Genomic DNA, 115,343 nt, shown 5'->3' on the forward strand with positions numbered 1-115,343 from the left:
ACTATTGGTGATGGAAGAAACTTGCCATATCCCAGTGAATTATTTGATGCTGTGGCAATCAGAATGGGCCTGCACGAAGTGCCTTATAAAGATCAGCCCCTGGTTCTCCAGGAGTGTTATCGGGTTTTGAAGCCGGGAGGTCCGCTGTTGGTTTGGGACTTGATGCCGGCGTCTGCCGGGGTCCAAGATTTATTGTGTGCCCAAAAGCGAAAATTGTCAGCGCTGACACACCGTGAATCGTTGCTCTTGGATCGGTTCTTTTTGCGGGAAGACCAGTTGTTACAATTGCTCAGTGATGCAGGCTTTTCGCAAGCAGAGCGGGTATCCAGAACCTATTACCGGGACAGTACTCAAGACAAATTAAAAACAGAGTTGGGCGGGGATCAATACAAATTGGAAATTCTGAATAGTTACCTCCGCGAGAGAGTTACCCAGGCGATTATTGATGAGGTTTGCTGGGAGGATTCAGGGCAGGATATCTCGATGATGATTCCAAATTGCATCTATCGCACGTACAAACCGATAAATTTAGAAGAGAATACTGGCTAGGAATCGCTCCAGGTTTTCCGATACTGCCGCCAAACAACAAAAAACTACTTGGTGTCAGGGATCGTAAGGCGCAATCTGAAAGCGTAGGTTGTAAAATAGCCTGATTGATTTGCTTTCTTCTGTAAGCAATACAGAATTTTGTCAGGCGGCATGGGGATTCAGGTCCCAGGTAGACACCGCCAAGTTCATGTGGACATAAAAAGTACAGCATTATTGAGGTAAGCCATTGAAGGCCGAAAGCGCAACTGAAAAAAGCCCTGCAGAGAGCAATGCATTGCCAGACTCATTGATCGCCCGACTCGTTCGCGAGGGGGCCCTGATCAGTTTGCTGGCTGGTGCCCTGTTGCTCGCCATTAGCCTGTTAAGCTTTAGCGCAGAAGATCCGGGCTGGTCGCAAACTGGCAGTACCCAACAAGTGCACAATGCCATTGGGCCAGCCGGTGCTTGGCTGGCAGATGTGTGTTTGTCTTTGCTCGGATGGATGGCTTACCTGTTCCCCTTGCTGATTGGTCTGCGGGCCTATCACATTCTTCGCGATCGCAATGCCCGCTTCCATTTGCCGCTATTTGCTTTGAGAGTATTTGGCTTGCTGCTTGTTCTTGTCAGCGGGGCTGCAATGGCGACTCTTTGTTTTGATCCCGCAGAAAATCCTTTGCCGTTTACCAACGGGGGCATCATCGGCAGCGCGATGGCGTCTGCCCTGGGTTCTAGCCTCGGCTATGTAGGGGCAACCATTTTACTGCTTGCGATATTTGCTATCGGTGTCACTGTTTTTACAGGTTTGTCGTGGCTCAAATTGGCAGAGGCAATCGGCAAGAATGTGCTCGGCTTTTTTGCCTTGCTGGGCAGCTTCTATCAACGCTGGCGTCAAAAGCGCAATGAGCGGAGGGTGGCCAGAGAGGCGATAGTCGTGCGCAAGGCGGCTGTGGAGGAAGAGAAACAGCGAGTTGCCAAACGAATTCCCCCGAAGATCGAGCCGACTGCCCCCAAGCCGAAGCAGAGTCCGCGGGCAGCAAAGGAAAAACAGCGAGAGCTTTTCAAGAGTGGCCCGGTTACTGGAACCCTGCCGCCGCTGGGTCTTCTCGATCCAGCAGATCAAAACAAGAAGGCCGGTTTCTCCCGGGAATCCCTGGAAGCGCTGTCGCGCCTGCTGGAACTTAAGCTGAAAGACTTCGGCGTTGTTGCCGAAGTGGTCTCTGTTCTGCCGGGACCGGTAGTAACCCGCTTTGAAATTCAGCCTGCTCCCGGTGTAAAGGTGAGCAAGATTTCCAATCTGGCTAAAGACCTGGCGCGCTCACTGGCGGTGATCAGTGTGCGTGTGGTCGAGGTAATCCCAGGCAAATCGGTAGTGGGTATTGAAATCCCTAACGAAAATCGACAGATGGTGCGCCTCAGTGAAGTGTTGTCGGCAGATGTTTACGATAATGCCAAATCGCCGCTGACTCTGGCGCTCGGTCACGATATTTCCGGTCAGCCGGTGGTGGCCGATCTGGCCAAGATGCCTCACTTGCTGGTAGCGGGTACCACCGGTTCGGGTAAATCCGTGGGTATCAACGTTATGTTGTTGAGCCTGCTGTACAAATCCACGCCCGATGAGGTCCGCCTGATTCTGGTGGACCCAAAAATGCTGGAGCTCTCGGTGTACGAGGGCATTCCGCATTTGTTGACCCCGGTCATCACCGATATGAACGATGCCGCCAATGGTTTGCGTTGGTGTGTTGGAGAAATGGAGCGCCGCTACAAGTTGATGGCGGCAATGGGGGTGAGAAACCTCGCAGGCTTTAACCGCAAAGTGAAAGAAGCGGAAGAGGCGGGGGAGCCGCTGATCGATCCTATCTGGCAGCCAGATCCCGCCTCCAGCGTGCCGGAAGATGAACAAACCGCACCGGCCCTGAAAGCGTTGCCTGCCATCGTTGTCGTGATTGATGAATTTGCCGACATGATGATGATTGTCGGTAAAAAGGTCGAACAGCTGATCGCGCGAATCGCACAAAAAGCCCGTGCAGCTGGCATCCACTTACTGCTTGCAACCCAGCGTCCGTCGGTGGATGTTATTACCGGCTTGATTAAAGCCAACGTACCTACTCGAATCGGCTTCCAGGTTTCGTCCAAGGTGGACTCCCGCACAATCCTCGACCAGGGCGGTGCGGAGCAGCTGCTCGGTCATGGTGACATGTTGTACTTACCGCCTGGAAGTGGTGTTCCTGTTCGTGTCCACGGCGCTTTTGTCGACGATCACGAAGTGCATAAAGTTGTCGCGGATTGGGGCCGTCGCGGTGAGCCTGATTATATCGATGGTATTGTCGACGATAGTAATAACAGTATTCCCGTGCCTGGATTACAGTCTGAAGGCGGTGAGGATGAAGACCCTGAAGCCGATGCGCTCTACGACGAAGCTGTAGCTTTCGTCACTAAATCCCGCAAGGCGTCAATTTCCTCTGTGCAGCGTCAGCTGCGGATTGGTTACAATCGCGCGGCTCGAATTATTGACGCCATGGAGGCTGCCGGGGTGATATCTGCGGCGGGCCACAACGGCAATCGAGAGGTGCTGGCACCGCCGCCAGCCTGATAAGAGTTTGGCCCTTGGAGCAGTGGCGGGTTAAGCCACTGTTCACTTAGTCGGGGTTAATCTTTAAGGAAATCAATACGTTGGGACTCCACTATGAAAAGAATTCTGCAGGGTCTGCTGCTTTCAATCAGTGTTACCGCCAGCGCGGCCTGGGCTGATGCCACCGATGACCTGAGCGATTTACTCAAGCCGTTGGAAGCGATTTCGGGTAATTTCAAACAGACATTGATCGACGAGCGTGGCGAGGTCACACAAAAGAGCAATGGTAGCTTCTCTGTGCAGCGCCCGGGCAAATTGCGCTGGAAAACCGGTGAGCCTTATCCCCAGTTACTGGTGACAAACAACAAGACACTCTGGCTGTACGATCCGGATCTGGAGCAGGTGACAGTTCGCCCAGTGGATGCCCGTATTAAGGATACCCCAGCCCTATTGCTGGGGGGCAAAGTAGAGGAAATACGGGGCTCGTTTAATGTGAGCCAGAAAGAAGGGGTTTATCACCTGACCCCCAAGAACCCCTCGGCCCCTTTTAAAGCCATGGAAATTCGATTTGCCAAAAATGGCTTGCCGTCGGCAATGACCGTGCGCGATGGTATGGGACAAACCACTGAAATTCAGTTCAGTGGTATGGAGGCGAACCCAAAATTATCCGCTTCTATATTTGATTTTAAGCCCCCGGCCGGTACTGACATTATTAAAGATGAGTGATCTGTTCGATACTCCCAAAACCCACCAACCCCTCGCGGCCCGTATGCGGCCGAATTCCCTGGCCCACTATGTGGGCCAGTCGCATTTATTGGGGGAGGGCAAACCTCTGCGGGAGGCTGTAGAGCGCGGCCAACTGCACTCAATGATTTTGTGGGGCCCACCCGGTGTGGGCAAAACCACTTTTGCGCGGTTGCTAGCTGAAGAGTGCGATGCTCGATTTGCCACACTGTCTGCGGTACTCGCCGGAGTGAAAGATATTCGCCAGGCGGTGGCCGAAGCTGAACAGCACCGGATACAGTCGGGCCGCCACACTATTTTATTTGTCGATGAAGTGCATCGATTTAATAAGGCTCAGCAAGATGCCTTCCTTCCCTACGTGGAGGAGGGCACTGTGACTTTTGTCGGAGCGACCACGGAGAACCCGGCTTTTGAGTTGAACAATGCGCTCCTTTCCCGGTGTCGGGTCTATCTTTTGCGCAGTATTCCCGAAGAGGAGTTGTTGGGGTTGCTGCGCTACGCCCTGCAAACCGACCAGCAATTGCGCGAGCGGAGCGTCAACATTCCCGAAGAAGTGTTGGGTAAGATTGCCCGGGCTGCCGATGGGGATGCCCGCAGTGCTTTGAACTTGCTGGAAGTGGCCTGCGATCTGGCCAAAGAGGAGGCCGGGCGACTGATTGTCGATGAAGACGTGCTCGCCGAGGTGCTCAGTGCCGATGTTCGCCGTTTTGATAAAGGCGGCGATTATTTTTACGATCAAATTTCCGCCATGCATAAATCAGTGCGGGGGTCTGACCCGGATGCGGCGCTCTACTGGTTTGTGCGGATGCTGGATGGAGGCTGCGACCCGTTATATATCGCTCGCCGTGTCGTGCGCATGGCCAGTGAAGATATCGGCAATGCGGACCCGAGGGCTTTGCAGTTGTCGCTGAATGCCTGGGATGTGCAGGAGCGTCTGGGGAGTCCCGAGGGCGAGCTGGCAATTGCCCAAGCCATTACTTACCTGGCGGTTGCGGCAAAAAGCAATGCGGTTTACTCCGCTTACAATCGTGCCGTGGCGGATGTTCGTCGCGAGCCCAGTTATGAAGTGCCAGTGCATTTGCGCAATGCCCCTACCAAACTGGCAAAAAGCTTGTCCCACGGTGCGGAGTATCGCTACGCCCACGACGAACCCGATGCTTTTGCTGCGGGAGAGAATTACTTCCCCGAAGAGATTGCTGAGCGCGAGTACTACCAGCCGGTTCCCCGAGGGCTGGAGTTAAAAATTTCAGAGAAATTGCAGACTCTGCGCCGACTAAATCGCGAGAGTGGCAGGCAGCGTTACAGAAACTCTAAATAGATAGAAAGGAAACAGCTAAATGCAGTGGCTGGCAGTCGCCCTGGGCGGCGCACTTGGGGCGGTTCTTCGCCACCTGGTGAGTATCTGGAGCTTTCCGGTATTTGAGGGTCGGTTTCCGCTAGGAACCATCATTGTCAATTTAACAGGCTCTTTTTTGATCGGTATTGTTTATGTACTGATCGCTCACCGCGCCATGTTGGGGGAGGAATGGCGTCTACTGTTGATGACCGGTATGTTTGGCGCACTGACAACCTTTTCCACTTTCTCCCTCGAAAGCCTGATACTGTGGCACAATGGCCAGCCGCTGGTGGCCCTTGGCTATATTGTCGGCAGCCTTGTTGGTTGTTTGTTGGCTACCGCTGCTGCTGTCGCTTTGGCGACACGGTATTTTTAATTTAACTTCTTTGTTGTAGGAGCCTGATAACAGGCGAACTGGAAACGATGCTCGATCCCAAACTGATTCGCACGGATATGGACCAGGTGGCCGCTGCCCTGAAAAAGCGCGGTGTAGAACTGGATACTGCCAAACTTGAAGCCCTTGAAGAACGCCGCAAAGAATTGCAGGTGCGCACCGAGAGTTTGCAAAACGAGCGCAATAGCAAGTCGAAAAATATCGGCCGTGCCAAGGCGAATGGTGAAGATATTGCCCCGCTTTTGAAAGAAGTGGAGTCCCTCGGTGGTGAGTTGCAAGATGCCAAACATGCACTGACAGAATTGCAGGGAGAGCTGGATGCAATCTTGTCTGCGATTCCCAACTTGCCGGATGCCTCAGTGCCCGAAGGCGAGAGTGAAGACGATAATGTAGAAGTTCGCCGCTGGGGCCAGCCGCGTACTTTTGACTTTGAAGTTAAAGACCACGTAGACCTGGGCACACACCTTGGTGGCCTCGACTTCGAGATGGCAGTGAAGCTCACCGGCTCCCGCTTTGCGGTAATGAGCGGTGATGTTGCGCGTCTGCATCGCGCGTTGGCACAGTTTATGCTGGATACTCACACCGAAGAGCATGGTTACCAGGAAACCAATGTGCCGGTTGTTGTGAATGCTGATTCCCTGTACGGCACTTCCCAGCTGCCTAAATTTGAGGAAGACCTGTTTAAGCTCGAGGATGATCGTGGTTTCTACCTGATCCCGACTGCGGAAGTGCCCCTCACCAATATGTATCGCGATCATATTGTTAAAGACAGTGCTAGCCTGCCGCATAAATTGGTTGCTCATACTACCTGCTTCCGCTCTGAAGCTGGCTCTCACGGCCGCGACACTCGTGGCATGATTCGCCAGCACCAGTTTGAAAAGGTAGAACTGGTTTGGGTGGCGCGTCCGGATCAGTCTGAAGAGGCACTGGAAACCCTGACGCAAAATGCTGAGACCATTTTGCAGAAGCTGAACCTGCCATACCGCACAGTGATTCTCTGCGGTGGCGATATCGGTTTCTCTGCTCGAAAGACATACGATATTGAAGTTTGGATTCCGTCCCAGGATAAGTACCGCGAGATATCCTCTTGCTCCCTGGTAGGTGACTTCCAGGCGCGCCGAATGAAGGCACGCTGGCGCAACCCGGAAACCAATAAGCCCGAATTGGTGCATACACTGAATGGCTCCGGCCTTGCCGTGGGTCGTACCCTCATCGCTGTTCTGGAAAATTACCAGCGCGAGGATGGCAGTATTGAGGTGCCGGAAGTATTGCGGCCCTATATGCGAGGCCAGGAAGTGATCTCAGCTTCCTGAGCGTAGCACTCCAAAAGGGCGAGCGTAGAGTTCGCCCTTTTTTGTTTGTAGTAATGAGTTTCACTTTGCCCGCTATTTGATGGAATAAGAAGTTGCGTTATTTACCCCTCGCATTTGATGTCAAAGATCATCCCTGTTTGATTGTTGGAGGCGGCTCCATTGCCACCCGTAAAGCTCGCTTATTGCACAAAGCGGGTGCACGGATATTGGTGGTATCTCCGGAAATTACCGATGAGCTTCAGCAAATGGTGACTGATTCTGGTGGGGAATGGTTTCAATCAGTTTATTCGAGCGAGTATTTACAGAAAGCGGGGCTGGTCGTTGCTGCATCTGATAGTGAGTCCGTGAATGCACAGGTTTCAGCCGATGCCCAGGCTCAGCGCCTACCTGTCAATGCAGTGGACGCGCCAGAGTTGTGCACGTTTACTTTCCCGGCCATTGTGGAGCGGGGAGATCTATCGATCGGTATCAGTAGTGGCGGCGCGGCTCCAGTACTGGCGCGCAGAATCAGGGCTCAGCTCGAAGCTCTGCTATCGCCGGGTCTGGGACCGCTGGTGACTTTGGCGGCGCGAATGCGCGATAGGGTTAAGGCAGCGCTGCCAGAGTCTCGCCGCAAGAATTTTTGGGAGTGGGTTTTTGCCGGCCCCGTTGCCAATCGCATGGAGGCGGGGCAACCAGCAGATGCAGAGCAGGCGCTGGTGGATGCGCTACAAGACTGGCAGGGGAGCCCCAATCCGGTGGGTGAGGTTTACCTGGTGGGTGGAGGTCCGGGAGATCCAGACCTGCTGACTTTTCGCGCACTGCGCTTGATGCAGCAGGCAGATGTGGTGCTCTACGATCGGCTGGTTTCACCGGAAGTGATGGAGTTGGTGCGCCGGGATGCAGAGCGGATCTATGTAGGTAAGCGCAAGGCTTTCCACGCGGTGCCACAGGACGATATCAATCAGCTGTTGGTAGATCTGGCCAGCCAAGGTAAAAAGGTTTTGCGACTTAAGGGAGGCGATCCCTTTATTTTTGGTCGAGGCGGTGAGGAAATAGACAAGTTGTCAGAGGCGGGGATTCCCTTTCAGGTAGTGCCGGGAATCACTGCGGCCTCTGGTTGCGCCAGTTACGCCGGTATCCCACTGACTCACCGGGATCACGCTCAATCTGTGCGCTTTATTACCGGGCACCTGAAAGAGGGTGAGTTGGACCTCCCTTGGCAAGAACTTGCGGGCCCAGCACAAACCCTGGTTTTCTATATGGGGCTTACGGGGTTACAAACCATTTGTGCTGAATTGATTAAACACGGGCTCGATGCGAATACGCCGGCGGCCTTGGTTGAAAAGGGCACTACGCGAGACCAGCGAGTAGTTGTCGGTGACTTGAGCAGCTTGCCGGCCCTTGCTGAAAACAGTGAAGTTCGAGCGCCAACACTCACCATCATTGGTGGGGTAGTGAGCTTGCATGAAAAGCTTCAGTGGTATCAGCCAAATCGAGAAGATTAAGGCAGGGACCCAATGACGCCGAGAGTACCTATACTGAAAAGGTACTCTCAGAGTGGTGTTCAATATGCTGATTGCATTTATTCGCTTTTATTGCACCAATGCTGTGCGCTTTTTTCTCCCACCGGTCCGTGAAATAGCAATTCCTGCACAGCTAGACAGTCACACCCGGCGCTACACCTACCACTACCAGCAAAAGAAGAGTTGGGTGAGAAACCTCTGGATTACATCGGCGGCACTGATGTTGTGCTTTCCAGTGCTGCCTTTCGTTGTGAGTCTTGCCTTCTTCACCACGTTTCTGTCTTTTGCAATTCTCGATGAGACTGCCTGACTTTAGCGTCCCTGCGGTACCTCTAATTTAACGTGAGTCGGTAGCGAGTCTCGCGTTCAATAAATGATGAAGTGTTTCCCTTTACCCAATCCTGATGGCCGTTGCCGAAAAATGGTGAGAGTGGATGAGCACTCTGACCTGTGGCCATATGGAAAATACCGTCTGCATCCCGGCCCGGTGAAACCACTAAGCGCTGGGATGCGCCATGAGTGGGAGACTGGAAGCGGGGCATATGGGTATCTCCAGCGAGAGGCTCCGCAGGCATTGCCAGGAACCAGTTCAGCGGTGGTATTGCTTTGCCCAGTGGATGCTGGATCTTTGCCGTATTTTCAGCACCCCAGGATTGACGCTTAAGGGGTTGATTGCTGCGATTCATTTTTTCCAGTACTTGATCCAGAGCGGCGAGCTTTATCGCGTTCCAGGATTCAAAATCCGGGTTGAGAAGCTGTTTTGGCTCTTGCTGAGCCATTTCCCAAAGTGGGTATTCAAATTGGCGCTTGAGTTGGCCGAAAGAAAACTTGGGCTGATAGCGGCGCATGTAAGTCAAAATGGGCGCTGTCGTAAGCTCCATCAACTTCAGGCGATAGTTGCGAACGATGCGATAGCCTACGGAGTCGATGGCGGCTCGGCCTCCCCAATTTTGAATCTGTATATATACCTCGCGGTAGTCTTGCTGATCTTCAAGTAAGGTGAGGAGGTGTTGCTGCCACCGCTCGAGAAAAACTGCCTGATCGTCGAGCTGGATATTTAAAAGGTCCTGCTCATTGAATTTTTCTTGAGCGAAAAGCCGTTCGCGAATTTGTTGCTGACGTGCGCCGAGCGCATAGCCGTGGTTGCCCATGAGTTTGAGATAGTCCCCATCAACGATACGAGCGTTGGCACTCCAGATTCGGCCGGACTCCGGGTTATACAGGCGGGGGTGCTCCTGGGGGCTTAAATAGCCGTCCCAATAGGCACTACCATCTGCCCAGCTGATTGATCGACTGCCATCAAACCCGACTCGCTTGGGAATAGCGCCAGCCACAGTCCAACCAATATTGCCGTTACTATCGCCAACCACTAGGTTCTGATGAGGGATGCCTATGGTGGGGCCAAGCTCCAGAGCTTCTTCGGCGGTGCGAACAACTTCCATATCAATCAAGTTCATATTGCCGCCCAGAGTGTCGTGAGCAACCCAGCGGAATGCGAGAGGAACGCCATCGTGGTTTGTACCGATAACGGGACCCCAGATAGTTGTGCGAACTTCTATGGTTTTTGGGTCGCTGCCTTTGACGGCGATAGATTCTGTTTCATAGGCAAAATTCCTCCAGCCTTCAGGCGTTTTATATTGATTGCCGTCTTCGCTGAGTTCCAGTGGAATCAGGTCACTCCAGTCGCCACCGGTGTTGGTAAATCCCCAGGCAACTAATTCGTTGCTTCCGGCAACCATAATTGGGCCGCCTGGAAGGGTTACGCCACGAACAAATCGGTTGGTGCCTGGTATGCTCCAGCCTGCTCGGAACCAGATATTGGGAACACTCAGCCCGAGGTGCATATCGTTGGCAAGAATGGCTCCACCGTGCGCTGTTAAATTACCGCCGACCACCCAGTTATTACTGCCGTAAATCTTGTCATCACTCTCCATCGCCTGATAAACGATAGTGTCCTGTTCATCTAAAAGTGCAGAAATCGGTGTTTCTGGGAGGCTGACCTTTTCTCGTGCTTCTCCAAATAGTGGTGCGTCCCACCGCCCGCCTTGGGGAAAATAGAAAGCGTAGAGATCTGCTGGAAGCAATTCGGCTAAAGCGGTGTCGCGAAGTTCATAACTACCGCGTTCACTTTGTAGCGTCAGGTACATGCTGTAGATAGTTAACAGGCTGTCGGCAGAATTCCAGGGGCGCGGTTCCTGACCCAATAACAAATACTCCCAGGGTTTTTCGGGAAGCTGGTTGAGGCCAAAATTAATACCGTTGATATATTGATCCAGAAGGGCCTTTTGTTCCGCCGGCATCGCAGCAATGTTTCGCTCTGCTCGCTGGCGAAATTGATGCAAACGTACCTTTTGATCGTGTTTTATAGTGGACTCGCCCAGTAATTCTGATAATTCCCCAGCAGAACTTCTCCGCAACAGATCCATTTGAAAAAAACGTTCCTGCGCGTGTAAAAAGCCCAATGCGAAGGCCGAACTGCTTCGGTTTTCAGAATGAATTAATGGCACTCCCTGTGAATCGCGCTCGATAACAACCGGGTCTTTTAATTCACTCGTGGTAATGGTTCCATCGAGAATAGGCAAGCTCTGTCGGAGCCAGATCCAGGAGCCAATTAAAAATATAATTATCAAACCCAATATGCTGATAATTAGTGCTGTCATATACCGCTTGAGAAATGGAAATGTTGTCATTGTGGTGGCCGCAAAATCTCTGAGTTAATGTCGGTAGCACTTTATTGTGCAATTTTAATTTCACTCGCAAAGTTACTAAGCGATACAAGGAGTAACTTTTAGTGACAAAACCCAAGCTTTAAATTTTAGGATTTTCCTGTCATTCACTGCTATTTCTCGAAGAACTGACTGGTCACAAGAAAAAAGTCATCGCAGGGTTTTCAATATGAAAACGCAACCGTAAGATGGCGTGCAATAACAAAAACAACAAGAAATCGAAAACATCAGGCTGTATAACAATAAACGCGAGGACGCGATGATGCACGATGTTGGTAGAGATGTAACAAACCGTAGATTCAATCTTTCCATTCTTTCTGGAACCATTGCTTTCCTCACCGCTGTCGGCTCTCACGTCCACGCTGCGGAAATTGAGGAGGTTGTCGTTACTGCGCAGAAGCGAGCGGAAAACCTACAGGACGTACCTATCGCGATTTCCGCCTTCACCGGGGAAAATATAAAAGAAGCCGGTGTCAAAAATTTGACTGACTTGGGGAAATATACGCCGGGCGTGGAAATGCACAATGATACCGCCCTGCAACCAACGTACAGTATTCGCGGCGTGCAAACTAATGACTGGACCATAGGCTCTGATCCAGCAGTGGCGGTCTATGTGGATGGGGTTTATACCGGCCGCAGTGCAGGTGCCGAGATACCGCTGACCGATATTGAGAGGGTTGAAGTCCTCAAAGGGCCTCAGGGTACACTATTCGGTCGCAATGCCACCGGTGGTGCGATCCACATTATTACCACCAAACCGCAGGCGGATGATTCTACGGAATTAAATCTAACTGCCGGTAATTATGGGCGCCAGTCGTCGGATCTTTTGGTTAATCGCCAGATTAGTGACAACCTGTATGGCCGTTTTTCGGCGTCGACAAATCGTCGCGATCCATTTGCTGATAATTTAGCAAATGGATTCTCTGTAGGGGATCAGGATACTCAGACCTACCGCGCCTCTGTGTTGTGGGAGCCGGCGACGGATACCGAGGTGCTGTGGCGCGCCAATTACGGGATTATGGATCAAGGCAGCGCTTTGCGAACAACCATAGTGCCCAGCCTTAAAGATGAAACGGATGTTTTTGGCGACTACGCCCTGGATACCCCGACCATTGAGGATCGTGATTCCTTTGGCACATCACTGACAATTACCAAAGATTTTGACAATTTCACTTTTACTTCGATTACTGCCTACAGCGAATTCGATGCCCACCTGCAGCAGGATGAGGATGGTACCGCCAACCCGGACTATATGTTTGGGTCAGCTAATACTGATGATCAAAGCCAGTTCTCTCAAGAGTTCCGACTCAATGGTGCTACAGATACTATCAAATGGACTCTGGGAGCTTCTTACTCCGAAGAAGAGGTGGATCACACCACTTATGCCAATTTCACTACCGGATCGGTGGAATCCTTCGCCGTTTATGAAGGGGTAAAGGCTGCCTATCCGGACCTGACCCAAACCGAGCAAGAGGACTTAGCGGTTATCACCCGTGCGCAGCTGCAGCAGGCGGGGTTGGAGGGAATTGCCAGCGCTTCCTTTGTCTATGACCTAATGCTGCAAACAGGCCAGGTGGATGCGTTACTCGCTCAGTTAGGGACCACTGGTATAACCGGCGATATGCTCTATGCGGAAGATGTAGTCGGACAGATGATGGCGGGCTTCAATCCCTGGATAGCCTCGGATGCACATTGGGGGGAGAGCGTTCGCAACACAGGTGATTACCGTTCCAGTGCTATTTACGGCGACATGACCTGGAGCCTTACCGATAAGATGGACCTGACTGTCGGTGCTCGTTATACCTACGATCAAAAAGATTTCACCATCCAGACGGCTTATGGCAACAGTATTCCTCTGTCACTATCCGGCGGAGATGTCCGCTTGGTTGACGGAGATGGCAACGTAATCGGCACTGTAACCCTGCCTGAGGTCGATTTGGGGTCCCAGTTGTTTGGTATTGTGTTTTTCAACAATGGCCAGCCGGTTTTGGACTCCAAATTGAGTGATAGCTGGAGCGACCTTTCCGGTCGTATAGTGCTGGATTACCGCTGGAATGACGATGTGATGACCTATGTCTCCCTGGCGGATGGTTTTAAAGCCGGTGGATTCAATAGTCTTAATTTTGGTCCAGGGGTTGAGTCGTCTTTTGATCAGGAAGATGTCGTTAACCTGGAGGTTGGTCTTAAGAGCAGCCTGTTCGACAACCGAGTACGCTTGAATACCTCTATTTACACCTACGAATACAACAATTTGCAGGAGCTGGATCTGGTGGGTACTCCTATTCCCAGTTATAACCTGCGGAATTCGGATGCGGAGGGCACTGGGGCGGAGATCGAAGTACAGTGGGCAGTAACAGAGAGCTTGTTTATTGCCGGTAATTACTCCTACCTGGATACAGAGTTTACTGACTATCAGATCATCGAAGCCATTGGTGAGACTGAAGAGGACTCGAAAGTAGGCCAGTCTCGGGTATCAACGCCAGAGAATAAATTCAACCTAATGGCTGAATACACAGTGGACCTTGCATCTGGCGGGGAGTTTATTTTCCGTGGCGATTACAACTGGACAGATGAGCGAATTGGTTCGATTACTGACCGGACACGTATCGTGGAAGACTATCAGTTATTCAACCTGCGGGCGGCCTGGAACAGTGCTTCAGATAGTTATTCATTAGCGCTCTGGATACAAAATTTGACGGATGAAGAAATCGCTGGCGGATATGGTGGTACCGGTGCAGCCATTGGTGCCAGTCCCGCTTGGCGCTTTATGCCGAGAATGTACGGTGCGGATTTAACTGTCCGATTTTAATTAACCCATGGGTTAATACGGCACAGGGATGTGCTGTTGTCGACCTTGGGAGGGCATTTAAAGGCTACAAGGGTATTGTGGGATTATTTAGAGCCCCTTATTCCGGCAGTAGTCTATAAAAAACGTTTAGACTGTGAAAATTGCGTCTAAATTTTGAAAGAAATAGTACATAAAACAATTTTTGCTCTATTTTATTAAGTTATTCCTGTCAGCATGATGAGAGAGTGGGCCGGTTTATCCGGCCCTTTTTTTTATTGACCCTTCAAGAGAAAAATAAACTGGCGCATATACCCTTCTGTTGAATAGCTAGCCTCTAGGTTTACACCTAAAACTGCGTATGATGATTTCAATAGAGAAGAAATGTGTCGCAGTTGATTACTAATATGGCAATACACGTCGGTGAAGTAACTTTAGAGGAAGTACAGGATCAACTTCTCAGTGATTACCAGAAAGTTCGTGCAGAGACAGAGAATCTTGCGTTGCCGTTATCCCCGGAGGATATGCAGCTACAGTCTATGCCGGATGCCAGTCCTACCAAATGGCATTTAGCACATACGAGCTGGTTCTTTGAGACTTTTATCCTTGCCAACCGGTTGCGGGGATATCAAACATTTAACCCACACTTCAACCACCTGTTCAACTCTTACTACAACAGTTTGGGTACCCCCTTTGCACGCCCTAACAGGGGGCTAATTTCGCGTCCGGATAGTGCCCAGGTTTATGAATATCGAAAGTTTATCGATGACTCCATGCACCGGATGCTCAGTGAGTACCCGATTCCTGAAAATTTGGCCGCGTTGGTCCAGCTGGGGTTGAATCATGAGCAGCAGCACCAGGAATTGATATTGACCGATATCAAGCATGCGCTGTCAACTAACCCCATGGCACCGGCATACAGGGATATGTTTGCTGAAGATGAAGACGGGGCGCTGGAACCTTTGCGATGGTTGAGCATACCCAAGGACTTCTATGGGATAGGGAGTGATGGGGATGCTTTCTGCTTTGATAATGAAGGCCCTGAGCATCAGCAGTTTATCGATGACTTTGTGATTGCCTCCCGATTGGTTACCAATGGCGAGTATCTTGAATTTATAGAGGATGGTGGCTATGAACAGCATCGGCTATGGCTTTCGGATGGTTGGCTGCATTTGCAGAAAAATCAGCAAAAGCACCCATCCTATTGGCGGCTGAACAGTGATGGTTGGCATCAGTACTCCCTCTATGGGTTGCTACCCTTAAATCCAGCTGAGCCTGTCTGTCATCTTTCTTTCTATGAGGCAGATGCTTTCGCAACCTGGGCTGGAAAACGATTGCCTACCGAATTTGAGTGGGAGGCAGCTGCTTGCCATTTACGCCAGCCGAACCAGATGGCATCAGCTAATTTCCTGGAAAAACGTCACTTCAGGCCATTGCAGGCGCAACGGGGACAAACGCAGTTCTTAGGGGATTTGTGGGAGTGGACTTCCAGCGCTTACTTACCTTATCGAGGCTTCAGAGCCCGGGAGGATGCAGTAGGGGAGTACAACGGAAAGTTTATGTGTAACCAAAAGGTTCTTCGCGGTGGATCTTTTGCAACTCCGGCTGACCATATCCGGATCAGTTACCGCAACTTCTTTTATCCACACCAGTCGTGGCAATTTACCGGTATCCGTTTGGCAGGAGACTAAATGTGAAAGCAGCCGTATCATCGATGCAGGAAAGTTCACAACAAGACCATGAATTTCTCAATGATGTGTTGCGGGGGTTGGCCGGAGATCAGAAAACACTACCGTGTAAATACCTATACGACGAACTTGGCTCTCAGTTATTCGAGAAAATATGTGATGTAGACGATTATTATTTAACCCGTACTGAGGCGAAGATATTCAGTCAGTATCTACCGGATATTGCTGAGGAAATTGGCCCAGGGGCGCTACTGGTGGAGCCCGGTGCAGGCAACTGCGAAAAAGTAGAGGGCCTACTGCATCTATTAAAAAGCCCTAGCGGATACTATCCCATCGATATTTCCCCGGAGATTCTCTATCTGGCGGGGCAACGAATTAAAAAAGGCTTACCTCATATTTCTATCTGGCCGGAAGTGGGTGACTTTACTCAAGCCGAAGTATGGGACAATCTGTCAAATATTGAGTCAAAAAAACGTGTGGTGTTTTTTCCTGGTTCGACAATTGGAAACTTTGAGCCGGATAGGGCGGAGCAATTGCTGGAGACGTTTGCGGCAAATTTGAGAGCGGGAGACGGCCTGCTTATCGGAACTGATTTAGTTAAAGATTCAGTTGTGCTGGAGAGGGCGTATCACGATAGTGAGCATATTACGGAGCAGTTTAACAAGAACCTCCTGCAACGAATTAACAGTGAGTTGGGAGGCAACTTTGATTTGTCATCTTTCTCTCATCGCGCCTTCTATCAGCCATTGCGACAACGCGTAGAAATGCATTTAGTTAGCCTCCGGGATCAAAGCGTCGCAATCGCTGGGGAACAAATCGTCTTTTCGGAAGGGGAGACTATTCATACCGAGAATAGCCATAAATATAAAGTGAGTAGTTTTAATACCCTGTTGATGAAAGGCGGCTTTAAACCTGTTCGCCACTGGACTGATTCCTCTGAATCTTATGCTATTCACTATGCCCAGGCTATCTAGGGAGGTTTTAGGTCTCCTTTTCTCACTGGTGATATTGGCCGCACCAGCAAGTTTTGCTGGTGCGGAGGAAAAAAAACAGTGGGATGCTGATAGTTTTATTGTGTATAAACATCCGCTTTGCTTCTGTTGTAACAAATGGGTGGATTATCTACGGGGTAACGACATTGCCGTATCTACCAGTTCTGAGCTGAATATGGCCAAAATTCGGCAGCAATGGGGTGTTCCTCGGGGGATGGAGGGTTGCCATACGGCGGTGTGGCACAACAAATATGTTTTTGAAGGCCATGTTCCCGTCAAACATATCCTGCAATTTATTTCCTCTCCTCCAGAGGATGGAATCGGTCTATTAGTACCCGGGATGCCCGTTGGTAGCCCAGGAATGGAAGTGGATGGAAAGTTTGAACCTTACAATATTTATCTGCTGCTGGAAGGGGGAGACTATCGCCCCTTTGTCCGAGTCGAGAAGCCCCAGAGTTAGCTCTTGTTTTTAGGTCTGTAGCGAGCTGTACCAAATAATATAGAGATAACTCGCTGCCACACTGATAACACTTACCGGCAACATCAATAAAAAGAACTGCCAGAAGTTAAATGGTTGCACACCAAATTTTTCCGCCTGCTGCAGCACTATTACATTGCTGGCTGCGCTGATTATAAATAGGTTACCAGCAACTGTAGATATGGCTGATAGCATCATAAGTGTTTGAGTGTCGTGTTCATGTAGCAGATTCAGGTATATTTCCACTACGGGAACATTGGAAAACAGTTGGCTGGCAAAAAAACTGACAAAAGTTACGGTTTCAGGTTCAGCCAGATTAATCCCGCTCTTGTGCAGAAAAAACTGTAGTGATCCGGACTTGAGTAGTGAGCCGGTCACAATAAACATAGAAATAAAGAAAAAGAGGGTGGGCCAGTCTACTTCTCTCAGTATTCTTCTTCTTTCATGACTCGCCAGATAAATGGGTGAGCAGGCGACCAAGCCTATTTGACCCAAGGTTGGGTGGTAAATACCTTCTACGTTATGAAGTACACTGCCTAATGCTATTAGAATTACCAGAAGGGCTGCCGACAATAGAGGTGGCCATTTTTGTGCTATCTCATTGTCCTCTCGATGCTGAATGCCTACATTGTGACTGGGTTCGTCAACTTTAAGAAACCTTTTTAACCAAAGAATCGACAGCAGCATGGTGATTGCTGCCGGGATAAAGATCCACTCGGCAAATACCAGGAACATATTGTCAAACTGCCCTGCGTTGGCAATCAAGATATTTTGTGGGTTGCCGACTGGGGAGATCATGCTGCCGATCGTTACGGTGGCACAAAGTAAAATAAGTAGGGGTACAACACCCCAGTTCATATCCCGAGCCATCAATAGAGCGATAGGTACACCAATCACTGCTGCAGCATCATTGGTGAGAAGGGCGGCGCAGACGGCCATGATCAGGACATAGCTTGCCAGTATGGTATTGGGTTTTTTTCGCGAGAGTATTCGCCTGCTGATTTGCGCTGAAATCCCTGTGTCGTATAGAGCGGATGCAATCGAAAATACAGAGAATAAGTAGAGGATTAAATCCCAATCCACAGCAAAGAATGCGTCTTTAAGTGTGATTTGCCTCAAGGCCAAAAGTGCTACTGCGCCAAGGGTCATGATGTGCCAGATACGAACTGCAGACGGTAGCCATTGGCGCACGGCTATTAGGATAAAGATGATTGCCGAGACGGTTAAGCTGATAGACATCTATCGTTATCCGAGTGTCGCTAGTCCCAACTGCTACTCTGGTTTTCAGCATTGCTATTTTTCTGAGGCTCTATCCAGTGCAGCAGAGTGCCAACAAGGCCATTCATAAGAGTTTAAACAAACCTCTTCTCTTTACGAATTTCTTTGCTGGAGATGTGGTTGCGGGTTTGGGACCATACCTGGCTATTTACCTGCTCTCAGCCATGCACTGGAAGCCGGGAGATATTGGGGTTGTCCTGGCAATTGGCGGGGTAACCACTGTACTGCTGCAGACACCTGCTGGCGCATTTATCGATAGTACTCGCTTTAAGAGAGGGCTTATTGCCACTTGCGGGATCATTATCGGTATTGTTTCTATCACTATTGTGGAATTTACCAGCCACAAGCCATTGATTTATCTCTCTCAGGTTTTGATGGGAGGCGCAATTGCCTTCGTGGCTCCTTCTATTGCGGCAATCACACTCGGGGTTACCAGCGATAAGAACTTTACCTATCAAACCAGTGCCAACCAGGCCTCCAATCATGCGGGCAATGTCTTTGCTGCTGGGCTTGCAGCGATTCTTGCCCTGACTATTTCCGGGCAGGGGGTGTTCTGGTTGATGGCAGTTATGGGTGCCCTTATGGCGATCTCGGTAGCCTTTATTCCGGGAAAATCTATCGATCATATCCGTGCTCGGGGCGGAGAGCACAAGGATCTAGAGGGCAAAGCACAGCCGTCGGGCTTCAAGTCACTGCTGTCTGACAGGCGCCTGGTCGCTTTGGCTGTCAGCGTGTTTCTATTCCACTTTGGCAATGCCGCGATGTTGCCCTTGGTGAGTCAGAAACTGTCGATTAACTCGAATGCCGATATAGCTATTGCCTTTACATCAGCTTGTATCATCGCCGCCCAGTTTATGATGATGCTGATGTCCTTTCTGTGTGCGGCCAAAGCGGATACCTGGGGGCGCAAGCTAATCTTCCTTATCGGTTTTTTTATCAATCCGGTACGGGCGCTGTTGTTTATGTCTACGGACAATCCGTACTTCCTGGTAGCAATTCAATCCCTGGATGGCGTGGCTAATGGTATATTTGGCGTCATTATTATTTTAATGTGTGCCGACCTGACACGTGGTACGGGCCGTTTCAATGTTACTCAGGGCGCTATGGCTGCCTTGGTGGGAATTGGTTCGGCATGTAGTAATTTTTCTGCGGAATATATTGTTCAGTATTTTGGCTATGGCGTTGCTTTTCTTACTTTGGGAGCTATTGCTCTGATCGCCGGTACATTTTTTCTGATTTTTGTCCCAGAAACGAAAGGGGCAACAATCCCTAAACCATCAGCAGGAAACTGATAGCCCCGGTTGTTTCGACTATTGATAGAAATCTATGGTTAATTCTTTTTCTCCAGCCCCAGGCCTTGGCAATCGACATATTCAGACCGTATTCAGTCGTTTTCACCGCGCCACCCCCTGGATTGAGACAGATTGCCGCTGGTACGAAACGCCTGATGGCGATCGCCTTTCTTTGCATTTTCCCAGACCGCTACGCAATGATCCCGATTATCCTCTGGTATTGATACTTCATGGTTTGGGAGGTTCGGTAGAGTCGCCCTATGTGCAGGGGCTGATGGAAACTCTTCTGGCATACCATTATCAGGTCGCTGTAATGCATTTTCGAGGTTGTGGTGGTGTGCCTAACAAGTTGCCGAGGGCCTATCACAGTGGTGACACTGAAGATCCTCGCTGGCTGGTTAGTGAACTTAAGAAGCAGTTTCCATTAATGACGATTGCCGTGGTTGGCTTCTCATTGGGCGGAAATGTTGTTCTGAAAATGTTAGGTGAAGATGGTGGCCGCGGGCAGGTAGCCGCTGGGATTGCTGTTTCGGCGCCAATGGACCTCCATGCCTGTAGTCGCTACATCAACACTGGTATATCCCACCTTTATGAGCGCCACCTGATTAGCGGGCTTCGTTTGAGCCTGCTTCATAAGGCGAAAGACCCACAGTTGGCTGCGGCCTTACCCGATCTCAATTGCAGTGAGGACTTTGTCGATTTCAGGCATTTCGACAATGCTTTCACTGCGCCGTTACATGGTTTTCGTGATGTGGATGAGTATTACACCCAGGCATCCAGTAAGCCTTTACTCAAAGATATTCGCACGCCGACTTTGATTATCAACGCCGTTGATGATCCTTTTATTTGTCCATCAGCGATACCTGTAACCAGCGAAGTCAGTTCTGCTGTCGATTTGGCGGTGAGTGATCGAGGGGGGCATGTAGGGTTTATAGATGGGACGGTATGGAGCCCCAGTTATTGGCTGGAGAAAAAAATACCCTACTTTTTGGGGGCAGTCGTTGGGTTTCCAAAGGGAGCCCGTTAGGGGGCTCCCATTTCCAGGCTCAGGGTTAACAGCACTGGGTACTCGATTGATCCGCTTCGGGAGTGTCTCTGGCAAATGGCATTTCCTTGCCGCAGCCGGGAAATAGGCCAAAGTGCCGTGAAAAATCGCCAATAAACTCGAAGTGGGGTGCGAGACGGGTCTCTGCGAGCATTCTCCAAGTATTACCGCACACAGGGAATACTCGTCCGGTCTCAATAATGTGGTGTCCATCGAGAACGAATTGATCGGCAGAGCCCGGTAGTGTGCCTTTGTAAATCACTGCTTGGCCGTAATCCTCACAGTCTTTTTCCAGTTGCGCTAATTTGAACAAGCGATAAGTGGCGGAAAAAAATCGAATTGAACCACAGCGCTGGGCCAGGGTTGGGTTGGTGATAAGTAATGGCCGGCTCTCCACCAGGCGTGGATCGCGGAAGCCGCTGTCCTGAGCAATTTCCAGGAAGTCATTCCAGTAGAGTGCGCCCCCAAGACACTCGCCGAACAGTTCGGGGTCAGAGCTAATTGCGGGGGGAATACGACGGTCGGCATAGACATCGGAGAAGTAAAATTCTCCCCCTTGTTTCAGCAGCCGGAACAAGCCTTTGAGTACAGCATCTTTGTCTGTGGAGAGGTTAACCACACAATTGGAAATGATCACATCAAAGCTTTCAGGCTCTAATTCCAGTTCCTCCAGCTTTTCGATGTAGCCGTGCAGGAAGCGGACATTGTCATAGCCAAACTTGTCGGCGTGATGGGCTTGGTGCTGCCTGGCCACAGCCAACTGCTCTTCCGTCATATCGACACCTACTACTTCACCTTTTGGGCCTACCAGCTGGGAGAGCAAGTAAATATCCCGGCCTGAGCCACAGCCAAGATCCAGTACCCGGCAACCTTCCAAAAGCGGAGGGCAGACAAGTCCGCAGCCGTAATAGCGGGATAGGACATCAGGGTGAATATTGGACAGTAATGGTTTTAGCCACTCTGGCATATCGCTGGGATCACAACAGGCATTGGTCTTCAGGTCCGAAGAATTCTTTAGTTGGCGTCCGTAGTAGTCCTGTACTAAATCGTGCATTGGCTCTTTACCTATTGCGGGGGTTAACCAAAAAGGCGCAGTTGCGCCGGTATTGGCGCTCTTTGTAATTTTGTTGAGGAAGTGTAACAAGTCTGCGGTTCCCGCGACTAAAAACCAGAGGAATCACGGAAGAGTTGAGGAGTTAGAGGTTCTTCTGGCCAAAGGTTTCCGCTTTCGAAACTGATGCAGAGCTCTATACTGGCATGATATTTCACTCATTCTGGCTCAAGATGCAGGGTAAAGCAGAAAAGTCTCAATTGGCACAAAAATACCAGCATGATGCACTAGATATTTCAGAATCAGCAAAATTGCCTTTTGGCGCCAGTGGGAATTGGTTTGTAGAGAATCGCATTATTTTCGTTAATATCGACTCTCTCCGCTTCGATATTATGAGGGAACGTAATTGAGCGATCACCTAGCTCCCAGTGCTTCGACAGAGTCCGCCGAGGATTCCTTACAGAATTCGCAGTTCCTGGTGGATTTGCGCCAGCAGATGCTGCGTTTTGCCAGTTTGCAGTTGCAGGATACACAGCTGGCTGAGGATGCTGTTCAGGAAGCATTGATGGGTGCCCTAAAGAACTCGCGCAGCTTTTCCGGTCGCTCGGCTTTGAAGACCTGGGTCTTCGCCATTCTCAAGAACAAGATTGCCGACATATTGCGACAGAGACAGCGCTTCGTAGATGCGGATCAATTGGTTCGTGGGGATAGGGAAGAATATGATCACGATGAGCTGTTTGATCAGACGGGGCACTGGCAGAAGGATGAAAAGCCCAAGCGCTGGGCTGATCCTGAGTCGGCAATTCACGACAAGCATTTCTGGCGGATCTTCGAGGCCTGTCTCAGCCATCTTCCCTCGCGCCAAGCGCAGATCTTTATGATGAGGGAATTTATTGAGCTGGAAAGCCATGAAATCTGTGCTGCCATGGAGATTACCGTTAGCAACTTAAATGTCACATTGCACAGGGCGCGCCTTCGCTTGCGCGAGTGTCTGGAAGATAACTGGTTTGGTGTGGAGAAGTGACAATGATGAAGACCTGCCGGGAAGCCACGAGGCTGATGTCTGAGTCCCAGGAGAGGGACCTGCTCATTTCCGAGAAGGCGAGCCTGAAGTTACATCTGGCGGTTTGCACACCTTGCCGCAATTTCGGCAAGCAGATGAAGACCCTCAGGCATATCACCAAATCCTATGCTCAGGGTGGCCCCGAGAAAGCTGACAACGAAAAATAGCATTTCGCACTTGGGGCCACTTATCCAAAATTGGCGTTCCTAGCGGGGAGGGCGAACCGGGCGGTAGGCGATATGGCCACCGACAAAGTGCGGTTCATACCAGTAGGACCCGCAGTGCTCATAGGTAACGTTACCAACAGTTACTGCAACACAGCTGCGAGGCAACGTATATAACCACCCGCCGACACCGACGGCTGCTGCCGTACCCCAAAATGCTGGTCCCGGGTAGGGCCAGTAGTGGGGGCGCCAAGGGGGCGGTGGGTAGGGTGGATGATGGGGGTGAAATGGGGGGTGATTGGGAAAGCGCCTTGCAAACTCTCCCGGGGCATAGCCACCGTGGAAGCCTCCACCCATCGGACGCATCCCATTAAAATGTCCCCCAATATTGAAATGAGCCCCACCACCACCAAACCGACCAAAGGCTTCGGCTGAGGGACTGGCCAATGCAGTCAGTAGTGCCCCCGTGACCAGGGCAGGCACAACCAGTTGTGCAAGGAAACCCGTCTTTTGACCGTTGCGATGCATCATGGTGTGGCCTCCTTATTGGGTTCCGCCTTCTTAAACTGGATCTGCTTGAGCTTGTCGGTGGAAGGGGTAAATTGCCCGGCGGCACCAGGTTTGGCTTCCATCCATTTCAAGGTGGCAATAAAGCGCGGCTTGGCGGGGTCGCGGGTATTCACTGTTGAAATACGCAGGGGCAGGGGCTTGTCACCAGCTTTGATCCAGATTTCCCAGTCCAGGTTTTCAGAGCGAAATGCCCAGTGCTCGGTTTTTTGGCCGTCAACCATAGGCCGGTTTACCAGAAAGCCTTCTTTGATTCCGGACCAAACATTTTCCTTCCTTCCCCATTCGAGGAGGTCGGCAAAAGGAATCTCAATGCCGTAATCCTTAGCGGCTTTGGTCAAAACTTCCGCTGTAGGCTGGGGTGCTTCCATTTCTGCGAAGTAACCATCGCGGGGAGCAATCACGGTGAACTTGTCGCCATTATGAATAAACTGTCGGGTAATAGAATCTGTTTTCAGGTCTACACGCAGTTGCTTCGGTGGCATTGCCATATATTTGACGGTACCGCCAATCAGGAGCTTTTCCTGATTTTCCAGAACGACTTCTGTGAATATATCGGCGTTAAACATCATCATTTTGAGGCTGGCGAGGTAGTCACCCATTCGTTTCAAGGTTGCCATCGCCTTAGGGTCTAGGGGCTCGTTTGATTCCATGGCCCCCATTTGGCCTTGAGGAGGTTTGCCTTGCTGCATTTGCCCTGGTGGCTGGGGGGGATTGCTGTCATCGGTCGATTGAGTGGGGTGCCCTGGTGGCGGGGTTTGGCCTTGGGAGCCAGTGCTATCGGGTTGCGGGGGTGGTGTCGGGTTTTGAGCGACAATCGCAGGGGCTAATGCCACCGTCGCTGCAAGAATCAGCGCCCTAGCCAAGCCACCAAAGGGTTGAAAAGCAAGCATTTACCGGTACCTCCCAATACATAGCCATAGTTGTGGCATCTGAATCAGTGTAGAGGAGAACTTTCGCGCCTGCTGTTGCGTAAAAACGAGTATTGAAACGAGACTGGCTATCCAGAATTGCTGGTCAATAAGCTGTTGTTTTACAAAACTTTTGCCGTATTCAATTGAGGCTCTGGGTTATGTTTGCTAGAGTCGGTCCATTATTGATACTAGCCTGCTCCTATGAATGTGGTTCGTCTGTCATTTTTACTGATTGCGCTGCTGATTTTCCAGACAGCTGGCGCCTTCTATGACAGTCATGATGAGCTAGAAGATATCACCATCCACTTCTCTTCAAATCATATTGATCAACTCCCGGGAGTAGCTCCTACTGACGAGCCTGATGGGGGTTCCGTCACTTTCTCGCTGCCTTCCTCCGGTGAAGAGCAATCTACACCGACGTTGGATTTCTGTAATCACTGTTGCCATTGTCACGGAATTAATGCAACCGGGCTTTTGGGGCAGTCTTATCAACCTCTTCTTCGGGGCACTATCAGTTACAGTGACACAATCAGTGCAGCTGTGCCCTCAGGTTATTTTTCTCCACTTTTACGCCCACCTATAACCCAAGTCTGATTAGTTAAATACAGCGTGTGCCGCTATAGAAGTATGTAGCTTTTGCTCGCACACGATGATCGAGTTGTGACTTGGGAGAATTCCATGGATTTTTTTTCCACGCTCTCGCTGAGCGTGATTGGTCGTGCATCCTTTAGATTTTTGTTGACGACCGCTCTACTTATATCTGCGCAAGCTACCTCTGCGCAGAAGGGAGAAGTATTGACGTTGCCAGAGGCAATACAGAAAACTCTGGCACAAAATCCCCAGATTGCAGTTTTTCCACTCCAGCAATGGGCATTGGATGGTGCTGAGTTCACAGCCGGCCTACGTCCTGCATGGGATTTTGGTTTCGAAGCTGAGTATGCGGTATACGGAGATGATGGTTCATCAAGCTCAAGCTCCCCCGGCCGGCCCGGTCCGCCAAGTGACGACGATGATGATGATGACAAGGAACTTGAGCTGACTGCTTCTTTGTCATCAGTTATTGAGTTGGGGGGCAAACGCCAGGCTCGAATTGATGTTGTCAATGCTCAGCGGGATCTCTTAATTGCCGATGAGCAAGCGACAGCACTGGATGTCTTGGCCGAGGTGGTTCGTGGTTATGCGCAAGTTCTCGCCGCTGCAGAATTATTGATTCTGGAAAAAGAGAAGGTCTCGCTGGCGCAAGAAGCGTTGGACGCTGTAATTACAAGGGTCAATGCTGCTGCGTCCCCCATAGCTGAACGTATGCGGGCTGAGTCTGCACTGGCGAATGCCATTTTGGCCGCCGAGGCACAGGAGCGAATGCTGAGCTACTACAAGTACGCACTATCCGCGCTGTGGGGGCAACCTACCCAGGACTTTGCAGTTGACTCCAGCGTGCTCTTCCGATTTGAGCCAAATGCCAGCTTTGATGTTCTGTACGAGCGGGCTCAGGAAAACCCTTCTATTGCCCGTTTTGCCTCTGAAGAGCGCTTGCGCGCATCTCACCTGCATCTGACACAAGCGAAATCGACCCCCGATATTGGTTGGTATGCAGGCTATCGGAACGACAAAGAAGATGATGAGAATGCTGTCGTTGTTGGCTTTAACGTACCGCTTTTTACCGGGCGGCGTAATCGGGGTAAAGAGATTTCTGCAATGGCTGAGCTGGAACAGGTTCAGTTGGATAGAGAAGCGGCATTGCTAAAGCTCTATCCCCAGCTTTTCTTGGCGGTAACGAGCCGTGAACAAGCGCTGGCCATTGTTGAAGAAATGCAAAATACCGTTATTCCCACATTGCGCAAGGCGCTTTCTGAGGTTGACCGGGCCTATCGCCGGGGGCGCTATTCCTATGTTGAGTTGATCTCTGCCCGCGAGGAATTGCTCGATGCTGAGCGCTCGAGAATTGTGGCGGCACGTTCTGTTCATGTGTATGGAGCGGAAATTGAGAGATTAACTGCCCGGCCATTAGGTGTCGTGGCTGTTGAAAGCAGTAGATGAAATTGAGTTTAAAAATGAGCAGATTAAATAGAACTTTAAAGCTAGCGATGCTGTTCCTATTCCTTTTGGTACCTTTAGGGTGGGTGGCAAATTTTAGTTATGCCAGTGGCTCCCACGGTGGAGATCATCATCAAGAAGAAAGTAAAGGGCCACATGGGGGCCGCCTCTTAGAGCAGGGGGATCTCGTGGTTGAGCTGGCTCTGGTAGAGCGGAGTGGTGGCGCTGAGTTTCGCGCATGGGTTCAGGAAGACGGAAAAGCGCTAGACAATGCAGAATTGACCCTAACTCTGGTTCGACTAGGGGGAGAGTCACAACATATTGCCTTACACCGCGATACAAATATTGATTACTGGCGCAGCCAAGAAAATCTGGCTGAACCTCATTCATTCGACATTGAACTCTCTTTGACTCACAAGCGAGGCCGTGCCAAATGGCAGTTTGAATCATATGAAGGAAGAGTAAAAATAGATGAAAATACAGCGGAAAAGGCCGGTATTAAAACTGCTATAGCTGCCCCTGGTGTCATTCAAGAGCGCATTACCCTTTACGGTAAAACTACTATTGATCATCGCAGTCTCAGTCATGTTCGTGCTCGTTATCCTGGCACGGTTGTCACGATTGAGAAAGCGCTGGGGGATTCAATACAGAAAGGAGAAAAGCTGGCAACAATTGAGTCCAATGACAGCTTGCAAACTTATTCCTTGATAGCGCCTATCAGCGGTCAGATTATTGATAAGCAGGCCAGTCGAGGGGAGTTTAGCGGTGACCGGGTACTGTTTACGATTGCGAACTACAAGCAAATATGGGCAGAGCTTCAAGTATTCCCCACTCGCCGGGGACTAATTACTCGCGGGCAAAAAGTTTCTATTACCGCCGATGGGCTCTCATTTGATTCGACAATTGTCAGCTTGGCACCGGGGGGCAATGGCACGCCTTTCGCAATAGCCCGCGCGATGATTGAGAATCCAGAGGACATTTGGACAACAGACCTGATGGTTCAAGGAGATGTGGTTACCCATGAGAGTCCTGCGCCTTTAGTGGTGGAAAATCAAGCGCTACAACCCTTCCGCAATTGGACCGTTGTGTTTGTAAAAGTAGGGGATGCTTATGAGATTCGCCCACTGGAACTTGGGCGGACCGATGGCAGGGTTACAGAGGTATTAAGTGGACTCAACCCTGGAGACCGCTACGTCACTGAAAACAGTTACTTAATCAAGGCGGATATAGAGAAATCCGGCGCTGCTCACCACCATTAATTGAGGCCAGAAGATGATTGAAAGCATCCTGCGCTTCTCCATTGAGCGGCGTTATTTCGTATTGTCCCTAATTTTTATTCTGGTGGGGCTCGGGGTTTGGAGTTACCAGAAACTCCCTATTGATGCGGTCCCCGATATCACCAATGTTCAGGTGCAGATTAATACTGAAGCACCTGGTTACTCGCCTTTAGAAGCTGAACAGAGAATCACCTATCCGGTAGAGGCTGCACTTGCCGGACTTCCCAACTTGGAGTACACCCGTTCGATTTCGCGCTACGGGTTATCCCAAGTGACCGTGGTTTTCAAAGAGGGGACAGATCTCTATTTTGCGCGAAACTTAATAAACAGTCGTTTGGGTACCATCGAGAGCAATCTGCCCCCGGGGTTGGAGCCGGAGATGGGGCCTATTGCCACCGGGCTCGGTGAGATCTTTATGTATACCGTGGAGGCTCTGCCCGGAGCAACCCAGCCCAATGGCCAGCCCTACGACGCCACTGCACTGCGGGAGATTCAGGATTGGATTATTAAACCGCAATTGTCTCTCGTTCCGGGGGTTACGGAACTAAATACTATCGGTGGCTATAACAAGCAGTATCACGTAACACCGGCCCCCCGCCAGATGCTTAACTTCGGCGTATCTATGGAGGACATTGCCGAGGCTTTGCGTCGCAACAACGAAAGTCGAGGTGCTGGCTATCTGGAAAATAATGGACGCCAACTGTTAGTGCGTTCACCGGGACAACTACAGAATATCGGAGAAATTGAAGACGTAGTAATTACCAGCCGATCCGGGGTGCCGGTTAAAATTTCTGATGTTGCTGAAGTGGCTATTGGTAAAGAGCTGCGTACCGGTGCTGCTACGCGAGATGGTGAAGAAACCGTATTGGGCACCGCTATGATGCTGGTGGGGGAAAACTCCCGCGAGGTGGCGCGCAATGTGGCGGAAGCTTTGGAGCAAGTAAAATCCACTGTACCTGAAGGTGTAAAGGTGGAAGCGGTTTATGATCGCACGACGCTCGTGGATAAAGCCATCGCTACCGTGCAGAAAAACCTTATTGAAGGTGCGTTGCTGGTAGTCGTCGTGCTGTTCTTGCTGCTTGGAAATATTCGGGCTGCCTTTATTACAGCTGCTGTAATCCCGCTGTCCATGCTCGCCACTATATTTGGTATGGTGCAAACCGGTGTTTCTGCCAACCTGATGAGTCTCGGTGCGCTCGATTTCGGTCTGATTGTCGATGGGGCTGTAATTATCGTAGAAAATGCGATTCGCAGGCTCGCCGAAGCCCAACAGCGCAAGGGCGGTAAGTTACTTCTACAAGAGCGATTGGAGCTGGTATTCCAGGCCACCAATGAAGTGATTCGCCCGAGCCTTTTTGGAGTGTTGATTATCACGGTGGTGTATATTCCTTTGTTCACACTGACTGGTGTCGAAGGAAAGATGTTCCACCCTATGGCCGCTACTGTGGTTATGGCGTTATTGGCTGCATTGGTTCTTTCTCTCACCGTAGTACCTGCAGCGGTTGCTGTTTTTCTCACCGGGAAAGTCAGTGAAAAAGAAAATAAGGTGATTGTTGCTACTAAGTCACTGTATAAGCCGCTTTTAATTGCCGCAATGAAAGTGCGTTGGCTGGTACTATCAGGGGCTCTTGCTTTAGTACTGTTTTGCAGTTGGCTAGCTACTACTCTCGGTTCTGAGTTTATCCCCCAGCTTAATGAGGGCGATATTGCACTACACGCTTTACGTATTCCGGGGACTGGCCTCGAGCAGTCGGTGGAAATGCAGCGTCTACTAGAGCAGCGCATTAAGGAGTTCCCCCAGGTAGACAAGGTATTTGCAAAAATTGGTACTCCAGAGGTGGCTACAGATCCAATGCCTCCGAATGTGGCTGATAACTTTGTGATCCTGAAACCCAGAAACCAATGGCCCGATCCAAAACTGCCTCAGGAGCAATTAGTGGCAGAAATCGAAGCAGCCGTTCGAGAGCTACCAGGTAATAACTACGAATTTACCCAGCCAATCCAGATGCGTTTCAACGAGTTAATTTCTGGTGTGCGTGCAGATCTGGGTATCAAAGTATTTGGTGATGACCTGGACCAGCTGGTCGCTTCGTCTAATCAAATCCTGGGTGTGTTAAATGGGATTGAGGGTGTAGCCGATGCTCGAGTAGAGCAGGTTGAAGGTCTGCCAGTTCTCTCTGTAGTCCCCAAGCGTATAGCGCTTGCCCGCTATGGTATCGACCTGAAAACCCTACAGGACTTGGTATCAACCGCAATTGGTGGGGAATCTGCAGGGCTGATTTATGAGGGTGACCGCCGCTTCCAATTGGTAGTAAGGCTGCCGGAAGGGCTGCGCCGGGACTATGAAAACCTTGGTGACTTACCTGTACCTTTACCCGCTGGTAGCCCGCTAGGTAATTATGTGCCCTTGTCTGAAGTAGCCAATCTTGAAATGACACCGGCTCCCAATCAGGTCAGTCGTGAAAATGGCAAGCGCCGTGTAGTGGTAACCGCGAATGTACGCGATCGCGATTTAGGATCTTTTGTGGAGGAGGCAAAAGCCCGAATCCAACAACAGGTGTCTTTGCCTGCCGGTTATTGGTTGGTATATGGAGGTACATTTGAACAACTGGAATCTGCAAGTACGCGTCTTTCTATCGTTGTCCCGCTGACGCTTTTGGTAATCCTCGGTCTTCTAGTAATGGCTTTCGGCTCATTCAAAGATGCCTTGATCATTTTTACAGGAGTTCCCTTAGCGCTAACTGGCGGGGTGCTAGCTCTATGGCTGCGCGGTATGCCTCTATCGATTTCTGCAGGGGTTGGGTTTATCGCCCTCTCTGGTGTTGCGGTTTTAAACGGCCTGGTAATGCTGTCATTTATTCGTCAGCTGCGGCAACAGGGCGGTGAGCTTTTGGTTTCGATTATTGACGGAGCAATGATTCGTCTTCGTCCTGTACTGATGACCGCTCTGGTCGCCAGCTTGGGGTTCGTGCCTATGGCATTGAATGTGGGTACCGGCGCAGAGGTACAAAGGCCCCTGGCCACGGTTGTGATTGGGGGGATTATTTCTTCCACACTTCTAACTCTGTTTGTACTTCCGTTACTTTATCGGATTGTGCATGGCAGGGGAGGAAACGAGATGGCTAAAAACTCTATTAAGTAGATGTTTCTGCCTACTTCACCTCACAAAAGAGATGAAGTAGGTGTAGAACCAATGAGGCAAGATCCAGTTAATTTATTGACTCCTAGTGACGCTCTAAACAAAAGGTATGAGTGCAGGTCGTTCGGCTTCCTAATAAACTCCCCTATAAGCCTGTAAGATAATCTTAGTGTTTAATATACAGACTGCGTATGGTTTAAATGCATTGCTTTTATGGCGCTGTGTTTTTGGGAGTGGTACATGCCGAAAGTGACTCGATAGCTTAAGACGCCTGGTTTATGTGCAGCTGATTCATATCAAATTCTTTAGAGTGTTGATATATTTTTCAGAAAAATTTAAAGCGTTATTTCTTTTTGTTAGTGGGTCACAGTATGAAAAGACAAAAACGGAACTTTTTTCTGTTGAATAAGTGCTCAATGATATTGGATGGGCGCCGTGAGTTTGGAGTGAGGTACCTATGATAGGTTCAAAAAAATTCATGTGCACACCCAGGGATTCCAGGTTACCCAAGTTGGATATGCATAATCCTTCAAGAAAGTAGGGATTGTTGGTTTCGTATTTTTCAACCCACTCAATAATATTCCCTAAATCATAGTTCTTGTGAAAGTTAAACTTACAATATTCGCCGGATGCTGCCTGCCGATCAAGTTCAATCTGTAAGTGCTTTGCCAGCTCCCAAGTGTTCTCGATATCGATATCTGGTGTAACCTCAAGAGTAGTTACTGCAGAAAAGGTACCAATAACGCTTAACTCGATTCCGGTACCGCATAGGTCGCGGACATCCATGGGTAATAAGATTTTGATCCATTCTCTGTGATTTGGCAGTATGTTTGATGCCTGGATGGCAATAGCACAAAAAAGCGCACTAGGTCTTACTTTGTGTTTTCTGCCAATAGTTGCAACGTGAGAGAGCTCCTCCATAGGAAATTTGCGATATAAAATATGGCCCTCCCGTTCAGTAACAAAAGCGGCTTCTTCTACTGGCCATTTAAATAAATTTTCTTTAATTCCAGATGTTTGCTGGTTGGAGAAATGCTTGCTTGAATCAAAGTAGGTCTCAACAGGGTCGTATAACGGCTGTCTATCTAACCTGAATCTTCCTTGATCCAAAAAATACAAATCTAAAATATAGAATATGATCCCGGCAGACCGGCCGTCCAATGCAGCATGATTGCTGACCATAGATATGTAGTCGACTTTACCTAGTGAATTTAGATAGAAGGAAAGAGTATATGTACATGCTTCAACGTTGAGTCCTGTTTTACCTCTGCGAGTATATTCGTATTCAATATTAATGGGTTTTGAAAGCTCCCTTATCTCTAAAGGGATATCCTCAAAGGGTACGTCGCAATACCAGCGCAGTTGCTCACCTGACTCAACACGAGCCTGTAGAAGGGGGTAAATTTTATGGATTAAAGAAAAGGCAGTTTTAAGTTGCTCAACACTTAGTGGAATTAGAACTTTATAAAAGGAAACCAGCAAGGTTCCCCCGCAAGTTCTCCTGGCTAGCTCGGTAAATAATGCTTCTTCAGGCCCCAGCACCCTGGAGAGCTCTCGGCTGGACATAGGTGCTCTTTCCAAGAACAGATTGACTTAATGTCAAACTTAATAAAATAGAAGTTAAGATGCAAAAATATTGATACCTAAATATTGCTTGCTTATCTATATATACATGTTCGGAATACATAAGTGTTGGCTAAGATTTGTCGTGGCTTGATCTAATGTTGACTGGTTTGAGGTGCATTACTTGAGTGGGGGTATGGGGCAATAGCTCCTTTGGAATACATGTATGCCTTTCAATAAAGCTGGTAACGTCGCTTCCTTTGGGTAGGTTACATTAAAAAAACAAGTACTGAATTTTATATGGTTTATTGGCTTAAGGTTGATGTTTGGTGAAATCTGTGAGATGTATATGATATGACAGACTGTACTTGGTCGGCGTTGCCAATATTTCCTTGCATTGATTTTTGGTGGTCACTTGCAGTGACCAATTGATTCTTTGTTGGAGAATCGTACATAAGGTGAAATTATTTGGGGGTAGCCTCGGCTGATTAGGGAGTAGTGGGCGCCTTTGCTTTACTTTTGCTTTTGTTCGTTTTTTCAAGTCAAGGGTTAGTTCTCAGGTTCTAAAAGCCTCTTGATGGTGTTGATGAATTTTTCTGCAAAATTCAAAACGCTATCTCGTTTTGTGAGTGGATCACAGTACGAAAATATAAATACAGAATTACGTACCGTTGAATAGGTTAGTAGTGAGATAGGGTGAGCTCCATGTGTTTGAAATGGAATTGCCGTGATGATTTCAAAGTACTTCATTGCCGTGCCAAGCGCTTTCATGCTGCCTACATTAGATATACACATTCCTTCAGAAAAGACAGATTTCTTTTCCTCATAATCCTGAGCCCATTCAATAATATCCTCGAGTTTATATTTCTTGGGGAACATGAACTTGAATGGTTCTCCTTCTTCCGCCTGTTTATCAAGCTCAATCTGTAAGTGGCGCGCTAGTTGCCAAGTATCTTCTATATCTATATTGGGCATGATTTCAAGAGTGGTTGCTGATGAAAAAGCACCTACTGCACTTAATCCAATTTCAGTGCCGCAGAGTTCACGAACATCCATGGGTAGTAAAATTTTTATCCAATCTTTATGGTTGGGTAATATTTTGGATGCTTGAATCGCAATGGCGCAAAACAAGGCGCTTGGCCTTACCTTGTGACTTTTCCCTATTTTTACCAGTTGTGAAATTTCTGCAATCGGAAATTGCCGATATATAGCATGACCTTCACGTTCTGATACAAAAGCAGGTTCCTCTACGGGCCAGTTAAAAAGTTCATCTTTTTGAGAAGATGGTTTTTCATGGGCAAAGTATTTAGAGGAGCTAAAGTAGCTTTCGACAGCTTCATAAAGTGGTTGTCCGCCCAACCTGAATGTTCCTTCATCTTTAAAGAATATGTCCAAAATACAGAATAAAGTCATCACTGATCGGCCATCCAAAGCTGCGTGGCTGCTGACTAGTGAGATCCATTCAACTTCGTCATGGGAATTAATATAGAAAGAAAGTGTATATGTGCATTTTTCAACATCAAGGCCCGTCTTCCCCCGACGATTGAATTCAGCCTCGAAATCAAGAGGCCCCTTCAATTTTCGAACCTCAATTGGAATTGACTCGAATGGTACGTCGCAGCGCCATCGAAGCTTGTTGCCGGACTCAACTCTTGCCTGTAAAAGTGGGTAGATTTTATGTGCCGATGCGAAACCACTTATCAATTTTTCAACGCTAAGAGGAGTGAGTACTTTGATAAAGGAGATTACTAATGTCCCCCCACAAGTTCGCCTTGCCAACTCGGTGAACATAGCCTCCTCTGCACCTAATACTCTGGAGAGCTCTGTAGCTGGCACAAAGTACCTCCTTTTTAAAGCCCATCCATATCATGTAAAGTAACTTGAATAGGCTTGAATCGCAAAAAACAATTTCTTAAAGGTAAATGGCTGTAGATTTGATTTGGATACTTTGTTGCAGAAGAATAGTTAAGTGATGGTAAGTTGTACTAACAATAGTTTTATTGGTGCGGATTTTAATTTAAGGGTTTTTCCAGGGAAATTTTTGTTTATTGGTCTGTAACGGGTTTAGTGAAGTTCTTTACATTTACTTTTACCCTACTAGGGGAAAGTAGACTTACAGTTGGGTTTTGGACAGTAGTTTTGTGGCCAGCATGTTGTAGTTGATGTAAGCTGTGGGTGAGTGCTCTTAGTAGGGGGGATATTTGCTCATACACTGGTTGCCCCTTGCTGAGTAAGATAATTTACACATCTTATATAATTTATTCTGACTGGGCTTTTAAAATATGCCGGAACAACTCTTTACACTTTTACCTTTTTGGCCTGCGATACTTGGAGCTGTAGTACTTTTTTTACTGGCTAAATCCATCGTGATAGTGGAACCAAAGCAGTACCACTTCGTGCTATTTCTTGGTAAGTACTGGAAAACTGCCACCCCTGGTTTCAACTTGATTATTCCCTACCTTTCCTGGGTAGACAAAAAAGCCTCAACGGCTCTACACGAAACCCCTGTTGAGTTGAGCCTAAAGACCAGTAATCATGTCACATTTGGTTTGATTCTTAAGGTTCAGCATCAGGTGTCGTCGGATGTGCAGCTTGCATACAAAGCTCTCTATGATCTAGAGAATTACCAGGCACAGCTGAAGTCGTTTGCAACAGATGCAGCTATTCCTGTTGCCAACGGCATTGAGCTGGAAGACGTTTATAACAAAAAAGAACATATAGCTGACAAGGCTAAGGAGCGCCTTCGCCAATTTTTCCACGACTTTGGTGTAGAGATTGTCGATGTATTATCAGATGAGCCGCGGCTACCCAAGTCGGTAGAGGTTCAGGCTAACAAAGTTATGGAAATGCAGCGGGAGAAGCAGGCCGCTACCTACGAGGCTGAGGCGATCCGGGAGCGCGAAGTGGGTAAGGCTAAAGCTGATGGCGAGTCCGTAAAGATTCGTATGGAGAAAATGGGGGAGGCACGACGGGTATATGCACAAAGTGCAGCCGAGGCTATTAAGGTTCTTACCAGCGCTGGTACCAGCGCAGACGAAGCGTTGCGCTTTATGACTGCCATTGCAGATAATGATGCGCTGGTAACTGCTGCACGTCACGGTAGTACTGTGGTAATGGCTACCAGCCAGGCGCAGCAAGTACCTGTCGCTTTGCCGTTACCTGATAAGTCGGCTGCGGTAGCAAAACAACGGCCGCTGAGAGAGCCCGAGCCTGTCTAGTAAGGTCCTCCGAGGGGTAAGCCTATGGGCTTATCCTTTGGTAGCTTCGGGGTATCTTGATAGTACTTTACTCCGATAGTCGATGTCGTACTGCTCAGCGCTACAGTACTTGATATTCTAAGTGGTACAACTACAACATTTTTTTCGCGGTCTTGGCGCTGCTTATATTGCTTTTTTGGTTGTCTTTGGTTGTGATTTGATTCAATGGGCCGATATGATCTTTGCTAGGCATTTTACCAGCGAGTCCAAGCCGGCTAATCCCGACTATGGTTGGTCCAAGTTAAGGTATGAACTGATTGTATTTATAAAAGCACTGTTAGCCTGAGTAATCACCCTAGCTCTCATTCGAGCAATGACATGAATGATCGGTAATCCAGATAAATCCTTTGCACTTTATATGTGGGATGATATTTCCAAAGCACTCTTATTCTTTTGGGCTTATTTTTGGCCCTGGATGGAGGATTATGTTTCGCCTGTTTAGAAGGCCGTTGAAGCAAAGTTCTTAGTGTCTTTTGTGCTATTGCTGTTTCGAAGTTCTATTATGACTCCTAATGTGCATTTGGTCTGCATAGCTAGTGGCGGAAAATTATACGTAATATCGAAGCTGTCAAGTTTTTACCTGGAAGATGATGCTCGTATTATGTCTCGGAAGGGCAAGGTATCGCTATTTTGTAGTTTGTTGGTATTGGGCAGGAGTATTGATGTCCACTATCGCGCCAGTATTGGTCTCACATGAATTGTTGCATCTCAAGAAGTTATTGGTAGGGTAATGCTTGGAGGGGGTCCCAGCTGCTAATAAATAAGAATAATATGGTTTTTTTGATTTTGACCTAAGAGCTAGGGTAAGAGGTGCAGCTATAGTAGCTCATATATATTATCTTGCCGCGGCTGCTTAAAGAACCTTATTTGTCGGGGGCAGAAATGCACCATCACAAATTATTCAGTGACAAGAGTGAGCTTTATAAGACTGCTAGGCCAACCTATCCTCCAGAGCTTTATAAGTGTCTCTCAAGCTTGGCTCCATCAAATAAAGTTGCCTGGGATTGTGCTTGCGGTAGTGGTCAGGCAGCGATAGGATTGGCTAAACTATTTGGTAGTGTGTACGCAACTGATATTAGCGCCGAGCCAATAAAAGCGGCTAAAGTTCACCCTAATATTCACTATCAAGTAGGACCTGCTGAGCAGTGTGACCTGGCAAATGAGAGTTGTGATTTGGTTTGTGTAGCCCAGGCGTTGCATTGGCTTAACCTTGATGATTTTTGGCCCGAAGTTCTAAGGCTTTTGAAGCCAAAAGGTATTTTTTCAGCTTGGGGCTATAACTGGCCAGTCTTAGTTGGAGATCTGGCTCAAATATTCAATGAACTTGTTTTGGGGCCAATAGAGACGTACTGGGCTCCACAAAACAAGTTGCTCTGGAATCATTTTAAGGATATAGACTTTCCTTTTAGTGCTATACAGGTTTCGAAGCCAACTATGGAGGCAGTCTGGGACCTGAATGAGTTTTTAATTTTATACATACTTTTTCGGCTGTGCGGAGATGTATAGATGACACGGGTGGTGAATTTATGGAGCGGACCTACCGTAAGGCCAGGGAGGTTTGGAAAATACCACAAGAGAAAAGAGTGATAGCATTTGATTTTGTGCTCTATGTAGGGCGTAAGAAAGATTGGTGATAGAGATATATCTCTATTACTAGATCTGGGCAGTAGAAGTGCTTTGCAAATCTGTATTTAATTTCAATAGTAACTTATCAAATTAGAAAATGTCGGGGAGTTAAAAATGTCTTATGCAGATGGATTTGTAGCAGCTGTACCCTCAAATAACAAAGAAGAATATATTAAGCATGCAAAAATTGCTGCAGAGGTATTTAAAGAGCAGGGGGCTCTAAAGGTTGTTGAAACTTGGGGTGATGATGTTCCAGAAGGCGAATTAACCTCTTTTCCTTTGGCCGTAAAGTGTGCTGGCAATGAAACTGTAGTGTTCTCCTGGGTCCTCTGGCCTTCTAAAGAGGTTCGAGACTCTGGATGGCAGGCGGTTATGGATGATCCGAGGATGAACCCAGATCAAAACCCGATGCCATTTGATGGTAAGAGATTAATCTATGGTGGCTTTAATATTATTCTTGATAAATAAAGTTTATCTATAGTTTGAATGTGTGTCGATAAGGACTGTTTGTTGAATTTTGACCCTATATAAGTACGGAGTCAGATTATATTGAGGATGCTTTTAAGGCTAGGTGGTCATGTCGGGGAAAAGTAGTATTGGTTAGTAATGTGTACTTTCTTTCTTCTACAACTATAAAAAAGGGCATAGTTCAAGTATGCCCTTTTTTGTTAATTTTAAATTATCACTTAGCTTCCATCTTCAAATGAGGCGATAGCAGATGCTGTGTCCCATGAACCATCTTGATAAAGTATTGTTGCCTTAGCGGTATATGCCCTAAATGCACGAATCGTAAAAGAACAATATCTGTCAGAAGTGGTTCCACAACTATGAGCATCATCTGACCAAATTACGGAACTAATTACTTTGCTTGTATCTTCTTCTATTCTAAATGCCGCAGTTGCTGTATTCGCACCCCATATTAATGCGAAACAAACATTTGGTCTGTATGTATCAAACTTAATGGTGTCGACATAGCACTCCATTGTTGCAGCTGTTGTGTGAGAGCTGATAAAAAAGAGGGCTGCTATGATTCCTGTGCCCAGTAATCTTTTCATAAATGTTCCCTATAAATGATTTCTTAATTTTTGTGAGGGTATTCCAAATTACTTACCACGATTGAATGGTATACGCATAATTTTTCAATATACAAGTATTTTTTTTTGATGGTTTTTCTTGTTGTGTGATGGCGTTTATATATTTAAGGGCTTGTAGAGTACTGCTGGTAAATATTTTGTTAATCAGGTTGTACGTAGGTTCCAATTTGTGGCTGGTTGTTAGGTTTGTAGATATTTTCTGCCAATTTCTTATGGTTGCATTGGTAAATACCGGCCGTATAAAGAATAGTGCGCCGCCAGACGAAAAATGGCTGATAAAATCTGAAGGGTATATAAAGAGAGCTTTTAGTGGCCGGGTAAGGATAATTGTGTGATCTATATTGTTTCCTATAAAGTTAGTGCTCTTTATCTTTTCAGTTTTGGAGATGGGGTAATTTAGACTGGTTTATAATAGCTAGCTCATTCGGTCTTTCTTGGTTGCTTATTATAGCATATGGTAGGTAAGGTTAGTCCTGTCAGTGATTTCCATTTCCTTGAGATAGTAATAGTTGCTAGGGTGAGTTAAATGGCGTTTGAAAATTGGTTGGCCTTTTGCGCAATCGCACTCTTGGCAACTGCTACCCCTGGCCCAGCGGCACTACTGGTCTCTATCAATACTCTATCGAATGGCGTTAGAGGAGGTGTGTTCACGGCATTGGGCAATATATCTGGCTTGTTTGTTATGTCCGGGCTTTCAGTTATTGGATTGAGTGTACTTGTCCTTAACTCTTCTTTGGCGTTTACTGTGGTAAAGGTGGTTGGGGCTGGATATCTGATTTATATGGGAGTTAAGCTTTGGAAAAATGGAATAGGAAGAGTGGATTCTTCTGAGGTAACTTGTAATGCTAGGCGAGGTGCATTGAGTTTGTATATTCAAGGGGGCTTAATTGCCTTAACGAACCCTAAAGCGATAATATTTACAACCGCGCTTTTCCCACAATTTATTTCATTGTCCGACCCACTATTACCTCAGTTTTCCTTACTGGTCTTCACTTTTATGGCATTATCTTTTAGCTGTTTATTTTGTTATACCTTATTAGCTTTCGGTACCAAGAAATGGTCAAGGAGTATGGCTTCAAGTCGATTTCTCGGTCGGATATTTGGTTCCACTTTTGTTGGTGCTGGTTGTATTTTAGTTGGCACATCAAAATAGGAAGATGTATGTAAGAATATACAAAAATCTATTTTGGGTGCTTCTGTAAAATATACAGTATTCCTCATGCTGTCAGAAGCAAGGTGGTAAGTAGGTAGCAGCTAGATGAGTAGGGTAAGCCGCACCCTTTGCTTAATATGTACCCCCCCCAAAAAAAAATACAGCAAGTAGTTTCGCGAGTTACGTAGTATGGATATTAAAGATTATATTGAGTTGATCCATAGTTTTTCAAAGACAGATTTTGAACTTCAGGGAGGTGGAAACTCTATCTGTTTTCGGTTGCAAAAGGAAAGGGATTTTGTTTTTCCGAAAGAGTTTCAAGAGTATATGGTTCACTATGCGCCTGCCCACAGCCAATATCTTGATGGCGTGGGCAATCCAATTGATCTTTATAGTGCCAGGCGCTTGTCATGGGTGATGAATGGATATAACTACAACCCGGTTGATAATTAGCCAATACCCGGTTGGGATAAATCTTGGTTTTTATTCGCCGATGAGGGTGCAGATCCAATCATTGTAGACTTGGCCGAAAGCAACCGAAATTCAAAGGTATATCGTGCCATGCATGGGGCTGGGGGGGGGGATTTTAGGCCTATCGCCGATTCAATAGGGCAATTTCTACTATGCGCTTCAGCTCTACATCATGCGCTCTCCGGAATAGTTGACAAAGATGTACTTGTTGATGATGGATGTGGGTTTAATCTTCATGAAAGAAGTGCATCTTGGTTGTTTCCATTCTTTCGTCAATATGCGGATAAATATTACACAGATTGGCTTGCAGTATTTGATAATAGTTAGCGGAATGATTTATTGATAAATTCTTTATTATGGCTGCAACTCAAGGTTGATCTCAGTTTATGTGAAGGTACCTTGCTAAGCGCTTTTGAAATCTTGCTCATGAATAACTAGTACTTATGTAGTGAGGGAATACCCGACTCACGAACAAGCTTCCCTCACATTTTTTGGCTTCTGTTGACTTTCCGGTACCTTTCCACTAGTTTCGCGACCACGATTAGAGGTGCCTTCTGCCCTGAATTGGCTGAGAAGGTTAAACGGGAAGTCCGGAAATCCGGCGCTGCCCCCGCAACGGTGATCCACCTGTATTCTGAGTGGTAAGCCCGATACCGGCCTCTTTTCTAAACACGATGGAGCGGAGGGCTACCATCTTGCAATACGATCTTTCGCGCTTCGGCGTGCCGCATTGCTATTCCTCCCTCGATCCCATGTGCTTTTGTCTTAGGGGTTGAAACTTGAAAAAATCTATATTGAGCCTGGCTGTTTTATCAGCCGTGAGCGCGCCGTCTTTTGCTGAATCTACTGTTACCGAATCTTCAATTCCTGACCTGGAAACCGTGGTTGTTGTGAGCTCCCGTCAGGGTGAGCCGCTGCGCCAGGTAGCTACTTCAGTAACTGTATTGGATGAAGAACAGCTAAAAGAGCGGGGATTGGTGTCCCTTGCCGATGTCTTGCGCAGTGTGCCCTCCGTGTCTGTTACTAATACAGGGGGTATGGGCAAGACAACCTCCTTAAGGGTACGTGGAGAGTCCGGTTTCAGAACCTTGGTTCAGATAGACGGCATCGACATTTCTGACCCAACCGGTACCCAGGCGGGGGCTCATATTGAACATATTATGAGCAGCAACTTGCAGCGTGTGGAATTATTACGCGGTCCACAAGGTATGCTCTACGGGGCCGATGCCGGTGGAGTGCTGGATATCTCAACTCGTCGTGAAGATCAAGGACAGCGCTTTGAGCTGTCTGCCGAGGGCGGTAGCTTCGATACTGAACGCTACAATGCCAGCGCTAGCGGAGCCAATGAAGCACTGGATTATTTTATTTCTGCAGCGGCGGCAGAAACCGATGGTTTTAATACCAGTAGTTATGACACGGAATTGAGAGATGACGACGGTTACGATAATGAAACCTTGCATGGCCGTGTAGGTTGGAATATTTCTGAGCAGTGGCGACTTGAGGCTGTGGCGCGGGATACCGATGCTTCAGGTGAGTATGATCGCTGCGGCTGGCCCTCTCAGGATGATTGTAACTTTGATTTCAGCCAGGAAAGTGTTCGTGTCAGCTTAGCTCATAAAGGCGAAGATGGTCAGCAGGAGTTGGCTTATACACGTTCTGATTTGCAGCGTACCTATATCAGTGAAGGCGTGCCCTTTTATGAAGCGGAAGGTGATATCGAAAAGTTGAACTTCACCGGTTCCTACGGGTTTAGTCGCGAACATGGAATGGTCTACGGGGTAGAGCATCGTGAAGATACTTCAGGAGACCTGGATCGGGATCAGTGGGCAGTTTATTCCGAATATCAGGGAAGCTATGCCGATCAGGCTTATATCACCCTTGGCCTTCGCCATGACAATAACTCTGATTTTGGCAGCTACAACAGCTTCCGCGCCAGCTCAGCCTATTTATTTGAGGATGTTGCCAACGGTACGGTAAAAATAAAAAGTAGTTACGGCACTGGCTTCCGTGCCCCGAGCTTATATGAAGTTGACTACAACGCTACCGCATTCGACTGGTTAACTTTTACTCCATTAGAGTTGCCCTCTCTTAAGCCGGAAGAGAGCCGAGGCCTGGATCTTGGTGTTGAATACTTTGGTGAAAACTCTCTCTACCTTGAGTTCGTACTGTTTAAACAGGTCATTGAGAATGAAATCGGATTCGATATGGTCGACTACACAGGTTACCTGCAAAGCAGTGGAGAAAGCGTGTCCCAAGGCGCGGAGTTTGTTGTCGAAGCGCAATTGACTGACAGTCTATTGCTCTCTGCCAACTACACCTACACCGACGCTGAAGAAGCTGATGATTCTCCCCGAGCCCGCAGCCCCAAGCACTTGGCGAATCTCGGCTTCACTTATAAGCCTACTAGTGACTTGAGCCTTGTTATGAACTTGCGTTCCAGTGCGGATGTAGTAGATAGCGATGGCACCTCGCTGGATGATTATGAAGTGCTGGATGCAAGTGTCCGTTATCAGCTGAACAACTCCACGACTGTATTTGTTCGCGGTGAAAACCTTGCCGACGAAGATTATGTGGAAGTCACAGGCTATAACACTGCGGGCCTCGCCGGTTATGCTGGTGTGGAATTCAGCTTCTAAAGCACTTTCTTTTATAGGTTCTTGAACGAGGTGGCCATGTCGGAAGACGAGCAAAAACGAAATGCCAAGCACAAGCAAGCAATGCAAAAACACAAGGAGAAGGTTGATGCGAACATTGCAGCAGCCGATATCCAGCGTGGAGTTGCTGTCCTGCTCACTGGAAATGGCAAAGGGAAGTCGAGTTCAGCTTTCGGTATGGTCATACGCGCACTGGGTTACGGGCAGAAAGTGGGCGTAGTGCAATTTATTAAAGGCGCACAACAATCTGGGGAAGAGCTTTTCCTTAAAAACCATTGCCCGGAAGTTACTCTCTATCAAATGGGCACCGGCTTTACCTGGAATACTCAGGATCGCACCAGCGATATTGCTGCTGCAGAGAGAACCTGGGCAGAGGCAGAAAAAATGCTCACCGATACCACCTATGATTTAGTGGTGTTGGATGAGCTCACTTATATGCTCGCATACAAATACCTGGATGAGTCTAAAGTATTGGAGACTCTAGCCCAGCGGCCACAGGAACAGAGTTTGGTGGTAACTGGTCGAGGTGGTGGTAGTGCGCTACAGGAGCTAGTGGATACGGTATCTGAAGTGAAAGATGTTAAGCACGCTTTTAAAGCGGGCATCAAAGCCCGCAAAGGCGTAGATTACTAGGTTGTTTTCACTATGTCCGTGTTGATGGTTCAGGGCACGACTTCCGATGCCGGCAAGAGTACTTTGGTGGCCGGACTCGCTCGTTACTTTTCCCAGCGCGGAGTCAGTGTCGCACCTTTTAAACCGCAAAATATGGCACTCAATAGTGCTGTTACGGTGGATGGTGGTGAGATAGGGCGGGCACAAGCGTTGCAGGCCCAGGCCTGTGGGATCGACCCCCACAGCGATATGAACCCGGTGTTACTTAAGCCCGCTTCAGATACCGGGGCTCAGGTTATTATCCAGGGTAAAGTGTTGGGGAATATGCAGGCGCTGGATTACCACCACTACAAAGCCACCGCGCAAAATGCAGTGCTGGACTCCTTCGCACGGCTCGATGATCAATATGAGCTGGTGTTAGTTGAAGGGGCTGGCAGCCCGGCAGAAATTAACCTGCGGGAAAACGATATTGCCAATATGGGCTTTGCCGAGGCTGTTGATTGCCCGGTTGTACTGATTGCTGATATCGATCGCGGAGGCGTGTTCGCCCACTTGGTAGGCACCCTCGAATTGCTGTCTTCCTCAGAGCGAGAGCGTGTCGTTGGTTTTGTGATCAACCGCTTTCGTGGCGATCTGCAATTACTTCAGCCGGGGCTCGACTGGTTAGAGGAGTATACCGGCAAGCCAGTTCTCGGAGTCTTACCTTATCTCCATGACCTCTACCTTGACGCGGAGGATGCCATTAGCACCCAACAGAGCGGTGCTGATGCTCGATTGAAAGTGATAGTGCCGGTATTGCGGCGCATAAGCAATCATACAGATTTTGATGCGCTGAGGTTGCATCCGGATATCGATCTGCAATTTGTCAGTGTCCGTGAACCAGTCCCACAGTGCGACTGGATTATTCTTCCCGGCAGTAAAAATGTGCGGGCAGACTTGGCTTACTTAAAAGAAAACGATTGGCCTGCACAGTTGGATCGGCATCTGCGCTATGGCGGCAAACTAGTGGGTATTTGCGGTGGTTTGCAAATGCTGGGGAGCGAGGTACAGGACCCGGATGGGGTAGAGGATACCCCGGGCAACGAACCGGGCTTGGGTTATCTGGATTTCACAACTCGATTGCAACCAGTCAAAGCACTGAAAAATATTACCGGCTTTTTAGCTTTGGAAAATGAAGTAAAAGAAGCTACTCCTGTTCAGGGCTATGAAATCCACTGTGGTATAACAGAAGGTGTAGCTCTGCAAACTCCGGCGGTATATATCTGTGATAAAGACGGAAATTCCAGGCCTGATGGTGCAATAAGTGCTGATGGACAGATATTCGCGACCTACGTGCATGGGCTGTTCGATTCACCCGAAGCGCTGAGCGCACTTTTTGCCTGGGGTGGGTTGAAAGACTCTACGCCGTTGGATGTGGGTGAACATCGGCAGCAACAATTGGACAGGCTGGCTGAGACTATTGCCGAGAATATCCAGGGAAACTGGCTCGAGCAATTTGAGGGAACCAGGGAGACGGCAGCGCTGCAAGAGGATACCCAGTGACTGTTACCCGTATCAGAGCGTTAAATATTGCCTGGTGGTTACTGCCCACAGCACTTGCCCTTAGTTTTTCTGCTGCCGTTGCTATAGGTGCAGTGTATCTCTCACCCTCACAACTATTTGCCGCGATCAGTGGCCAGGGCGATGGTGGACTCGCTGGGGATATTGTTCAGGCAATACGATTGCCAAGGGCGCTGTTGGCGGCTGGAGTGGGTGCTGTGCTCGCCATCTGCGGGGCAATGTTGCAAGGCTTATTTCGAAACCCTCTAGCTGACCCATCCCTGATTGGTGTTACCGCAGGGGCTTCTCTCGGTGCTTGTTTGGCCATCCTGCTAGGAGCGGAGGTTGCCGCTGCGTTTGGGAGTTTGCCCGTTGTATCCATAGCTGCTTTTTTCAGCGGCCTTTTAGCGGTGACACTGGTCTACAAAGTGGCGAAAAGTATTAATGGCACTTCGGTGGCCACCATGTTGCTAATGGGGATTGCCGTTACCGCTTTTTCCGCAAGTCTGATCGGGCTAATGGAGTACTTTGCTGATAATGACACCCTGCGCCGTATGAGCCTTTGGCTTATGGGAGGGCTGGATGCAGCGAGCTATCCTCGCGCTTTTTTAGTTTTGGCCGTGCTGGGGGCTTTGCTTGCCAGTATGTCCCGCTTCGGGACCTCACTAAATGTTCTTTTGTTAGGGGAATCCCAGGCGCGGCACCTCGGTATTGATGTGGAGCGGGTAAAAACCCGTTTGATAGTGCTCGTTGCGGCTGGAGTGGGCACTTCGGTTGCTGTAGCCGGCAGTATTGCTTTTGTGGGGCTGGTAGTGCCCCATATAGTGCGTTTGTGGGTAGGACCTGATCACCGGCAACTGTTGCCGCTTTCTGCCCTGGCTGGAGCCAGTTTATTACTAGTTTCCGATACCCTGGCACGAACCATTATTGCCCCGGTGGAGATCCCGGTAGGGCTGATTACCGCACTGATTGGGGTGCCTTTTTTTGTTTCCTTGTTGCGTAAAAGCAGGGGGGCAATTTAATGGCTCTGCTACAGGTGGAGGGAGTTGCGGTTAGTGTCGATAATCGGCCGCTGTTGCAAGATATCAGCCTGGAGGTAGATGTCGGCGAGCTGGTTTGTGTAATTGGCCCCAATGGCGCGGGTAAGTCGACTCTGCTGCGTGCCCTGTGCGGCGAAGTCAGGATGGATTCCGGGCAGGCCCACTTTAAAGGCAGTCCTTTTGCAAAGTTGTCCGCCCGCAATCGAGCCAGGCAAGTTGCCGTCCTGCCGCAAAATAACCCACTGACATTTGCCTTTACCGGGCTGGAATTGGTCGCCCTCAGTCGAACTCCGCATTCCACTGGCACTGACCGGGACCGAGAAATCTGCCTGGAAGCCATGGCAGCGCTGGATGTTAGTCATTTGTCTGAGCGCCTGTACCCAACATTATCCGGCGGCGAGCAGCAGCGCTTGCAATTGGCTCGAGTGATGGCCCAGATCTGGCGGGCAGAGGATGGGGGAGAGCGGCTCCTCTTATTAGATGAGCCCGCTGCCAGCCTGGATATTGCACACCAATATGGAATGATGAGAGCGGTAAGAGACTTCGCGCGAAGTGGCGTAGCTGTGGTAATGACAGTCCATGATCTGGCCCATGCCAGCGGCTATAGCGACAGAATCCTCGCCTTAAAGCAGGGGCGCAGTATGGCCTACGGAAATCCAGAGGATGTATTGACTGCGGAGAATATGCAGCAGCTTTACGGCTACAGTGTTACGGTGATGCCACACCCCGTAACCGGTCAATCCCTGGTGATTGCCGATGTCTAGCACCAGTGGTGTACATCTGGTACTAGGAGGCGCACGCAGCGGAAAAAGCCGGCTCGCGCAACAGCGCGCGGAGCAGTGGCTAAGCAGCAGTAGCGATGGTGGACTTACCTACCTGGCAACGGCTACTGCGGGCGATCAAGAAATGTCTACCCGTATTGCTCGACATCGGGAAGATCGGGATCATCGCTGGCAGACCCTGGAAGAACCTACTGCACTGGCCGAGGCTCTGGTTACAGCTCCTGAGTCCCATTGTGTACTGGTGGACTGCCTCACTTTGTGGTTGAGCAACTGTCTTCATCAGGGCGTTTGGGAGTGTGAGCAAGAGGCGCTTCTGCAATGTATCGATCAGAGGCGTACTCTCGCTAACGGTAATACCCCACCTTGGATTTTTGTCAGTAATGAAGTCGGTTCGGGTATTGTGCCCCTTGGGCAGTTATCGCGGGAATTTGTGGATGCGGCAGGTTGGCTTCATCAGGCATTAGCCGAGCGAGCTGATAGCGTCACCTTGGCAATTGCTGGTTTGCCGCTCACTGTAAAGTAAAGAATCAACTGAGACTGAGACTGAGACTGAGACTGAGACTGATAATGATGACAGATGAACTCAGTTGGCTCGATAAGCCGGCACCAACCCCGGACCAGAGTGCTCGCAATGCCGCGATTGCCCGCCAGAAGCAATTGATTAAGCCGCAAGGCGCGCTCGGCCGGCTCGAGAGCATTGCCGTGGATTTCGCCGGATTCCAGGGGAGGGAGCAACCCCAACTGAATAAATTGTCGGTGCGCGTATTCGGTGCTGATCACGGTATTGCAGCCCAGGGAACTTCCCGATTTCCTCAGGCAGTCACTTCTGTAATGCTGAAACTATTTTGCGAGGGTGGGGCGGCTATTAATGTATTGAGCCGCGAGCAGAATGCTGACTTTGCCGCAATTAATCTGGGTTGTGTGGTCCCCGCTGAACACCCCGACCTGATTGATGAAGTTATAGCTCCCTCTACTGCGGATTTCTCCCAAGGTAACCCAGCTATGACCCAAACGCAGCTGGCTCTTGCTCTTGATGCCGGTCGCCGCCAGTGTACCGATGCAGATTGTTTTATTGGCGGAGATATGGGTATTGGCAATACCACTTCCGCCGCTGCCATGTTTGCTGCCCTTTTTGAGCTAGAGGTTGGCAGCATTACGGGGCGAGGAACAGGTGTCGACGATGCAGTGCTCGCCCGCAAGGTGGAACTGATCGAATCTGCCTTGGAGCAGCATCGGGCAGCGCTGGGCTCACCACTTGCTATTCTGCAAACTTTTGGTGGCTTTGAGATTGCAGCCTTAATAGGAGCGTTTATCGCCAGTGCCCAGCGAGGTGTCCCTGTATTGGTTGATGGTTTTATGGCGACTGCCGCGGCAGCTATTGCCGGTGCTATTAATCCGTCAGTGAAACCCTGGTTGCTCTACGCCCATCTCTCTGACGAGTCTGGCCATAAACTAGCCCTCGAGTGCCTGGGGGTGAAGCCATTGCTGAGCTTCAATATGCGCCTTGGCGAAGGCACAGGTGCAGTGTTGGCCATAAGTATTATCAAGCAAGCGCTAAACCTGCATAACAAAATGTTCACTTTCAGTGAGGCAGGAGTGCCAGTTGCGGATTGATCTTTTACGACACGGTGCCTGCGAAGGTGGGAATATTTTTCGCGGGCAGATCGATGTGCCCCTAACCAGTGAGGGTAGGGAACAGATGTTGCGAGGGCTTGCCGAACTCGATGACTTCTGGGACCGGATTATTACTTCACCCTTGAAACGCTGCCAACGCTTCGCTGCTCAGCTTGCCCGAGAGAAAGAGCTGCCGATAACTGAAGTTCCTGATATTCGGGAAATTGGTTTCGGGGACTGGGAGGGGCAGTCAGTCGATAAGATCTGGACTGAGCAACGAGCACTGTGTGAAGCCTGGGGGCGTGACCCGGAAAAGCACGCACCGCCGGGAGGTGAGCCCTTTCCCGTATTTCGATCCAGAGTTCTTCAAGCTATTGATAATCTAGCCCAGCAATATTCGGGAGAGTCCCTGCTACTGGTTACTCACGGTGGCGTTATCAAGTTGTTGCTCGCGTATGCGAATAACTGGCTCCCAGTGAAAATGATTTCGCTGCAAGTTAACTATGGGTTTGCCGCATCGCTGAGATACGACTCGGACAATAAGACCTTTACCGTTTCCTACCCAGAGCAGTCAGCTTATGTTTATTGCCCGTAAGTTGTACAACCTATCCCAAGCATTTCTGTATGCGCTGGTATTTCTTACCCGGCTGCCGGTGGCGGGCTTGCTGCGGGAGGTGGACAAGGAAACGGCGAAGCGGTCGATATATTTTTACCCCCTGGTTGGAGTGGTGATTGGTGTACTGTTATCCGGGGCCGCCTACCTTCTGGCTCCTTTAGGTGCCCAGTTGCAAGCCGCAATACTATTGGGTTTCTGGGTGGTCCTGACAGGTGCACTACACCTCGACGGCCTTGCTGACTGTACTGATGCCTACTTTGCTGGACATAAGTGTGCCGATCCTGAAGAACAACGTCAGCATATTCTGAGGGTAATGCACGATCCCCACTGCGGCTCTATTGCGGTAGCGGCTGTTGTTGTTTTCCTACTGATAAAGTTCGCTGCAATAGCAACCCTGCTAGAGCTAATAAACCCGGTAACAAAAGATGCTTGGGCCTATCTGCCGTTAGTGCTCTCACCTATGTTAGCCAGGGCTGCGGCCCTGGCTTTAATGGGAGTTTCACAATACGCACGTGTTGAAGGCCATGTACCGCCCGCTGGCTCCGAGCGCCGATGGGACCTATTGCCGGTAGTTGCAATCGTAGTTGCTATTGGATGTTTAGCGGCGCCAATACCCATTGCCATAGGCATCGTCTGTAGTTTGATTGCCCTGGTCTTATTCTGGCGTCGCCTGTGGGATAAGACTATTGGTGGTTATACTGGCGATTGTTTGGGCGGATTGGTCGAGATAAGTGAATTGTCGATATTGATATTATGGGTGGCAGTGGTTGCCAATGTGAATTACGGGGCTGTTTAGAAGCTCCATAGTTATAGTCGAGTTAAAGAGATGTCTCGAAGCAGTATTGTCAGTGTTGTTTTAGCCTTGAACCTGTTATTGGTGAGTAATGCTTGGGCGCGTGATCCCGTGCGGGTAAAAGATGCCCGTGGCCAATGGGTTGAGCTGCCGACACCTGCAGAGCGTATTGTTGCGCTAGCGCCAAATATTGTGGAGAACTTTTACAGTGCCGGGGCAGGGGATAAGCTAATTGCTGCGGTAAGCTACAGTGACTACCCCGAGCAAGCCAAGCAATTACCGGAGATAGGTAACTATAAAGCGGTAAATTATGAAAGTTTACTATTGCTAAATCCCGACTTGATTGTTGCCTGGGGGTCGGGAAATGGCGATCAGATGATTAATAAACTGGAGGATCTCGGTTTTACAGTTTTCGTATCTGAATCTAATGCTCTTGAAGATATCGCTGCGAATGTAAAGAGCTTCGGTAAACTTGCAGGCACAAGTGACTATGCAGATAAATCTGCCGGAGAGTGGCTTGAGCGACTGTATCAAATACAGCTTAGCCACAAGGATCTGGATTCAGTCAGTGTTTTTTATCAGGTTTGGAATGAGCCTCTGCAAACACTTAATGGCGACCACCTGATTAGCGATGTTATTCAAACCTGTGGCGGCCGTAATATATTTGCCGATGCATTGGTAATAGCACCGAAGATTAGTATTGAGTCTGTACTCGATAGAGACCCGAGAGTAATTATCGCCAGCGGCATGGGAGAAGAGCGGCCAGATTGGTTGGACGCCTGGGAAGCATACCCAAGAATTAATGCAGTTAAAGAGGGAAACCTGTTTCATGTACCACCGGATATCATCCAGCGACATACTTTTCGGGTGCTGGATGGTATGGAGATGGTTTGTGATGATTTGAATCGGGTGAGAAGAAGCGGTTAGTTTTTCTGCTTATCAGCAGGAAGACTCAGTCGCAGCGTATTATTTTGTAGATCAACTATCGAAATTGAATTTGCTGGCTAGATATTTTTATGGGGATATTTTTTGTTATTCTCTTTGTCGGAGGGCTGCTTGCAGTCCCATATTTGGTGATTAAACTAACCATACTTGAACAAGATGAAAGTAGTTAGTGGTCAACCTTCTGGAGGCTGGCTTCCGCAGACTATTATACAATGCAAAGTGTTGCAGCTATCCCAGTCACTGGCTTGTCATGTTATATATCGTTTTATCGAGGGGTGTCGACAGGAAGCTTTGAATTTATAGTAATTGCTTTTGGTTTGGCGGTTCTCATATTGTTTTTAATTGAAGATCTTCTGAGGCAAGATTATCTTCAATTTCATATCAAAAATTTAAAGCTGTTATCGATAAGTGTCATTTCTTTAACGTTGATTGCTCTAGAGTTGTCAATGGCAGCCACTACATTTATTGGAGCCATCGCTATACTTTGGGTGTCAGTTAGATGTGTAAAGCAACAAGTACTCAGCAATAGAGATAAAACAGAATCTGGAACTTTAGACGGTGACAGGTAGTCGGCAATGTAATTGATACAGTCTGATAAATCTCAATTTTCTTAGTGTTCAAATTTTGGTGGGTCCGGGTGTGTTTAATGTCGTAAAGTCCAACGATTCTTCTTTATAATTGAAAGCTATCATCGTTCTTGTGTTTATCGGTAGTATCCGAAACTGGAAGATATATCCATGATAAGGAATTGCTGAAGAGTCAGCCACAGAGATGGCCGCCGGACCTCTCTCCTATAACTTACATGATCATTGAGTAGTGAAAAAAATCACTTTTTGGTAAATCATGGCTAATCAATGGTAAAGCCGCCCCTAGCTGTATTAATGTTGAGTTCAAGTCAAATAGCCCCTTAATTTTATTGCCAAATGCTGGCGGTATTTCCAAGGTGTCTAAATTATTCGTATCGTTATCTAGTTTGCGGTATTGAAGTTAAGAAAGCGGCTATTTTCTTGGGTGGGTATCCTTGGAGCCTGGAGCAAAATTCATCCCACAGTCGAAGTAGGCTGAAATGCAAAAACCTATTGACGATCGGTTTTTGCCGCTCTACCATCATTCAAAGAATAGTTTTAACCTCTGGGATAATGGTCTATGCGACTTGGCGATCTTGAGAAACAGGTGCTCCAATATCTTTGGGATAGAAAATCTGCTGATGCCAAACAGGTCCACTCGGACTTGAGCAGGGCCCGTGGAGGTTCTCTCAATACGATCCAGAGCACGCTGGATCGCCTTTACAAGAAAGGTTTGCTGTTTCGGGAGAAGCAGGGGCATGCATTCCAATACAGCCCGGCAGTGGAGCGCTACGAGTTTGTCGGACAGCTGATTCAAGACGTTACTCGTGAGTTTGTTGATGATGAGAACGGGCTGGTAGCCGCGTTTACCTCCATCTCATCGGAGCTGAACGAAAGCCAATTAGAGCAACTGGAGCAGTTGATCGAAAGCCAGAAGATAAAGCGCCAGCAGGGTGATCGCTAATGATTTTGGGGCAGGTTGCACTCTGGCTAAACCTGCTGACTATTGCAGCGCTTGGCCTGTTTGTCGGTATTTTACTGGTATCAGCTGCCTGCCTTTCCGTTTCCCGGTATTCACTTAGCTTGTCTGTCAGTAGCCGGCGTTTACTGCTGTGGAGTGCGGTATTGCTGCCGTGGTTCGCGGCTTCCACTGCCGCTGTTATCCTGGCTTTCCCCAGCCTTTTGGGAGGCGTTGCATCACTGGCGCACTGGCACCATATCAATGCTTTTAACCTCTACAGTTGGCACGGTGTTTTTACTATTGCGTTTCTTTTCTTTAGCGGTTTTTTGACGTTGCAAAGTTTTAAGCGAGCTCATCGCCATTTGGCGCAGCTCCGTTTGTTAATGCAACTTTGCGAAAGGGATAAGTCTGATCAGAGTATTATCCAGGCAAAGGGTCCCCAGGCTTTCACCAGTGGTCTGCTCCGTCCGCAAGGGTTTTATACCAGCGGTCTGCGAGACCAGTTAACAGCGGAAGAGTTTGAGGTGGTGCGCCTGCATGAGGAAGCCCATGCGCAAAAATTTGATCCTCTGAAGAAATTAATATTCGCTTTATTTGCTAGCTTTTTCCCTACGCGTTTGGGGAATTACCTGAATCGGCAGATGGCGCTGTGTATGGAGCAGCGTGCAGATGCTTATGTCCATAGGCAGGGGTGGAGTGAGACTTTTATCGCCCAAACCCTACTTAAAGTAACCCGTATCTCCAATGGGTTGCATCCCAAAGAGAGAAGTTCAGTAATGGTCTGTTATTTCGCTCTTGACCAATTGGATGCTCGTATTCGTTACTTGCTGTCTGATGATAAGGGGCGCAGCTTACCCCCCTTGTTATTAGCTGGAATGTTTGTGGCTCTTACAGGCACTTGCCTTGTTTCGGTGGATGCGCTCCACCACACCGTCGAAACCCTTTTCTCCCACTAAGGAAGCCGAAGTGTTTAATTGTTTGCGTTTAGTCATAACTAAAAAACCGATTGTTAATCGGTTTTTTGTGGCCGGGGCTGTGTTCTTTTTAGTCGCATTAAGTGGACCCCTTAGGGCAGAGCAGGGCGAGGAGTTATCGGGACTTACTTATGAACAGGCAATTCTTAAAAGCTTGCAAAATCACCCTGAACTGGCGGGTTACCGATATCAGTTTGAGGCTGTGGATGCTTTATCCAAGCACGCCAAGCTTGGACCACGCCCAGAGCTTAGTGTTGCCGCAGAGGAGGTGGGGGAGGAAAAGGATAGCGATGGCAACGGCAGTTCCCAGATAACAGTAGGCATCAGTTGGCTATTACAGGGTGATCTCGCAGAAAAACGTGTATTGGCTACACGCAGTAAGACTTCCGTGATTGAGGCCGAAAAGCAGGTTCTTGAGTTAGAAGTTGCCGCTAATACTGCGCGTTACTTTTTCCAGGTCCTGGCTCAGCAGGAACGCCTGGAAATTGCCAAAAGAGCAGTCGACCTGGCTCGCAGGATATCCGCCGAAATTAATCGCCAAGTTAGTGTTGGCAGAACGAATGAAGCCGATGCTTTTCGGGCGGAAGTCGACTTACAGCGTCGACTCTTAGCTGTGGAGGATGTCGAACACGAGCTGGATATTGCCAAATATCAATTAGCTGCCCAGTGGGGCTCCAGAGAGCCCAGTTTTCGTGCGGTGGCTGGTTCTCTTTCCAGTGTCCTTCCAGAAGTTGATTTATCTAGATTGCGAAGCTTGGTGGCGAGCAACCCAAATTTGGAAATATTCATGAGCCGCGAGCGCGTGGCGCAGGCGGAAATTGATTTGGCACGTGCAGAAGCTGGTATTCAGTGGAGGATTGATACAGGAATTCGTCGCAACGAAGCGAGCGGAGATTATGGGTTGGTGGCAGGGTTCGCAATCCCACTAGGTAAGGGTGACCGTAATCGCGGCAAGGTATCTGCTTTGAGGGCAGAAAAAAATCGTTTCCGAGCAGAAAGAAATGCGAAAGAGATTGAGTTGGATACACAGCTCTTTGTGATGACCCAAAGGCTACAGCATCACCGGCACGTAGCTACCGCCTTGAATGAAAAGATGATTCCCAGTTTGGATAAAGCGCTCATCGCTACGCAAAAAGCCTATCGACGTGGCCGCTATAACTACTCGGAGTTGGCTCTAGCCCAACAGGGGCTTAGCGATGCGCAGCTTTCACTGCTCCAGGCACAGTACAACGCACACCTTAGCCTGATTGAAATTGAAAAACTTACCGGCCTGTCATTGGCACAGATAAGCGAGAGCGAGATATGAGATCCGCAGTTTTTTCCAGCCTGATATTCGGTGCTTTACTTTCCTTGTTCCTAAGTGGCAGCGGCAGTGTGTATGCGGCCGGAGCTGTCGCAGAGGCAGAACCGGAAAAAGGGCCCAATCGTGGGCGCATGTTGAGAGAAGGTGATTTTGCCGTTGAGCTAAGTATTTATGAAACTGGTGTTCCCCCGGAGTTTCGGGTTTGGGTGAGTAACGATGGAGAGCTGGTTAATCCTCGCCAGGTTGATCTTAAAGTGGTTCTTACAAGGCTTGGAGATGGAGAGGATCACATCGAGTTCAGGCCTGAGGGGAATTATCTGCGTGGCGATATGGTGATCTATGAGCCCCACTCATTTGTTGTGACTCTAACAGCCAAGTACCAGGGGCACGAATACCGTTGGCAATACGATAATTTTGAGGGGCGAACCCGTATCGAATCCGGTATTGCTGAATCCATGGAAATTGATACGGAAACCGTCGGCCCCGCCAGGATGAGTGAGACCAGCCGCGCTTATGGCAGGCTTATTGTAGATCCAGAGCAGGTACGTGAAATTAGTGCACGTTTCGATGGCTTTGTAGAAAATGTGCAGGTGGGGTTGGGGGAGCGCGTTAAAAAAGGGCAACCCCTGATTACCATTAACAGCAATCAAAACCTGAAAACTTACAGTATTAAATCCCCCATTACCGGTGTGGTAATTCAGCGCAATGTAAACCCTGGTGAACAGACCGCAGGTAGAGCTTTATTAACGGTTGCCGATGATACTGCCTTGTTGGCAGAGCTGGATGTTTTTCCCTCGACACGCCCCCAGATTCACCAGGGCGCGCCCGTTTCCGTAAATATCAAGTCCCTGGAAACTCCTCTGCTCGGGGTAGTGAAACAAATTGATACTTTGATGAAGCCCAACCAGGCCACTGCCGTTCGAGTGTCACTGCAAGATATTCCCTCAGGCCTCGCACCAGGTTCTTTTGTAAGCGGCGATATCCAAGTTGCTGAATATGAGGTGCCTCTCGCTGTCAAGCGTTCCGGTTTACAAGCGTTCCGCGATTTTACTGTCGTTTATGCCAAGGTGGGCGATCAATATGAAGTACGCATGTTGGAGCTGGGGCGAGAAGCAGGCGATTGGGTTGAAGTGCTGGGGGGGATTCGACCGGGAATCGAATATGTCACCGGTAACAGCTACATCATTAAAGCGGACATTGAAAAGTCCGGTGCATCCCACGATCACTGAGGGTTCGACATGCTTGAGTACTTGATAAGAACCTCAATTCAAAATCGCGGGCTGGTTATTGCCCTTGTGCTACTACTGTGCGGTTTGGGCATTTGGAATTTCACCCGGCTGCCCATTGATGCGGTACCGGATATCACCAATATCCAGGTGGTTATTAATACGGAGGCACCGGGGAGTACCCCTAAAGAAGTTGAGCAACGGGTTACATACCCAGTGGAAAATGCAATGGCTGGTTTGCCAAGCCTTGCTTATACACGCTCCGTTTCGCGGTATGGATTGTCGCAGGTTACGGTGATTTTTGAAGATGGCACCGATATTTATTTTGCCCGCCAGTTAGTGAATGAACGGCTCACTAGTGTACGTGGTGCACTGCCTGCTGGTTTGGAGCCAGAGCTTGGACCCATCGCCACAGGTCTTGGCGAAATCTTTATGTTCACAGTGGACTCCGAACCCGGAGCCACCAATGCTGATGGCAGTGCAGTAACACCTAAGGACTTGCGTTCGGTGCATGACTGGATTGTGCGCCCGCAGTTATTGCGTGTACCAGGTGTGGTGGAAGTCAATCCAATTGGCGGATTCAAGAGAGAAATTCTGATTGCTATAGAGCCAGAGAAACTGCTGGCATTTGGCCTGACCCAAGAAGACCTGATTCGCTCGATCGAGGAGAACAATCGTAACCGCGGTGTAGGCTTTATTGAACACAGTGGCGCCCAGTGGTTGTTGCGGGTTCCGGGACAGGCAAGTTCGTTAGATACACTGAAGGATTTCCTGGTAGCGGAAGTGAGAGGCGTTGCTGTTCGCCTTGGTGACTTGGCCAAGATTGAAGAGGGGCGCGAAATGCGCACCGGTGCGGCTACTCAGAACGGCAGGGAAGTGGTGATGAGCACCGTTTTCATGCTGGTTGGCGAAAATAGTCGCACCGTTGCAGGTGCAGTTGGTGAAAAGTTAGAGGATATCAAACAGAGTCTACCACCTGGTATCACATTGACTGCAGTTTATGATCGTACCGGTCTGGTTGACCAGACATTGCGCACGGTCCAAACCAATCTTATGGAAGGTGCGCTGCTGGTTATCGCGGTTCTTTTCCTGCTGCTGGGGAATGTTCGCGCAGCAATCCTAACCGCGCTGGTCATTCCGGTGGCCATGTTAATGACCATCACCGGCATGGTGCAGGCCCGCGTAAGTGCAAACTTGATGAGTCTGGGGGCGCTGGACTTTGGCTTGTTGGTGGATGGGGGCATCATTATTGTCGAGAACTGTCTGCGACGCCTCAGCGAATCCGCCCGCGAGCGTGGCCAGTTAGATCTAAAAGAACGGCTTACACTGGTATTCCAATCGACGCGGGAAGTGATTCGCCCGGCCATGTTTGGTGTGTTCGTTATCACAGCAGTGTATTTACCCATTTTTGCCCTGACTGGAGTGGAGGGCAAGATGTTCCATCCAATGGCTATAACCGTGGTGATTGCGCTGCTTTCTGCGATGTTTCTTTCCATCACTTTGGTGCCAGCCGGCATAGCGCTGCTATTCCGCAAACCGGTGATCGAAAAGAAAAATCCTGCACTTGAGAAGCTGAATAGAATTTATCGCCCGGCCTTGGAGTTTGCACTGCGCCAGCGTGGCATGGTTGTCGCTATTGCTGCGCTACTGGTGTTGGTTTCCGGCTATACGGCAAGCAGAATGGGTAGCGAATTTGTGCCGAATCTGGATGAAGGCGATATTGCCATGCACGCCTTGCGTATTCCCGGCACATCCCTGGAACAAGCGATTGCACTGCAAAAATCCCTGGAGGAGCGGATTAAAGAGTTGCCCGAAGTGGAGCGTGTATTCGCCAAAATTGGTACTGCGGAAGTGGCTACCGATGCCGTTCCCCCAAGTGTTGCCGATAACTTTATTATCCTGAAACCCAGGTCTCAGTGGCCAGATCCGGATAAGCCGAAAGAGCAATTGGTAGAAGAGCTGGCAAAGCTGGTAGAACCAATTCCCGGCAACCGCTATGAATTTCTCCAGCCAATCCAGATGCGCTTTAACGAGCTTTTAGCGGGGGTACGCGCGGAATTGGCGATCAAAGTCTTTGGCGATGACTTCGAGCAATTAGAGCGTTTGGGCAGTGAAATTGAAGCGGCTATCGGCAGTGTAGAAGGCGTTGCTGATATACAGATGGAGCAAACCAGCGGTTTACCGGTTCTCGCCATTGTTCCTGACCAGGCCGCGCTAACACAGTATGGGCTGGCCATTAGCCAGGTACAGGAGCAGCTGGCAACCGCCCTGGGAGGTACGGTTGCTGGCCGCTTTTATGAAGGGGACCGCCGCACCGATATTGTTGTGCGTTTGCCAGAGGTATTGCGCCAGGATTTGGATGCGCTAAAGAAACTGCCGATTCATCGATCCAATGGCAACTATGTGCCCCTGGAGGAAATTGCCAGCTTGGAACTCACTGCCGGTATCAATCAGGTTTTCCGCGAGAACGGTAAACGCAGGGTAGTGGTAACGGCCAATGTGCGGGGTAGGGACTTGGGTAGCTTTGTTGCTGATGTGCAGCAGTCCGTTTCCGAGAAAGTGGAAATACCACCCGGTTACTGGGTTGAATACGGCGGAACTTATCAAGCGCTACAGTCTGCTACTGAACGCTTATCGATTGTAGTGCCGCTGACTCTTGTGTTGATTATGGGGCTTCTCCTGCTGGCGCTTCGCTCCATAAAAGATGCGGCAATTATCTTTACCGGTATACCCCTCGCATTAACCGGCGGTGTGCTCTCTTTAATGTTGCGGGATATCCCGTTCTCCATTTCCGCAGCCGTTGGTTTTATCGCACTTTCCGGGATTGCCATCCTTAACGGCCTGGTGATGGTTTCCTTTATTCGCGATCTGCGTGACCAAGGTTACAGCATAGAAAATGCCATTATTGAGGGCGCCCTGATCCGATTACGTCCGGTCATTAGTACCGCACTGGTTGCCTCACTCGGTTTTGTGCCCATGGCCCTGAATACTGGTATTGGCTCTGAGGTACAGCGCCCACTGGCTACGGTGGTTATTGGCGGTATTGTCTCATCAACAATCCTGACACTTTTAGTGTTGCCGGCACTCTACAGAATTTTACATGGCAGGAATGCCAAGTCGGAAAGCTTACAAGATAACCCTGAAGTGGCTCTGGCTGGAGCCAGTTAACTGGGCCTGTGTACGCTTTGGTCACAAGAATTTAGAACTTTAATAACGGGAGATAGTAACGTTGCACAATAGTTTAAAAACAGTTTTCGGCTTGATGGCGCTGATAGCAGGTATGGTGATATCTATGCCGCTATTTGCCCATGGAGTGGACGATGCTACCAAGACTTTTCTTGCCGGCAACGAAGGGGTATCTATTATTCCCTTTCTATATATTGGCGCCAAGCATATGGTGACTGGCTATGACCACCTGCTGTTCCTGGTGGGAGTCATTTTCTTTTTATATCGATCAAAAGATGTTCTTATCTATGTAAGCTTCTTTACTCTCGGTCATAGCTTAACCCTTTTATTTGGAGTGCTTAACGACACCCATGTGAATGCCTATTTGATCGATGCCATTATTGGATTATCCATTGTCTATAAAGGCTTCGATAATCTCGGCGGCTTCAAGCGGGTTTTTGGCTTCCAGCCTAATACCAAGGCTGCCGTACTGATTTTTGGACTCTTCCACGGTTTTGGTTTGGCAACCAAATTACAGGAGTTCAAGCTGTCCAGCGATGGGTTGGTGGAGAATATCCTGGCCTTTAATGTCGGAGTAGAAATTGGTCAGTTTGTTGCGTTGCTGTTTATTCTTCTCGCCATCAATTATTGGCGTCGCTTTGACAGTTTCCTGCGCTTTTCCACCATGACAAATACCTTACTAATGAGTGGTGGACTGATGTTGGTGGGTTACCAGATGACAGGCTACTTCGTAGGTTAGATAGCCAGAAAGTGACTTTATAAAGTTAATTGAATAGAAAGAACACAGATTTAGAGCTTACAGAATGAATACAACTGAAATGCCAGTGCAGACTGCACAAACGCTGATTAAATCCACACTTGCTGCTGGCGTGCTTGCAGCCATTATGTTGACCACAGTAATCCTGCCAGCTGAATATAATATAGATCCTACTGGAATTGGCAGAGCACTGGGGCTGACTGAATTAAACAGTCAAGAGCAGAGAATTGCTGTACCAGAAATAGTGCAGCGCGGTGAGCAGACCTTTGCTTATCGGACTGACACCACAACTATTGAAGTGCCCGCTGGCCGTGGGATTGAATACAAATTTCAATTGGATAAATACGGCCATCTGGAATATGAGTGGGTAACGGAGAGTGGTGAACTTTACTTTGATTTTCACGGCGAACCCACAGGCGATACTACCGGCTACTTTGAGAGCTTTGCTATTGCTACCGCAAATAAAATGAGTGGCTCTCTCACTACGCCTTTTGATGGTTCCCATGGCTGGTATTGGAAGAATAACGGTCAGGAATCTGTGAAGATCACTCTAAAAACAAAGGGGTTCTACGAGGTTATTGGACTCAAACAGTAACGTTTTTTATCAACATTCGCTAAAACCGAGAAGAAAGAGAGCATTATGAACAAACTTATTCGAGTCATCTGTGTATCAGTTACCTTAGGCTTCGCAAATCTTGCTTTCGCCCATGGTGATCACGAGAGAGACAATTTTGCTACCGTATCGATGGCTGAAGCTAAGGGCATCGCCAGCCAGGAAGTGGCTCGCCTAATCAAAGAGGGCAAGCTCAACAAGTCCTGGGCCGACATGCCACTCAATGCTGCAATACAGCGTGTTGATAACCAGCGACAGTGGGTGGTTACAGCGAAAGAGCAGAGCGGTGTTTTGAACCAGCAGTTGCAAGTCTTCCTGAGTGCTGAAGGATATTTTCTTTCTTTCGAAGTGGTGAATCGTTAACTGATAGGTTTATGTTCAGGTAGCGGCAGATTCGCCGCTACCTATTATTTTAATAGCCTGGCTCGAGCAAGAGTTATAGCTGTTTTTTTGTGTTCTTAAGTAGGTAGATTTGGTAATAAACCCTGTTGATAGAGGTGACTATCCATTTTTCCAGTTACTCAGTTGACTCAATACTTACAACAACTTTTCCCATAGCTTGCCCACTTGCCAGCCGTTCATGGGCCTTGCCAATATCAGGCAAACTATAAGAAGTTTCATCAAGCACAGGTTTGAGATCGCCTGCTTCAGTAATGGATTTTAGTACTTTTAAAATATGTCCGTGTTCCTCACGGTGATAATTGTGTAGCATTGGAATTAACATAAAAATGACATGCAAAGACAAGCCTTTAAAGTGAGCAGGCGTCAGGTCAAGTTCTACCATGGAAACGGTAGTAGCTACTTGGCCGTTGAGTTTTGCTGCCTCAAAAGAGTTCGTTATATTTGCACCACCGACTGAGTCGAATACTATATCGAAGCCTGCTCCGTTGGTGTACTTCAGTACATATGAATCAACCGATTCAGTCCGGTAGTTAATAGGCGTTGCCCCCAGTTTTTCAATCATTGCCAGTTGAGGATCTCCGGAACCTGTTGAGTAAACATCAGCACCAAAGTGACGAGCCAGTTGTACAGCTATATGACCTACACCGCCCGAGCCACCGTGAACAAGAACACTTTGTCCAGGCTTAACCCCCGCACGCTGTAACCCTTCGTAGGCGGTTATGCCTACTAAGGGCAAAGCTGCTGCTTCCCGCATGGTCAGGTTCTCGGGTTTCAGGGCAATTAAGTTCGCGTCTGCAACAATATATTCGGCTAATGTTCCCGGCAAGTCAGCCAGTCCACCTGCACAACCATAGACTTCATCGCCCACTTGATAATCGGTTACACCTTCGCCAATCTCTTCAACAACACCAGCGAAATCCATACCCAATATTGCCGGGGCTTTCGGTGAAAGGGGTAATGCAGGTCCCATTTGGCGAATCATGGTATCTACGGTATTGACGCTGGTTGCTGATATTTTAATCAGCACATGGCCAGCTTTGGTGGTCGGCTTGGGTACTTCAGCAGCTTCAAATACGTCTGGGCCGCCAAAGGTATTTACAATCATTGCTCTCATTTTGATTCCCAAAAAGTGTACTTTCTGTAGAGTTTTGTCTAAGTGTCCGAAGTAAGTAGGGCATTGCAGTCTGTAAATCGTCCAATACCCAATTGCTACTGCTAGTTTATTTTTTGTACATCCATAACCAGTTGGTTCCAGTTCCGCTGATTTTCAATATCGTGTTCCAACCCTTGTTCATCTGCGATAGAGAAGCGTTTTAGCGCAGGTGTTTTACTGGTTGCTTGATACAGCCAATAGGCCTCCGCTTTTAGCGCTTCACCGATAGGTTTATCGATGGACTCATAGACCGCCTGCTTACAAGCATTGATTGATTCTGCTGGAAATTGAGCGATTCTCTTCGCTAGGCTATCGACATACTCGCCAATTTCATCTGGCTCTAGTGCTTTGTTGATTGTGCCGAGGCTTTCCGCTTCGTCAGCATCGAAATCACGGGCGCTGAGAATAATCTCCAGCGCTTTACCCAGTCCTGTCTGCCGAGCCATCCTTGATGCGCCTCCCCCACAGGGGAGGATTCCCATACCCACTTCCATTTGCATGAATTTATATTTGCCTCGGGCTGCGAAACGCATATCGAGTGCCAAGGCCAGCTCATGGCCACCACCTCTAGCGAAACCTTCTAGTTTAGCGATCGTTGCTTGGGGCACCTTGCTAATGCGCTCACAGACAGCCTGCAAATCCAACAATTGGGCTTCTTCGCGAGATACAGCTTCGTCAGACATATCTTTCAGTAACTCAGTATCGTAATGACATACCCAAACTTCCGGATTTGCCGACTGAAACACAACGACTTTGGTTTCTCGATCCCGTTCCAGGCGCATTGCCAGGCTGTTTAAGTCGGCCAGCATTTCTTGCCCTTGGACATTCACGGGACCAAAGTCAAATGTCACAGTTAGGATTCCGTCATCTTGCTTCGCCGTGAATGTGGTAAAACCTTCATATTTCATGGTGAATTCCTTTTAATTGAATACGTTAACGTCTTAGTTATTTTTAATGCCGAGTTTGTCGAGAGTGTTCTCAATTTCTTCAATAAGTACCTTTCTCTTTTTCACATCAAGCGCGTCTGGGTGCGGCTGGGACCAATTGCCTATGTCATTGTCAAAGTATTTACCGCTAGCGTTTGAGAACTCATCATCGAGTGCCGCCCGTACCAATATGTTGGCGCCGATACTTAAGTCTTTCCCTTGAGTTCCGTAGGCATCTTTCACCATTTTGCTACCCAGAAATGAGGCGGGATTGATTGCGATAAATTGCGGGGCCTTGTTACCAAGTGATTGGGCTAGCTGGAAGGACCACATGGTGAGAGCCAGCTTACTTTGAGCATAAGCGTCACTGTCGGATAGTTGTTGGTGACCTTTGAGCGCTTCGATGTTTACAGTTGCTTGCGCTGCAGAGGATAGATTAATAATGCGGCCATTGGCGCTAAACAGCGGCAATAGCTGTGTCGTTAACAAGTAGGGGGCAATAGCATTTACGATAAAACGAACATCGTAACCCGTGTCGGTTATTGGGTTTTGTACTTTAAATACGCCGGCATTATTGATAAGAACATCAATACTTGAATATTGATCTTTCACCTTTGAAGCTAGTGCTAGCACCTCAGATATATTGGATAAATCTGCTCGGAATGTATTTATATGAACTTCCGGAGAGTTTTGCTTTATCACTTCTTTCGCATTCGCTAGTTTTGCATCACTACGACCATGTAAGAGCAAAGTTTGCCCCTTTGCTGCCAGTAATTTTGCAGTCTCCAAGCCGATGCCATCTGTACCGCCTGTCAATAAAATAGTCTTCTGCATTTGTTATTCCTTTACACTAAAATGTGGGAGAATGACTTCCGAAATTGCTTTAAGAGTTTCTTTAATATCTGCCTGGTTAAGTCGGAGGTTCAGGGCAACGTGGTTAACACCGATCTCTTCTCGTGACTTTAGATATTTGCATAATTGATTAATGCCCAGTCGGTATCCCAAGTGTATGGGGTGCGGTAAAGCATCCGGGGTATCGCTTATATCAATATAGAGAGGCTCCATAATCGGCTTGTTAATAGTCGAGTTATTTCGCAACTGCCTAATAAATTGCTCTTGTATGGCATGTGAACGAGGATAGGTGATCCAGCCATCTCCGTTGTCACCTAGCCAGCCTGAGGATTGCTGGGACGAGCCTGTTATCAGTAAAGGCAGGCTTGTTTCTCTCGGCTTGGGCAATATGTCCAGATCGCCGGAAATCGACCCCAGTGAGCTCTGAAATTGAGGGTAGGGTTCTGCTGCACGACGAATATATTCGTAGCTCTCCCTGAACAGTTTGCCTCGCTCCTGATATGAAACATTCATCGCAGGATATTCTTCCGGGCGATCCCCACTGGCGACCCCAAGAATTAGGCGTCCGCCTGAGATTTGATCAACAGAGGCTGCAGCTTTTGCGATATGCGCTGGGTGGCGTAAGGGCAAAATGATGCTGGCTACACCGAGGGTAATCTTTGTTGTCTGACCAGAGAGCAGGCCAAGGTAGACGAAAGGATCAAAGGTTTGACCTGCATCGCCAAAGGAGTGCACATAGAAGGGGACATCTCTAAGCCAAATCGCGCTAAATCCCAATTCTTCCGCAAGTTGGACTCGTTCAACATGATCAAGCATCGTTGGAACTGGGTTCGTTGCGTAATTCTCTATGGCCACCACAAGTCCCACCGAGAGCTTACCTGGCTTAAATAGGGCGTTGTAACCCGCGTTGATACTGGCAAAACCGCAGCCCTGATCTCTGTATTTAGAGTGCACCGTGGTAACTCCTATGCTTCACGGATAGGAGAGAATTGGAGGCCAAAGCTGCTAGCTACATCACAATAGACGGCTTGTGTCTGGTTGTTTTCTGCGCCGCCACTCATAAGCACTCTTACACTCATCTTTTACCTCCCAGAAAGCCTAGGCCAGTCATCGATCGACGCTGGCTCGATCTGTGATTAAAGGCTAAAGTATTGGAATCTATGTATAAACGGCGTATAAATGGAATCAGAATTCGGTTTTTGGAGATAATAAGTGGATACAAATGGGGTTCGGCTATTCGTACTGGCTGCGGAGATGCTGAATATAAGCTCTGCGGGGCGGAGACTTGGATTGGCTCCCTCTGTTGCCAGTGCCCGCTTATCCAAGCTTGAAGTTCATTTGGGGGCGGACCTATTTCATCGATCTACCCGCAAGGTCTCTCTGTCGATAGAGGGGGAGGAGTTCCTGCCTTTTGCCCGGGAGATCATCGCGCAAGAGGATGCGGCTTTTGCTGCGCTGGGGCGTGGAAATTCCTCCGTGAGTGGAACGCTCAGGTTTGCGGCATCGAGCACTTTCGTTCAGCGCTTTATCGCGCCTATCCTGCCTGAATTCCTGGAAAGGTATCCTGGAGTCAACATAGAGCTGAAGCTCTCAGACACACAAGTCAGCCTTATCGAGGGCGGCTTTGATTTGGCACTACGCAATTATGCGGTTGAAGACAGCAGTTTAATTGGTAGGAAGCTGGCGGATGATAAACGAGTTCTATGCGCTTCTCCCAGTTATTTGGATAAATACGGCATTCCTGAAAAACCACAAGACCTTGTTGCGCATCAGCTGTTGGCCTTTATTAATTCAAAGCCAAGAAAACTGATATCAATGAGTGATCGGAGCACTTATGAATTCCCCCCCTCTAACAGTAAACCCCGAGTTATTTGTGATGATGGCGCCAGTATGCGTATAGCTGCAAAATTCGGGGTAGGGATTTGTATGAGTTCTTTTTGGAATATTAAGGCCGAACTTAATGAGGGTTCCTTGGTGAGAGTACTCCCTGGATATCATATAAGTGATCAATCGGCAATTTGGCTCGTTTACCCCAAATCCAATGTTCTAACATCCAAAGTGCGAGTATTTATTGATTTTCTCATTGAAAAAATCGGAAATCCACCGATCTGGGGGCGATAATCTGGTTGATTAAAGAATGAGGAAGCTAGAGAAAATTAGACTTCCTCACTTGGGCTACAACTTTATTCTGATCTATATCGGTAAGCTTTGAGTGTTATCTATAGAACTCAGAGGGTATGAAAGGCTAATTCAATAAATCTTTTTCTAATTTGTTGCAAATGTCTTCCAAGAAAAATCCCCCTTGTTTTTCCAGCCCTCTGGAAAGCTCTAATAGCGAATCTGGGTATTGATCGACATAGTTTTGCTGAGTAATGCTATCTCTCGTTTTAAACCTTTTATACCAGGCATTGAGCTTCTTGAAACGACGGGGCAGCCTTACATCATAAAATTCATCCAGGAACATGATTAAAGGGAATGTGACACAGTCGGCAATAGTGGGGGAGTTCCCGTAAATAAATTCGTGACTTTCATTGATAGCGGTCTCTAATACATCCAGTCGTTTAATGAAATAGTAGGCTCCACTATATCCGGCATCTTTAAACTGTAGTTCTCGCTCCTGAAATACCGGGCTGATGTTATGGTTCCAGATTGCCAAAATTGTGTTGGCTTCATCTGCCATGGTGGTTAACCTAATAACGTTGGCATAGTCGATCGCATTTTCCCCGATCATGCTTGGATTTGGGAATACTTTCTCTAGATAGTGAATGATCGCGAGGGATTCTGTAATTGAATTTTCATTATCTATTTTAAGGATTGGAAGTTTGCCATAGGGATTCAGTTCCAGTACCTCCGGCGGGGGCCATTTTTTCTCGACTTTGGGGTCATATTCCCTTGATTTGATATCCAACCCTTTCTCGGAAAGGTAGATATGTATTCTGCGCGGATAGAGCGCCCAGGAAAAGTTATATATCTCTAAATTGTCAGTCATTTGCAGCACCTTTGGTAACGTAAAGCGTCAGAGACTATTTTTGCAAATCCAACCTCTAGAAACATTAAAAGTTACATGAGTGAAGGCGTTCATGCAACCTTTAATGTTACGTGATGGCATCTGCTTTTGCAGTGAGAAGAATTACCGGGCAGAGGCTCTCTAGGTATAAGCTGCCGGTGGATACGAGTTTTTAGGCTTCCTGAGCCGAGCAATCCACGCGCCTCTTTTCTCTACATGCCTATATTTAAAAGACCAAAATCTAAAAATGTCTGACCAAATTCTAAATCTGAGAAAGTGGAATCTATGTAAATTTTAAACTGAGAGGCTATTGGGGCTTGGAGCTCATTTGGGGTAATAGATAATGATGCTTTGGCCGTATATTTGTACATACAGGATAGGGCATAGAAAGAGTCGGGAAATCGAGATGCTTAAATTTTTACAGCTCGCAAGTCTGGTTCAGTTTAAGTTCACGGATATTGGTTTATAAATAGATACAGGTTTAAAAAGGTGGCCATGGAGTTTTAACTCTTCGTCTTTATTAGTGGAAGTTAGAATTTCAGTATTGAGGGTAGGCCAGAATAATTTCTTAGGATTCTTGCTCATTAATTTATTGCTTTCACAAAGCTCCCCAAAATTATCCGGTGACTTATGTTTGTGTAACTTAATTAGACTCAAGTGTAAGCCCCCCAAAAAAGGAAGTTGATATATGGATCTTATATTTAACAATGCTGCATTACGCCAAAACCTCATAGGTTGCCCTGTAACTCATGCTGATGCATTTAAGTCAACGGCCGCTTCTCATCGTTGCGTTATCATCGTTCGCGCAACAGGGCCAACGTGTACTCAATTACTTGAGCAGGGATATGATACAAAGGGCTTTAGGATTCATGGGAAGTCATGTGATTGGGGGCCGATGGCTGGTTTTGTTTTACGAGACCCCCGGTTAAATAAACACGGGATGAGAAAAGCGGCCTATAACCGCGCCCAGCATCAAGAGGCATTCACTGATAACAACTCTGGCGCGGGATGGACTGCATCAACAACACCGCTTCGCTTGCATCAGGAACGGGTTGATTGGCTGATTCAGAACGGAAAGATCAATGTTACAAGAAAAACTCAAGATCGTTACGAAGGTATAGCCAGCCACCCCAGTGGCATTACTTTTCACTATTCTCTTATCAGGGTTAACACATGCTTGGGAGATATGTGGGGTGTTTATGTTGATAAGGAAAAGAGCAGACAGTCAGGTTTTATCCAGGAGCGGGGTAATATCGTTGTTCAGTATGACACTAAGTACAAAGACATGTATGAGCCGCTACTGGCGATGACCAATCCAGTGGAGCATCGTCATTTTCGAAATGAGCATCCCCTCAACGCGATTACTGGAGATTATGATCTGTTTGCTATCTGGCCATTTAAGCGGGGCGCAAAGAGGTTTGATCGATATGGAGATGATCGCCGTATTCTCGGCACTGCTCAAGCTTGGTCGCAGCGCCAGCATATCGAAAATCAATTGGAGAGAAATTTCACTACTCACAGGCAAGGCACCAAGCTGGGTAATATAACTAATCGGATTTATGAAGTAAGTCAGACTCTCAATTCCACTATCGGTGGTATCCGCAGCCCGAGAGCTGGAGCTGGCCAGTGGGGGCCATTCCCCAGAAGAAATGTACTATGGCACAGTGATGAAGCCGCACGCCCATATGTGAACGATATAGATTTACCCCTTATTGCATTTACTCCTGCTCGCAGTGAAGTGGTTATTCAAACTTTGCAGGCTTTTAGAGAATTTATCGCAATGTGTAGAATACATGGTGTCCATGTCACTTTGGCAGAGGGTTGGGCAATGAACCCTACCAATAATAAGCCCGACCGATTGGGGCAAGGGTATGGAAGATTTGTACCTCGCGACTGGCACTTTGGTCAGTGGATCGTTCCACCTTGGTACAATGCTTAATAGAGTTATTATGTCGATGTCTGTGGTTACTTGAAAAGTAGCCACTACTTCTCCGGAGGCTGGTTGTTAACAGCGTTTTTTGGAGCGGTCCTTTTAGGTAAAGTAGATGATTCTGTATATATTTGAGGTGTTCAATATACACAGAGAGAAGGTGTGCGCGGAAATAAATACATTTATCCAGGCGGCAGTCAAGTGAGGTGCTCCAATCTAGCCAAGCTCACCATAAGCTTGTGGAGCAAATCATAGAGCATCAACCTACTTGGAAGTCTGATAAGGGGTTTCTACTTCAGGTGGTAGCTCTCGTGGGATGCGCAAGGTTGTAAGGGGGGCGACGGAATAGTACTAAACTGACATCAAAGATAAAATAGGAATTTGTTCTCAATTTTTTGTGTAACTAACTTTGAGTGCTGTTAAGCCATTTAATAATTTCTTTATGTTCGACTTCTCCTATTGTATTCATGCTTGGGTGATATCTGCCAGTAATTTTAATTAACGTTACATTGTCTTTTTTCAAGTTTTTATAATCCACATAAGGAGATATTTGGTCTGAATCTGAGAGTATTAGTAGTGTTGGAACCTTGGAGGACTTTAGGAGTGGTATTATCTTCGTGTCATCCAGATTGATTTTGGCTTTCTCTAGAGCCAGAATTGCACCCTTGCGAAAGTCTTTTTCAGGGATAATTTTGCTAAGTAGTGGGTGGTCACGTTTTGCATAATTGTACACAGCTTCATCAAATGATGGCATTGGGGCCGAAAGGATAATTCCACTAATGTCTTGTCGTTGGAAAGAAATATGGGCTGCCGTTAATGCACCCATCGAATTTCCCAGAATATAAATATCTTCATCTTTAATGACGCCCTCTTTAATTAAATTGTCAATGAGGTGGTTAATATAATTGCTGTCATCCACTCCGTATTTTTTATTGCCACCTGAATCACCATGACCGAGAAGATCTGGAACAACAGCCTGAAACCCAAGAAAACGGAAGTATAAAGCTGAATTGATCATGAAATCTTTGGAGGTGCGAAATCCATGCAATAAGATTACGGTACCATCGTAACTCCGCTCCATAGAGTTTCTGGTTAAATCGATTTTAACATTGTTCTCTTTGTCGCCTTCTCCATGCTTTACGGAGTACTGAAGTTTGTTATCGGTTAAAGGTGGACCATAGTAATAGCTAATACAGTTCTTTTTTTGCAGTGGGCAATATTTGTCTTTTTTGAAGTCTAAGTCTTTAATTTGATCGGCAGTTATTCTGTTGTTAAAAGAATAATCTTCAGCATTGTCTATAAAGCTTGCGATCCTTTGGGAGCAGGCTGAAGTAGCTAAGCATGTTAAGGTAATGGCGAGTACTTCATTTAGAGATACTTTGGTTTTCATGGTTTTTGACTTTAGGAGGTTGCGGTAATTTACTCGCAGGATTATTCGTTTTTCTCTTGCCTTTGATATGTTCCATATAGGCAACCAGTTCTTCTACCTGCAAACCTGCTGTGAGGGGTACTTCGTTCATAATTTAGGGCTTTTCCAACTTTTTCCCTTGTTTTGCGAAGGGGGGCTTAGGAGTCTGCTGAGGTATTGTGTTTCGAGCCAGCGTACGCCCAAGATGAGTACTAATTACTTGAGTCGGCTTGTACTTCTTCTAGGCTAGCGTGTGCCACTTATGTTGGGAGTCTAGGGTTTTGCCGAACAACTAAAGTGACCACTAAACCCCTTCTTTGGTTGAGAGGGCTGTCGGCTATCCTCTAAGGCAGCATGAAAACCTCCATTCCTCAAGGTGCTACGGTGTTATATCTAGTCAAGGCAAAGCGTGAGGCCGAGTATGGTGCTTACCTTTGCTTGCTGTAGTTGCGTTCCAGCATTTCCTGGCGACTTTTTTCTTCAAAAGAGAGTTCTGCAGTGGGCCTTAATAGCAGTCGCTGCAAACCGATCGGATCCCCACTTATCTCACAGTACCCGTAAGTGCCATCTTTAATCTTCTCTAATGCCCGCTGGATCTTGCGCAGAAGTAGATGCTTGCGGCCGGTAAAGCGTAGGTGTTGCTGGTTCTCCTGCTCTGCGGCCGCTCGGTCCAGGTCATCAGCTAAGGCAAGGTTCGTGGTTGCAATAGCCTGCTGTCCCTGTTCAACCTCTGCCATTAGGTCGCTTTTCAATTCCATTAGACGATGCTGGAAGAAGAATAGTTGTTTTTCGTTCATATAGTCTGAGGCGGGCATCCCCAGCAGTTCTTGCTCACTGATTTTTGGCATTCCATGAATCCCCTGTTGCATAGCTCACGTTGACTTGAAATATTAAATTTATGATATAACATATCATCATGTTGGCTGAAGTGTATGTGGTTGTCTTGGGTTCTCGTAGATTAAAAGGATTGTTGTGAGAGATACTTTAGGAATTTTGGCTTCTGGGCTTTGCTTGCTGCACTGTCTTTTGACTCCTTTGTTACCGGTATTGGGAGGTTTGGGGATATTGGGTGCTTTACAAGAGGACCAGTTTCTCCATTTGCTGTTGCTTGTACCCGTGGTAATTCTGGCCTTGGCCAGCTTCCCAGCCTCTTGCCGACGCCATCAGCGCTACGCGGTAATGATTGTTGGTTTCTCCGGGGCATTGCTATTGGTTGGTGCGCTATATATCGAGGGGGTATGGGAGCTAGTTGCCAGTGTTCTTGGTGCAGGCTTATTGATTGTTGCCCACTGGGTAAATCAGCGCTTGATTTATCGGGGCGCTCTTGTCGAATAGGTGAAGATCATGAGGCTTGCAGGAGCATTGTTCGTTGTGTTTTTTTGGGCTGGCCCGGTGGCCGCAGAGGTGGGAAGCCATGTTCACGGTAAGGCGATGATGTACCTGGTGGCCGAAGCAGACAGAATCAGTGTCGAGCTGGAGTCGCCCACAGTCGACCTGGTGGGATTTGAGCATGCGCCACGTAGCGATGTTCAAAAGCAGCGGTTAGAGCAGGTTGCTCACGAGCTATCCAAGCCAGATCATTTTCTTGAGTTTGTCGGTGCCCAGTGCAAACCCTTAAGTGTGGAAGTTAAGGCGCCATATAGCGCAGAAGTTACCAGTGACAACTCAGTGCACAGTGGTTTCCGTGCTAGTTACCAATTCAAGTGTGATAATCTGGCAGAGTTCAACAGTGTCATTGTTACCCTGTTTGAGAGGTTTCCCGGTATTCATGGGATTGCAGTGCAATGGATCAGCTCCGGTCGTCAGGGGGCTGAACTGCTCACTGGTAAAGACAACAAATTGCAAATGAAATAGGCTATGAAAGCATCCCAAATCAAACAGACCCTGAGTGTGGCGGAACAAACCTGTCGCAGTTCAGGTGCCCGCCTGACTGAAAAGCGTAAGAACGTTCTTACCGTGTTGTTGCGGTCAAAAACTCCGCTCTCTGCCTATGAAATAGCGGAGCATTACAATGGTGACTTTGGCGACTCAATTCCCGCCATGTCAGTCTATCGAATGCTGGACTTCCTGGCAGCAGAGAACCTGGTTCACAAACTCAATTCAGAAAACAAGTACCTGGCCTGTGCTCATATTGCCTGTGACCACAGCCATCAGACTCCACAGTTTTTAATCTGCAATCGCTGCAGCAAAGTGCGGGAAATTGGCATTAGGCCCGAAGTCATTGATGCATTGCGGGATACGGTTGAAAGTGCTGGATATCATCTCCAGACATCCCAATTGGAGCTGGATTGTGTTTGTGATGAGTGCAGCCGGGATGCAGCTTAGTGGCAGCTAGTCAGTTAATACGCGGGGTACCTGCCAACGTTATCACTGGTTTTTTGGGCGTCGGCAAGACAACGGCTATCCGGCATCTCCTGGAAAGTAAGCCCGCTGATGAGCGCTGGGCTGTTCTGGTCAATGAGTTTGGAGAAGTGGGCGTTGATGGCGCACTTTTTGAACCAGAACAGGAAGGCAATATTTATATTCGAGAGGTACCTGGCGGTTGTATGTGCTGTGCTGCTGGTTTGCCGATGCAGGTAGCTTTAAACCAGTTACTGGCTAAGGCCAGGCCCCATCGATTAATAATTGAGCCGACGGGCCTGGGGCACCCTAGAGAGGTGCTGGCGGCTTTGTCTGATGCAGTGCGCGGCGGTGTGTTGGACCTTCGCGGTACGCTAACTTTGGTCGATGCTCGCTGTATTGAAGACGACCGCTACTTACGCAGTGAGACTTTTCGGCAGCAATTAGAAGTTGCTGATCTGGTAGTGGCTAATAAGTCTGATCTCTACGGCCCCGAAGACTTGCAAAACCTTCAGCGATTTCTCTCGTTCTTAGGTGAGGGCGCTGAAAAACCGCTGCAAGTGGTGGAGCAGGGGCGTATCGAATTGGATTGGCTCCAACTGCCCTGCAGTTTTCAGGTCTCGTCGGGGAGTGACCACCACCACCCAGTAACTCAGGCGGCGGATGAGATTGAGCTATTGCCGGAGTGTGGCTATCTCCGCTCAGAGAATAGCGGAGAGGGTTACTACAGCTGTGGCTGGCGTTTTAGCCCTGAATTTATATTTGATTATGATGCGCTCTTTTCACTATTCAGTGGCACTGACGCTGAGAGAATCAAGGGGGTATTTATTACCGAGCAAGGTGTATTTGGATTTAATAAGGCTGACAAAGTGCTTACAGTTTTAGAGCTGGATGACACATTGGAAAGCCGGGTAGAGGCGATTAACCAAGCGCGTTTGGATTGGGATGCAATGGAGAGCTCCTGGATCGCTGCCCTGGCGGATAACCAGGGTACCGAAACAAAAGTGTTTTACGAATCCAAATAGCTATATGGCCAGGTATTCAAATCTGGCCTGGCTTATTAGAAATTTTTGCATAAATTCGGTCATTTTTTCGCGGCCGTATTCCGTAAAGTTTTAATCTGACGTAAATCTCTGAAGTAAACCAATGAATATAAAATTACTCGGCCGCTTAACTGTGGCATGGCTTGCTATGTCCGGAACCTCGGGCAGCTTTGCCGCAGATCCCCTAAATGTAACCGGTGATAAGTTCCGCCAGCTGGAGGAACTGCTGCCGACACCGAATAGCTACCGAACAGCGTCGGGAGCCCCTGGTCATGCCTATTGGCAGCAGCAGGCGGACTACGATATCAAGGTTTCACTAGACGATGATAAGCAACTGATCACTGCTTCAGAGACCATCACTTACACCAATAATTCGCCGGATACCCTGCGTTATTTGTGGGTGCAACTGGATCAAAATCGCTTCAAGCCAAATTCCTCTGGTAATTTGGCGACGCCGGTTGATATGGAGGCGATTTCTCAAGATACCATTCCATTCAAAAGCTTTCGTCGTGCCGTCGTATCCAACGAATTTCCTGGCGGATACCAGATTACCAAGGTGGCTGACACTCGGGGTAGGGAGCTTCGCCATACTATTGTCGATACCGGGATGCGAATTGACTTGCCCCAGCCTCTGGCCCCAGGTTCCAGCGTGAGTTTCCAGATTGACTGGGCTTACAAGGTTATTGAGCAGAAAGCACTGGGTGGGCGTTCCGGTTATGAATATTTTGAGCGCGACGATAACTACTTATACGAGATAGCCCAATGGTTCCCTCGTATGGCTGCATATAACGATGTTAGCGGCTGGCAAAACAAGCAGTTCCTGGGACGCGGCGAATTTGCGCTGGAGTTTGGGGATTATCGCGTTGCTATTGAAGTGCCAGCAGATCATATCGTTGCTGCAACCGGTGTTCTTCAAAACCCGAAGGATGTGTTGACCTCCAAGCAGCGTGAGCGCTTGCGAAAGGCCCGTACTGCAAGTAAGCCAGTGATGATTGTCACAAAGAGTGAGGCTCTGGAAAATGAGAAAAGCCGCTCTTCAAAGCGCAAGACCTGGGTTTTTGAAGCGGAAAATGTCCGTGACTTTTCCTGGGCATCTTCGCGTAAGTTCTTGTGGGATGCACAGGGTTATAAAAAGGGGGGCACCGACACAATGGCGATGTCCTTTTACCCGGAAGAGGGTACTCCGCTATGGGATAAGTACTCGACAGAATCCATTATTCATACAATAGATGTCTATAACCGCTACAGTTTTGACTATCCCTACCCGGTATCTATTTCAGTTAACGGCCCTGTGGGGGGAATGGAATACCCCATGATCACCTTTAATGGCCCGCGACCGGAAATAGATGAGGAGGACCGCAGCAAGCGCACTTATTCCCGTCGCACCAAGTATGGGCTTATCTCGGTGATCATTCATGAAGTAGGGCATAACTACTATCCTATGATCATCAATTCTGATGAGCGCCAGTGGACCTGGATGGATGAGGGGCTGAACACTTTCGTACAGTTCCTGGCTGAGCAGGAATGGGAAGAGAAGTACCCATCCCGCCGTGGCGATGCACGGAAAATTGTCGAGTATATGAAGAGTGAGAACCAGGTTCCGATTATGACGAACTCGGAATCTGTGCTTCAGCTTGGTAACAATGCCTACGGCAAGCCGGCGGCTGCACTGAATATCCTGCGTGAATCCATTATGGGGCGTGAGTTGTTTGACTTCGCCTTTCGCGAATACGCTCAGCGCTGGAAGTTCAAGCGCCCTATGCCAGCAGATTTTTTCCGCACTATGGAAGATGCATCAGGTATGGACCTGGATTGGTTCTGGCGCGGATGGTTCTACACCACTGATAATGTCGATATCAGCCTTGATGCTGTACATCATTACACCGTTGGTACACAAAACCCTGAAGTGGAAGGGCCTTGGAAGCGCGCCCAGCATAAACGGGAACCCGAGACTATCACTGTTATTGAAAATCGCGCGAAAAAGTTGACCCGAATCGTCGATGCTAAGCCGGAGTTGGAAGACTTCTACAACAAGCACGATGAATTTGACGTTTCTAATGCGGATCGCAATAGCTACCAAAGTAAACTAGAAAATCTAGAGGACTGGGAAAAAGACATGCTCAAGGTTGAGAGTAATGTCTACGTGCTGGACTTTAGCAATATTGGTGGCTTGGTGATGCCACTGTTTCTGCGGCTGGAATATGAAGATGGGAGTGTTGAGGATTTGCGTATCCCCGCTGAAATCTGGACTCGCAATGCCAAGAAGACCTCCAAAATGCTGGTGAGGGATAAGAGCAAGGTGCTTAAGTCTGTAGTGCTCGATCCCCATTGGGAAACAGCGGATGTTAATGTGGAGAACAATTTCTACCCACGCCGAATTATCAAGTCACGCCTGGAACTATTTAAGGATGAGAAGCCGCGTAACTTGATGAAGGATTGGGACGTAGAGCTTGAAGAGGAAGATTAAGCCTTGGAAGAAGTGCAGCCCTGCGGCAGTGGGCCTGGAGAGCTGCACTTAGTGCTCTTTACTTAACGTATCCACCTGAAACATTCATTGTGTTGTGGTAGTAATTGATGAAAGTTTTATTTTCCTTCTTATTGATAGTAACGACCTCGATATTTACACTCCAGGCAAATGCACATCGCTATCATTTTGGTTTGACCGACCTCTCCGTAAACGAGCGCACTCAAACACTGGAGGTCTCCCATCGTTTTTTTGTTGCTGATATTGAAAAGGCCTTATCAATAAGTGCCAGTAAAGAGTTGAATGAAGCACAAAGACAGATGGAGAGCTATGTCAATTCAAGATTTCAGATTAGCCAAGAAAATGGTGAGGTGGTGAAGCTTAATTGGGTAGGTATGGAAGCCGACGTTCATGACATTTGGATATATCAGGAAGTGCCTATGGTAGATATTTCCAGTAAAAAATTGAACGTTAAACAATCAATGCTGATGGAGATAGAGCGGGACCAGGTGAACACATTGAATGTCAATAATGGCAGGGGAACTCAAAGCTACACCTTAAAGCCCGGTGAGAGTAAGGTAGGGTTCACTTTATGAGCTGGAAACTTGTCAGATAGTATCTAATTCTGTAGTTGATCGTTCAGGGTTGACCTGACAGAAGACCTTTTGAAAACCGGTAACTGTCAGATCAAATCTGAACTGATGCAGTCAAAAGCAGAATAGCTCAATAGGCTATACGTCACTCTTGAGAAAAGTTAAATTACTTGCCCCGTTACCGGCATATATATCATGGTTGTATGGGAATTGCCGTTATGATTACTATCTTTACCAAAAAAATGAGCCATATCTAGTAGCTCCCAACCGCCTATATTTCCATCAGTAAAAACACAGTCACTTTTATTGCCTGCTCCATGACCATTTGAGGTATGAATCATTACATGTCTCATAACTCCTAAATTTGATAGAAAACCAACGAAGCAGCCCTCCGGCAAGGTCATTAAATCGTGCAGAGTATTAACTGATCGGGTTCTGGGGGTGGCTCCAAAAATTCTATTGTAGTTATTGTTACCAGTAACATTATAGTTTTTGTTGTCCATGGTTACACTTGGGCAGTTTACACCCTTGGCGCTCCAGGCACAGTAGAGCGCAGCGTCCCAGCATTGCAAACTACTTAGTTTTGTATAAAGGGAAAGCTCTGGTCCTGTCAGAGTGCCGTTCATGAAAGCGGGTTTCGCATTTCCCATCGCCTCAGCTAACAGACGCGTTCTTCTACCTGGTGTTTGCCCCTCAGGGATTAAGGTCATTAGTGGCATTTTTGTTCCTTATTTTTATGCTTAGAAGTTGTTTTCTAAATGTTAATGCACCAAATGAATCGCATTGAAGCCATGATAAATGAATGGCGGACCTAACTGTTAGAAAAAAGTGCTATTTGTAATGCTGTGTTTTAGTAGGCTAATGGCAATCTATAGATATGACTCTTTATTTTATATTTTTTGATTAATAGGTTGTGCTTTATGGTGGTGTGAGTCGTAAAATCCCACTAGGTAGCAGAAATATAATTTTTGCTGCAAGCTTTCAGCTTGAGTAGATGTGATTCTGATGATAATTCCTATGTGTTATTAGCAGCTTGGTGTTTCCTGGAGGCTGGGAAAATAGGATCACTGTAGTTTTATTAAGTTAAAGTAATAGTTAATGGCAAACCTTTTCTGTTTTTTAATGGCGGTGAGGTAGTGTTCGCGGTTGTGTGTTTGATCTTCAACCTGGCGCTACATAATATCAACCTAAGCTTTTACATTACTTGAAGTTTATTGTTGTAATTTTTTTGTGATGCTTTTGGGGGTTGGCAGACGCTGGGTACTTTGGGGTTATATTTCTTTACGCACTTGCTTAAACCAGCTAAGTACTTTCTGGTGGTGCTCTGTTCCATATAAAAGAATAAAGTTGCGCGTATGGTAGTTACTGTTGTCTTGCAGCGCGCGGATGCGTTCATCAGCAAATTCTGGAGTTAGCTCAATGCCGCACTCTATCGTAATGCAATGCAGCCACGCGTTGTAATTCTCGGGTACTATTGACTGGGTCATATTAATTCCTAGTTAGATACTTGGTGTCTATAGATCCAGGGGAAGCTCTTGTGAGAATGTAGGGACATTCCTCAGTTCTTATTGAGAGTTGTTTGTGTATAAAAAACCACCAGCAATAATTTTTGTTGGTGGTTTTACCGATATACTAGATCTTATTCCTAACTAGAAGCTGCCCCGCAATCCAATACTAAAGCTCCGCCCCGGCAGTGGAGCAAGTTCTTTTAGGAAGGACGAATGCACATAGGCTAACTCGTCCGTCAGGTTATTAGCCTTAAGGTAAACGGTTAGGTTGTTTGGGTTCCCTAGAAAAGTGTACGCAAGCTCAGTATTCAAAAGTGTGTAAGCAGCGGTGGTGGTTTCCAGTTCCGCTACTTTGGTTTGCTTAAACGCATGCGTAATCTCAATCCCTGCATCCCATCCATGGGAACTATAATTTAGCATGCCGCCCAATCGCATAGGTGGGATGCGAGGCAGATTACCTCCGTCATCCAGCTTTCCTCGAACAGTGTCGCCCCACAGTGTCAGTGTGAGAGGCTTGGATAATTGCCAGGCAAATTCAGCTTCTAGTCCGTAGAGTGTCGAATCAGCTTGATCGAAGACATAAACGGGTAATTCGCCATGATCGTGACTCTCTTCTTCCTCATCGTGACCATGCTCTTCAATATCTTCGCTGGTGTAGCCCGTATTTCGCTCGTAGTAGAAATTATCAACCTGGTTGTAGAATAGATTCAGCACCCAGCCGATATTTCCGGAATGCCGTCGAAAACTGAGGTCAATGTTGTTGGAAACCTCTTCCTCAACATTGTTCTCGTAGTAAAAATAGGGCTCTTCTGTGTCATCCAGTCTAAATAGTGCGCCGACTTCGAAGGTGCTGGTGCCAATATGGGGACCATAAGAAAAAAGTTCAGCGGCACTGGGTGCTCGTTGGGCGTGGGTAAAAGAGATGCCGGCATTGTAATTAGCGGCAATGTCCCAGACCAAGCCGGCAGAAAAACTATAGGGTGTGAAAGCTAACTTATCGAGATTTCCCCCCTCCCAGTCATCATCGGTGGCTTCGATAGTGACTCTTTCGATTCGGGCTCCTAACTGCCATAGGAACTCTCCCGTGTGCTTTTCCTGTATTAGCCCAATCGCTGAGCTTTCCGTTGTGCTCGGCGGAGTGAACGCCTCTTCGCCTATTGCTTCAAAATCGGTGGTTTTGCTTTCCAGGGTTATTGCACCACGCCAGCCGGCCATATCTTGCAGCAGCAGGTTGACCCGTGCTTGCAGTGTTTGATTACTGAATGTCGTACCGATAGCGTTGTTTTCGATCTCAGAATGTTCGTAGTCTGTGTATCCAATTCTGGCGTCCAGACCACTCAACCATACGTTGTCCAGGGACAGTTCACTGACCAACTGCCATCGGTCCTGTTTCAAATCAGAAACTACTTCTATTTCTTCTTCATGTTCATCATGATGCTCTGATTCATCATCTTCGTGTTCATCAGAGTGACCGTGCCCAGGAATACCATTAACTCGCTCCAGGCGTCCATAGGCAAGGCCGATAGATCCATTATCTAAAAACCAGTTTCCACCAATGTTGAACCCGTTGCTTTCTGAATCGCTGTTCTCTAAGACCCCACTGGAATGTTCGTCATGATTATTTGAGGAGGGGATTTCATAGTCATCACCTTTGCGCCAGAAACTGTCCACGTGGTATGCCAGCTGGTCATTACCGCCGGTATGGGCCAGTGAGGCTTCGCGTTCATTTGCAACAGTATTGCTTCCCAGCGAATAAGCAGTCCTGTTTTCACCAGAGGTGGGTATTCTCTCGTCTACCACATTGACGACACCACCAATGGCTCCGGACCCATAAAACAGGGTGGCGGGGCCTCGCAGGATTTCTATCTGCTCTGCGGTAATTGTCTCTGTGGCGACGATATGGTCTGGGCCAACCCGGGAGGCATCAGCGCTATCGAGTCCATTTTGGGTAATCAGGACCCGGGGGCCGTTGAGCCCCCGGATGATTGGACTACTGGCTACTGGTCCAAAGTAGCTGGAATGAACTCCCACTTCATTTTTGAGGGTTTCTCCCAGAGTGGAGGCTTGTTTTCGACGTAGCTCTTCGCCAGCGACTACGGTTACAGGTTGTGCCGACTCAATAGTGGAGGCATGTAATGGTGTGGCTGTTACATCGATTTGTTCGATAACGGTGTGTTGCAGGGTAACCTTGAGAGGCTCATCCTGACCGGCTTGTAAAACTATTGTTTTGTGGCTGTGCCCTGGGGCATTGATGTGGATTTCGCGGAGTTGAGAAGTATTCACCTCAAGTAAAAATCGGCCCTGGGCATCTGTTTGGGTCTGTAGTCGACTTCCCGCGACTTCAATACTGGCGCCATAGATGGGCTCTCCAGAAGTATCTAATACCTGTCCGGAAATTCCATGGGCCAAGTTTGAAAGAGTCATCAGTGCGAAAAGGTTCGCGGTAAATTTCATGGGTTATTCCTAATAAGAGTTTTACGTCCCAGTAAGCGCTCCTCACTCGTCGGCGGACCCGAAATCGAAAGTGAGTAGCAGTCGCAGTTGGCCGGGCTCGACACTCGGCGAGCGGTGGATTAGACCTGCCCCTTCATTGCCCTCCCAGAGTTCGCCTTTGAGAAGGGCAACCGAGCCGCATGCCAGGTGATTGATGGAAGTTGGAGGGAATTCCTGGTTAGCCTTTAAGTCGAGCGTATTTGGGTCAATAGAGTCTGGTGCCAGCCACTCTGTACCCGTACCTAAATATGTCGTAATCAATCGGCAGGGCACCCGATCTACATGAAACTTGGGGCACATTGCACCGTTCAGGGTTGTTAAACGAATACCGACTCCACTTAGCTCAAATAGGTAACTGAACATATCTGCCAGTAGCTGGATATCAGCACACAAGTACGGGTAGGGAGCAAGCTCTGGCAATGCTTCACCGAGGCGCTCGATCTTGGAGGTGGGTAATAGAATCCTGCGGTTGGGGTGTACACAACTATTTAAGAGGGTGCGGCAATCACTGACTATGCTACTGGGCAGTTCCCGTTGCCAGATGGCCATATTGATATCAGCTTGGAAAATATCTGCTAAAACTTCTCCATTATCTGCAGATATGGCCCGACGGGTATTTGGCAGGTCTGCCTCTGACAGTCCTTCCTCTTTCGGAGCCAGTTCAGCACTTGGAGTTTGTGTGATAAATGTCTCATGGCTTCTTTCTGTAAAGTCGGTCAGGCTCAAGCTAATCTCCAATTAAGTAACTTCGGCTAATAAACACTATTTTCAGAGGCTGTAATTGCTTTGCTCTCTGCTGTGGCGGGTGCTGCAATACCTAAATTCCTCACTCGCACTACCCACCTCCCAATGCAGGCTATGATATAACATATCATATTGAGAATGGTCGGCCTAGGCAACCTCCAACATTGGGGTGAATCAAGCTTGAAGACCGAATTCATCGGGAGTTCTGACAGCTGGAGGGAACCTTGGTGAGGCGTATTGACCACTGCCTGGCGCAAGTAGATTATTCGGCGATGTTCTTTTTAGCAGCAAAACTGTTTATCGCAGATTTCTTTCTTGCTGTCGTCGTAATTCACATTTTGCTCAGATTTGATTGAATCAAAATGATACAGTGTATCAATTGTGTGTTTATGGTTTATCCCACTTGAGTGGAGGAGCCAGGGAAATAATGGCAATGATTGGCAGGATTTAGCTAGGGGTGCAGCTTCGTGCCGGCCTGCAGCTGGGGAGGGTGTGTTACTCTGTCAGCCTGCCGTGTTTATAAGTGAATTTTCGGTGTACCGGAAAAGACAGGGTTAGCGTTGGGAAGTACCCAAAATTAACCTGTTATTTTTTAAATATTGCTGAGTAAATATGAAAATAAATAATTCTATTGTTTACGGGGTTGCAACTGCTGCATTATTTGCTGGAGCGAGTTGCGCCAGCCTCGCCGCAGAGAAAGAGAGTGTTTCGACTGAAGGCATGTGGCAACCTCACCAGTTGCCTGAGTTGTCCAAAGAGCTTCGCACTCATGGCCTGGAGCTGGACCCAGCTAGCATGACCAAGCTTACCGAATTTCCAATGAACGCGGTGATCAGCCTGGGGGGATGTTCCGCTTCCTTTGTCTCTCCCACGGGATTGGTGATTACCAACCACCACTGCGCCTACGGTTCAATTTCATACAATTCAACTGAATCCAAGGATTTACTGGCTGAAGGTTTCCTGGCCGGAGATTTGTCTGAAGAGCTGCCTGCTGCACCGGGCTCCCGCGTCTACGTCACCGTTGCAATGAACGAAGTAACGGACAAGGTTAACGAACGCCTGACAGATGAGATGGATGGTGCTGCACGTTTTGCCGCTATCGAAGAAGCGGAGAAGGCGCTGGTTTCCGAGTGTGAAAAAGATCCGGGCCATCGCTGTGAGGTCTATAGCTACTACGGCGGTTTGAACTACTACCTGGTTAAGCAGCTAGAAATCCGCGATGTGCGCTTAGTTCATGCGCCAGCGTCTTCGATTGGCAAATTCGGCGGCGATATCGATAACTGGATGTGGCCTCGCCATACCGGCGATTACGCTTTCTACCGCGCCTATGTTGGCAAAGACGGTAAACCGGCTGATTATTCCAAAGATAATGTCCCTTACGAGCCCAAGCACTACCTGCCCGTAGCGGCAAAAGGCCCTAAGGAAGGCGATTTTGTGATGGTTGCCGGTTACCCTGGCCGCACTAATCGCTATCGCACCGCCCAGGAAGTGGAAAGTAACTTCAATTGGTATTACCCAAACATGCAGCGGGTATTGGGTGAATGGTCAGAAACGATTGGTGCGGCTACCGCCGACAATAAAGATGCAGAGTTAAAGTATGCCAGTCTCGTGGCAGGCTTGAATAATTACTCTAAAAACTTTACCGGCATGATGGAGGGATACCAGCGTAGCGATCTATTGCAGCGTAAAGAAAAGCTGGAAAAAGATTTGCAGGCCTGGGTGGATTCAGACAAAGCCCGCCAGAAAAAATACCAGTCTACTATTGATGATCTTGAGGCACTGGTTGTAGAGAAAGAATCAACCCGTGAACAGGATCTCGCCATCGATTATATGGATCGTTCAGCTATGCTGGGTGCCGCGAGCAAACTGTATCGTTTGGCTAAAGAGAACGAAAAACCTGATGCTAAGCGCAAGCCGGGTTATCAGGAAAGGGATCTGACCCGATTCACAGAGGGCATGCGTCGTATTGAACGCAGCTATCATCCATCAGTCGACAAACAGATCTGGCTCTACTTCCTGGACCGTTACCAGGCACTCCCGAAGGAGCAGCGTATAGCCAGCTTTGATCGTTTCTTGAATATCGGCAAAGGCAATACAGACTTAGAGGCAACACTCGACAAAATGTATAAGGAAACAGAGCTTTCCGATGTCGAGGTACGTGAAGCGTGGATCGGTAAAAAGCCTGAAGACTTTAAAGAGAGCAAAGACCCGTTTATCCAGCTGGCAGTGGCCATGTACGATGATATGCTTGCCCGTGAAGAGCATGAGGAGTCCATGAAAGGTCGCTTTGCACAGTTGCGCCCACAGTATATGGAAATGCTGATTGATTATTACCACTCACTGGGTAAGCCGGTTTATCCTGATGCAAATAGCTCCCTCCGCGTGACCTATGGTTTGGTCAAAGGCTATGAGCCACCAGCAGGTACGATTAAGAAGGCCGCTGACGGCAATGACGGTAAACAAGGCTTTGTACCTTTTACAACATTGCGTGGTATTAAGGCAAAGTATACCGGCGAGGACCCCTTTGATGCTCCCAAGGCTTTGATGGAAGCGATCGATAAGAAGAACTATGGCCGCTACTATGAAAAGCAGCTGGATTCAGTACCGGTTAATTTCCTAAGTACCGTAGATATTACGGGCGGTAACTCAGGATCTCCGACAATGAATGGTCGCGGCGAGCTGGTGGGAGTCGTATTTGACGGAACATACGATAGCATCAATGCTGATTGGGACTTCACCGATAGCACCCGGGCGATTCATGTCGACATCGCTTACATTCTCTGGGTAATGGAGAATATCGACGGTGCCGGATACCTGGTTCGGGAGATGGGCCAATAGCCGGCAATCGATGAAGTAGTGTCCTCGGGTGAGCAGCGCTCGCCGGGGACATTATTCTGCGTAAGGTTGTATGTTATCCACTTCCATACTGTAAGCCGCAGTTCCGAACTCGCTTTCTATTTTCAATGTTCTCAGTTTCCCTTCTATAGAGAAAGGTTCGTACAGAGCGTCAACTTGAACTCCCTCAGAAAAACTGCCATGGATAACCTGATTTGGAGGTGGGGGCGGCAGGTGGATACAGGCTCCGAAGTAGGGAACAAAAAGGAAATTGGAAATTGTTAATTCGTCATTGAATTCAATTGGAACTATAAACCCAGCAATACGTATCTGTTGATTGTCGAACTCTGGTTTTATTCGGGTGGAAGTCAAAGCAGCTTGGTAACGGCTTTCATTTTCGCTCGTAGAGGCAATAGCTGATGTGTTAGGCATTGAGTCGGCAGTGGAGCCTTCAACAATATCATCTATGTATTCTGGTGGGTTGAGTAACGCATCCAGATCATCTTTTGGGATTAACTCTTCCCAGCTGACTTCACGATAATTGATACTTACCTGTTTGACTTGAGTATCTTCAGCGACTGGCGCTGAAACTTGATTGGTTTCAACTGGGCTATCACAGCCAGCTACGAGTAGTACGATTGCCAGGGTGCAGGCTGATGAGAAGAGATATCTGTTCATGGCTGGGGTTTATTTATCGTATCAAATGATTTGATATATCATTATATATCTGTTTGCAAAAATCCATGCTGCAAATGAGGTGCAAGATGAATGCTTTCACTACGAAATTGAAACTAGCGGTTGAAGTGGAGCAGCTGCGCTTCGCCTATCGTACAGGTCCTTCGGTTTTAGAGGTCCCTTATTGGTCAGTGCCTGTCGGTGAGCAGGTATTTTTACGTGGCCGCTCCGGTAGTGGTAAATCAACACTGCTGAACCTCCTGGCCGGTATTCTGTCAACAAAAGTTGGAAGCCTTAAGGTTCTGGGTCAACCACTGGGTACACTGAGTGAGCGCAAGCGGGATCGCTTCAGGGCGAGACATATTGGCGTTGTATTTCAGCGCTTTAACCTAATTCCCTATTTGAGTGTGGAGGACAATATTCGTGTCGCTACCCACTTTTCTGGTTTCCGTGGCGATTTTCGCGGCAGGGTTAATGAGCTGCTAACGGGACTCTGTTTAGGAGAGGAAATTTTACCCAAGAAAGTGGCCAGCTTGAGTGTCGGACAGCAACAGAGGGTGGCAATCGTGCGGGCATTGATCAATGAACCGCAGTTATTGCTGGTTGATGAGCCTACATCTGCTTTGGACCCTGAAGCGAGAGATGCTTTTGTCCAGTTGTTGATGACTGCATGTCAGCAAAAGAAATGCACTCTGATCTTTGTCAGCCACGATAGCTCTTTGGAACGACACTTCCCTCTGGTTATGGATATGCGCGAAATAAATATTGCCTGGAAACTTAGGCCCGAGTGGGACACTGCACCGGAGGCTTTAGCCGATGTTTTTTAAACTTGCTTGGCAAAGCCTGATGCAGCGTAAGGGTAGTGTGTCACTGGCCGTATTGTCTGTAGCAATCAGTTTGATTCTAATGTTGGGGATCGAGCAGTTGCGAAGCCATACTAAAAACAGCTTTAGTCGAACTGTGTCAGGGGTAGACCTTATTGTTGGGGCGCCTACGGGACAATTGAATCTCTTGTTATACAGCGTATTCCATATTGGGAATGCCAGCAATCATATTTCATGGGATAGCTACCAGGAACTTACTCACTTACCCCAGGTACGTTGGGCGATACCCCTATCCCTGGGGGATTCGCACCAAGGTTACAGGGTGGTGGGAACCTCAACGGGATTTCTCGATCACTATCGGTATGGGAATAAGAGGCCATTGGAGCTATCAACCGGCCAGAATTTTATCGATACTTTTAGTGTCATATTGGGGGCGGAGGTCGCTCGGGAACTCAACTACCAACTTGATGACACTCTCACAATGGCGCACGGTTTGGTTGGAACGCGCTTCACAGAGCATGGTGAAAACCCCTTTATCGTTAGTGGCATACTCAAGCCTACTGGTACACCAGTAGATCGAGCACTCTATGTAAGCTTGGCGGGACTGGAAGCCGTTCATGGTGCTGATGCGGAGCACGATGATCTGGTGCCTAATAACATTACTGCCTTCTTACTCGGGCTTAATTCCCCTATAGCTACATTTCAGGTACAGAGAAAAATAAACGAATATTCGAAGGAGCCGCTGCTGGCAATATTGCCGGGCATTGCACTATCGGAACTTTGGCAGATATCCGGTGGTATAGAAAAGGTATTATTTTTTGTCTCAGCTATGGTGGTTTTGGCTGCATTGCTTGGCTTATGTATCTTACTACTTTCCACGATGCGCGAGCGCAGACTGGAGATAGCACTACTGAGAACTGTAGGTTCTGGCCCTTTGTTTTTATTCCTATTGATCCAGACTGAGGCATTTTTGGTTTTACTTTTAGGTGCGACAATTGCTGTTTCTGGATTGATAATGGGAGGCTGGCTGGTTGAGCCAATTCTGACAGATAAATTTGGAATCTATTTGGACGGCGTTGTTATAGGCGAACATACGATTGTGCTTTTAGCTTTAGTACTGGTAAGCACATTAATTGTGGCTGCTATTCCCGCTATAAGTGCATGCCGCCAGTCTTTGGGGGATAGTGATCTTCTGCATTGACTAGAAGCTGAGGCCGAGCCAAATTCAGAGTAAGACTTTCTCTAGATTTTGATGTCAGAGGTAACCGAATATCTTTTATTTTATGGGCGATATTAGTTTTGTAATTTCTATATATATTTGCTTTGTTGCCTTTCCACACCATTCGTGATCCTATTTCCAGGCTGCGAGCTTTTCCTGTCACTGGGACTATTTTTATCCCGTGGCTTGTAGCAGCCTACAAACACTATCTAATAATTTTTCATGACAAGGAAATAGTTTTGAATAGGATAATACTAACAATCTTAATGTTGCTGGGTAGCCTCAATATATTTGCTTCAGCCCCAGATATTGAGCAGGCCAGAGATTCCTTAGAGATTGTGAAAGAATTAACCCCCTGGCCTTGGGAAGAGCCGGTAACTCCAATTATTGAAGAGTATCTGGCAGCTGATTTTGATCAATATTCGGGAATGGCAAAATCCCACTATATGGTTGATGAGCTGCTGATGCACAAGTGGGGTCAGTCAATCACAGAATTTATTGTATTAGCCGAGCTTCTGTACACGTTTCAGCCAGAAGATTACCAGAATCAGTATAGGTCAGAATTTGATGCGGCTATTGCTGACCTGAATCTCTTCAGGTTGGCAATTAATGAGTTACTGCTTCCCCATGTACCCGGTTATAAACTGAAACAGCAAATTTTGACTAAACGCTTTGATGGCGAGGGTATGGTAATTGCTGTCTTTGATTTGTTTGATCCGACACGCTTACAAGAGCAGCGCGAACAGTATCCCAATATTGAAGCAGAAGTTGCATTTGGTGATCCCATTACTTTCCTTCATGGTAACACCGTAATTGATATCATTTTGGATATTGCTCCGAAGGCGACTATTGTACCCGTTAGTGCCGAGAGCAAAACTTATAATGATGCAATGGCCTATATGCGGTATCGAGATGACATTAGTGTGATCAATATGAGCCGTGCATTTCATATCACCAATGACCAACTCGACCCAGAGTTTGCAGAGCATCTTTCCGCTATTTTACAAAGTAAGATTTTTACCAAGTCACTGGGGAATACAGGTACAGATCTTGAGCATAACAACACCGATGTGAGAGAGCGCTTGGAGCTACCACCACTCGGCAGCTTCTTTACCTATGACCTGGATTTAATCAGGGCATTCCTTGCTCAGAACGAAGGGCAAGCCGGTGCTGAGAATTTGTTTTTTGCAATCAACCTCCAGCCATTCTCAAATGAGATCTCACTTACGGCGACGGTTCCGGGTTACAACCCCTTGGCTATTAGGCAGAGCTTTGCTATTGCCGGCGATGCAGTATATTCAGCTTCCAGTCAAAACTTTGAGTCTGGTAGCTCTTTTGCCGCGCCTCAACTAGCGGCTGTCAGTCTATTGCTCCTTGAAATGGCAGACTATTATGGCCTTAGCAGGGTAGAAGCTGCTCAAATAGTGAGCAAATCATTGAAAGATAATGCTCGCCGCAGTTGGTTAGGTGATCACAACACCGGGCTTGGGTTCGTTGACGCCCACCGGGCTATGAGCACTATTCTGAGAGCGAATAGCAAATAAGCTTGATTTAGTCATCGAGTTGAATGAGAGTTCGCTGGCAGGTTGAATATTTGCAGCCTGCCAGTTACCTGTATAGATGGTACTGCGGGTAAAGGAAGTGAATAGGAGTGAATATTGAACATACTTTCTGCTCATATGGGGTCCTCATTCAATGAATTATCTCCACTGTTGCAATTTGCACACACTGGGGTGAAGAGGTATGAGGGTTCTGTTGTAGTCAAACGAGGTGGAGTTATTGCGAATACTATTTGTTCAATATTTAGATTCCCGAAGGCGAGTTCAAGTTCGCAGTTAGTTGTAGATTGTGGACACTTTTCCGATCGGATGGATTGGGTGAGAGATTTCGATGGGTTCAAGATGAGTTCATCATTTTATTCAGAAAAAAACTACCTGGTAGAAAAGCTCGGTCCTCTAGAAATGCAGTTTACCGCTCATAGTGTCAACGGAGCCCTCGAATATCAGTTTTCGAAAACAAAGTTGTTTGGTATACCTCTGCCAAAATTTCTTTGGCCTAAAGTCACGGCTTATGAAACAGCAAGTGAAGGGCAATATCAATTCAGTGTCAGCGTACACATGTTTCTAGTAGGGTTCATCTTGTCATATGCTGGCGAGCTGAAAGTTAAGGAGCCTGCTTGATTTAAAGCATAATTAGGGAAGAGCGACCTCTGTAACAAGCTCTACCCTAACTATCACACTTTATGTACTCACCTGTTCTTAGATGCTTCTGCTAAGCCCTTTAGGAGTTTCTCACTATCTGCATGAGCGCCAAAGACGCCCCCCTGCATAGTAATCATCTTGAGAGCCGACTCATGGTTGCCGATGTCGGTAGCCCCAGTGCAGTCTGATAGAAGCAGGCACTCGAATCCTCGATCATTTGCTTCCCTCATGGTGGTGTGTACGCATACGTCGGTTGTAACGCCCACGAGAATCAAGTTATCGATCCCTTTAAGCTTGAGTATGAGCCCGAAGTCTGTAGAAAAGAAGGTACCTTTGCCAGGCTTATCAATAATGACCTCACCAGCTTTGGGCGCTAGTTCAGGGATCACGTCCCAACCAGGTTCCCCTCTGACTAAAATACGTCCACATGGTCCTGGGTCGCCGATACCGGCAGCAATTTGTCGCGAGCGCCAGCGTTTGTTTTGAGGGAGGTCAGAAAGGTCGGGGCGATGCCCCTCCCGGGTGTACATAATGTGATAGTTTTCTGCCCGCATCGCATTCAATACTTGCTGGATGGGTTCGATGGGCTTGCGCATTGCCTCCAGATCATATCCCATCTTGTCGACATAGCCGCCGGGGCTGCAAAAGTCCACCTGCATGTCAATAACCACGAGAGCGGTGTTTTCTGGCCTGAGATCCCCATTATATGGCCACTTGTATGGGTTGGCCTCGACAGGGCCATTTTTGTCCGATGAATCTGAAGTGCTCATTGTCAAGGCCTCTACTTATTGATAGAGAAAGTGATTGCCAATGGATAATAGCGTTGATTGAGAGCTTGATTGATTGGTAAGACTTTATTGGGCGCACAATTCTTGCTTAGGTGAGGTATGACCGAATCCGCATAAGTAATGAATGCTCATCTGGTAGTGGGTTTAGGCGTATCTCTCCTATATCTTTTGTTCATGAAAGGCCAAAACATTGCGACATATATTTTGTGTATTCGTTTCTCTTCAACTATTTGATCAAATTTAAAAGGCCGCCTTTATTCGTATATCTAGCATATGAAATTTCGAGTGCGATTTTATTTTGCGCTAAATATCTACAAACAAGATCACGGTTGGATAGTTGAAGCTTACTTCTATATTTCGGTTCAAAGAGTTCGTTCCACTGATATGTGGAAGTGAAACGTCACACTTTTTTTATTGAAAAATTATCTATATTATCCTGCGGGTCATTTTGAGTGAATTTTAGTGGGGCTTATTTGGTACTCCCTTCTGGTTTAGAAATATAGGGATTAAAGAATATCCGCTTATGTATTCATCTTTGAAGTTAAGAACCGTTTTTGGATGTAAGTAGTTAAAGGAAAGTTTGTGGAAAATCTTAAGAAGGGAATTTTCGCTGGTGTTGCATTACTGATTATTCCTATCGCCATGGGGACTGTTTTCACGGTTGACGAGGGGCACGTAGGAATTGTAAAGCGATTTGGTAAGGCAATCTCACAGGTTGATCCTGGAATTCATACGAAAGTCCCATTTATGGACAATGTGGTCGAAATCGAAGTAAGAACCCGGAAAAATGTTGAGACGATGAATGCCGCCACTGCAGAACAAATGCCGTTAAAAGCGGTGACCGCGGTGAACTGGACGGTAACTCGCAGTGCAGCTATAGATTTGTATAAGCAATATGGCGGTTTGGAACAATTTGAACAGCGGATTCTCGATCCCAGGCTGAGAAGCGCCAGTAAAGCTGGTTTGGCTGAATTCAAGGCAGAGCAGATTATCCAGAACCGGAATGCAGCAATTCGACGTATTGAGGAGCTCTTGGAGGAGGAAACCAAGGGGTTGCCTATGGAATTGGGAGATGTACAGATTGAGAGCATCAGCTTGCCTCCCAAGTACATCCAATCTATTGAAACCAAGCAGACAGAGTTGAACCTGGCGGCTGCCGAAAAGCACAAATTGGAACGTCAAAAGCTGGAAGCGCAACGTGAGGTGAATACTGCTAATGCGCGCCGTGATGCCACCAAAGCTAAAGCAGATGGTGAAGCCCATAAGATTCGTGTAGAGGCCGAGGCGGAAGCTTTTGCGATTCTGGAGAAAGGGGAAGCGGAAGCTGCAGCGATTAAAGCAAAAGCTGATGCGATTGCCAGAAACCATACCTTGGTTGAATATATCCGCGCGCAGCAATGGAATGGTCAGATGCCTTCAACTATTATGGGTGGCGATCAGCCAATTCTGTGGGATATGGGGAATAACTCAGACCGCAGAAATTAAGATAGCCCAAAGCTAGAGCTTTGCTTGCTTTTTACACAAAAGGTTTGGTGCTTATCAATAGGAAGCACCAAGCCTAGTTTGTTCAGTTGGCAGTATTTCCTAAATTCTAAATGATGGTACAGTCATTACTTAATGAGGACTGTTTGTTAGTCTCGTAGTTACTTGACTTGCCAGGTAACTCCTCCCAATATCCGAAAGGTACTTTTCGGTGTGCTTATTACCCGGTATATCCTGATTAAATTTATTGATGTTCCTCGGGTATCACGTACTCTAAATCAAGGAGATTCCGGTTGAAACACTTTATATGGTTTATCAGTGCTGCAATATTGGTTTTTGGTGCCAGTAACTCGGTGGTTGCAGAAGATGGGGGCTCATGTAGCAAGTTATGTACTTTTGTGCTCAAGAATAGTCGGACCTCAGAATATACGGTAATTAATAGGGAGAGGGCAGCCAAGCAGTTCACACCATTCTCTACTTTTAAGGTTCCCAATACCCTTATTGCACTTGACTTGGGTTTAGTTGAGAACCTGTTACAAGAGCTAACCTATAATCATGACAAATACCCAGCTAAAGAGTGGTGGCCTACAATCTGGTCAGAAAGGCCTTTGACGATTCGCGAAGCATTTCAAAATTCAGCGGTTCCGATCTATCAGCAATTAGCAACGGAGATTGGCGCCAAGAGAATGAATCAGTATTTGGCAGGTTTTAATTATGGTAATCGGGATGCTTCGTCTGGTATTGATACCTTCTGGCTCAATCAGAGTATCAAAATATCAGCGTTGGAGCAGGTAGACTTCCTGGAGCGTTTATTTACTGGTCAATTACCTGTATCGCAGTCAGCTATATATAAATTTAAAGAAGTGATGCTGGTAGAGGAGACCGATGCCTATAAGTTATATGCAAAAACAGGAGGAGGGCCATTAGCTAAGAATAAGGCTTTAGGTTGGTATATTGGAATTGTAGAGTCCAATAACAATATTCATTATTTTGCGATTAACATAGATGGCAGCAGTTTTCGGGAAGTACAAAAGAAAAGAATTGAAATTGCCAGAAAAAAACTATCTGAGTTGGGGGTTATTTAGGCTCTTGTGGTACGTCTGTTTTTGCAGTGGTTAGGGCTTTTTGATTGATTGTTGTGAGTCAATCGGCATAATGGCAATCAAATTCACTTTCATATGGGGCTTCCTATGGGAACTCAAGCTGTAAAAGTTATATTTGCTTTATTCATCAGCAGCTTTTGCTCATTATGCTTGGCTGCCGATAAAGTAGCCAATTTGGATAAGCTTATGCTTGTATCGGGTTTCACCAAGCAGGTTGAGGGGTTTCCTGAGCTAGTAAAATCTGGATTTACGGAAGGCGTGCAGCAGGGAGCACCAATTCCTCAGGATAAACTGCAGAAGATTCTTGAAAGTGCAGATAATACAATTTTACCGTCCATCATTATGGATGAAGTGCGCTCGTCACTGAGTACTTCTCTGACCGATAAAGATGTTGAGGTCTTATTGGCTTGGTATGAGTCAGATATCGGTAAGAAAATTACCAAGGCTGAAGAGGAAGGAAGCTCTGAAGAGGCATTCCAGAATTTGATGGCTAATGCACAGCAGTTGATGGCTGACACAAAGCGCGTTGAAATGGCAACTCGTATTGATCAGCTTGTTGGTGCTACCGATATGGCGATGGAGATGCAGATCTCTACGGGTATTGCTGTCTATTCCGCAGTTATGGCAGTGATGGCTCCCGGCCAAGAGATCAATCTAGATGCTTATAAGGCACAAATGGAGGCAATGAAGCCCCAGATGCGTCAAAATGTTGAGCAATTTGTTACCCTATCTTTCGTGCAAACTTATCAAGGCTTCGACGATGCAAGCTTAGCGAAATATGAGGAGTTCTTGAGCCAACCAGAAGCTAAAAAATTCAATTCCTCTTCAATGGCAGGGCTTAATAAAGCTTTAACACAAGTAATCGGCCGTTGGTCCGGTGATATGGCTTCTATACTTAAAAACGAAGCGAACTGATTATGGGATAGGGAGCTCCTGAATATCTTTATACTTCTTAATTAGAGTATTTAGGGGGTTCTCGGCCTACCGCCTGCATCCATACTAGCTGTAAAGGAAGCAGGCGGTATGACCATCACACTTTTACCTTTCCGTTCTATACCCTAAAGTGAGTCTCATAGGCTTGTCAGTTATTTAATAAAATAGCTTGTCAATTCAAATCATTATATTCTCTTGCACTTCTACAGTCCGATTAGCTGGAATGCGGTAATAGTCGATAGCACTACTTGAATTCCTTACCATGGCGGCAAAGATCCGCTCTCGCCAATTTGCCATTTTGCTATAGCCGCCTTTAACAGGAAATATGTTATATCGGCAGGTAAAGAAAGAAGACTTACTTGGATCTATATCCAAAAGGTGCATTTTGTTGAGTTTATTTATGGCCCCTTCGACATCTGGGCGTTCCATATATCCATAACGTAATATTAGCCTGAAACATCCCTCTCTGATCTTGCTAATGATTGCTCGGTTCTTTGGGAGTACTTTTGGTGTGTTGGCCGACGTAACGGTTAGGAAAAGATTCTTTTCATGAAGGACACTATTGTGCTTCAAATTGTATATCAGGGCATGAGGTACAAAGAGTTGATTGGTTCCCACAAATATTGCAGTTCCAGGTACTCGTAATGGGGGATTATCAAAAAGTGAGTTTAAATAGGGCTCTAATTTAAAATTTTTCCCCTGTAAGTAACAATTTATCGCTTTTTTTCCATCTCTCCAAGTAATCATCAGCATCGCAATAAAGGCGGCTAAACTTATAGAGAACCACCCCCCGTGGCCTATCTTTGCCAGGTTTGAAGTAACAAAGGCAAAATCAATAAAAGCAAAGAATGAGCCGACAGCCAGGCAAATTATCAGATTGTATTTGAGGTAGTGACGATACACGATTGCTGCAATGCAGGAGGTAATCAACATTGCGCCACTCACTGATACACCATAAGCACTAGCCAGGTGGACTGAGCTTCCAAAGAGAATTGCCACCAGTATTACCGCTGTCATTAATAGGTAATTGACACCGGGCATATAGACTTGTCCCGCGAGTGCTGATGACGTGTGCCGGATGGCAAAACGGGGCATCAAGCCAAGTTGGATTCCTTGTTTTGTCAGGGAGAAGGTCCCCGAGATACAGGCCTGGGAAGCGATGCAGGTTGCTACAGTTGCAAGAATAATCATTGGGTAGAGCGACCAGTCCGGGTACATCCGGTAAAAGGGGTTGTCTACCGCAGAGGTGTCACTAATAAGTAGAGCGCCCTGTCCCATATAGTTCAACACCAGGGCGGGGAACACCAAACCTATCCAGGCAATTCTTATAGGCATACGTCCAAAATGCCCCATGTCGGTATATAGAGCCTCTCCTCCGGTAAACACCAGTAATACTGCACCTAATATCCAGAATGAAGCCATGCCATGGTTAGTGAGGAAGCTCAAAGCATGCAGCGGATTGACGGAATGGAGGATTACAGGGTTTTGGAGCACCCAGTAAAGGCCCGCGAGCAGCAAAACTAAGAACCAGATGGCGGTGATCGGGCCGAACAGTTTCCCCACGGTTTCGGTGCCGAAGCGTTGCACAAAAAACAATCCAAAGAGTATGCCGATAGAAATTGGCAGGATAAACGGTTTTAGAGTCTTGTTGACTATCTCCAGTCCTTCGACTGCGGAGAGAACGGAGATGGCTGGTGTGATAACGGCATCACCAAAAAATAGTGCCGCCCCACAGATCCCTCCGCCGATAATAAGCTTTCTTAATAATTCTCGCCCTTTTGTCGCTTCCAGGGCCAGTGTCATCAGCGCCATGATCCCACCTTCCCCTCGGTTGTCCAGGCGCATTACCAATATGACGTACTTAATAGTGACAATGAGGGTAAGTGCCCAGAAGACAGCAGAGACCCCACCAATAATGGTCTCGGTGTTATGGGGAATTCCAAACCGGGGGTGGAAAATCAGTTTAAAGGCGTAGAGTGGGCTAGTGCCGATATCACCAAATACAACCCCGAGAGCGGCAAGTGATAGAACCCAGTGTTTTCTTGCGCCTTCTGAGCGAGATTCCATTTGCAACTCTTATCATCCGGTGTCATACAAAGGCAGTGATTTAAGACTTATCAGGGAGTTTGCTGTCATCACTTGGATGGTGGATATCAGCGCGCAAGAAATTAATTTTCCCTGAGACTGATCTTAGCAATACATTGCTAAGGCACCATGTGAGCTACTGTGCAGGGTGCAAACTTACAAGCCGATAAAGTGAGATGTAAGAGAGGTATCCGCGTAATTGAGCAATCGTGACAGGCAGTTATAAAAACAGCTCTTTTGGCGGGGATCTTATTGTTAGTAAGGCGGGACTACAGGAGCCTCCCCAATGAAAGCATCGGACCTTTTTATTCGTGCCCTGGAGAAAGAGGGCGTTGAGTATATCTTCGCGATTCCTGGTGAGGAAAACCTGGATATGCTGGAGTCTTTGCGGGGCTCAAAGATAAAACTAATTGTCACGCGCCATGAACAGGGTGCCGGTTTTATGGCTGCCACCTATGGTCGGCTTACGGGCAAGCCAGGTGTCTGTATGTCTACTTTAGGTCCGGGGGCCACGAATCTGGTGACTGCCGCAGCTTATGCCCAGCTCGGTGGAATGCCGATGGTGATGGTCACCGGTCAAAAACCTATCAAAAGTTCCAAGCAAGGGCAGTTTCAGATTATTGATATTGTTGACATGATGCGCCCCCTGACCAAATTCACCAAGACAATCGTGGGGGGCGACTATGTGCCAGCTCATGTCCGTGAAGCCTTTCGGCAATCTGAAGAGGAGCGGCCGGGGGCAACCCACTTGGAATTTCCTGAAGATATTGCCCGTGAACACTCCACCATGCCGGTCTTGGAGCCCAGCTATAACCGCAGGCCAATTGCCGAAGAGAAGGCAGTGCGCAAAGCTGCAGAAGCGATTGAGGCATCCCGTAAACCTCTGCTGTTGGTGGGAGCAGGCGCAAACCGTAAATTAACCGCCAAAATGTTGCGCAAGTTTGTCGACAAGCTGGGTATTCCGGTGGTGACAACTCAGATGGGTAAGGGAGTAATTGATGAATCGGGACCGCACTTTATTGGCAATACCGCGCTATCCGACGGGGATTTTGTTCACCGGGCCATTGAGCAGGCCGACCTGATTATCAATGTGGGCCACGATGTTGTAGAAAAACCGCCTTTCTTTATGCGTCCCGGTGGCCCGGAAGTTGTACATATCAACTTCAATTCAGCGCAGGTGGATCCAGTCTACTTCCCGCAGATAGAGGTGGTTGGCGATATTGCCAACAGCTTGTGGCAGCTGGACCAGCACTTGGAACCCCAGGATCACTGGAGCTTTACCGATGCGCACCGTATCCGTGCCGCGCTTCAAAAGCACATCCAGGAGGGCTCAAATACCACCACTTTCCCAATTCGTCCGCAACGACTGGTAAAGGATCTCCGCGAAGTAATGCCGGAGAAGGGCATTATTGCGCTTGATAATGGCATGTTCAAAATCTGGTTCGCGCGGAATTATCCTGCTTTAGCCCCGAATACCGTGCTGCTCGACAACGCACTGGCAACGATGGGGGCGGGCTTGCCTTCGGCAATGGCTGCCAAGTTGGTGTGTCCAGACCGCCGTGTGGTCGCAATTTGTGGGGATGGGGGCTTTATGATGAACTCCCAGGAGATTGAAACGGCGGTTCGCTTAAAGCTTGACCTTATCGTACTTATTTTGCGCGATGATGCCTACGGAATGATCAAGTGGAAGCAGGCCATGATGGAGTTTGATAACTTTGGTCTGGATTTTGGTAACCCTGATTTTGTCGACTATGCAAAATCCTATGGTGCTCATGGCCACAGAATAACGGCCACGGATGAGTTTAAGCCGATGATAGAAAAATGTTGCAGGGCGGGTGGAGTCCATCTCGTGGATGTGCCCGTGGATTACAGCCACAACGACCGTATCCTGAATCATGAAATTCGCGAGTTGTCGAGTAAGTTGTAGGGGTAGCCGGCTCGGGTAAGGTAGTTGTAACAGGGAGGCGTTCGACTTTCTTTTAAACAAGCTCCTCGGGCCCAAGTACTTTAAAGTAGGGGCCAATATCCAGCCTTATGGAGGACATGGCAATCTTGATCATTTCTCTGCGATCTTCGAGTATGTCCTCCTTAGCTATTCCATGTAGAACCATATAATCTTCATATTTCCCGGTAATAAAGTCCTCTTTCCGTATACCTTCGTAAGCTCTACATAAAACTCCATGAAGGTTCTCTATGAATTGGCGGCGGCTCTGCATTGTTTGTCGGGGCCCATGCTCGACTTCGAGTTCATGAGCATGTTCATAGTTGATATTCACCAAGCAAAAATTTGTTTTGTTCTCTTTCCAGGCTCTTGCCGCCTGGTTGAGTTCTACGATCAGGGTGAAGGGTAGGTCAGCGAACATAGGGTTATGGTCAGTAAAATCGAGAAATGCATAGCCAGCTCTTAGGTAGCTACTGGCGCGTTCCGTAATGTCGTAGCTGTGAATGTCCCCGGTGCGTATGGATTCGCTGTCGGTATCTTTCTGGCAGTTGAGGCACAAAAAACCTATCTCCACTTCTGAGCTGGCATGGCCGCAAGCATTGCAAATAAGTAGTGTGCCGGGTTTGTCGTAGTCACTGCCGAAGTGTAAAAGCTCCTTTCGACATTTGGGGCAAATTAGGTCTTCACCTTCCCTGAAGTCAGCTTCGCGTCCCAGGTAGGCGCAGCTGAAATGGTGCAGATAGAAGTCTTCGGTAAGGTTAGAGGATCTGCATACCGCGCACTCTTCACGGACATTAAACTGGGAACCTCCACAGCCGTTACAGATATGGCGTCGATCGAAAAACTTGCCCTGTAGAAATCCTGATTCGATCAGTTTTTCACATTCCGTCACAACCGTCGGGCTATCGAGGATAATATTAAAATCAACAGTAGCTTTGGAGTTGGGGCTATAGTGCGGCGAGAGACTTACGCCAGATACAAATAATCGCGCTAGTATTTTGTCGCTATCTTTCTGAGTGGTGTGGAAATCCAGGTGGACTTGCGCGCGCCGATAGTGAAAGTCGTCAATAACCTGGCTCACAACGGGCATATCCTGCGCACTAAGCTTTGAGCAATCCAGATCTGCCTTCTCGCCGACTGTTCCAGTGAGATCAATAACCGGGAGTAGATACAAGCCACCACGCATATGCCATATATGCGTCAGGTCATCTACTGATGCTGGCTCCTCAATTAAAATAGCGTCTTTGGATTCACCGGTATGCGATGTCACCTTAGAGTCACCGGGCCAGCGAAAAAAGCTATATTCGTCACTTAGAAAGGAGATACTGATTCCTCCACGCCTATATAACTTTTGGCGCTTGAAAGATTAAATGAGTGTTTTAGCTTATTTCATGCCAGTTATACGTAACTGTGTAACCTGTGGTGTATATGGCGTCCCTTTAACTGAATAGATTGTTGAGTATTTAAGAAAAGATAGGTGAAAAATTGGCAATAGGCAGGGATAGGTGCCCTACGTCCCTAGCAGGAATTAGGAATAACCGTATGACATAAAAGGTAGTCGTCATCTGGGGGGAGTTAATTGATAAATTTATCAATAATGACATCAATCCAGTCAATCTTTAGGGTTATGGTAACTTTCTCGTTCACCGGAAATTTTGATGGGTCAAGTAAGACTATTTTCGCTAACTGATTACGCGATGTGGGCTTAAATGTATTTTGGAACTCCTGGGGTAGTGCGGCTGAGAGGGGGATCATTTCTACTAGTACCCCTTTGTCTTTAAAGCGTCCACCAGTAACCAATACCTCCATTCCAGGCTTGATCACGAATTGATATTGATTGGGTAGATAGGCTAGGACATAGGCTTCCCCGGTGTAGATAGACATAAGGGGCTCCCCAGCATCATAGACATTGCCGACATGGGGGACTGAAGCCCCAACTAGACCAGAAGTGGGGCTTTGAATAATACCGTTATTGTAATGCTCCTCCAGTTTTCTTAGCGCTTGTTCGGAGCGATAAATTGCCTCATCAACAGATCTACGTTTTCCTTCCAGGGTGGCGCTTTCAACTTGTAATTTTACCAGGGTTTCACTGGCCTCGAAGTTATCTTTCAATACATCTTGGTAACCGACTTCGCTGACTACTCCTTTATTTGCAAGTTTATTGATTCTATCTACGATTCGGCCAATTTGTACTTTACGCTCCTTGGCGGGAGTGAGTAGCTTTTTAGCAGTCTCTGCCAATAAAGTGAATTCAGCAGAAATCTGTATTAGGTTAGCTTGGCGGGTGGAGAGATCGGCGATTCGCTCCAGTAGCTCCATTGATTCAATCCTTAAGAGTAGTTCGCCCTCTTTAACAGCTTGTCCTTCATCTACGGCAACCTCTACTACTTTTACCAAGTAGCCCATTTCAATAACGCTTTGATCGCGCAACACCAGTCCATCGCTTCGCAGTAAAAACCAGTCACCCCATATATAGCGAATAACGCCAATACCAAATAGGATTAACATGGCTAAGTATATTCGACGGCTTGCAGAACCCCGGGTTTTTCGCTGTTCACTTTCGAAACTATCAGGGCGTAATCGTTTTCGCAGAGCCTTCATAAAAACTACTCGCGAACACGATGGACTTTTAGTGGTGCGAAAGAATCTTTATAGGATGTTCTAAAAATCCACTCCTGCACATATGCGTAGAGTCGAACAACTCTCATGAAGTTTACATAAAAGATGCTGTAAGCTGGAATATAAGGCCAAAGGGGAAGTGATTTAACTTTTGGCGTCGCATAAGAGGCTAAAGCAAAGGTAATTGTATCGAGCGCAATTAATACAACCTGAGCCCCAGCCAAAATAAACCAGGCATTTTCGCCATAACGCACGAATAGCCAGATTAAATAGACTGGTAAAGCTATTGCGGCAATAACATTGAAAACCAGGAATTCATATTGATGAAAAAACTCTTTTAGCTGCATTCCTTGGCGGAACGGATTAATAAAATGCAGGTACTTGCGATAGCGAAGACGAATAGCATCCCGCTCCCACCTAAAGCGCTGGCGCATTAGAACGGTGATGCTGGTGGGAACATCGGTATAACAAATCGCCTCAGGTGCAAATTCCACTTTCCAACCGTAATCCCGCAAACGAAAGGTGATATCTAAGTCTTCTCCTCCGCCGGCATCAAAGCCGCCAATTTGATTCATTGCGGATACCCTAAAAGCACTGAAGGCACCGGAGGCACAACACATTTGGTCGAGCATTGCCAGTGAGTGTCGCCCCAAGCAAATACTGATTACATATTCAATGGCCTGGAATGAGCTGAGTATATTTTCTGTGGAGTTTCGGACAATTACATTACCTGAAACCACGCCAACCCTGGGATCTGCAAAGCCTTGCATCACGTATTTCATAGCGTGGCGATCGAAGGTGCAATCGCAATCAATTGAGGCGATAAAGTCGCCAGTTGAAAATCTCTGTCCTAAGTTGAGGGCTGAGGCCTTGCCTCCACGCAGTTCTGTTGCATGAGCGCCATCCAAGCGACCTTTATTTTGCAGGTAGTGAATATCGTCTCGGGTTTTATCTGTGGAGCCATCGCTGATTGCGATGACTTCATAGGGGATATAGCTCTGCTCCTGTAAGCGCTCGCCACACTTTTCAATAGAGTTTTCCTCATTGTGACCGGCGATGACTGCAGTGAGTCTGCCCAAGGATTCAATGTCCTCCTCGTACTCTGGTTTTGTGGCAAAAAAGAATACCGAGGTAAAAAACGACATTAAATATCTAGGGAATTCCAATACCACTACGATCCAAAACATCGTAAAGAGGGTGGCGTAGCTCTGAGTGGCAAAGAAAGTAATTCCATCATCGATCATTTCCCACATTTAGGTCTGCTCCTGAATAGGCGAATACAGGCCCCGGCTATTGCTGTTACTTATCTGTGATGTGGTAGTGATCTTATTTGGAGAACAGCGAGTGTCTTGCGGCACTTCGCTTGGGTGGACTAGGGGGCGAGCATGTAAGGCTGGTCTTACGCTTGGCTTCCAATCACTGGTAAGGGCTATCAGCTCACTACTTGTAAAGGCTAAGCCCAATTTTGATACCCCCTGACTTTGGCCCTTTATGCTATAGAGCCTGTAAAAGAGACCTTGGCTCAACCAGAGGGGCAGCCATAAGTCTCCCTAGAAGGAAATGCTATCTCTGAGACTGTCAGTATAGTCCACGGTGGTTTGAGGTGTCGGGCAATGCTGAACCCCAGAGCCAGCAGGGGCTCTGGGTTGATTTATTCGCTGCTATTAGGAAGGGGGAATTCGGAGGCGGCGGTTCAGCCTTTATCGAACCTCAAGGTCCAGGTTGTATTGAGCAACGACACGACCTATATAGCCCAGTTTTAGAAACGTCGCACTAATCACCATAAAGATATGTCCTGCGACTTGCGCGGGAATGGAAAACAGGTGTGATAGGGGGTAGCAAATAACAATTGTCAGAATCAGCAGGGGAGCTGACAGAAGCAGCGTAAAGTTACCGGCTTTTAGCAGAAGCTTGAAACGCTCACGCAGTAAGGGGTTTTCCGTATTCAGCATATCGGCCTCAGGTTCAAACGGCGTCAATCTATCTTCAGCAACTGCTATGCCAAATATAAATGCCAATAAAAACAACGGTTTACGGCTTATTCTGGTATTTATGTGTCAAATTGACCTTTATGGTTGCTGTGTCATAATGACTCTAAAAGGTCTTTTGGACTGATTTGGCTATGGTAGATACCAACGCAACCTTACTGCTCGAAGTGGCTCTGGACCTGGCTAACAGCCTTAACAACAGCGATCGCTTTGAGCGCCTGCTGTCTACTATCCGCAAAGCGATCAAATGCGATGCCGTTGCCTTGCTTGGGCTCAACGGCGATACACTCACCCCTCTCGCAGTCCAAGGGCTTGCCCGACGGACCCTGGGGCGACGATTTCTGATTGATGAGCATCCGCGGCTTGCGCAAATCTGCGTCTCGGAACACCCAGTCCGCTTCCCATCTGACTGCCAGCTACCAGATCCCTTCGATGGTTTGCTGTTGGATAGGGAAGGGGATCTTCCCGTGCACTCTTGTATGGGCTTGCCTCTCTATTCAGATAACCATCTGATTGGTCTGGTAACAGTGGATAGCATGTCTGCGGATGCCTATGCCCGAATCAGTGATCGAACCCTGGAGCTGATAGCTGCACTGTCTGCAGCCACTTTACGCACAGCTTTAGAGCTAAAAGCCCTGTCACACTCCGCCGAGCATGCCGAGCAATTGGTGAAAGACCTAACCCAGCAGGCACTGGAGCGGGATGGAGGTGAATTAATTGGTGAGAGCGCGGAAATGCAGTCCCTGCGCAGTGAGATAGAGCTGGTGGCTGGGTCGGATTACAACGTGCTGATTCTCGGTGAAACGGGAGTGGGGAAAGAGCTGGTGGCCCGTACCGTCCACAGGTTGTCGACTCGCAAGGAGAAGCCCTTAGTCTATTTGAACTGCGCTTCCCTGACTGAAACCCTGGCGGAAGCTGAACTTTTTGGCCACTCAAAAGGGGCTTTCACTGGCGCAGATCGCGAGAGGCCCGGTAAATTTTTACTGGCGAACGGCGGCACTATTTTCCTGGATGAAGTTGGCGAGTTACCACTTGTGGTGCAGAGCAAATTGTTACGGGTATTGCAAAGTGGTGAGATTCAGCCGGTAGGTAAGGATACGGTGCAGCATGTAGATGTTCGTATTGTAGCGGCGACTAATAGGGATTTACGCAAAGGGATTGAAAACGGTACTTTCCGAGCTGATCTCTACCACCGCCTCTCTGTATATCCCCTTGAAGTCCCACCGCTATGCCGGAGGGGTAATGATGTCCTGCTGTTGGCAGACTACTTCTTGGAGCGCTCCCGCAGGAAGCTGGGTTTTCGTCAGTTGCGTCTCAGTACAGAGGCCACCAATAAGCTACATCGATACGCTTGGCCGGGTAATGTTCGCGAGCTGGAACATATTATCAGCCGCGCAGCCCTTAGGGCCCGCAAAGGTAGCTCTCCAGAAGCTATTGTTGCCATTACTGCAGCACAAATTGAAATTCCCGATGACCTGGTTATTCAGAAGCCTCCGCAGAAACCGGTAGAGTCGCTGTCTGAGGCTATTGATTTAAGGGGGGAAACGGAAAACTATCAGCGCGAACTCATTGGGCGTGCCCTGGCTGAGACCGATGGGAACTGGAGTAAAGCGGCCAAATTACTATCCGTAGACCGAGGGAACTTGGTGCGTCTCGCTAAAAGGTTGGGTGTTTACATCAAGAAAGAGGTTGTTCGAGGTAAGTAATCTATTTGAAGCAAGGAGTTGCAATGTTGATTAGCGATAAAGGATTACGATTTTCGCTGGTTGTAGGGGTAATTTCCCTGGCTATCGGCTTACTGGCATTTGCGTATAACTGGAAAATAATTGGTGGGGGTTGGCCATATTTCGGTACATTTTTATTTCCAGGCAATCTTGTACTGTCACTCTTCTCTGAAGAAATAGATTTCTGGCCAAAGTTTGCACTTCAGATGAGTGGCCAGTTTCTGCTTCCTTTTTTGGTTGCGCGCGGTATTATCAAATTCAAAGATTGGTTGAGGTCACAGCTTTAAGTTTGTGATTTTGCTCGTTGCACTTCTTTCGATAGGGTAAGCAATGAACGCGGCGCTAAAAAAGATTTTTCCACTTCTATTTCTAATCTGTATCTCCATTTTTTGGGGCTTATACTATAGCTCTAACGGCCCCCTAAATGATTACGGTCGCGCTAATTACGAGTGGTTGCTACTGATAGATGGCCTTATTATTTTACCTATTCTGTGTTTAATTTGTTCCAAAAATAAGCGGGACGCACTGCTAAAAATACTGGTCTTTGGAAGCCTGGTAGTATTGGTTGGAAGTTACATTATCCCTAATCAAAGTAAAGTCCTTTGGCCATACCTGGAGATGGGGAGATACTTGCTATTGGCAGGCTTGGTTATAGTTGAAGTGACGGCTATAGCTACAATGTGTTCGGCAATTAGGGGGGCAGCCTTCAACCATGAAGACCCCGATATCGCAATACGTTCGTCAGTGGAGAAATATATCGGTGGGGGAGTGCTGGCAAAAATATTAGAGTTCGAGGCCCGTGTTTGGATGTTTACGTTCCTTGGTCATCGCATTGACCCAAGTCAATATCATGGGAGTAGGCACTTTGGTTATCATTTGAAGGATGGAGCAAAAACTACTGCTCTCGGATTCATTTTTATTATTTTATTCGAACTGCCAATAGTACATCTCCTTTTACACTTTATTTGGTCGCCAATGGCAGCAAATATTATCAGCTTTTTAACTCTGTTTGGGCTTCTATTTTTGGTTGCTGAATATAGGTCAATGGGGCGTAGACCAATATCTCTTAATAATGACTACCTCATAGTAAGGTTTGGCCTCTTTAATCAGAAGAATATTTGTCTAAGTGATATCCATTCTATTGCCCAAAGCTCTGGTTACATTCCAAGGTCGAAAGCTATAAAACGATTTAACTTTTCCGGTAATCCAAATATTCTTATCGAACTAAACAGGCAAGTTGGGGAGGTAAGACGGATTTATATCGGAGTTGATCAGCCGGCGGAATTAATCAGTGCTGTGATCGATGCTAAGAATAACATAGAGGTGCCGCTCTCCAGCACTGACTAACTTGGGTGGGATTGATTATTTTCTCATCACTCGGAGCCCGTTAAAGACTACTAACAAACTGGTACCCATATCGGCAAAAACAGCCATCCACATGGTTGCCTCTCCGGCAAAAGCAAGCACTAGAAAGACCGCTTTTATGCCCAGCGCCAAGATAATGTTCTGCCAAAGAATGTGGGCCGTTGAACGAGATAATTGGATAAAGGTGGCGATCTTGCCCAGATTGTCGTCCATCAGGGCCACATCAGCGGTTTCTATCGCTGTGTCGGTTCCCGTTGCTCCCATCGCAAACCCTATATCAGCACGGGCCAAGGCGGGGGCATCGTTAATGCCATCGCCAACCATGCCAACCTGGCCTTTTCCAGATAGTGCCTCCACCTCTCTGAGCTTGTCTTCCGGCAGTAGGTTGCCTTCAGCCCGATCGATGCCGACTTGTTTGGCAATCGCATCTGCAGTGTGCTGGTTGTCCCCGGAAAGCATCAGTGTTTTCACGCCCAGTTTGTGAAGGCTCTCAATGGCGTGTTGGCTCGATTCCTTCACGGTATCGGCGACAGCAAATATTGCCAGAACGGAGTTCTCCCGGGTCAGCATCACAACAGTTTTCCCTTCTTCCTCAAGGGTTCCCAATTGGCGCTCCAGCTCGGCGGAGCAAATGCCCAATTCTTCAATAAGCCGGTGGTTACCCAGGTAGCACTGATCCCCCTGAATTCTGCCCCTGACGCCGCGCCCGGCCAGGGCTTCAAAAGTATCCACTTCTTGTAGGCGTTCGTGGGGAATCTGAGCAAACTCCAGTACGGCCCTGGATACCGGATGATCGGAACGTTCGGCTAGGCTCGCCGCCAGGGTTTGTACCTCTTCCGCGGGCATTGGCGCTATCACTTTAAAATCCGTGACGGTTGGCAGGCCATGGGTGATGGTTCCTGTCTTGTCCAATGCCAACCAGCGAAGGTGGCGCCCTTGCTCAAGGTAGGCCCCGCCTTTAATAAGGATTCCGTGGCGGGTGGCCGATGCCAGGCCGCTTACGATGGTGACAGGAGTTGCGATCACCAGTGCGCAGGGGCAGGCGATTACCAGCAACACGAGTGCGCGATAGATCCATTCCATCCAGCTGCCGGCAAAAAGTAGCGGCGGTATTACCGCAGTAGCCAGTGCCACTGCAAATACTAGGGGCGTATACCAGCGGGCGAATTGGTCGACAAAGCGCTGGGTTGGCGCGCGACTACCTTGTGCGGCTTCCACCGCATGAATGATTCGGGCGAGCAGGTTATCGTTGGCAGCTGCCGTAGATTGGTATTCGAGTGCCCCGGATTCGTTGATACTGCCGGCGAAAAGTTCATCTCCAGGGCCTTTGTCTACCGGAAGGCTCTCCCCGGTAATTGGGGCCTGGTTTACTGCTGAATTGCCGCGTATTACCTCCCCATCAAGAGCGATACGTTCGCCGGGGCGCACCCGAATGGTGGTGCCAACCGGAACAGTCTTGGCTGACATGGAAACCCACTCGCCATCTGGCCCCTGTACGGTGGCGGTTTCCGGGGCCAGGTCCATTAACTCCCGAATCGCATTGCGGGCACGATCCAGGGATTTGGCTTCAATTAATTCTGCCAGGGTGAATAACACCATCACCATTGCCGCTTCGGGCCAGTGACCGATAAGCAGGGCGCCGGTGACCGCGATGGACATCAGCGCGTTCATATTCAGGTTGCGATTGCTGAGCGCGATCCAGCCCTTTTTGTAGGTCGTGAGTCCGCCGCCAGCGATAGCGGCCAAGGCCAGTATCATCACCAGCCAATTGTTCCCCCCCTGTAACCAGAATACGACCTCGGAGGCAATCGCCGCCAAACCGGCAGCGCCCAATAACCACCAGTTTGCATGGGTGGTAGGTGGCGCGGAATCGATGTCATCTTCCGTGGCCAGGCGTGCGTCGAGGTCAAGAGGGGTCAGGGTGTTGAGGATCTTGCTCTCCATACCGGGCGCGTGGCGCACCTGTAGGATTCGCTGCACCAGATTAAAGTCCAGCTGGTAAATGCCCTGCATGCCGGAGAGCTTGGCGCGTATCAACCCCTCCTCAGTGGGACAGTCCATCTTGCTGATGGAGAACAGGGACAGGTCACCTTTGTCGCTGTTGTTATTGGTGTTTTGAATCGGCGTCATGGTTGCGGCTTGGGTTGCCTCGCTGCAGCCACAGCTGGAATCGCGCTTGACCATTATTCACTCTCGGATAGATCAGTCAGTGAGCCAGTATTACAATCCCTCTAGTAACTATAGAGTCAAGAGGGAGTGGCATGGCTTACAAAATTGGTGAAGCTGCCAGGAGAGTGGGCTGCAAAGTGGAAACGGTTCGTTACTACGAGCAGGCAGGGCTACTGCCAGAGCCCGCTCGCTCAGAGGGTAATTTCCGGCTCTATTCAGAGTCTCACCTGGAACAACTGCGTTTTATTCGCCACTGTCGTTCTCTGGATATCCCCCTCGAGGATATTCGCAACCTGTTGAGATTAAAAGAGGCTCCATCGCAAAGCTGCACTGATATTGATAGCGTGGTTGATGATCAAATTCAAAGAGTCGAAAAACAACTGGAATCGCTCAAGCAGTTGCGAAAAAGCTTGGTAGATTTACGCAATCGATGTGAGGGTGGCCAGGCAATTAATGCCTGTGACATTATGCGGGAGCTGACAGATTGTAGCTGTCATGGCCATCCGGCAAATAATAATGAGTGTTAGTCGTAAATTTTGGGCCTTGTTTTGAGTAAGTGGCGTATAACTTTTATCGTATTATTTTGTATTGGTTTGTTGTTGGCCCTATGGGCATTTATCGTTGAGCCTGCAAGTTTCCGAATTAATGAAGATGATATTGTCGTAGATGCCTGGCCAAAGGAATGTAACGGGCTAAGGGTCGCGATACTTGCTGACCTGCATGTAGGTTCCCCTTACAAGGGGCGGAAGAGCTTACAAAACCTGGTTGAGGCTGTTAATAAAAGCCAACCCGACCTTATTCTCCTACCCGGTGACTTTGTTATTCAGGGGGTTGTTGGAGGTAAATTCGTTCCGCCGGAGGATGCAGCGGGAATTCTTAAAGAACTCAAGGCCCCGATGGGGGTGTTTGCCGTATTGGGAAATCATGATTGGTGGCTTGATGCAGCTCGGGTTGAGCAGTCCCTTGCAAGCCAGGGGATTTCAGTGCTAGAGGATAAGTCAGTAAGGCTGGTAAGTAGCGAATGTAAATTACGGCTAGTGGGAATCAGTGATTTTTGGGAGGGGCCTCACGATGTTAAAAAAGCAATGCAGGGGATAGATGAAGGTGAGACGATATTGGCCTTCACTCATAATCCGGATATATTCCCCGAACTGCCTGCGGAGCTGTCATTGACTATCGCCGGGCATACTCACGGGGGGCAGGTCTACTTGCCGTTTATTGGGCGGCCCATAGTACCTTCAAGTTACGGGCAGCGTTTTGCTATTGGGCATGTTGTGGAAGGTGGTAAACACCTCTATGTAAGCCCTGGGGTAGGGACCAGTATTTTGCCGGTACGTTTCCTGGTGCCACCAGAAGTAACTGTATTATCCATATTTGGTCCTTGAGGCATGATCCCTCAATGATGGATTTGGGTAGGTGGTTTGGTAGGAATGGAGTGGAGGCCTTCACATATAATTCCAGCCCAGATAAGAAATAGCGGGTTGATACGATGATAACCGTCAAACGAAAAGTACTGTTCGGGGATTGTGATCCCGAGGGAATCGTATACACCCCAAGGTTCTCATCGTTTGCACTTGAGGCAACCCATGATGCAATGGCTGTTCTGCTTGAAGGGCCTGCTATCGCCAGAATGAAACAACTGGGTTTTCTTACACCTGTAAGAGCTTTTAACCTGGAATTTCTATCCCCTGTAACCTGGGATCAAGAATTAAATATCCATGTTTCTGTTGCGGATATTGGTAATCACTCTTTTACGTTTCAAACGAAAGGCTTTTTGGATAATGGGATACTAGCGTTCACCGCCAATGTTACCTATGTCACCCTGTCATCCCCTGAAAAGCTAAAGACCCCATTACCTGGCTATCTTAGAGAGGCCCTGCTGCGCGTCAGTTAGCTGCCAATTCATTGGCAAGTTATTAGAGTAGGGTGCTTCCTAATTATCTTTTTGAAAGACCGTTGTCGGAATTCCCTTAGCACCAGCGTAAAAAATGATAAGTGTCGCCGGCTTGTCGCCTTCATTGCGCCCAAAATGCCACATATCGGTGACTTCAACGTAGGCTTTCCCCTCATCCAAAGTTAGGCTTTTATCCTGGTCAACGAGGGTAACTCTTAAAGTGCCTTCGGCAACATAGACGCTATTAGGTACGGGGTGTTTGTGCACTGGTAGCCGTGCGCCTGGCTCGATTGTCACACGCACCACAGAGAGCTCTGGCTGCCCCTCTGGATATTGGGGTAGGGTATCTCCGGCCCAATCCTTGGTCGATTCTACCAGTGTGTCAAATTTTACCCCCTGCATATTTTCCTGTAGATAACCCACCAAGGGGAGCATTAGCAATAATACTAGGGCAGCCGTAGGCTTCCAGGTGTTCATGGGCTGATTCCTTATCGCTCTAAGTAAGCAGCCGTCGCCATACCGCCGGCAGTGCAGACACCAATAATTGCCCGATGGGCGTCGCGCCGGCCCAGTTCTAATAGAGTTGAACCCAGGTAGCGGATGCCCGACATACCGTAGGGGTGGCCGAGCGCAATAGCACCGCCATTAACATTGGTAATGTCCCAAGGGGTTTTGAGTTCAGCTTGGTTGTATAGGGTGGTTACGGCAAAAGCCTCATGTAGCTCCCAAAGGTCAATCATATCCTGGGTGAGTTGGTGGCGTTTCATAAGGCGACTGACCGCTGGCGCTACCGCAATACTCATCTCTTTTGGCGCTACCGCTCCCAGCTGCATGCCGCGAAACAGACCCAGAATGGGTAAGTTTCTCTGTGCTGCCAGTTCAGCATCCATCATGACGACCGCTGCGGCCCCATCGGATAATTGGGACGCATTACCGGGAGTTATCGTCCCTCCTGTGTTCACCGGTTCCAGCGCAGAGAGGGCTTCCATGGTTGTGCCGGGGCGGGGGCCTTCATCTTCTGACAAGGTGACTTTCAGGCGATTGGTTTCACCACTCTCCTTATCTTTCACTGCCATTACCGTATCAAACGGAGTGATTTCCTCGGCAAACTTTCCGGCCTTTTGAGCTTCGGCAACACGCTTTTGTGATTCAACCACATAGCGATCCTGGTCTTCGCGACTGATGTTGTATTGATCGGCGACATAGTCGGCCGTTTGGATCATGGTCCACCAAACTGCCGGCACTTTCTTTTGTAGGGGCTCATAGACAAAATGGTTCAGGTTCAAGTTGAACTGCACCAGGCTGATACTCTCGACGCCACCGGCCACCCCAATTTGCATTTCGCCTGCGGCAATACGGTTGGCCACAATCGAAGCCGCGTTAAGGCCAGAGCCGCAGTAGCGATTTATAGTAAACCCCGGCACTTGAGACCCAAAGCCGGCAAATAGTGCCGCGTTGCGCGCGACATTGTGTCCGGTAGCTCCCTCGGGTAAGCCGCACCCCAGCACAACGTCTTCCACTTCCTGTGGCGTTAAACCCGCCTTATAAACCACCTCCCTCAGGACATGGGCAGCCATAGAAATACCGTGAGTTTCATTCAGCGCACCCCGCCTGGCTTTGGCGATGGCAGTTCGGCAATAGGCAACAACGGCGACATCTCTCATGGGTGTAGCTCACACGATCGGGGAGGGGATGTGTTTACATTAGATCAGATAGAGGGGCTTGCAGGAGGGAGGTGAGTTTGGAGTTGCTTTCAAGCGTAACCGCTGCAACGGGAGGGGTTGTTTTGGGCTAGATTCTCCTCAATTTTGGCAGCTAACACGTTGAGGGAGCCTGTAGTACCCATGATAATCTGCCATTCACAAAATAATGGTATGGCATCACAGTATTCTTCATGCGGAAACTTCCCTCTACTAATTTACTGGTAACCTTTGATGCGGCCGCTAGGCACTTGAGCTTTAAGGAAGCTGCGCAGGAACTTCATGTAACTCCGTCAGCAGTTGGGCACCAGATACGGGCGCTGGAGATGGAGTTACAAACAAAGCTATTCATTCGCTTCAATCGAACTATTGAGCTTACGGGTGTTGGTAGGGAATACCATCTGAAAATTGCCAAGGCACTGGAAGTGATTCGACGGGCAACTTTGGATTTACTTGCGCGGGATCAAAATAAAACACTTACCATCCACAGTATTCCATTTCTGACCAATACAGTACTCGCCCCAAATATCAAATCCTTTAAAGCGCTATACCCCACAGTGTGTATTAGTATCGAGTCTCAAATCGCCCGCGCCAGCATAGACCCTGGCGAGCTGCAGGTTGCTATACGTTATGACAAGGAGTCGAATGATGATTTGTGTTACCGGGAGATCTCAAGGGTGCGAATTTCACCGGTTTGCGCGCCGGGTTACTTGAAGAGCGATCGAGCAAATCAGATCCAATTGTCTACAGATAAGCTGGGTTGGCAAAGATGGTCGGCAGATTGGGGCTTATCAGTTGAATTCAATGAGACGCTGACTTGTGATGGCTTACAACCCGTACTCGAGATGGCCGAGCAAGGGTTGGGAGTCGCAATGGGATACTTTCCCGCACTAACGCCTAAAGTCAGATCTGGAGAGCTTGAACTACTCTACCCTGAAAAATTCAGTGAGCTGGCTCCTTTGTATCTTGCCTTTAGCAAGTCATTGGAGGGTAACGAAATTATTGAAGGATTTGTTCGCTGGTTTATAGAAGTTGTCCATTCCCTAGAAGGTTAATCAGCTAGCTTTATTTTCCCAGACAAGATTTTCTTGCCTGAGCCTAAGGAAAAACCCATTTGTCGCAGTGTTGTCACTTCCCTAGGATTATCTGATTGAGTATCTAAAGTAATCAGGTGGCCAGAGTATGATATCGGCAGTTATAGATGGCTTTGTGCCGAGTTTGCTTAAAAGTCAAACCCTTAAAGGGTACGCAGCTCACTCAAGAGATGGTATTCAGTTTATGGATTTGGGCTCTTGTGTGATTCGCTATCGAAAGGTAGGGCGAGGCAGCCGTGTAATTGTTTTTGAAGCAGATCCGCCAGTTGTTATTGAGCATTATGACTATCTTGTAAGCCAAGTTCCAAGTGATTTCACCGTTGTAATATTTGAACCACCTGGCTTTGGTTTTTCCATTCCTTCAACGAGTCTTGATTATAACTTTGCATCTTTGGTTAGCCTTACCGAGGTGTTTTTACAAAACCTTGCCCTTGGATGTGTGACGCTTGTTGCTCCATGCGTACTCGGCTTTGGAGCAATTGCACTTGCGTACAAGCGCCCAGATTTGCTTGACCACATAGTGCTATCTCAAGTACCGAGCTGGGGAGAAATGTTGAGATGGAAGGAGGGGAGAGATCCACGAGGATTGCTGAGCAAGCCAATTTTAAGTCAGCTGTTGCTAAAAGCTCTGAAACGTAAGCGAACACTTGCCTGGTTTGAAGCTGCGCTAGGGAGGAGTGAGCTGATCACACCGTTTAATGAATTGGCCCAACAAGCCTACCAACATGGAGCAACTTTTAATCTGGCGTCAGCTTTTCAACGATTATTAGTCGGCGAATCTCCTTTGCAGGGTACTCTTTTCTCCAAACCCTTAACAGTGAGAGCCTTATTTCTTTGGGGGGAGCGGGACCTTTCTCATAAATGTACTTGTAAGCATTCAAGTTTGAATATGATCCCGGAGGCCTCTCTACTACGTATAGCAGAAGCTGGACATTTCCCTGAGCTGGAGGCTCCGGATGTGGTGCTGGGTCCTCTCATAAATTTTGTATTAGACCAAGACATGGAGGTCTCAAGTAATGATTGAAGAATGTCGAATAGTAACTCAGGATGGCCTATCTCTCGGGGCAACGCTATTTTCACCAAAAGGTCTGCCTAAAGCGGGGGTAATCATAAATTCGGCTACTGCGGTCAAGCAGGGCTATTATGCTGAATTTGCAAAATTCCTGGCTAAGAATGGCTACTTGGTAGTGACCTATGACTATCGAGGTATAGGTAAGTCTGCGGTTGCCAATCAACGAGACTCCCGACTATCTATGAGCGCGTGGGGAGAGTACGATTTGGCCACTGTTATCGATTGGTCTACTAGCCAATACAAAACGCTAACCTGGCATTGTGTGGGGCATAGTGTAGGGGGCCAAATTATTGGCTTCGCAGATAACAATACCCAACTTGCTAGTGTCTACTGTGTATCCTCCCAAAGCGGGTATTGGGGTCACTGGGGATTGCGTCAGAGGCCCAAAATATTGTTTGCTTGGTTCGCTATGATACCGCTCTTATCAAATATTTTGGGGCAGGTTCCAGGCCTTTTCCTCGGAGGTGAAAGTTTACCCGCAGGTGTTGCCCGGCAGTGGGCCTACTGGGGGCGCCATAAAGATTATATTGTTGACCAGAGAGGTAGCCCCGTACGAGATGGCTTCTCCCGTCTAGAGTGCAATATGAAGTTTCTATACATAGATGATGATATAGATTTTGCTCCACTGCAGGCTGTGAAGGCTCTCAAGGCGTTCTATTGTAATGCAAATACTGAAATACAGATTGTGAATGCTAAAGCCGTGGATACAAAGCCAATAGGTCATTTTGGTTTCTTCAAGGCGCGCTACGAAGATAGTTTGTGGAGGGACACTTTAGGTTGGTTGAATGCTGCGGCTTGAGCATCTAGGGGGACCATTTCTATTTTGATTTGGAAGTCGCCCCACTCGTCATACTATTTACTCTTCTGTATCAGGTCCTGCTGGTTAGTCTTGGGTGTTCTTCTTAGAGTGGGTTTTGATGACTGAAAAACCTAAATTTGCGAAGGAAAATACAGTGCGTGCGGGACAATATAGGCATAGATGCCGGCTGAAAGCTTATAAACACCTATTTACAGCGCGTTTTGAGACCACTGTATTCTCCCGTCCTTTTCAGTTGCGAAAGAGTTGCCGTTAATGGTCGTTAAGAATCTAAAGAAAGTAATTGCCGTACTTTTGACTGCGCTCTATTGTGGCCAGCCCTCAAGCGGTATGGCTTATCGTGATAGGGCATTTATAGTTGAGAGCAGAAATGTAAATGAAACACCAGAATACTTAATGGAAATAGGTCTTTCCAATAGTGTATTGCCTAGACCAACTGACTGTTGGTCAGGTGAAAATACATGTAATTACCATGGGGTTAATGCGAGCAGATGTGCACCAGAAGGAATCTCCCAGTGGATTCTTACTATGAACGATACGAATAGGGCTAATGAAAGTAGCTCTAGTGTTGCGGTACATGGTAATTCAAAAATAAAAAACTACAGGCTTTTTGAACTTTATTCAAAATACAAGGGTGAAGATGTAAGGTGCCTTAAAAAATTTAAATATATGTGTCCTGCATATGTTATTTATTACACAGATGCCCAGCGAGAGGGGACGAAACTATCGGTGATGGATGGGAAGATTTATGACTCTACTGGTGAGCTTTTTGATACTAGGCGTGCACAACAGGCAGAAGATTATAATGGTAGAGCCGCTATCTATGTTATGGATAAGAATGGGAATATATATTCAAGTTACTTTTACCCAAAGCCAGTCTTTGCTCATTCGACGTTTCTGGCAGGAGATAGTGTTGCAGCAGCGGGTGAGATCGTGGCGGAGGGTGGAAAGATAGTTTTCGTTAACACTTGTTCTGGTCATTATCGGCCTACTCCAGTTGCCATTGATCAACTTCGTGCCCAGTTATTGTTGCTAGGATATACGGATATAAGCTTTAGTACTTCGACTGAATGTAGATGGCGGTGAAGGTTGTTTAGCGTATAGTTTTATTTTTGTCTAACTATATTCGAGTATATCTGGAGTGCGGCGATGTGGGTTTTCTAGGCGATTTGCAAGTTTCTTAAGCTATGTGAGCCTTGTTTTTGGCGTTTACAGCTATGTTTTTTTGTGCATACCTCGTGGTTATCTTGAATCGATTTTTATAGATGTTATGTGGCAATAGCGCTTTCTCGTTCTATACTATCGGCAGTGATCTCCCTACTGGGAAGAGCCTGCAATGAAAAAAGCAAAACCTTTTCGTAAGCTTGGGGCTCAAGAGGCACTTTTTGTAGAGCTGACCGAAAAGTCAAGCGGTGCGGTTCAACTAGCTGTTTTTTTCAGGGCATGTAAGTCTCTCGGCGTCGAAGAATTACTAAAGGGAATGGAATACCTCCATAACCTGCACCCAATGCTCCGTTCTCGTATAGAAAAAATCATCATGCTTATTGGTTCTGTGATGTAGCCTTTGAAGCTATTCCTATTGAGATTGAGCGCGATGCACTGCCTCTAAATTATCAGAAAGAGTTCAAGCGCCTAGGAAGTAAAGTTCTTGAGCTGGATAAATATGTGTATCGTTTCACGGTTTATGCGAATGATCATGAAGAAGTAAAGTGGATTGCTTTTAT

103 protein-coding genes and 1 riboswitch (2 of these 104 cut by a window edge) are annotated in these 115,343 nt (G+C 47.8%); of the genes, 73 read left to right on the forward strand and 30 right to left on the reverse strand.

From position 1 onward, the window contains the following. From ACJJI3_RS04095 to ACJJI3_RS04130, 8 genes are all read left to right on the forward strand, one after another. On the forward strand, positions 1 to 549 hold the 3' portion of the coding sequence (locus ACJJI3_RS04095; protein WP_444913220.1) for a methyltransferase domain-containing protein. Its footprint begins 507 nt before the window's first position; 549 of the gene's 1,056 nt are visible here — the last part of the coding sequence; its start codon lies off the left edge, out of view; the stop codon is at positions 547 to 549. Positions 550 to 775: 226 nt separating this feature from the next. Continuing rightward, entirely contained in the window at positions 776 to 3,118 is a 2,343-nt protein-coding gene (locus ACJJI3_RS04100; protein ID WP_444897513.1) for a DNA translocase FtsK, read from the forward strand. A gap of 93 nt (positions 3,119 to 3,211) precedes the next feature. Beyond that, the gene (gene lolA / locus ACJJI3_RS04105) at positions 3,212 to 3,823 is read left to right on the forward strand and encodes an outer membrane lipoprotein periplasmic chaperone LolA (RefSeq protein WP_282933069.1); all 612 of its coding nucleotides are present in this window, start codon (positions 3,212 to 3,214) and stop codon (positions 3,821 to 3,823) included. Beyond that, positions 3,816 to 5,159, forward strand: a complete 1,344-nt coding sequence (locus ACJJI3_RS04110) for a replication-associated recombination protein A (protein WP_444913218.1) — start codon at positions 3,816 to 3,818, stop codon at positions 5,157 to 5,159. The genes lolA and ACJJI3_RS04110 overlap by 8 nt, the downstream gene beginning before the upstream one ends. A 19-nt stretch (positions 5,160 to 5,178) precedes the next feature. After that, on the forward strand, positions 5,179 to 5,553 hold the full coding sequence (gene crcB, locus ACJJI3_RS04115; RefSeq protein WP_282933067.1) for a fluoride efflux transporter CrcB: 375 nt from the start codon (positions 5,179 to 5,181) through the stop codon (positions 5,551 to 5,553). 47 nt (positions 5,554 to 5,600) lie between these two features. Continuing rightward, on the forward strand, positions 5,601 to 6,884 hold the full coding sequence (gene serS, locus ACJJI3_RS04120; RefSeq protein WP_444941581.1) for a serine--tRNA ligase: 1,284 nt from the start codon (positions 5,601 to 5,603) through the stop codon (positions 6,882 to 6,884). Positions 6,885 to 6,976: 92 nt separating this feature from the next. Next, the gene (gene cysG, locus ACJJI3_RS04125) at positions 6,977 to 8,371 is read left to right on the forward strand and encodes a siroheme synthase CysG (RefSeq protein WP_444941582.1); all 1,395 of its coding nucleotides are present in this window, start codon (positions 6,977 to 6,979) and stop codon (positions 8,369 to 8,371) included. Positions 8,372 to 8,435: 64 nt separating this feature from the next. After that, positions 8,436 to 8,699, forward strand: a complete 264-nt coding sequence (locus ACJJI3_RS04130; protein ID WP_444941583.1) for a hypothetical protein — start codon at positions 8,436 to 8,438, stop codon at positions 8,697 to 8,699. A gap of 22 nt (positions 8,700 to 8,721) precedes the next feature. Here ACJJI3_RS04130 and ACJJI3_RS04135 read toward each other — a convergent pair whose 3' ends face one another. Continuing rightward, a complete protein-coding gene (locus tag ACJJI3_RS04135) occupies positions 8,722 to 11,019 on the reverse strand; it encodes a penicillin acylase family protein (RefSeq protein WP_444941584.1) in 2,298 nt (765 codons plus the stop codon). A gap of 355 nt (positions 11,020 to 11,374) precedes the next feature. Between ACJJI3_RS04135 and ACJJI3_RS04140 the strand changes: the two genes are divergently transcribed. The 4 genes from ACJJI3_RS04140 (at position 11,375) to ACJJI3_RS04155 (ending at position 17,040) form a co-directional block, all read left to right on the forward strand. Next, a complete protein-coding gene (locus tag ACJJI3_RS04140; protein ID WP_444941585.1) occupies positions 11,375 to 13,924 on the forward strand; it encodes a TonB-dependent receptor in 2,550 nt (849 codons plus the stop codon). Between the two features lie 362 nt (positions 13,925 to 14,286). Further along, a complete protein-coding gene (gene egtB / locus ACJJI3_RS04145) occupies positions 14,287 to 15,591 on the forward strand; it encodes an ergothioneine biosynthesis protein EgtB (protein ID WP_444941586.1) in 1,305 nt (434 codons plus the stop codon). 2 nt (positions 15,592 to 15,593) lie between these two features. After that, a complete protein-coding gene (gene egtD, locus ACJJI3_RS04150) occupies positions 15,594 to 16,562 on the forward strand; it encodes an L-histidine N(alpha)-methyltransferase (RefSeq protein ID WP_444897507.1) in 969 nt (322 codons plus the stop codon). Then, positions 16,546 to 17,040, forward strand: coding sequence for a DUF411 domain-containing protein (locus ACJJI3_RS04155; protein WP_444897506.1), 495 nt, complete (start codon positions 16,546 to 16,548; stop codon positions 17,038 to 17,040). The genes egtD and ACJJI3_RS04155 overlap by 17 nt, the downstream gene beginning before the upstream one ends. A gap of 9 nt (positions 17,041 to 17,049) precedes the next feature. Here the strand turns inward: ACJJI3_RS04155 and ACJJI3_RS04160 are convergent, their stop codons facing one another. Then, positions 17,050 to 18,297, reverse strand: coding sequence for an ArsB/NhaD family transporter (locus tag ACJJI3_RS04160; RefSeq protein WP_444941587.1), 1,248 nt, complete (start codon positions 18,295 to 18,297; stop codon positions 17,050 to 17,052). Between the two features lie 77 nt (positions 18,298 to 18,374). Here ACJJI3_RS04160 and ACJJI3_RS04165 point away from each other — a divergent pair, with 77 nt between their 5' ends. Both ACJJI3_RS04165 and ACJJI3_RS04170 read left to right on the forward strand, forming a co-directional pair. After that, entirely contained in the window at positions 18,375 to 19,628 is a 1,254-nt protein-coding gene (locus tag ACJJI3_RS04165) for an MFS transporter (RefSeq protein ID WP_413662210.1), read from the forward strand. A gap of 34 nt (positions 19,629 to 19,662) precedes the next feature. Beyond that, a complete protein-coding gene (locus tag ACJJI3_RS04170; RefSeq protein WP_444897503.1) occupies positions 19,663 to 20,655 on the forward strand; it encodes a hydrolase in 993 nt (330 codons plus the stop codon). 25 nt (positions 20,656 to 20,680) lie between these two features. Here ACJJI3_RS04170 and ACJJI3_RS04175 read toward each other — a convergent pair whose 3' ends face one another. Then, the gene (locus ACJJI3_RS04175) at positions 20,681 to 21,727 is read right to left on the reverse strand and encodes a methyltransferase domain-containing protein (protein ID WP_444941588.1); all 1,047 of its coding nucleotides are present in this window, start codon (positions 21,725 to 21,727) and stop codon (positions 20,681 to 20,683) included. A 403-nt stretch (positions 21,728 to 22,130) separates the two neighbouring features. Here ACJJI3_RS04175 and ACJJI3_RS04180 point away from each other — a divergent pair, with 403 nt between their 5' ends. Both ACJJI3_RS04180 and ACJJI3_RS04185 read left to right on the forward strand, forming a co-directional pair. Next, on the forward strand, positions 22,131 to 22,748 hold the full coding sequence (locus ACJJI3_RS04180) for an RNA polymerase factor sigma-70 (RefSeq protein ID WP_282933052.1): 618 nt from the start codon (positions 22,131 to 22,133) through the stop codon (positions 22,746 to 22,748). A 2-nt stretch (positions 22,749 to 22,750) separates the two neighbouring features. Next, on the forward strand, positions 22,751 to 22,954 hold the full coding sequence (locus ACJJI3_RS04185) for a zf-HC2 domain-containing protein (RefSeq protein ID WP_282933051.1): 204 nt from the start codon (positions 22,751 to 22,753) through the stop codon (positions 22,952 to 22,954). 39 nt (positions 22,955 to 22,993) lie between these two features. On the opposite strand, the gene ACJJI3_RS04190 is transcribed toward ACJJI3_RS04185, so the two are convergent. Together ACJJI3_RS04190 and ACJJI3_RS04195 are read right to left on the reverse strand one after the other, a co-directional pair. Continuing rightward, the gene (locus ACJJI3_RS04190; RefSeq protein ID WP_413662207.1) at positions 22,994 to 23,482 is read right to left on the reverse strand and encodes a hypothetical protein; all 489 of its coding nucleotides are present in this window, start codon (positions 23,480 to 23,482) and stop codon (positions 22,994 to 22,996) included. Next, complete coding sequence (locus ACJJI3_RS04195; RefSeq protein WP_444908107.1) at positions 23,479 to 24,411, reverse strand: DUF2092 domain-containing protein; 933 nt, start codon at positions 24,409 to 24,411, stop codon at positions 23,479 to 23,481. The genes ACJJI3_RS04190 and ACJJI3_RS04195 overlap by 4 nt, the downstream gene beginning before the upstream one ends. Before the next feature lie 222 nt (positions 24,412 to 24,633). On the opposite strand from ACJJI3_RS04195, the gene ACJJI3_RS04200 reads away from it, so the two are divergent. From ACJJI3_RS04200 to ACJJI3_RS04215, 4 genes are all read left to right on the forward strand, one after another. Beyond that, the gene (locus tag ACJJI3_RS04200; protein ID WP_444908108.1) at positions 24,634 to 25,026 is read left to right on the forward strand and encodes a hypothetical protein; all 393 of its coding nucleotides are present in this window, start codon (positions 24,634 to 24,636) and stop codon (positions 25,024 to 25,026) included. Positions 25,027 to 25,110: 84 nt separating this feature from the next. Further along, positions 25,111 to 26,469, forward strand: coding sequence for a TolC family protein (locus tag ACJJI3_RS04205; protein ID WP_444941589.1), 1,359 nt, complete (start codon positions 25,111 to 25,113; stop codon positions 26,467 to 26,469). 14 nt (positions 26,470 to 26,483) lie between these two features. After that, complete coding sequence (locus ACJJI3_RS04210; RefSeq protein WP_444941590.1) at positions 26,484 to 27,725, forward strand: efflux RND transporter periplasmic adaptor subunit; 1,242 nt, start codon at positions 26,484 to 26,486, stop codon at positions 27,723 to 27,725. Positions 27,726 to 27,738: 13 nt separating this feature from the next. Continuing rightward, entirely contained in the window at positions 27,739 to 30,885 is a 3,147-nt protein-coding gene (locus ACJJI3_RS04215) for an efflux RND transporter permease subunit (protein WP_444941591.1), read from the forward strand. A gap of 288 nt (positions 30,886 to 31,173) precedes the next feature. Here the strand turns inward: ACJJI3_RS04215 and ACJJI3_RS04220 are convergent, their stop codons facing one another. Beyond that, positions 31,174 to 32,448, reverse strand: a complete 1,275-nt coding sequence (locus tag ACJJI3_RS04220; protein WP_444941592.1) for a hypothetical protein — start codon at positions 32,446 to 32,448, stop codon at positions 31,174 to 31,176. Positions 32,449 to 32,994: 546 nt separating this feature from the next. Continuing rightward, positions 32,995 to 34,281: a hypothetical protein gene (locus ACJJI3_RS04225; RefSeq protein ID WP_444941593.1), complete on the reverse strand. Its 1,287-nt coding sequence runs from the start codon at positions 34,279 to 34,281 to the stop codon at positions 32,995 to 32,997. A 446-nt stretch (positions 34,282 to 34,727) separates the two neighbouring features. On the opposite strand from ACJJI3_RS04225, the gene ACJJI3_RS04230 reads away from it, so the two are divergent. From ACJJI3_RS04230 to ACJJI3_RS04240, 3 genes are all read left to right on the forward strand, one after another. Next, positions 34,728 to 35,663: an SPFH domain-containing protein gene (locus ACJJI3_RS04230; RefSeq protein ID WP_413662199.1), complete on the forward strand. Its 936-nt coding sequence runs from the start codon at positions 34,728 to 34,730 to the stop codon at positions 35,661 to 35,663. A gap of 921 nt (positions 35,664 to 36,584) precedes the next feature. Then, positions 36,585 to 37,208: a class I SAM-dependent methyltransferase gene (locus tag ACJJI3_RS04235; RefSeq protein WP_444941594.1), complete on the forward strand. Its 624-nt coding sequence runs from the start codon at positions 36,585 to 36,587 to the stop codon at positions 37,206 to 37,208. Between the two features lie 234 nt (positions 37,209 to 37,442). Continuing rightward, on the forward strand, positions 37,443 to 37,796 hold the full coding sequence (locus ACJJI3_RS04240; protein ID WP_444941595.1) for a DUF1428 domain-containing protein: 354 nt from the start codon (positions 37,443 to 37,445) through the stop codon (positions 37,794 to 37,796). Positions 37,797 to 38,014: 218 nt separating this feature from the next. Here ACJJI3_RS04240 and ACJJI3_RS04245 read toward each other — a convergent pair whose 3' ends face one another. After that, positions 38,015 to 38,383 carry a hypothetical protein gene (locus ACJJI3_RS04245; RefSeq protein ID WP_444941596.1) on the reverse strand — a complete coding sequence of 123 codons (369 nt, stop codon included), beginning with the start codon at positions 38,381 to 38,383 and terminating at the stop codon, positions 38,015 to 38,017. Between the two features lie 565 nt (positions 38,384 to 38,948). Between ACJJI3_RS04245 and ACJJI3_RS04250 the strand changes: the two genes are divergently transcribed. The 21 genes from ACJJI3_RS04250 to ACJJI3_RS04350 all read left to right on the forward strand — a co-directional run bounded on the left by ACJJI3_RS04250 (position 38,949) and on the right by ACJJI3_RS04350 (position 60,590). Further along, positions 38,949 to 39,575 (forward strand): LysE family translocator, encoded by a 627-nt coding sequence (locus ACJJI3_RS04250; protein ID WP_444917312.1) that lies wholly within the window; start codon positions 38,949 to 38,951, stop codon positions 39,573 to 39,575. Positions 39,576 to 39,764: 189 nt separating this feature from the next. After that, a complete protein-coding gene (locus tag ACJJI3_RS04255) occupies positions 39,765 to 40,028 on the forward strand; it encodes a hypothetical protein (protein WP_444941597.1) in 264 nt (87 codons plus the stop codon). A 546-nt stretch (positions 40,029 to 40,574) separates the two neighbouring features. Continuing rightward, a riboswitch (cobalamin riboswitch) is annotated at positions 40,575 to 40,722 on the forward strand. A 103-nt stretch (positions 40,723 to 40,825) separates the two neighbouring features. Next, positions 40,826 to 42,682, forward strand: coding sequence for a TonB-dependent receptor plug domain-containing protein (locus ACJJI3_RS04260; RefSeq protein WP_444941598.1), 1,857 nt, complete (start codon positions 40,826 to 40,828; stop codon positions 42,680 to 42,682). Between the two features lie 36 nt (positions 42,683 to 42,718). Further along, complete coding sequence (cobO, locus tag ACJJI3_RS04265) at positions 42,719 to 43,333, forward strand: cob(I)yrinic acid a,c-diamide adenosyltransferase (protein WP_413662193.1); 615 nt, start codon at positions 42,719 to 42,721, stop codon at positions 43,331 to 43,333. A gap of 12 nt (positions 43,334 to 43,345) precedes the next feature. Then, complete coding sequence (locus ACJJI3_RS04270) at positions 43,346 to 44,854, forward strand: cobyric acid synthase (RefSeq protein WP_444941599.1); 1,509 nt, start codon at positions 43,346 to 43,348, stop codon at positions 44,852 to 44,854. Next, positions 44,851 to 45,873: a FecCD family ABC transporter permease gene (locus tag ACJJI3_RS04275; protein ID WP_444941600.1), complete on the forward strand. Its 1,023-nt coding sequence runs from the start codon at positions 44,851 to 44,853 to the stop codon at positions 45,871 to 45,873. Before ACJJI3_RS04270 ends, ACJJI3_RS04275 begins: the two co-directional genes overlap by 4 nt. Next, positions 45,873 to 46,655 (forward strand): heme ABC transporter ATP-binding protein, encoded by a 783-nt coding sequence (locus ACJJI3_RS04280; protein WP_444941601.1) that lies wholly within the window; start codon positions 45,873 to 45,875, stop codon positions 46,653 to 46,655. Before ACJJI3_RS04275 ends, ACJJI3_RS04280 begins: the two co-directional genes overlap by 1 nt. Then, positions 46,648 to 47,196 (forward strand): bifunctional adenosylcobinamide kinase/adenosylcobinamide-phosphate guanylyltransferase, encoded by a 549-nt coding sequence (gene cobU, locus ACJJI3_RS04285; RefSeq protein WP_444928000.1) that lies wholly within the window; start codon positions 46,648 to 46,650, stop codon positions 47,194 to 47,196. The genes ACJJI3_RS04280 and cobU overlap by 8 nt, the downstream gene beginning before the upstream one ends. Before the next feature lie 44 nt (positions 47,197 to 47,240). Continuing rightward, a complete protein-coding gene (gene cobT, locus ACJJI3_RS04290) occupies positions 47,241 to 48,287 on the forward strand; it encodes a nicotinate-nucleotide--dimethylbenzimidazole phosphoribosyltransferase (RefSeq protein ID WP_444941602.1) in 1,047 nt (348 codons plus the stop codon). Continuing rightward, positions 48,277 to 48,882 (forward strand): histidine phosphatase family protein, encoded by a 606-nt coding sequence (locus ACJJI3_RS04295; protein ID WP_444941603.1) that lies wholly within the window; start codon positions 48,277 to 48,279, stop codon positions 48,880 to 48,882. The genes cobT and ACJJI3_RS04295 overlap by 11 nt, the downstream gene beginning before the upstream one ends. After that, on the forward strand, positions 48,866 to 49,699 hold the full coding sequence (gene cobS, locus ACJJI3_RS04300; protein ID WP_444941604.1) for an adenosylcobinamide-GDP ribazoletransferase: 834 nt from the start codon (positions 48,866 to 48,868) through the stop codon (positions 49,697 to 49,699). Before ACJJI3_RS04295 ends, cobS begins: the two co-directional genes overlap by 17 nt. A gap of 30 nt (positions 49,700 to 49,729) precedes the next feature. Then, positions 49,730 to 50,623 (forward strand): cobalamin-binding protein, encoded by an 894-nt coding sequence (locus tag ACJJI3_RS04305; protein WP_444941605.1) that lies wholly within the window; start codon positions 49,730 to 49,732, stop codon positions 50,621 to 50,623. A gap of 230 nt (positions 50,624 to 50,853) precedes the next feature. Beyond that, positions 50,854 to 51,210 carry a hypothetical protein gene (locus tag ACJJI3_RS04310; RefSeq protein WP_444941606.1) on the forward strand — a complete coding sequence of 119 codons (357 nt, stop codon included), beginning with the start codon at positions 50,854 to 50,856 and terminating at the stop codon, positions 51,208 to 51,210. Positions 51,211 to 51,787: 577 nt separating this feature from the next. Further along, positions 51,788 to 52,171: a BlaI/MecI/CopY family transcriptional regulator gene (locus ACJJI3_RS04315; RefSeq protein ID WP_444941607.1), complete on the forward strand. Its 384-nt coding sequence runs from the start codon at positions 51,788 to 51,790 to the stop codon at positions 52,169 to 52,171. Further along, positions 52,171 to 53,124, forward strand: coding sequence for a M56 family metallopeptidase (locus ACJJI3_RS04320; RefSeq protein ID WP_444941608.1), 954 nt, complete (start codon positions 52,171 to 52,173; stop codon positions 53,122 to 53,124). The genes ACJJI3_RS04315 and ACJJI3_RS04320 overlap by 1 nt, the downstream gene beginning before the upstream one ends. Positions 53,125 to 53,134: 10 nt before the next feature. Further along, positions 53,135 to 54,448 carry a TolC family protein gene (locus ACJJI3_RS04325; RefSeq protein WP_444941609.1) on the forward strand — a complete coding sequence of 438 codons (1,314 nt, stop codon included), beginning with the start codon at positions 53,135 to 53,137 and terminating at the stop codon, positions 54,446 to 54,448. Further along, positions 54,445 to 55,674 carry an efflux RND transporter periplasmic adaptor subunit gene (locus ACJJI3_RS04330; RefSeq protein WP_444941610.1) on the forward strand — a complete coding sequence of 410 codons (1,230 nt, stop codon included), beginning with the start codon at positions 54,445 to 54,447 and terminating at the stop codon, positions 55,672 to 55,674. The genes ACJJI3_RS04325 and ACJJI3_RS04330 overlap by 4 nt, the downstream gene beginning before the upstream one ends. 9 nt (positions 55,675 to 55,683) lie before the next feature. Beyond that, positions 55,684 to 58,839, forward strand: a complete 3,156-nt coding sequence (locus ACJJI3_RS04335; RefSeq protein WP_444941611.1) for an efflux RND transporter permease subunit — start codon at positions 55,684 to 55,686, stop codon at positions 58,837 to 58,839. 61 nt (positions 58,840 to 58,900) lie between these two features. Further along, positions 58,901 to 59,596 carry a HupE/UreJ family protein gene (locus ACJJI3_RS04340; protein WP_444886199.1) on the forward strand — a complete coding sequence of 232 codons (696 nt, stop codon included), beginning with the start codon at positions 58,901 to 58,903 and terminating at the stop codon, positions 59,594 to 59,596. A 64-nt stretch (positions 59,597 to 59,660) separates the two neighbouring features. Beyond that, a complete protein-coding gene (locus ACJJI3_RS04345; RefSeq protein WP_444927990.1) occupies positions 59,661 to 60,209 on the forward strand; it encodes a hypothetical protein in 549 nt (182 codons plus the stop codon). Positions 60,210 to 60,254: 45 nt separating this feature from the next. Beyond that, positions 60,255 to 60,590 carry a DUF6488 family protein gene (locus ACJJI3_RS04350; protein ID WP_444927989.1) on the forward strand — a complete coding sequence of 112 codons (336 nt, stop codon included), beginning with the start codon at positions 60,255 to 60,257 and terminating at the stop codon, positions 60,588 to 60,590. Between the two features lie 154 nt (positions 60,591 to 60,744). Here the strand turns inward: ACJJI3_RS04350 and ACJJI3_RS04355 are convergent, their stop codons facing one another. The 4 genes from ACJJI3_RS04355 to ACJJI3_RS04370 all read right to left on the reverse strand — a co-directional run bounded on the left by ACJJI3_RS04355 (position 60,745) and on the right by ACJJI3_RS04370 (position 64,514). Further along, on the reverse strand, positions 60,745 to 61,743 hold the full coding sequence (locus ACJJI3_RS04355; protein WP_444941612.1) for a zinc-dependent alcohol dehydrogenase family protein: 999 nt from the start codon (positions 61,741 to 61,743) through the stop codon (positions 60,745 to 60,747). 101 nt (positions 61,744 to 61,844) lie between these two features. Then, complete coding sequence (locus ACJJI3_RS04360) at positions 61,845 to 62,690, reverse strand: enoyl-CoA hydratase/isomerase family protein (RefSeq protein WP_444941613.1); 846 nt, start codon at positions 62,688 to 62,690, stop codon at positions 61,845 to 61,847. Between the two features lie 33 nt (positions 62,691 to 62,723). Next, positions 62,724 to 63,542, reverse strand: a complete 819-nt coding sequence (locus ACJJI3_RS04365) for an SDR family NAD(P)-dependent oxidoreductase (protein ID WP_444941614.1) — start codon at positions 63,540 to 63,542, stop codon at positions 62,724 to 62,726. A gap of 3 nt (positions 63,543 to 63,545) precedes the next feature. Further along, on the reverse strand, positions 63,546 to 64,514 hold the full coding sequence (locus tag ACJJI3_RS04370; RefSeq protein WP_444941615.1) for an LLM class oxidoreductase: 969 nt from the start codon (positions 64,512 to 64,514) through the stop codon (positions 63,546 to 63,548). A 258-nt stretch (positions 64,515 to 64,772) separates the two neighbouring features. On the opposite strand from ACJJI3_RS04370, the gene ACJJI3_RS04375 reads away from it, so the two are divergent. Beyond that, positions 64,773 to 65,681 carry a LysR family transcriptional regulator gene (locus ACJJI3_RS04375; RefSeq protein ID WP_444908138.1) on the forward strand — a complete coding sequence of 303 codons (909 nt, stop codon included), beginning with the start codon at positions 64,773 to 64,775 and terminating at the stop codon, positions 65,679 to 65,681. A gap of 124 nt (positions 65,682 to 65,805) precedes the next feature. Here ACJJI3_RS04375 and ACJJI3_RS04380 read toward each other — a convergent pair whose 3' ends face one another. After that, positions 65,806 to 66,549 (reverse strand): glutathione S-transferase family protein, encoded by a 744-nt coding sequence (locus ACJJI3_RS04380; protein ID WP_444908139.1) that lies wholly within the window; start codon positions 66,547 to 66,549, stop codon positions 65,806 to 65,808. Between the two features lie 706 nt (positions 66,550 to 67,255). Here ACJJI3_RS04380 and ACJJI3_RS04385 point away from each other — a divergent pair. Further along, complete coding sequence (locus ACJJI3_RS04385; RefSeq protein ID WP_444941616.1) at positions 67,256 to 68,506, forward strand: anthrax toxin-like adenylyl cyclase domain-containing protein; 1,251 nt, start codon at positions 67,256 to 67,258, stop codon at positions 68,504 to 68,506. A 394-nt stretch (positions 68,507 to 68,900) separates the two neighbouring features. On the opposite strand, the gene ACJJI3_RS04390 is transcribed toward ACJJI3_RS04385, so the two are convergent. The 3 genes from ACJJI3_RS04390 to ACJJI3_RS04400 all read right to left on the reverse strand — a co-directional run bounded on the left by ACJJI3_RS04390 (position 68,901) and on the right by ACJJI3_RS04400 (position 70,753). Next, positions 68,901 to 69,887: an alpha/beta hydrolase gene (locus ACJJI3_RS04390; RefSeq protein WP_444941617.1), complete on the reverse strand. Its 987-nt coding sequence runs from the start codon at positions 69,885 to 69,887 to the stop codon at positions 68,901 to 68,903. Next, positions 69,862 to 70,017 carry a hypothetical protein gene (locus ACJJI3_RS04395; RefSeq protein ID WP_444941618.1) on the reverse strand — a complete coding sequence of 52 codons (156 nt, stop codon included), beginning with the start codon at positions 70,015 to 70,017 and terminating at the stop codon, positions 69,862 to 69,864. The genes ACJJI3_RS04390 and ACJJI3_RS04395 overlap by 26 nt, the downstream gene beginning before the upstream one ends. 316 nt (positions 70,018 to 70,333) lie before the next feature. Continuing rightward, positions 70,334 to 70,753 (reverse strand): TraR/DksA family transcriptional regulator, encoded by a 420-nt coding sequence (locus ACJJI3_RS04400; protein WP_444913174.1) that lies wholly within the window; start codon positions 70,751 to 70,753, stop codon positions 70,334 to 70,336. 124 nt (positions 70,754 to 70,877) lie between these two features. Between ACJJI3_RS04400 and ACJJI3_RS04405 the strand changes: the two genes are divergently transcribed. From ACJJI3_RS04405 to ACJJI3_RS04430, 6 genes are all read left to right on the forward strand, one after another. Next, positions 70,878 to 71,240, forward strand: a complete 363-nt coding sequence (locus tag ACJJI3_RS04405; protein ID WP_413662162.1) for a MerC family mercury resistance protein — start codon at positions 70,878 to 70,880, stop codon at positions 71,238 to 71,240. 9 nt (positions 71,241 to 71,249) lie between these two features. Further along, a complete protein-coding gene (locus ACJJI3_RS04410) occupies positions 71,250 to 71,759 on the forward strand; it encodes a ZrgA family zinc uptake protein (RefSeq protein WP_444913173.1) in 510 nt (169 codons plus the stop codon). A 3-nt stretch (positions 71,760 to 71,762) separates the two neighbouring features. After that, entirely contained in the window at positions 71,763 to 72,230 is a 468-nt protein-coding gene (locus ACJJI3_RS04415) for a Fur family transcriptional regulator (RefSeq protein ID WP_282933007.1), read from the forward strand. Continuing rightward, positions 72,230 to 73,270: a CobW family GTP-binding protein gene (locus ACJJI3_RS04420; protein ID WP_282933006.1), complete on the forward strand. Its 1,041-nt coding sequence runs from the start codon at positions 72,230 to 72,232 to the stop codon at positions 73,268 to 73,270. The genes ACJJI3_RS04415 and ACJJI3_RS04420 overlap by 1 nt, the downstream gene beginning before the upstream one ends. A gap of 121 nt (positions 73,271 to 73,391) precedes the next feature. After that, positions 73,392 to 75,755 (forward strand): M1 family metallopeptidase, encoded by a 2,364-nt coding sequence (locus ACJJI3_RS04425; protein WP_444941619.1) that lies wholly within the window; start codon positions 73,392 to 73,394, stop codon positions 75,753 to 75,755. A 107-nt stretch (positions 75,756 to 75,862) separates the two neighbouring features. Further along, a complete protein-coding gene (locus ACJJI3_RS04430; protein WP_444917277.1) occupies positions 75,863 to 76,348 on the forward strand; it encodes a DUF6702 family protein in 486 nt (161 codons plus the stop codon). A 158-nt stretch (positions 76,349 to 76,506) separates the two neighbouring features. On the opposite strand, the gene ACJJI3_RS04435 is transcribed toward ACJJI3_RS04430, so the two are convergent. The 4 genes from ACJJI3_RS04435 to ACJJI3_RS04450 form a co-directional block, all read right to left on the reverse strand. Beyond that, entirely contained in the window at positions 76,507 to 77,064 is a 558-nt protein-coding gene (locus tag ACJJI3_RS04435) for a hypothetical protein (protein ID WP_444913169.1), read from the reverse strand. Positions 77,065 to 77,616: 552 nt separating this feature from the next. Next, a complete protein-coding gene (locus ACJJI3_RS04440) occupies positions 77,617 to 77,832 on the reverse strand; it encodes a hypothetical protein (RefSeq protein ID WP_444941620.1) in 216 nt (71 codons plus the stop codon). 162 nt (positions 77,833 to 77,994) lie between these two features. Beyond that, the gene (locus ACJJI3_RS04445) at positions 77,995 to 80,307 is read right to left on the reverse strand and encodes a TonB-dependent receptor (protein WP_444941621.1); all 2,313 of its coding nucleotides are present in this window, start codon (positions 80,305 to 80,307) and stop codon (positions 77,995 to 77,997) included. Between the two features lie 42 nt (positions 80,308 to 80,349). After that, entirely contained in the window at positions 80,350 to 81,072 is a 723-nt protein-coding gene (locus ACJJI3_RS04450; RefSeq protein WP_444917275.1) for a DUF1826 domain-containing protein, read from the reverse strand. Between the two features lie 630 nt (positions 81,073 to 81,702). Between ACJJI3_RS04450 and ACJJI3_RS04455 the strand changes: the two genes are divergently transcribed. Next, entirely contained in the window at positions 81,703 to 83,928 is a 2,226-nt protein-coding gene (locus tag ACJJI3_RS04455; protein WP_444941622.1) for a S46 family peptidase, read from the forward strand. 51 nt (positions 83,929 to 83,979) lie between these two features. On the opposite strand, the gene ACJJI3_RS04460 is transcribed toward ACJJI3_RS04455, so the two are convergent. Then, complete coding sequence (locus ACJJI3_RS04460) at positions 83,980 to 84,603, reverse strand: DUF3299 domain-containing protein (RefSeq protein ID WP_444941623.1); 624 nt, start codon at positions 84,601 to 84,603, stop codon at positions 83,980 to 83,982. Between the two features lie 86 nt (positions 84,604 to 84,689). Between ACJJI3_RS04460 and ACJJI3_RS04465 the strand changes: the two genes are divergently transcribed. From ACJJI3_RS04465 to ACJJI3_RS04480, 4 genes are all read left to right on the forward strand, one after another. Continuing rightward, positions 84,690 to 85,427, forward strand: a complete 738-nt coding sequence (locus ACJJI3_RS04465) for an ABC transporter ATP-binding protein (RefSeq protein ID WP_444908153.1) — start codon at positions 84,690 to 84,692, stop codon at positions 85,425 to 85,427. Further along, positions 85,417 to 86,625, forward strand: a complete 1,209-nt coding sequence (locus ACJJI3_RS04470) for an ABC transporter permease (protein WP_444917272.1) — start codon at positions 85,417 to 85,419, stop codon at positions 86,623 to 86,625. The genes ACJJI3_RS04465 and ACJJI3_RS04470 overlap by 11 nt, the downstream gene beginning before the upstream one ends. Positions 86,626 to 86,882: 257 nt before the next feature. Beyond that, on the forward strand, positions 86,883 to 88,187 hold the full coding sequence (locus tag ACJJI3_RS04475) for a S8/S53 family peptidase (RefSeq protein ID WP_444941624.1): 1,305 nt from the start codon (positions 86,883 to 86,885) through the stop codon (positions 88,185 to 88,187). 114 nt (positions 88,188 to 88,301) lie between these two features. Then, the gene (locus ACJJI3_RS04480) at positions 88,302 to 88,823 is read left to right on the forward strand and encodes a DUF4166 domain-containing protein (RefSeq protein ID WP_444897474.1); all 522 of its coding nucleotides are present in this window, start codon (positions 88,302 to 88,304) and stop codon (positions 88,821 to 88,823) included. A 68-nt stretch (positions 88,824 to 88,891) separates the two neighbouring features. Here the strand turns inward: ACJJI3_RS04480 and biuH are convergent, their stop codons facing one another. Beyond that, positions 88,892 to 89,614 (reverse strand): biuret amidohydrolase, encoded by a 723-nt coding sequence (gene biuH, locus ACJJI3_RS04485; protein WP_444941625.1) that lies wholly within the window; start codon positions 89,612 to 89,614, stop codon positions 88,892 to 88,894. 600 nt (positions 89,615 to 90,214) lie between these two features. Here biuH and ACJJI3_RS04490 point away from each other — a divergent pair. The 3 genes from ACJJI3_RS04490 to ACJJI3_RS04500 all read left to right on the forward strand — a co-directional run bounded on the left by ACJJI3_RS04490 (position 90,215) and on the right by ACJJI3_RS04500 (position 93,132). Beyond that, the gene (locus ACJJI3_RS04490; RefSeq protein WP_444897472.1) at positions 90,215 to 91,117 is read left to right on the forward strand and encodes a prohibitin family protein; all 903 of its coding nucleotides are present in this window, start codon (positions 90,215 to 90,217) and stop codon (positions 91,115 to 91,117) included. A 290-nt stretch (positions 91,118 to 91,407) separates the two neighbouring features. Then, entirely contained in the window at positions 91,408 to 92,199 is a 792-nt protein-coding gene (locus ACJJI3_RS04495) for a penicillin-binding transpeptidase domain-containing protein (RefSeq protein ID WP_413662146.1), read from the forward strand. 105 nt (positions 92,200 to 92,304) lie between these two features. Next, a complete protein-coding gene (locus ACJJI3_RS04500; protein WP_413662145.1) occupies positions 92,305 to 93,132 on the forward strand; it encodes a DUF2059 domain-containing protein in 828 nt (275 codons plus the stop codon). Positions 93,133 to 93,327: 195 nt separating this feature from the next. On the opposite strand, the gene ACJJI3_RS04505 is transcribed toward ACJJI3_RS04500, so the two are convergent. Then, a complete protein-coding gene (locus ACJJI3_RS04505; protein ID WP_413662144.1) occupies positions 93,328 to 95,217 on the reverse strand; it encodes a potassium transporter Kup in 1,890 nt (629 codons plus the stop codon). A 304-nt stretch (positions 95,218 to 95,521) separates the two neighbouring features. Between ACJJI3_RS04505 and ACJJI3_RS04510 the strand changes: the two genes are divergently transcribed. Further along, positions 95,522 to 97,162, forward strand: coding sequence for an acetolactate synthase large subunit (locus ACJJI3_RS04510; RefSeq protein ID WP_413662143.1), 1,641 nt, complete (start codon positions 95,522 to 95,524; stop codon positions 97,160 to 97,162). Between the two features lie 52 nt (positions 97,163 to 97,214). Here ACJJI3_RS04510 and ACJJI3_RS04515 read toward each other — a convergent pair whose 3' ends face one another. The 4 genes from ACJJI3_RS04515 to ACJJI3_RS04530 form a co-directional block, all read right to left on the reverse strand. Continuing rightward, on the reverse strand, positions 97,215 to 98,447 hold the full coding sequence (locus ACJJI3_RS04515) for a TackOD1 domain-containing metal-binding protein (RefSeq protein WP_413662142.1): 1,233 nt from the start codon (positions 98,445 to 98,447) through the stop codon (positions 97,215 to 97,217). Between the two features lie 305 nt (positions 98,448 to 98,752). Continuing rightward, positions 98,753 to 99,778, reverse strand: coding sequence for an HlyD family secretion protein (locus ACJJI3_RS04520; protein WP_444913159.1), 1,026 nt, complete (start codon positions 99,776 to 99,778; stop codon positions 98,753 to 98,755). Between the two features lie 5 nt (positions 99,779 to 99,783). Continuing rightward, on the reverse strand, positions 99,784 to 101,049 hold the full coding sequence (locus tag ACJJI3_RS04525; RefSeq protein ID WP_444894014.1) for a glycosyltransferase family 2 protein: 1,266 nt from the start codon (positions 101,047 to 101,049) through the stop codon (positions 99,784 to 99,786). 447 nt (positions 101,050 to 101,496) lie between these two features. Then, positions 101,497 to 101,775: a hypothetical protein gene (locus ACJJI3_RS04530; RefSeq protein ID WP_444941626.1), complete on the reverse strand. Its 279-nt coding sequence runs from the start codon at positions 101,773 to 101,775 to the stop codon at positions 101,497 to 101,499. A gap of 143 nt (positions 101,776 to 101,918) precedes the next feature. Here ACJJI3_RS04530 and norR point away from each other — a divergent pair, with 143 nt between their 5' ends. From norR to ACJJI3_RS04545, 3 genes are read left to right on the forward strand one after another with little or no spacing between them, the layout of a single operon-like run. Next, a complete protein-coding gene (norR, locus tag ACJJI3_RS04535) occupies positions 101,919 to 103,490 on the forward strand; it encodes a nitric oxide reductase transcriptional regulator NorR (RefSeq protein WP_444941627.1) in 1,572 nt (523 codons plus the stop codon). 23 nt (positions 103,491 to 103,513) lie between these two features. After that, positions 103,514 to 103,795, forward strand: coding sequence for a hypothetical protein (locus tag ACJJI3_RS04540; RefSeq protein WP_444941628.1), 282 nt, complete (start codon positions 103,514 to 103,516; stop codon positions 103,793 to 103,795). Between the two features lie 43 nt (positions 103,796 to 103,838). Further along, positions 103,839 to 104,855 (forward strand): hypothetical protein, encoded by a 1,017-nt coding sequence (locus ACJJI3_RS04545; protein ID WP_444941629.1) that lies wholly within the window; start codon positions 103,839 to 103,841, stop codon positions 104,853 to 104,855. 15 nt (positions 104,856 to 104,870) lie between these two features. Here the strand turns inward: ACJJI3_RS04545 and ACJJI3_RS04550 are convergent, their stop codons facing one another. Further along, positions 104,871 to 107,057 (reverse strand): heavy metal translocating P-type ATPase, encoded by a 2,187-nt coding sequence (locus tag ACJJI3_RS04550; RefSeq protein ID WP_444941630.1) that lies wholly within the window; start codon positions 107,055 to 107,057, stop codon positions 104,871 to 104,873. 77 nt (positions 107,058 to 107,134) lie between these two features. Between ACJJI3_RS04550 and cadR the strand changes: the two genes are divergently transcribed. The 3 genes from cadR to ACJJI3_RS04565 all read left to right on the forward strand — a co-directional run bounded on the left by cadR (position 107,135) and on the right by ACJJI3_RS04565 (position 108,936). Next, on the forward strand, positions 107,135 to 107,569 hold the full coding sequence (gene cadR, locus ACJJI3_RS04555; protein WP_444897465.1) for a Cd(II)/Pb(II)-responsive transcriptional regulator: 435 nt from the start codon (positions 107,135 to 107,137) through the stop codon (positions 107,567 to 107,569). Between the two features lie 21 nt (positions 107,570 to 107,590). Continuing rightward, positions 107,591 to 108,427 (forward strand): metallophosphoesterase, encoded by an 837-nt coding sequence (locus tag ACJJI3_RS04560; protein ID WP_444941631.1) that lies wholly within the window; start codon positions 107,591 to 107,593, stop codon positions 108,425 to 108,427. A gap of 104 nt (positions 108,428 to 108,531) precedes the next feature. Continuing rightward, complete coding sequence (locus tag ACJJI3_RS04565; protein WP_444917263.1) at positions 108,532 to 108,936, forward strand: acyl-CoA thioesterase; 405 nt, start codon at positions 108,532 to 108,534, stop codon at positions 108,934 to 108,936. Between the two features lie 39 nt (positions 108,937 to 108,975). On the opposite strand, the gene ACJJI3_RS04570 is transcribed toward ACJJI3_RS04565, so the two are convergent. Then, positions 108,976 to 109,413, reverse strand: a complete 438-nt coding sequence (locus ACJJI3_RS04570; RefSeq protein WP_444941632.1) for a cupin domain-containing protein — start codon at positions 109,411 to 109,413, stop codon at positions 108,976 to 108,978. Positions 109,414 to 109,424: 11 nt separating this feature from the next. Continuing rightward, positions 109,425 to 110,600: a thiolase family protein gene (locus ACJJI3_RS04575; RefSeq protein ID WP_444908172.1), complete on the reverse strand. Its 1,176-nt coding sequence runs from the start codon at positions 110,598 to 110,600 to the stop codon at positions 109,425 to 109,427. Between the two features lie 230 nt (positions 110,601 to 110,830). On the opposite strand from ACJJI3_RS04575, the gene ACJJI3_RS04580 reads away from it, so the two are divergent. From ACJJI3_RS04580 to ACJJI3_RS04605, 6 genes are all read left to right on the forward strand, one after another. After that, positions 110,831 to 111,691 carry a LysR substrate-binding domain-containing protein gene (locus ACJJI3_RS04580; protein WP_444941633.1) on the forward strand — a complete coding sequence of 287 codons (861 nt, stop codon included), beginning with the start codon at positions 110,831 to 110,833 and terminating at the stop codon, positions 111,689 to 111,691. A gap of 127 nt (positions 111,692 to 111,818) precedes the next feature. Next, positions 111,819 to 112,754 (forward strand): alpha/beta fold hydrolase, encoded by a 936-nt coding sequence (locus tag ACJJI3_RS04585; RefSeq protein ID WP_444941634.1) that lies wholly within the window; start codon positions 111,819 to 111,821, stop codon positions 112,752 to 112,754. Beyond that, complete coding sequence (locus ACJJI3_RS04590) at positions 112,747 to 113,601, forward strand: alpha/beta hydrolase family protein (protein WP_444941635.1); 855 nt, start codon at positions 112,747 to 112,749, stop codon at positions 113,599 to 113,601. Before ACJJI3_RS04585 ends, ACJJI3_RS04590 begins: the two co-directional genes overlap by 8 nt. A 273-nt stretch (positions 113,602 to 113,874) precedes the next feature. Then, positions 113,875 to 114,705 carry an IQM protein middle domain-containing protein gene (locus ACJJI3_RS04595; protein WP_444941636.1) on the forward strand — a complete coding sequence of 277 codons (831 nt, stop codon included), beginning with the start codon at positions 113,875 to 113,877 and terminating at the stop codon, positions 114,703 to 114,705. Positions 114,706 to 114,955: 250 nt separating this feature from the next. After that, a complete protein-coding gene (locus ACJJI3_RS04600) occupies positions 114,956 to 115,180 on the forward strand; it encodes a hypothetical protein (protein ID WP_444941637.1) in 225 nt (74 codons plus the stop codon). Between the two features lie 104 nt (positions 115,181 to 115,284). Beyond that, on the forward strand, positions 115,285 to 115,343 hold the beginning of the coding sequence (locus ACJJI3_RS04605; RefSeq protein ID WP_444941638.1) for a hypothetical protein. Its footprint extends 676 nt past the window's final position; only the first 59 of its 735 coding nucleotides appear in the window; the start codon lies at positions 115,285 to 115,287; its stop codon lies beyond the right edge, outside the window.

The sequence above is a fragment of the Microbulbifer maximicatervae (SeqCode) genome, assembly GCF_052466985.1.

Coding starts and splice junctions, on each gene's coding strand:
- ACJJI3_RS04520 (WP_444913159.1), bottom strand. CDS start 99,778: ATGAAGGCTCTGCGAAAACGATTACGCCCTGATAGTTTCGAAAGTGAA.
- ACJJI3_RS04385 (WP_444941616.1), top strand. CDS start 67,256: ATGGATCTTATATTTAACAATGCTGCATTACGCCAAAACCTCATAGGT.
- ACJJI3_RS04415 (WP_282933007.1), top strand. CDS start 71,763: ATGAAAGCATCCCAAATCAAACAGACCCTGAGTGTGGCGGAACAAACC.
- ACJJI3_RS04280 (WP_444941601.1), top strand. CDS start 45,873: ATGGCTCTGCTACAGGTGGAGGGAGTTGCGGTTAGTGTCGATAATCGG.
- ACJJI3_RS04425 (WP_444941619.1), top strand. CDS start 73,392: ATGAATATAAAATTACTCGGCCGCTTAACTGTGGCATGGCTTGCTATG.
- ACJJI3_RS04410 (WP_444913173.1), top strand. CDS start 71,250: ATGAGGCTTGCAGGAGCATTGTTCGTTGTGTTTTTTTGGGCTGGCCCG.
- ACJJI3_RS04440 (WP_444941620.1), bottom strand. CDS start 77,832: ATGACCCAGTCAATAGTACCCGAGAATTACAACGCGTGGCTGCATTGC.
- ACJJI3_RS04455 (WP_444941622.1), top strand. CDS start 81,703: ATGAAAATAAATAATTCTATTGTTTACGGGGTTGCAACTGCTGCATTA.
- ACJJI3_RS04360 (WP_444941613.1), bottom strand. CDS start 62,690: ATGAAATATGAAGGTTTTACCACATTCACGGCGAAGCAAGATGACGGA.
- ACJJI3_RS04160 (WP_444941587.1), bottom strand. CDS start 18,297: ATGTCTATCAGCTTAACCGTCTCGGCAATCATCTTTATCCTAATAGCC.
- ACJJI3_RS04565 (WP_444917263.1), top strand. CDS start 108,532: ATGATAACCGTCAAACGAAAAGTACTGTTCGGGGATTGTGATCCCGAG.
- ACJJI3_RS04580 (WP_444941633.1), top strand. CDS start 110,831: ATGCGGAAACTTCCCTCTACTAATTTACTGGTAACCTTTGATGCGGCC.
- ACJJI3_RS04380 (WP_444908139.1), bottom strand. CDS start 66,549: ATGACTGACAATTTAGAGATATATAACTTTTCCTGGGCGCTCTATCCG.
- ACJJI3_RS04320 (WP_444941608.1), top strand. CDS start 52,171: ATGATTTTGGGGCAGGTTGCACTCTGGCTAAACCTGCTGACTATTGCA.
- ACJJI3_RS04170 (WP_444897503.1), top strand. CDS start 19,663: ATGGTTAATTCTTTTTCTCCAGCCCCAGGCCTTGGCAATCGACATATT.
- ACJJI3_RS04600 (WP_444941637.1), top strand. CDS start 114,956: ATGAAAAAAGCAAAACCTTTTCGTAAGCTTGGGGCTCAAGAGGCACTT.
- ACJJI3_RS04230 (WP_413662199.1), top strand. CDS start 34,728: ATGCCGGAACAACTCTTTACACTTTTACCTTTTTGGCCTGCGATACTT.
- ACJJI3_RS04575 (WP_444908172.1), bottom strand. CDS start 110,600: ATGAGAGATGTCGCCGTTGTTGCCTATTGCCGAACTGCCATCGCCAAA.
- ACJJI3_RS04505 (WP_413662144.1), bottom strand. CDS start 95,217: ATGGAATCTCGCTCAGAAGGCGCAAGAAAACACTGGGTTCTATCACTT.
- ACJJI3_RS04390 (WP_444941617.1), bottom strand. CDS start 69,887: ATGAAAACCAAAGTATCTCTAAATGAAGTACTCGCCATTACCTTAACA.
- ACJJI3_RS04570 (WP_444941632.1), bottom strand. CDS start 109,413: ATGAACACCTGGAAGCCTACGGCTGCCCTAGTATTATTGCTAATGCTC.
- ACJJI3_RS04185 (WP_282933051.1), top strand. CDS start 22,751: ATGATGAAGACCTGCCGGGAAGCCACGAGGCTGATGTCTGAGTCCCAG.
- ACJJI3_RS04545 (WP_444941629.1), top strand. CDS start 103,839: ATGAACGCGGCGCTAAAAAAGATTTTTCCACTTCTATTTCTAATCTGT.
- ACJJI3_RS04205 (WP_444941589.1), top strand. CDS start 25,111: ATGGATTTTTTTTCCACGCTCTCGCTGAGCGTGATTGGTCGTGCATCC.
- ACJJI3_RS04210 (WP_444941590.1), top strand. CDS start 26,484: ATGAGCAGATTAAATAGAACTTTAAAGCTAGCGATGCTGTTCCTATTC.
- ACJJI3_RS04175 (WP_444941588.1), bottom strand. CDS start 21,727: ATGCACGATTTAGTACAGGACTACTACGGACGCCAACTAAAGAATTCT.
- ACJJI3_RS04305 (WP_444941605.1), top strand. CDS start 49,730: ATGTCTCGAAGCAGTATTGTCAGTGTTGTTTTAGCCTTGAACCTGTTA.
- ACJJI3_RS04335 (WP_444941611.1), top strand. CDS start 55,684: ATGCTTGAGTACTTGATAAGAACCTCAATTCAAAATCGCGGGCTGGTT.
- ACJJI3_RS04220 (WP_444941592.1), bottom strand. CDS start 32,448: ATGTCCAGCCGAGAGCTCTCCAGGGTGCTGGGGCCTGAAGAAGCATTA.
- ACJJI3_RS04465 (WP_444908153.1), top strand. CDS start 84,690: ATGAATGCTTTCACTACGAAATTGAAACTAGCGGTTGAAGTGGAGCAG.
- ACJJI3_RS04540 (WP_444941628.1), top strand. CDS start 103,514: ATGTTGATTAGCGATAAAGGATTACGATTTTCGCTGGTTGTAGGGGTA.
- ACJJI3_RS04195 (WP_444908107.1), bottom strand. CDS start 24,411: ATGCTTGCTTTTCAACCCTTTGGTGGCTTGGCTAGGGCGCTGATTCTT.
- ACJJI3_RS04585 (WP_444941634.1), top strand. CDS start 111,819: ATGATATCGGCAGTTATAGATGGCTTTGTGCCGAGTTTGCTTAAAAGT.
- ACJJI3_RS04240 (WP_444941595.1), top strand. CDS start 37,443: ATGTCTTATGCAGATGGATTTGTAGCAGCTGTACCCTCAAATAACAAA.
- ACJJI3_RS04270 (WP_444941599.1), top strand. CDS start 43,346: ATGTCCGTGTTGATGGTTCAGGGCACGACTTCCGATGCCGGCAAGAGT.
- ACJJI3_RS04140 (WP_444941585.1), top strand. CDS start 11,375: ATGATGCACGATGTTGGTAGAGATGTAACAAACCGTAGATTCAATCTT.
- ACJJI3_RS04590 (WP_444941635.1), top strand. CDS start 112,747: ATGATTGAAGAATGTCGAATAGTAACTCAGGATGGCCTATCTCTCGGG.
- ACJJI3_RS04525 (WP_444894014.1), bottom strand. CDS start 101,049: ATGTGGGAAATGATCGATGATGGAATTACTTTCTTTGCCACTCAGAGC.
- ACJJI3_RS04315 (WP_444941607.1), top strand. CDS start 51,788: ATGCGACTTGGCGATCTTGAGAAACAGGTGCTCCAATATCTTTGGGAT.
- ACJJI3_RS04460 (WP_444941623.1), bottom strand. CDS start 84,603: ATGAACAGATATCTCTTCTCATCAGCCTGCACCCTGGCAATCGTACTA.
- ACJJI3_RS04190 (WP_413662207.1), bottom strand. CDS start 23,482: ATGATGCATCGCAACGGTCAAAAGACGGGTTTCCTTGCACAACTGGTT.
- cobS (WP_444941604.1), top strand. CDS start 48,866: ATGTTTATTGCCCGTAAGTTGTACAACCTATCCCAAGCATTTCTGTAT.
- norR (WP_444941627.1), top strand. CDS start 101,919: ATGGTAGATACCAACGCAACCTTACTGCTCGAAGTGGCTCTGGACCTG.
- lolA (WP_282933069.1), top strand. CDS start 3,212: ATGAAAAGAATTCTGCAGGGTCTGCTGCTTTCAATCAGTGTTACCGCC.
- ACJJI3_RS04200 (WP_444908108.1), top strand. CDS start 24,634: ATGAATGTGGTTCGTCTGTCATTTTTACTGATTGCGCTGCTGATTTTC.
- ACJJI3_RS04355 (WP_444941612.1), bottom strand. CDS start 61,743: ATGAGAGCAATGATTGTAAATACCTTTGGCGGCCCAGACGTATTTGAA.
- ACJJI3_RS04430 (WP_444917277.1), top strand. CDS start 75,863: ATGAAAGTTTTATTTTCCTTCTTATTGATAGTAACGACCTCGATATTT.
- ACJJI3_RS04445 (WP_444941621.1), bottom strand. CDS start 80,307: ATGAAATTTACCGCGAACCTTTTCGCACTGATGACTCTTTCAAACTTG.
- ACJJI3_RS04110 (WP_444913218.1), top strand. CDS start 3,816: ATGAGTGATCTGTTCGATACTCCCAAAACCCACCAACCCCTCGCGGCC.
- ACJJI3_RS04500 (WP_413662145.1), top strand. CDS start 92,305: ATGGGAACTCAAGCTGTAAAAGTTATATTTGCTTTATTCATCAGCAGC.
- ACJJI3_RS04435 (WP_444913169.1), bottom strand. CDS start 77,064: ATGCCACTAATGACCTTAATCCCTGAGGGGCAAACACCAGGTAGAAGA.
- ACJJI3_RS04470 (WP_444917272.1), top strand. CDS start 85,417: ATGTTTTTTAAACTTGCTTGGCAAAGCCTGATGCAGCGTAAGGGTAGT.
- serS (WP_444941581.1), top strand. CDS start 5,601: ATGCTCGATCCCAAACTGATTCGCACGGATATGGACCAGGTGGCCGCT.
- ACJJI3_RS04245 (WP_444941596.1), bottom strand. CDS start 38,383: ATGAAAAGATTACTGGGCACAGGAATCATAGCAGCCCTCTTTTTTATC.
- ACJJI3_RS04130 (WP_444941583.1), top strand. CDS start 8,436: ATGCTGATTGCATTTATTCGCTTTTATTGCACCAATGCTGTGCGCTTT.
- ACJJI3_RS04310 (WP_444941606.1), top strand. CDS start 50,854: ATGCAAAGTGTTGCAGCTATCCCAGTCACTGGCTTGTCATGTTATATA.
- ACJJI3_RS04400 (WP_444913174.1), bottom strand. CDS start 70,753: ATGCCAAAAATCAGTGAGCAAGAACTGCTGGGGATGCCCGCCTCAGAC.
- cobT (WP_444941602.1), top strand. CDS start 47,241: ATGATGACAGATGAACTCAGTTGGCTCGATAAGCCGGCACCAACCCCG.
- cobO (WP_413662193.1), top strand. CDS start 42,719: ATGTCGGAAGACGAGCAAAAACGAAATGCCAAGCACAAGCAAGCAATG.
- cadR (WP_444897465.1), top strand. CDS start 107,135: ATGGCTTACAAAATTGGTGAAGCTGCCAGGAGAGTGGGCTGCAAAGTG.
- cobU (WP_444928000.1), top strand. CDS start 46,648: ATGTCTAGCACCAGTGGTGTACATCTGGTACTAGGAGGCGCACGCAGC.
- ACJJI3_RS04155 (WP_444897506.1), top strand. CDS start 16,546: ATGCCCAGGCTATCTAGGGAGGTTTTAGGTCTCCTTTTCTCACTGGTG.
- ACJJI3_RS04255 (WP_444941597.1), top strand. CDS start 39,765: ATGGATATTAAAGATTATATTGAGTTGATCCATAGTTTTTCAAAGACA.
- ACJJI3_RS04395 (WP_444941618.1), bottom strand. CDS start 70,017: ATGAACGAAGTACCCCTCACAGCAGGTTTGCAGGTAGAAGAACTGGTT.
- crcB (WP_282933067.1), top strand. CDS start 5,179: ATGCAGTGGCTGGCAGTCGCCCTGGGCGGCGCACTTGGGGCGGTTCTT.
- ACJJI3_RS04550 (WP_444941630.1), bottom strand. CDS start 107,057: ATGGTCAAGCGCGATTCCAGCTGTGGCTGCAGCGAGGCAACCCAAGCC.
- ACJJI3_RS04235 (WP_444941594.1), top strand. CDS start 36,585: ATGCACCATCACAAATTATTCAGTGACAAGAGTGAGCTTTATAAGACT.
- ACJJI3_RS04365 (WP_444941614.1), bottom strand. CDS start 63,542: ATGCAGAAGACTATTTTATTGACAGGCGGTACAGATGGCATCGGCTTG.
- ACJJI3_RS04330 (WP_444941610.1), top strand. CDS start 54,445: ATGAGATCCGCAGTTTTTTCCAGCCTGATATTCGGTGCTTTACTTTCC.
- ACJJI3_RS04595 (WP_444941636.1), top strand. CDS start 113,875: ATGGTCGTTAAGAATCTAAAGAAAGTAATTGCCGTACTTTTGACTGCG.
- ACJJI3_RS04345 (WP_444927990.1), top strand. CDS start 59,661: ATGAATACAACTGAAATGCCAGTGCAGACTGCACAAACGCTGATTAAA.
- ACJJI3_RS04350 (WP_444927989.1), top strand. CDS start 60,255: ATGAACAAACTTATTCGAGTCATCTGTGTATCAGTTACCTTAGGCTTC.
- ACJJI3_RS04510 (WP_413662143.1), top strand. CDS start 95,522: ATGAAAGCATCGGACCTTTTTATTCGTGCCCTGGAGAAAGAGGGCGTT.
- ACJJI3_RS04250 (WP_444917312.1), top strand. CDS start 38,949: ATGGCGTTTGAAAATTGGTTGGCCTTTTGCGCAATCGCACTCTTGGCA.
- biuH (WP_444941625.1), bottom strand. CDS start 89,614: ATGAGCACTTCAGATTCATCGGACAAAAATGGCCCTGTCGAGGCCAAC.
- ACJJI3_RS04215 (WP_444941591.1), top strand. CDS start 27,739: ATGATTGAAAGCATCCTGCGCTTCTCCATTGAGCGGCGTTATTTCGTA.